The sequence below is a fragment of the Prosthecobacter sp. genome (assembly GCF_044227185.1).
In the GTDB taxonomy this organism is placed as follows: domain Bacteria; phylum Verrucomicrobiota; class Verrucomicrobiia; order Verrucomicrobiales; family Verrucomicrobiaceae; genus Prosthecobacter.
In genome coordinates this window covers 1-111,617 of record NZ_JBGAFO010000019.1, presented here as the reverse complement: position 1 = coordinate 111,617, position 111,617 = coordinate 1, and the positions used below count along the sequence as shown (strand labels likewise).

Genomic DNA, 111,617 nt, shown 5'->3' with positions numbered 1-111,617 from the left:
TTCCTGCTCGAAACCATCCAACGTTGGCAACGTCAGGTCCGACCATGAACATAAACTCTTCATCTCAACCGCCGGATGCGGAACCGCACGTCCGGTGGTGTGGGAGGACGGCGGGGGCAACCCCGCCTCCTACCCGATGGTAGGATTGTAATTGTTTGTAACGAAAGAGGCGTTTCGTATTTCGTTGGGACGCGAAGAGTGCTGTAGAGATAGACGGGGCAAAGGGGCGGAGGCGCTCCCGCTTTTGTACAGAAGGCACCTCCCCTCATCCCCGCCCTCTTCCCGAAGAGAAGATCTGGTTGTATTCGTTTTTAGAGGCGGGGAGAGGGAGAGCCCGGTTGATCATTTGGGGGTGAACTAAAAGGTGGATTTAAAACGATTCTATCGTTACTTAAATGCAATTTAAAGTACGTTAGAAAGAGCTATAACTTATGATTAATCAATGTAATAAGTGGATGAGTAAGGTTGGTGAACAGCGGTTACTTCAGACACGGCAGAAATCATGATCCCTGTCGATTGCCCGCGATAAAATTACGATTGTATCGTTACGCAATGCTGTCCGAGTTGCATGCTGGAGGTGTTTGCGCTTACGTTCTTACCGTTACGTGGTTTGCGCTGCCTGCTCTTCCCAGCGGGCGAGGAGCCAGAGGACGTCTGAGAGGCGGTTGAGGAAGCGAATAAGTTCTCCGTTAGGGACTTCGTCCGTCGTGCCTTGGAGGTCGATGACGTGGCGTTCGGCGCGGCGGCAGGCGACGCGGGCGAGGTCGGCATACGCGCCGCTCATGATTCCGGCTTCTCCGGGGAGCGCCCAGCCTTTGAACTTCAAGGCACCCCCGGCCTCCAGCTTGGTCACCCACTCGTCCAGCCAGAGGACGTTCGGGGTGGAGATGTGGTCCGGGTGGGAGGCGGCGTAGCGTGCTTCGCTGCCGGGCGGGGTGGCGAGTTCGCCCATGAGCTCGATGAGCCATTTTTGCACCTGGGGTACAATCTGCCGAGTCTCCTCCCGGGCGGCGGCGATACGCAGGGGGCCGAGGGCGGCATTCAGTTCATCCACGGCTCCGAGGGCGTGGACACGAGGGTGGGATTTGGCGAGGCGGCAGCCGAAGAGGAGGTCGGTCTGCCCTTGGTCTCCCTGGCGGGTGGCGATGGACATGGGGTGGGAATGGCGAATGTCGAATGACGAATAAGGGAGCAGGGGGGGGGGCAGGGGGGGGAAGGGGTCGAGTCTTGACGATCCTTCAGTTTTGAACTCTGAACCTTCCCGCCGGTCACTCATCAGGAAAGGTGCTTTTGGGGGCCGCTTCCACTGGAGGTTTCGTGGCCGGGGCGGTCGGCTGGGGGCGGGAGGGGCCGGGTTTGCGGCAGGAGCGGATGGTCCAGCCGGACAGAAGGGTGAGCAGGAGCAGGGCGGCTAGGCGTGCGGAACGGGTGGAAAGCATGGGTGGTGGGCGGGGCGAGTGGCGCTTGGCTCGCTTTTGCTTCAGCCGCCGCGGGCCTGCCGGTGGCGGTCCACCTCACGGCTGGCGTGTTCCAGGGTGCGCTGGTCATCCTCGGTGAGGCTGTCTTTGCCGAGCTGGTTCATTTTGTCCAGGAGGGGATCCACGACTTTCTCGATGTAGGCTTGCGCCGGATCCTGCGAGCGGTGCGCTGCCAGCGGCACGGTGTCGATGTCGAGCTCGGTCATGGTGCGGGCGCGGGTGCGGGCCGGGGCGGGTCTGCGCTGCTGGTGAAACTGGGCTGGCTGCCACTGGCTGGCGTAGGTGAGCGGCCGGCCGCCGTAGCCGAGGCTGCGGGCGTAGAACCAGCCCAGTGAGGCACCGCCGAGATGCGCGAAGTAGGCGATCTTCATGCCCTCCGGCAGGATGTGAAACAGCACGCCGGCCAGGCCGAAGACGAGCTGAATGATGAAGAGCCCCTTGGCCAGGGTCCACAGGCGCAGCTTCACCGGGATGATGAAGTAGATGAAGGCGGTGATCTTTTCATCTGGCAGCACCACGGCCAGGGCCATGAGCAGACCAAAGACGGAGGCGGAGGCGCCGACCAGTGGGGTGGAGGTGTCTCCCAGCACAAAACCATTCAGCGCCATCTCCGCCGCGGCCCCAGCGATGCCGGAGAAGAGGTAGATGAGGGTGAAATGCAGGCTGCCAAACAGCTCCTGCACGCCGCGCCCGGCGAACCACAGCAGCATCATGTTCAGAAGAAAGTGGACGATGCCGCCATGCACAAACATGTAGGTGAAGAGCGTCCAGACATTGCCGAGCGCCAGTTCATTCACGCTCACGCCGCCCAGCGGCATCCAGGGCTCCCCGGTGCGCGGGTGGTACAGCCATCCGGTCTCAAACACGAACTGCATGATGAAGACCACGACATTGATCCCCAGGATCACCTGGAATGCGCTGAGCCGCCGCACCATTCCGGCCACGGAACGGGGCGGTCCTTCACGCATGTAGTCGCGGTCATACAGAGCCATGGGCTGAATGTGCCCGCGCGCGCGTCCTGTGCTAGGTTTTTTTCGCGTTCGCGGTGACAAGCGCGGCCTGCGCGACTACGCTTCACGCATTGCATGAAACCGACCTCCGACACCCTGCTTGATGCCGTTTCCCAGCGCGGGGCGCATGATGCCGCGGATCTGCTGGAGCAGGCCTCGGGAGAAGACGCGGCCAAGGTGCTGCAGGAGCTCAACCCCCTGGTGGCGCAGCAGGTGCTGGAAGAGATGGAGGAGCAGCAGCGCACCGCCGCGCTGACCTTTGTGCCGCTGGCCAAAGTCCGGCAGTGGGCCAGCAACCGCGAGCACCCTGAGGACAGCGTGGGCTGGCTGATGGAGCCGCCGGTGGCTGTCTTCCGCCCGGACGCGACCGCGCGTGAGACCATCGAAGAAGTGCGCAAGCTGGCAAAGAAGGCCTTCATCACCTACGGCTACATCACGGATGAAGAAGGCCGCCTGCTGGGCCTGCTGGTGATGCGCGACCTGATGCTGGCCGAGCCGGACGCAAAGCTGGCGGATGTGATGGTGAAGGACCCTTTCAAGCTGGATCCGGACATGGAGCTGACGGAGGCGATGAAGCTGGTGGTGAACAAGCACTACCCCGTCTATCCCGTGTGCAACAAGGAAGGCATCCTGCTGGGGCTGGTGCGCGGGCAGACCTTGTTTGAGGCGCGGGCCATCGAGATCAGCGCGCAGGTAGGCTCCATGGTGGGGGTGGAAAAGGAGGAGCGCCTCTCCACGCCGCTGCTGCGCAGCCTGCGCTTCCGCCATCCCTGGCTGCAGGTAAATCTGGTGACCTGCTTCATCGCCGCGGCGGTGGTGGGTGTGTTTGAGGGGACGCTGGGCCGGCTGGTGCTGCTGGCGGCGTTTCTGCCGGTGCTCGCCGGACAGTCTGGCAACACGGGGTGCCAGGCCCTGGCGGTGACACTGCGGGGCATGACGCTGGGTGATCTGAAACCCGGAGATGAGCGCCGTCTGGTGATGAAGGAGGGGCTGCTCGGATTGTACAATGGCATGCTGGTGGGCGTCTCCGCCGGCATCGGCATGGGCGTCTATGCCTACCTAAACCACAATGCGCATGCGCTCATGCTGGCCTTTGTGGTGTGGGTGGCCATGACGTTCAGCTGCGTGGTCAGCGGCCTCAGCGGCGCCTTGATCCCTCTGGTGCTGCGGAAATTCGGCGCGGACCCGGCCACGGCCTCCAGCATCTTTCTCACCACCGCCACGGACGTGATCAGCATGGGCACATTCCTGGGTCTCGCGACGCTGCTGGTGCCATGACGGTGTGGAACCGAGAGCAATGGCATGCGCACATGCAGGCGCATTCAGCCCGCGTGGCGGCGCAGGCGGATGCCTTTGTGGACCGCCGCAGCCGCGATGCGAAGCATCCGGTGCATGATTTCCTCTTCACCTACTACAGCTTTGCGCCGGCGAAGCTGAAGCAGTGGGTGCCGCCCCATGGGGTGAGCCTGGAAATGACGGGGGCCGATTTCGAAGCCTGCCCGTGGCTGAAAGGCGAGCGCTTCATTCATGAAGACGGCCTGCTGCGGCTGGATGCGCGGCGCTTCATGCAGCGTGAGCGCGAGTTCGCCGCCTGGGTGGCCATGCTGTGCTCGCGCATCCTGGGCAGGGCAGGGCGCTTCACCTGCTACGGTCTGCATGAGTGGGCCATGGTGTACCGCCAGTCCGCGGATGAGGTGCGGCATCAGGGCTATGAGCTGCGGCTGCCGCCACATGAACTGGCCGCCTTTGTGGAGTCGCTGCCGGTGTGCTGCTCGCACTACGATGCGTTTCGCTTTTTCACTCCGGAGGCGCGGCCCATGAATGTGCTGCAGCCCACGCTGGACTCGCGCCCGGATCTGGAGCAGGCGGCCTGCCTGCATGCAAACATGGATTTGTACAAGTGGTCCTCCAAGCTGTGGCCGTGGACGGGCTCCGACCTCATCGGCGAATGCTTTGAGCTGGCGCTGGCGGGGCGTGACCTGGACATGCGCGCCAGCCCGTATGAGCTCAACGCGCTGGGCTATGAGCCGGTGAAGATCGAAACGGCGGAAGGCCGCGCGCAGTATGAGCAGGAGCAGCGTGCGCTGGCGGCGCGTGCCGCGGTGCTCAGGGAAAAGCTGCGCGCCTGCTGCGCCTCACTTGCCGCCATCCACCATGCGCCGGCCCACCTCCTCGCACAGGCCGATGAAGGTGCGCTCCGGCAGGTTTAGCGGGCGGCCCTTCAGCGTGGAGACGACCCAGCGCCGCTTCAGCTTCGCCTTTGGCAGCGGCAGCGGGATCAACTGCCCGGCCTCGATTTCCGTACGCGCGATCCAGCGCGCGGCGATGGCCACGCCGATGCCCAGCTTCGCCAGCTCCTTCGTCGCCTCCGAGCTGCCCAGCTCGATGAACGAGTGCAGGCGCACGCCCTGCTTCATGAAGAACTCCTGCGTCATGGCGAAGTTCAGGCTGTTGCGGCTGGCCACGATGAAGGTCTCATCCGCTGCGTCTTTGAGCTTCGGTGCCTTGTGCGCCCAGGGGTGCAGCGGAGAGACGAGAAACTCCAGCTCATCATCAAAGATGGCGTGGCAGTTCAGCCGCGCCACATCCGGCGGGCGCAGGCTCACGGTGAGATCGACCTGGTTTTTGTGCAGCCGCTCGATGGTGTCCGGCGTCTCGCCGCAGACGACTTTGATCTCATAAGAAGGGAAGCTTTCCTTAAACTCGCGAAACACGGTGGGCAGGATGAACTGCGCGGCCGCCGTGGTGCAGCCGATGCGCAGCCTGCCACGCGGGGACTGGTCCAGCGTGCCAAGCACGGCGCGCGCGTGGTGCATGGACTGGAGGATCGTCTCCGCATGCGGCAGCAGCTCGCGGCCGGCGTGGGTCAGGTGCACGCTCTTTCCCTGGCGGTGGAAGAGCAGGCTGCCGAGATCGGTTTCCAAAGACTTGATCGCATGGCTGATGGCGCTCTGCGTGAGGTGCAGCTCCCGCCCCGCCTGGGTGAAACTGCCGCTGCGGGCGAGGCTGACAAAGGCGCGGAGCTGGCGTGTGTCGATGGGGGCTTCCATGAATGCAATTCATACATGAAGTGAATAACTTTGCGCTTTATTTATCCGTGAAAGTTTCGTGCTGGCACCGCTGCTGCTGATGAAAAGGGTGTCATGCCGAAAGCCACACCCATTGCCAAAAACACCCTCAGCGGGGTCGTCCAGCCCGTGCGCATCGGGTTCATTCCGCTGGCGGACTGCGCGCCGCTGCTGGTGGCCAAGGAGCGGGAAATGTTTCACCGGCATGGCGTGCGGGTGGAGCTGAGCTGCGAGGTCGGCTGGGCCACCATCCGGGAGAAACTGCTCTACGGCCAGGTGGACGCCGCGCATGCGATCGCCGGCCTGGTGCTGGCCATGCGCATGGGCCTGAGCACGCCGCACTGCAACGTCGTGGCTCCGTTTGTCTTCAATCTGCATGGAAACGCCATCACCCTGAGTCGTGACCTGTGGAACCGCGGCGTGCGCGATGCCGCCAGCCTGAAGAAGCTGGTGCGCAGCACCACCAGCCGTCTTTTCACCTTCGGCGTGGTGGCGCGCTGCTCCTCACACAACTTTCTCCTCCGCCAGTGGCTTGCCGCCGGCGGCATCGATGTGAACAGCGACGTGCGCATCGTGGTGCTGCCGCCCACGCAGATGGTGGCCAATCTCGCCGCGGGGCTGATCGACGGCTACTGCGTGGGCGAGCCATGGAACTCCGTGGCGGTGGAGCGCGGCATCGGCTGGATCGCCGCCACCAGCGAGCAGCTCGCGCCGGGGCACCCTGAGAAGGTGCTGCTCACCACGGAGAAGTTCATCGCCGCGCATCCGCAGGAGGCGCTGGCGGTGACCGCCGCGCTGAAGGAGGCCTGCAAGTTCTGCGATGAAAAGGAAAACCGCCCCGAAGTGGCGCGCATCCTGGCCGCCAGCGGCTACTTCCAGGGCAATGAGAAGATGCTGCAGCGCTCGCTCATTGGACCGCTGGATCTCGGCACGGGCAGCTCGGTGGACACCACCGGCTTCCATGTTTTTCACCGCCGCGAAGCCAACGAGCCCACCAGCGAGCGCGGCCGCTGGCTGCTGGAGCAGTTCATCATACACGGCCTTCTCACTCCCGCCCAGCGCGCAGAGGCCGCCGATGCCCTCCGCGAGTGCTGGACTTCCAGCGCCCTCCCCCTTTCCCCGACAGCCGCCGCCAGCAAACCCGCCAAAAACAGCAAACGCACCCAGCTCATCCACGCATGACACCCTCCACTCCACTCACCCGTCGTTCCCTTCTCCGCACTGGCACCGCCGCCGGTCTCGGGGCTCTCTTTTCCGGCCTGCCGCAGGGCTGGGTCGGCTCAGCCTATGCCGATGATTCCCCGGAATCTCCGGACATGAAATTTGGCATGATCGCCCTCACCGACTGCTCCAGCATCGTGGTGGCGCATGAAAAAGGCCTGTTTAAAAAATACGGCATCAATTCCATCGTCAGCAAAGGCGCGAGCTGGGCGGCCATCCGCGACTCGCTCGTCAATGGCGACATCCAGGCCACGCACATGCTGCTCGGCATGCCGATCGCCAGCACCATGGGCCTGGGTGGCGCGCCGAAGAAGCCGCTCATCGCCCCGTGGATTCTCAACCGCAACGGGCAGGCCATCACGCTGTCCAACACCTTCAAAGGCAAGGTGGCGGATGATCCGAAGGCGCTGAAGCCTTTTGTGGACGAGGCCAAGGCCAAGGGCGCGCCGCTGACCTTTGCCATGACCTTTCCGCCGGGCACGCACGCCATGTGGCTGCGCTACTACCTGGCCGCGGGTGGCATCAATCCGGGCGATGCCGCAGGCGCGGGCGCGGATATCTCGCTCATCACCGTGCCGCCGCCGCAGATGGTGGCCAACATGAAGGTGGGGAAGATGGACGGCTTCTGCGTGGGCGAACCCTGGAACGCCAAGACCATCGCCGACGAAATCGGCTACACCTCCATCGCCACGCAGGGCATCTGGAAGGATCACCCTGAAAAAGTCTGCGCCTTCACCGAGGAGTTTGCCGCAAAGAATCCGAAGAGCGTCAAGGCCGTGCTGAAGGCGCTGCATGAAGCCAGCCTGTGGCTGGACAAGATGGAGAACCGCGAGGAGCAGGCCAGCATCGTCAGCGCCGCGACCTACATCAACTGCCCGCCCGAGGCCATTCTGGGCCGCCTGCAGGGCAAGTACAACATGGGAGACGGCCGCAAGTTCAAGGACCCGAACTACATGATCTTCAGCGACCGCAACTGCAACTACCCGCAGGCCAAGTATGCCAAGTGGTGGCTCACGCAGCTGCGCCGCTGGGGCTTTGTGGAAGGTGCGCCGGACTACGAAGGCGTGGCGAAGCAGGTCATGCGCTCAGACATCTACGAAGAGGCCATGAAGGAGATCGGCTACGCCCATGGTGGAGCGGATGACAAGGCCGAAACGCTCTTCGACGGCGTGACCTTTGATCCGAAGGCCGACCTCGAAGCCTATGCCGCATCCTTCGCGGTGAAGACCCTCAAAGCCTGATTCATTTATGATTTATGATTTACGATTTATGATTTGCCGCGTGCGGCGCATGGAGGTGCTTCGCAGGGCATTGCTCCGTTCGGATCACCCAAACGTAACGCGTTACTCTCTCCCCAAATCATAAATCAAAAATCGTAAATCATAAATTCTTCCTCCCATGCACCTGATCCAACGCTTCAAGCTCGAATCCATCCTTTTGCCGGTGGCCGCAATATTAGTTTGTGGCATTTTTTGGTATCTCATTGCCGGAAAATCCATCATTACTGAAAAGGTTGACGATTTTGGCGACAAAATCAAAGTCACCAAGCGGGAAGGACTTTCCGCCGATCTCCCCACGCCGGTGGAGACCTGGACGGCAAGCAGGCTCTACGTCACCGAGCCGTTCGCCAAGCGTGGAGAGCTGGATCAGGGCATACTGCGGTTTACGTGGATGTCCCTCGTGCTGGTGGTGCAGGGCTACGCCATAGCCCTCATCGTGGGCACGCCGATTGGGTTCTTCCTGGGGCTGTCGAAGAAATTTGCGACAGCCTTTGACCCCATCATCCAGGTGCTGAGACCGGTGTCACCGCTGGCCTGGCTGCCGCTGGGCATGATCCTCTTCAGCGGTGTCAAAATCATGAACGGGGAGGGCCGCACCACTTTCGGCGCCTCGGATGCGGCCGCGCTTTTCACCATCGCCATCTGCGCCATGTGGCCCACGGTAATGAACACCGCCGTCGGCGTGCGCGCCGTGCCGCAGGACTACCTGAATGTAGCCAAGGTGCTGAAGCTCTCGAAGAACAAGACGCTCTGGAAGGTCCTCGTGCCCGCCACGCTCCCCTACATGTTCACCGGCTTCCGCCTCAGCCTCGGCATTGCCTGGCTCGTCATCGTGGCGGTGGAAATGCTCACCGGCCGCCCCGGTGTCGGCGGCTTCCTCTGGCAGCAGTACAACGCCAACAGCTACGCCCACATCATCCTCTGCATTCTGACGATCGGCGTCGTGGGCTACGTGCTGGACCGGCTGATGAGCGTGGTGGAGTCACGCTTCAAGACCGCATAACCGGAGTCATTTATGATTTATGATTTACGATTTATGATTTGTTCTGGCGCGACGCTTGGTGGTGGTTCGCGTGGCGTTGAAGATCTTTGTGAGTTCTTCGGATTCTTGAAGCAGGCCCCTGAGGCGTTTTGGCGCAAGCAGTTCGGCACGTTCGGCCAGCTCGATCCAGAAGGCGCTTTCGTCAGCCTCTTCCAAAACAATGGTGATCTTGTTGATGAAGTCGGCATCGGACTTCGCGCGAAGGGCCGCACGGTAGTTCGCGGCCACAGAGGTGCTGCTCCTCGCAATTTGACCTCCCACGGTTCTGCCCGCCGTCGTCTTGGGCAGGGCGTCCACCATTTTCAGCACGCGTACCGCGAAGTCCATCGTCCGCTCCTTTAGTTCATTCGAGTTCATAGGCTTCCGATCTGAAATCATAAATCATAAATCGTAAATCATAAATTTTTTGTCATGCCGCTTATCGAAATCAAAAGTGCTTTCAAAGGGTACGGTTCGCCGGGTTTGCGCACGGAAGTGCTCAAAAATATCAATCTCTCCATCGAGGAGGGTGAATTCGTTGTCATCGTGGGTTATTCGGGCTCGGGCAAGAGTACGCTCATCAATCTCATCTCGGGCCTGGTGAAGCCGGACTCTGGGGTGGCCACCATCTCCGGTGAGATCATCACCGGCCCCGGGCCGGACCGCGGCCTGGTGTTCCAAAACTACTCGCTGCTCCCGTGGCTCACAGTGGAGGAAAACATCGCGCTGGCGGTGGATGAGGTTTTCAGGGGCTGGACGCCCGCGCAGCGCAAGGAGCATGTGCAGAAGTACATCGACATGGTGAAGCTGGGCCATGCGGCGCACAAGCTGCCCAAGGAGCTCTCCGGGGGCATGCGACAGCGTGTGGCCGTGGCTCGCACCCTTTCGATGAATCCCAAGGTGCTGCTGCTTGATGAGCCGCTCAGTGCACTCGATGCTCTCACCCGTGCCACCATTCAAGACGAGATCAGCGACATCTGGCGTCAAAACCTCACCACCGTACTTTGGATCACCAATGATCCCGATGAAGCACTGCTGCTGGCGGACCGCGTCATTCCTCTGCTGCCCACATCCCCCGCCACTCTGGGCGAGCCGATGCTGGTGGACCTCGAGCGTCCGCGCGATCGCAAGACCCTCAACCACGACCCCAGGTTCAAACAACTCCGCAGCCAGCTCATCAGCACCCTGCTGGACGCCAAGGGCCGCATGAAACCCAAAACCAGCGTCAAACTCAGCCTGCCGGACATCCTGCCGGAGGATCTCACCACGGTGAACTCGCTGCGGTTCCTCAGCCGCACCGGGCCGAGGCGCCGCTCTGACAACAAACGCGAAGAAGTGGAGGTGGCGGCATGAGCTCACTCCTTCCCATGCTGGAACTGGATCGTCTGTGGAAGACCTATGACACCCCGAAAGGGCCGGCGACGATTATCAAAAACTTCAATCTCAAGCTCAAGGAGGGCGAGTTTGTCACGCTCATCGGCCATAGCGGCTGCGGCAAAAGCACCGTCCTCATGATGGTGGCGGGCCTGAGCGATCTCAGCCAGGGAAACATGATCCTGGCCGGGCGCGAAGCCAGCGGCCCGGGGCCGGACCGTGGCATCGTGTTTCAGTCTCCCTGCCTGCTGCCCTGGATGACGGCGTTTGAAAACGTCATGCTCGGCGTGAACCAGGTGTACTACACCGCCAGCAAGGCGGAGCGCCGGCAGATGGCGGAGTACTACCTGACCATCGTCGGTCTCGGAGATGCGATGCACAAACATCCCGGGGAGCTCTCCCAGGGCATGCGGCAGCGTGTGGGCATCGCCCGTGCGTTTGCACTGCAGCCGAAGATGCTGCTGCTGGACGAGCCCTTTGGCATGCTGGACTCCCTGACGCGCTACGAGCTCCAGGAAGTCCTGCTGGATCTGTGGCGGCGCAACCGCATCACCACCCTGATGGTGACGCATGATGTCGATGAGGCCATCTTCCTCTCCGACCGCGTGGTGATGATGACGGACGGGCCCGAGGCCGAGGTGGGGGACATCCTGAACATCCCCTTTGAGCGTCCGCGCAACCGGAAGCAGATCATGGAGGATCCGCGCTACTACGAGCTGCGCGAGCACCTCATCACCTTCCTCAACGACAAGTCGCACATCCGTCCCAGCCGGGACCCGAAATTTGTACCATCTCCTGGTATGGCTGCCGAGCTGGCGGCCCACGCCGCCCCTTTCCCTGCCGCCGCCGCTTAGCCGCAATCCATAACACACCCATACCCTACTGATGCTCATGAAAAGGCTCCTCCCGCTGGTGCTCGCGACCACCTCGCTCGCATTCGCCCAAACCCCCGCTCTCAAAACCGCAGCGCCCGCACCGGCGCCTCCGCCTGTGCCCGGCTTCACGCTGGCCCCGCCGCCGCCCGCCTACGCGCCGATGAAGATGGGGAAGTTCACCTTCGATGTGCAGGAAAAAATGCGCTACGAGATCCGTGACAACAACTTCGACTTCAACAGCGCGGTGAACAGTCCGCAGGACGCCGCCTGGCTGCTGCAGCGCTTTCGCCTCGGCCTGGGCTATGACCTCAATCCCTGGATCAAGCTCTACGTACAGGGGCAGGACGTGCGCGAAATCGGCGGCAGCCGCGCGCGCCAGATCGGTGTGAACGGCGCGGAAGGCGATGATGTCTTTGACGTGCTCAAGGCCTTTGTGCAGCTCGGAAACGCTAAAAAGGGCTTCAGCTCCACCCTCGGGCGCCAGTTCCTCTCCTATGGCGATCAGCGTCTCATCGGTCCGCTGGAGTGGGCCAACCAGGCGCGCACCTTTGACGCCTTCAAGTTCCGCTACACCGCCAGCAAGTGGTCTCTGGATGCCTTCACCGCCAGCCCGGTGAACTTTGCCAACAACAAGTGGAACAAGTCGGATCTCATCGACCAGGCGGACCGGCGCAATGCCTTCCTCAGCGGCCTCTATTTCAGCACGCTCTTTGTGCCGTTCAACACCACCACGGACTTCTACGCCCTGCACTACCGTGATGACGGCCAGGCCACCTTTGGCACGCCCACCGGCTCCACCAGCTTTGTCACGCTCGGCACTCTTTGGAAGGGGGACCCCAAAAAGCTCAACGGCTTTGACTATGAAACAGAGATGGACTTCCAGACTGGCAAGGTGGGCGGCCGTTCCCTCACCGCCTATGCGGGCCACTGGGGTGCGGGCTACAACTGGCTCAAGCACTCCTGGAAGCCACGCTTTGGCCTGCAGTACAACTACGCCAGCGGCGACGGCAGCCCGAACGACAACAAGCTGGGCACCTTCCAGAACCTCTTCCCGACGAACCACCTGTTTTACGGCTACATGGACACCACGGCGTGGATGAACATGCACAACCCGCAGGTGAACTTCAGCTTCATGCCGACGCCCAAGATGAAGGTGATGCTGGACTATCAGCTCTACTGGAACGCCAACAACGCGGACTCCTGGTATCGTGCCAACGGCTCGACCAAGGTGCGTCCGGTGAACACGGCGGCTATGAACGCCAGCAGTTTTCGCGGCCAGGAGCTTGACCTCACTGTCAGCTACAAGCTCAACCCGCATGTGGGAATTTTGACCGGCTACAGCTACTTCATCGCCGGTGACTACCTGAAGCAGACCGGAGCTGGCAGCGATGCCCAGTTCGGCTACGTGCAGGTGCAGATCGACTTCTGATCTGCCTGGACCCGCCGCCTGCCGCGGCCCTTCTTTTCAGCGGCGGGCGGTGGGGTTTTTGGCATGAACGTTGTTCATCAATAATATCAAAAAGATTCAAGATGTTCGTTGATTGGCCTGGCACACTTGGCACGCGGGCGGCTCATGGAAATGGCAGAACTTCCACAAGCCCACCCATGAAACTCGCTGATCTCAAAACCTCCGGACACTGGCCCACGCTCCTCACTTCGTTTCTGTACTTCGATGTTAGCTTCATGGTGTGGACCATCCTGGGCGCGCTGGGCGCGCAGATTGGTGCATCGCTGGGCCTGACCCCGCAGGAGAAGGGGCTGATGGTGGCGGTGCCCTACCTCTCGGGCGCCTTCATCCGCATCCTGCTCGGCATGCTGGTGGACCGCATCGGTGCGAAGAACACCGGCATCATGGGGCAGCTCATCGTCATTGCGGGCATGACCACCGCCTGGCTCACCGGACTGCATCAGTTTTCCCACACGCTCATGCTTGGCGTGGTGCTGGGCGTGGCAGGCGCCAGCTTTGCGGTGGCGCTGCCGCAGGCGGGCCGCTGGTACCCGCCGCACATGCAGGGCCTGGTGCTGGGCCTTGCCGGCGCGGGGAATGTGGGTGTGGTCATTGATGCGCTGCTCGCGCCCCGCCTGGCGGCGATCTATGGCTGGAATGCGGTGTTTGGGCTCGCGCTCATCCCGCTGCTGCTGGTGCTCGCGGCCTACATCGTCTTTTCCAAGGAGGCGCAGGTGAAGGTGAAGAAGAAGACGATCAAAGACTACGTGAACCTGCTGAAGGAGAAGGACGCGCACTGGTTCTGCTTTTTCTACACCATCAGCTTCGGCGGCTTCTCCGGCCTGGCTGCTTCGCTCATCATCTATTTCACCTCGGAGTTTCATCTGCAGCCGGTGGAGGCGGGCACCTGGGCCGCGCTGTGCACGCTGGTGGGTGCGCTGGGCCGGCCCGTGGGAGGTGCGCTGGCAGACCGCCTCGGCGGCATCCGTGCGCTGCATGTCTTCTTCCTCATCGCCGCATTGGCGCTGGTGCTGGCGGCCTATGCGGGCAGCATCTACCTCTGCGCCTTCGGCTTCTTCCTGGCCTCCTGCGCCTTTGGCATGGCAAACGGCTCCGTCTTCCAGCTTCTGCCGCAGCGCTTCGCCAAGGACATCGGTGTGATGACGGGGCTGGTGGGCTGTGGTGGCGGGCTCGGCGGCTTCATGCTGGCCAGTTCGCTGGGGTATTCCAAAGGGATCACGGGCAGCTATCTCGCGGGCCTGCTCGCCTTCTCCACACTCTGCATTCTGGCCCTCATCGGCCTCAATTTTGTGAAGCTGCGCTGGCGCACCACCTGGGGCGCTCTGGCTGAAGCACGCATCTGATTGATCCACACCCTGATTTGTGAACCCATGAAAGTTCTCACCACCAGCCACGGCATCGCGCGGGAGGAAGGCATTCCTTCTTCCGACGCCTTTGACGTGCGCTCGTGGGATCAGACGGTGATCGCCGTGCTCAGCGATGGCGCCGGCAGCGGTGAACCCGCGCGCGAGGCGGCACAGCGCGCGGTGAGCTCGCTCATCGAGCACTACAGCGCACGGCCGCGCTCGTGGTCGCCGCAGCAGGCGCTCACCACCTTTGCCCGCGTTCTCAATCAGTCGCTGTATCAGGAGTCCCAGGTGCGCTACGAGCGCAGCGAGATGGTGGCCACGCTGGCGGCGGTGGTGATCGAAGGAGACACGCTGCACGGGATCAATCTGGGAGACTCCACCATCTGCCTGTGGCGCGAAGGGAAACTGAACACACTCTCCACGCCGCACGTGGAGCCGGAGCGCACCCATGTGCTCACTCGTGCGCTCGGCATGAGTCCGGAGATCGAGCCGTCCTGCTTCACGCTGACTTTGCAGGATGGCGATGTGGCGCTGCTGTGCTCGGATGGTGTTTCCAATCATGTGTCAGGGGCGGAGCTTGCCAGTGCGCTCTCCCGCCACGGCTCGGCGCGCAGCATCGTGCTGACGGCGCGCCAGCAGGCGAAGGAGGAGACGCTGGATGACATGAGCGCCCTGGTGCTGGACATTCACCAGACGGGCAGGCTTCACGCCATGAATGCCCGCCCTCTCGCCATTCCCGTGGTTTTGAACAAGGGCGATGTGATCGATGGCTACGAACTCACGCGCTCCTTTCACGGCACCAGCCGCGTCTGGCTGGCGGAGAAGGACGGCCACCGCGTGGTGATGAAGTTTGCCCCGACTGAGGCGCTGGACAGCCCGCAGCACCTGGAAGCCTTCACGCACGAGATCTGGAATGCCACGCGGGCGAAGTCGGCCCATTTTGTGCGCGCCTACGAGCCACCAGGACAGACCATGCGCTACTACCTCATGGAGTTTGCGGATGCCCCCGGCCTTTCCGCCGTGCTGCGTGAGCGCAAGCTCTCGGTGGACTCCGCCATCGCGCTGGGGAAATTTCTCGCGGAGGCAGCGCAGACGCTGCTGCGGCTGGATCTGGTGCATGGAGACATCAAACCGGAGAACATCCTCTGCATCGGTGACTACACGCGACTGACGTTCAAACTGGTCGATCTCGGCAGCGCCGCCGCCATCTTCTCCGTCTCATCCCGCGCGGGCACGGCCAGCTATCTGGCGCCGGAGCGCTTTCACAGCGCGCCCATCAGCGAGCGCACGGAGATCTTTGCCATCGGCGTCACGCTTTACCAGGCGCTCACGGGCCGGCTGCCCTATGGGCAGATTGAGCGCTTTCAGACGCCTGTCTTCCATCCGGCAAAGCGGCTCTCGAAAATCAATCCGAACATCCCTGCGTGGCTGGAGGCTGTCATTCACCGCGCCATCGCCATCAAGCCCGCGCGCCGCTACCAGCACTATTCGGAGCTCGCGCATGACCTTGCTCATCCCGAGCGCGTGCAGCCTTTCTATGAAGCGGACACACCGCTGATCGAGCGCAACCCGGTCGCCTTCTACAAGACCGGCTTCTTCATCTTTCTCCTCACCACCCTCTGGCTGGTCTTCAAGCTGCTTTCCAGAAAGTGATGACCTTCTTTCCCCCACCGCCGCAATGACATCCGTCCCCATCATTCCTGACAACGCACCCTTTACCGCCGAACAGCGGGCCTGGCTCAATGGCTTCCTCGCCGGCGTACTCAACCGAGGAGCCGCACCTGCCGGCATGGCAGCGCCGCAGGCGGTAAAGACCCCGCTCCTCATCGCCTTCGGCAGCCAGAGCGGTAATGCGGAAAGTTTGGCCAAGCGGCTGGCCAGGGAAGCAGCGGGTCGGGGCTTCGCAGCGCGAGCTGCAGGCCTCGATTCGCTGCAACCCGCCGATCTCGTCAAAGAGCAAAACGTCCTGCTCATCACCAGCACCTGGGGGGAAGGGGACATGCCGGACAATGCGGTGTCCTTCTGGGACAGCATCAATCAAAACGGCAGCAGCCCGAAATTCAACGGCGTGCAGTACAGCGTGCTCGCCCTGGGAGACAAAAACTACGGCGACACCTTCTGCCTCGCGGGCCGCAAGCTGGACGCACGCCTGGAAGAGCTGGGTGCGAAGCGCATCACGGATCGCGTCGATTGCGATGTGGAGTTTGACGACCTTGCGAAGAAATGGAGTGCCAGCGCCTTCACCGCCCTGAGCGGCAGCACGAGCGCCGCTACCGTGACTGCCGTCCCCGAGACCGAAGTGGAGGAGGAAGAAACGGGCTATACGAAGAAGAACCCCTTTCCCGCGAAGCTGATCCTCAACACGCCGCTGAACACCCGCGGCAGCAGCAAGGACACGCGGCACATCGGCTTCTCGCTCACCGGCAGCGGGCTCACTTATGAAGTGGGAGATGCGCTGGGAGTGTTTGTAAAAAACTGCCCGGAAGTGGTGGATGCTGTCATTGCGGCGCATGCCTTTGATCCACAGGCGGTGGTGGCTCTGCCAGACGGAGGCAGCGCGCCGCTGCGCGAGGCGCTGATCACCAGCTACGAAGTGAGAAGCTTCTTTGGCAAGGCACCTGGAGCGGGCATCACGCTCGAGGCCTTCATGCAGGATCTGCGCAAGCTGCAGCCGCGCCTGTATTCGATTGCTTCAAGCATCAAGGCGCACGCGGATGAAGTGCATCTCTGCATTGCCGCAGTGCGTTACAGCACGGATGGCGTGCCGCACAAGGGAGTGGCCTCCACCTATCTGGCGGACCGCCTGCCGCTGGGCGAGACCACGGGCATCTATTTCCATGCCGCGAATCATTTCCGCCTGCCCACAGATCTGAGCAAGCCGGTGATCATGGTGGGGCCGGGCACGGGCATCGCCCCCTTCCGCGCCTTCCTCGAAGAGCGCGAGGCCACGCAGGCTCCCGGCAAAAACTGGCTTTTCTTTGGCGATCAAAAGCGCGCCAGCGACTTCCTCTACCACGATCAGATCATCGAGTGGGTGCAGAAGGGCCATCTCACACGGCTGGACACCGCCTTCAGCCGCGATCAGGCGGAAAAGATCTATGTGCAGACCCGCATGCTGCAAGCCGCCAACGAACTCTGGCAGTGGCTGGAGGAAGGCGCGCACTTCTACGTGTGCGGAGATGCCAAGCGCATGGCCAAGGATGTCGATGACGCGCTGCACAGCGTCATTCAAACCGCCGGCGGCAAATCTGCCGAAGAAGCCGCCGCCTACGTGAACCAGATGAAAAAGGAGAAACGCTATGCCCGCGATGTTTATTGAACTCTCACAGCCTCATCTCTGCGAGCAGGGTTTCCACGCTCATGCCGCGCTGAAGAGCCACTTCGTGCAGGATCGAAGACAGCGTGCCCACCTTGAGGGGCTTATGGTTTGGCACGGTCACCGAATGCGACCGAGGGGAGTCGCTGCGCAGAATCATGTGGCTGCCTGCCTGACGCTCGAAAACGTAACCGACCCGGCGCAGCCCGCGCAGAAGCTCATCGCCCGTCACGTCACGCGGCAGTTTCATGCCGCCTCAAGAATGCGGTCTTCCTCCAAATGCAGCCGGATTCGTCCGGGCTTCAAAGGTGCCTCCGCAAAATGGCAGTTCACTGCATCGCGCACCATGTTTTCCAGCTCCTCCCATGAGTCGCCCTGCGTGGCTATGAATCCATCTGGCAGCCGGCAATTCGCCGTAAAGCCGCCTTCTTCAGCCGGACGCACCCGGAAAACCAGTTCGAGATCATTCATGTCATGAATATTGCTGCCCCCCTCCCTAAATCAAGCTCTGGCATCATGCCCATCCCGTCTGCCCAGGACTTTTCCGGCGAGCAGAAACGCTACCTCGAAGGCTTCTTTGCCGGCATCGCCGCCGGGGGAGTTTCGTTTGGAGACATGGCCCCTGTGCCTGCCGCTGCTGTCCCGACCGGCCCTGCGCTGGATGACCTCACCAAGGAGGAGCGCATCAAGCGTGAGCTGCATCCTTTTGATGCCATCGAGCAGCTCGTCATGGATGCGCGCTGGAATGCCAGGCCGGAGCCGGAGTCTGTGTTTCGCTACAAGTGGAACGGGCTCTTTTGGCTCAATCCGGTGAAGGACGGCTACATGTGCCGGCTGCGCATTCCGGGCGGCATCGTGAAGAGCTACCAGCTCCGCGAGCTGGCCGCCATCGCGCGGGATCTCACCACGGGCTACATCCAGATCACCACGCGAAACAATTTTCAAATTCGTCTCATCGAGCCGAAGAACTGCCCGGAGGTGCTGCGGCGGATTCAGGGCTGCGGATTGCATTCCAAGGGGGCCGGCGCGGACAACATCCGCAACATCACCATGAACCCCTGCGCGGGCCATGATCCGTATGAGCTCATCGATGTGCGCCCGCTGGTGAACGAACTCGCCACGCTCATCATTGCCTCCAAGGAGTTTTACGATCTGCCGCGCAAGTTCAACATCGCCTACGATGGCGGCGGCCTCATCTCCGCGGTGGAGGACACCAACGACATCGGCGCCAGCGCGGTGAAGATCGGGGAAAACAGCGAGGGCATCGAACCCGGGGTTTACTTCCGCATCGCGCTGGGCGGCGTCACTGGGCATCAAACCTTTGCCAGTGACTGGGGTGTCATCGTGAAGCCGGAGCAACTCAACGATGTGATGGTGGCGCTGCTGCGTGTGTTCATCCAGTTCGGTGACCGCACCAACCGCAAGAAGGCGCGCTTCAAGTATGTTGTCGAAGACAGGGGCCTCGATGGCGTGCTGGTGGAAACCGAGAAGCTGCTGAAGTTCAAGCTGACCCCCCTGGCACCGGATGCACCATGCCAGGCGAAGCGGGAGTTTTCCCAGCAGGGGCATTCGCATGTGGGCACCTTTCCCCAGAAGCAGGATGGCCTCGTTTACGTGGGCGCCAGCGTCCCGGTGGGGCAGCTCACCGCCAAGCAGCTCGACCGTATCGCCGATCTGGCGGACAGCTACGGCTCGGGCGAAATCCGGCTGACGGTGTGGCAGAATTTCATCATTCCGAATGTGAAGACGGCCTATGCCGCCACGCTGGCGAAGTCGTTGAAGAAACTCGGCTTTCCCACCGAGCAGTCGAACCTCAAGAGCGGCTTTGTGGCCTGCACGGGCAACAAGTACTGCAAGTTTGCAGCCAGCGACACCAAAGGACACGCCATCGCCATGATGGAGTATCTGGACAGGCGAGTGAAGCTGGACAAGCCCGTGAACATCCACTTCACCGGCTGTGCGCACTCCTGCGCCCAGCACTTCATGGGAGACATCGGCCTGCTGGGCACCAAGGTGAAATCCGAAAGCGGCGAGGGATACCACATCACGGTAGGAGGTGGTTATGGCGAGAACCGCAAGATCGGCCGCCAGATCTTCAGCGGCGTGGCGGTGGAGTCTCTCGGCTCAACGCTGGAGGCGATGCTGAAGGGATATCTGAGCAAGCGCAGAGAGGGGGAGAGCTTTCACAGCTTCTGCAACCGGCACACGGTGGGAGAGCTGCAGGTGGTGTTTGATGCGGCGGCTTGAGGCGGCGGGGCATTTATGATTTACGATTTATGATTTATGATTTGGATCAACCAATCACAGGCGGCGGCAGCGCCGTCTCTGAAATCGTAAGTCATCCATCAAAAATCATCAATGATGCGCTCCGTGAGCAGCAGACGCTGCGCACCCCCGTGGCCCTCTTTTCGGATGAATACGATTCGCGCTCTGTCCGCGAGCGCTTCACGCATTTGATTCCGCTGAGCAAGCCCGCCGCGGGGGAGCAGTATGCGTTTCAGGTGAATCTGGACTCCTGCACCGGGTGCAAGGCCTGCGTGGCGGCCTGTCATTCGCTGAACGGGCTGGATGAAGACGAGAGCTGGCGGGACATGGGGCTGCTGGTGGGCACGCGAAAGCAGCCGTATTTGCAGACGGTCACCACGGCCTGCCATCACTGCGCGGAGCCCGCCTGCGCGGAGGGCTGCCCGGTGCTGGCCTATGACAAAAACGAAGTCACCGGCATCGTGCGCCATCTGGATGACCAGTGCATCGGCTGCAGCTACTGCATTCTCAAATGCCCGTATGACGTGCCGAAGTTCAATCTGAAGCGAGGCATCGTGCGCAAGTGCGACATGTGCCAGGGCCGTCTGGCGGAAGGTGAAGCGCCCGCCTGCGTGCAGTCCTGCCCGAATGAGGCCATCAAAATCCAGCTCGTGAAGATCGATGCCGTGCCCGCAAGTGGCAGCATCATTCCTGGGGCGTTTGATTCCAGCTACACACGGCCGACGACGACTTACGTTTCCGCGCAGCCCACACCCGCCGCAGCAAGACCTGCGGACTCCGGTCGGCTGGATCTGGATCATGGACACCACGATCCTTTGGCGTGGATGCTGGTGCTCACGCAGATGAGCGCAGGTGGATTCATCGGCTGCGCCATCGCCCTGTGGATGAACTGGCTGACGTTGACTCAGGCCGCGCTGACGAGTGCGGCGGCGCTGGTGGCAGGGCTCGTGGGTGTTGGCTTGAGCACGCTGCATTTGGGCCAGCCCTTCAAAGCATGGCGCGCCTTTCTCGGCTGGCGGAAGTCATGGCTCTCGCGTGAGATCATGGCTTTCGGTGCGCTGCCCGCGGGTGGCATGGCCATTTTAGCCTCCTGGTGGCTGGGCCATCTTGAATGGATGAAGTACGCCGTCACAGGCACAGGGGCCGCGGCGCTGGCTGCGGTGTGGTGTTCGGTGATGGTGTATGTGGACACACGCAGGCCCTTTTGGTCTTTAAGAAATGTGTCGGCCAAATTTCTTGGCACCATGTTAGTGCTGGGAGCGGGGCTGTGTGCGGTGGTATGGAGCAGCACTGGTGTGGCTCATGCGGCGTGGGCAGTGGCATTCACGCTGCTGTTTCGCTGGGCCTTGTCGCTGTGGGAGCTTTCAGACTACCGGCGTGCTTTGGCGGACGAAGACTGCGCCTGGCACAAATCGGCGCGCATCATGCAGAAGCATTACACGCCGCGCATTGAGCTGCGCGGGCTGCTGCTCATCGCCACTGGGCTGCTGATTCCGGTTTTGATCAGCGCCGGTGCGTCGATGCCGTGGATGCTGGGCCTCTCGCTGCTGCTGATGTTTGGCAGCCAGCTGCTGGAGCGCCTCTGCTTCTTCACCGCCGCCGCAGGTTCAAAAATGCCTGGTAACTGACGATGAAAAAACTGCCCGCCATGACCCTGCGCGAATGGGACGGCCCGCTCACGGCCGATCTGGTGCGGGAGCCCGCGCGCTTTGGGCTGGGGCAGGTGCCCGCGCATCTGCTGCCCGATGCGGCCACGAAGGCCATCTGCGGCTTCTGCTCCACCGGCTGCGGTTTGAAGATTCATCTCAAAGACGGCGCGGCGGTGAATCTCACGCCGGACCCCGACTACCCGGTGAATCTCGGCACCGCCTGCCCGAAGGGCTGGGAGGCGTTGAGCGTGCTGGACGCACCCGACCGTGCGCGCATGCCCCTGCTGCACGGCAAGGAGGTCGACTGGGACACCGCGCTGCGCTATTTCTGCGATCAAATGCGCGCGGTGCTGGACAAGCACGGTCCGGAGGCAGCAGCCTACCTGAGCACCGGCCAGATCATGTTTGAGGAGATGGCCTTTCTCGGCGCCCTGGCAAAATTCGGCATGGGCATGATCCATGGCGATGGCAACACGCGCCAGTGCATGGCCACCGCCGTGGCCGCCTACAAGGAAAGCTTTGGCTTTGATGCGCCGCCCTTCACGTATGCGGACTTCGAAGAAAGCGACGTGCTCGTCTTCATCGGTGCCAATCCCTGCATCGCGCATCCCATCATGTGGCAGCGTGTGCTGCGCAACAAGCGCAGCCCGGAGATCATCGTGGTGGACCCGCGCACCACGGAGACGGCCATGGCCGCCACCCAGCATTATGCCATCAAACCCAAAAGCGACCTCACGCTCCTCTACGGCCTCGCCCACCTCATCCTCCGCGACGGCGGTGTGGACACCGGTTTCGTCGAAGAGCACACCACGGGCTTCGACGGGTTCCAGGAATTCCTCGCGGACTACTCGCCTGAGCGCGTCTCAAAGGAGACGGGCATTAGCGTGCATCGCCTTGTGCATTTTGCCCAGACCCTCATCTCCGGCACGCCGCGCGTCTCCTTCTGGTGGACCATGGGGGTGAATCAGGGACATCAGGCCACGCGCACTGCGCAGGCCATCATCAATCTGGCGCTGATGACCGGAAACATCGGCAAGCCGGGCACCGGCGCCAATTCCATCACCGGCCAGTGCAATGCCATGGGCTCGCGCCTGTTTTCGAACACGACAAATCTGCTGGGCGGGCATGATTTCCGCAATCCACGGCATCGCGAAAAAGTGGCCGCCGCCACGGGCATTCCGGTGGAGCGCATTCCTGACCGCCCCAGCCTGGCGTATGATCAGATTCTCAAAGCCGCGGACGAAGGCACGGTGAAGGCCATCTGGTTTGTCGCCACCAATCCCAGCCATTCGTGGATCGATCAGAATGAAATCAACCGCATCCTCGACAAGCTCGACTTCCTGGTGGTGCAGGACATGTACTGCAGCACCGAGACGGCCAAGCGTGCGCACCTCGTCCTTCCCGCCGCAGGCTGGGGGGAAAAGGAGGGATGCTTCATCAACAGCGAGCGCCGGATTGGTTACAGCCCCAAAGTGCGTCGTTCACCCGGTCATGCTCTGGCGGATTTTCACATTTTCCGGCTCATCGCGCACTATTGGGGCTGCGAGGATCTGTTCCGTGGATGGAGCAGTCCCGAAGCTGTCTTCCGCGTGCTGCAACGCTGCACGGAAGACCAGCCCTGCGACATCACGGGCATCACCGGTCATGAAATGCTGTGCAAATCCGGCGGCGTGCAGTGGCCGATGCCGCGAACGGCGAATGACGAAACGCGGGCGAAGAAAGAGCGGCGCTTGTTTGAGGACGGGAAGTTCTACACGCCCGACAAGCGCGCCAGGTTTGTCTTTGAGGCGCCGCAGTCCGCTCCCGAGCAGCGCAGTGATGAGTATCCGCTCATTCTCATCACTGGGCGCGGCACCAGCGCGCAGTGGCATACGGAGACGCGCACCGGAAAGTCCGCCGTGCTTTCGAAGATGAAGCCGGAAGAGCTGATGCTCGACCTTCATCCGCAGGATGCCAGCCGTCTTGGGGTTTGCGACGGCATGCAGATACGCGTCGTTTCAAAACGTGCCTCGCTCACGGCGAAGGCGCGGCTGACGACGACGGTCTCGTCCGGGGAGGTCTTCCTGCCCATGCATGATCCGCGGGTGAACCAGCTCACGCATGCCTCGTTTGATCCGCACAGCCGCCAGCCCAGCTACAAGCATTCGGCGGTGCGGGTGGAGAGGTAGGCAGGTACGATGGGCACTCCTGCCGGTCGATCGACGCTCACGCACGCGGCAGCGGTTGCGAGTTAGAAAACGTCCCATGCCGCAGCAGCGCGCTGGCTTTGAGTGGTGGAGAATCGATTCGCTGGATGCCTGAGAGAGCGTCGATCGACAGACAGGAGTGTCCGTCGTACTACCCGATCTTGCTCACGCTCTTCAGCACCAGCGCCGGTTTTCCATCCTCGCGCGCCTGGACCAGATCAATGCTGAACTCAGCCTGCCAGTCGTTGAGTTCTTCGGGATCGATCAGCACCTGGCACACGCGCCAGGTCGTCTGGTCCTCGCTGGGTTCCACGTAGGTGTGGCGGCCGTTGCGGGCTTCGTTGTCCAGGCGGATGCGCTCGTGTTCGGCGTAGTAGGGCTCCATGACGGCGGCCAGTGTGTCGGCCGTGAAAGGGCCGCTCACAGTGCTGACGGCGGCGGTGTAGTTTTCCAGCGAGAGCAGGCGCAGGAAGCGGAAGATCTCGGTGCGGATGAGCGCGGTGAATTCGCGCTTGTTGCGCGTGATGTCGGGGGCTTCCTCGCGCTTCTCCTTCACCTCATCCGGCTTGAAGTTCGGATCGCGCATGCGTTCCCATTCGTCCAGCAGGCTGGAGTCGGTGCCGCGCAGCACGCCCGCCAGCCAGGCCTCCATCTCCTGCACGGGCTCGGTCTTGAAGTTGTCCGGCACGGTTTGCGCCAGCACCTTGTGTACGCTGGAGAGGTGGCGCAGCAGCACGCCCTCTGCGCGCTGCAGGTCGTAGTCGTTGATGTAGTCGCTGAAGCTGCGGAAGTTCTCAAACATCTCCCGCGCGATGCTCTTGGGCCGGATGTTTTCCTGGCCCACCCAGGGATGCGCGTCGCTGAAGGCGTTGAAGGTGCTGTAGATGAAATCACGGCAGGGCTTGGGGTATTCCAGTTCCTCCAGCTTGGCGATGCGCTCCTCATACGGAATGCCCTCGTTCTTCATCGCCACCATGGCCTCGTCCTTCACCTGGTCGAGCTGGCGGCGCAGGATGATGTCCGGATTCTCCAGGATGGATTCGCACAGTGTCATCACATCCGCCGCATAGGTGGGTGATGCGGGATCAATGAGCGCCAGCGTGTCGATGAGATACAGAGAGAGCGTGTAGTTCAGCGAGAAATCCTCCTGCAGCTCCACATTCAGCCGCAGCTTCGTGCCATCGCTGTCGCGCCGCGCGGGTGGGATGATCTCGATGATCTTGCGCCTCGCCAGGGCCTTGAAGAGCTCCCATGCGCGCTTCTCGTGCTGCTTCTTCGCGTTGGTGGTCTCATGCGAGTCCGCAATGAGCTGGCGCATGGCGGCACATTCATCGCCTTTGCGGCTCAGCACCTGCAGCAGCATGCCGTGGGAAACCTGAAAGCGAGAGGTCAGCGGTTCGGGCGCGGCGGTTTGCAGCCTTTTGAAGGTGTCCTCATTCCAGCCCACGAAGCCCTCGGGCGGTTTCTTCTTCACCATCTTGCGCAGTTTCTTCACATCGCCAGCGGCCTTGGCTTCCATCTTCGCATTTTCCACCACATGCTCCGGAGCCTGGCACACCACGTAGCCTACATCATCATAGCCACGGCGTCCGGCACGGCCGGTGATCTGGTGGAAATCCCGCGCGCTCAGTGTCGCCACCTTTTCACCACCATACTTGCTCAGGCGCGTGAGCAGCACGGTGCGGATGGGTACATTCACTCCCACGCCCAGCGTGTCCGTGCCGCAGATGACCTTCAGCAGCCCGCGCTGCGCCAGCTTTTCCACCAGCACGCGATACTTTGGCAGCAGTCCTGCATGGTGAATCCCCACGCCATGGCTCAGGTACTTCTTCACCTCCTTGCCGTAGGGGCTGGTGAACTTCGCGCCCACCAGCGCCTCTTTGATCGCCGCTTTTTCCGCCGTGCTGCAGAAGTTCAGGCTCATCAGATCCTGCGCCGCCTGCGCAGCCTCGTTCTGCGTGAAGTGCACGAGATAGACCGGCGCCTTGTTCGCGGCGACGAGCTCCTGCAGCGTCACGTCGATGGAAGTCTGCGCGTAGGTGAACTCCAGCGGCACCGGGCGCTCATACGCGGCCACCACCGTGGTCTCCGCCTTCGTCAGGCGCGTGAGACCTTCTTTGAAAAACTCGGTGCCGCCCATGGTGGCGGACATCAGTAGAAAGCGTGCGTTGCTCATCGTCAGCAGCGGCACCTGCCAGGCCACGCCGCGCTCACGGTCTGAGTAGTAGTGAAACTCGTCCATGATCACCTCACGAAAGGGGGCCTGCGCGCCGTCCCGCAGCGCGTAGTTGGCCAGAATCTCCGCCGTGCAGCAGAGGATGGGCGCGCTGCGGTTCACGGTGGCATCGCCCGTCGCCATGCCCACATTGTCAGGGCCGAAGTCGCGGCACAGCGAGAGAAATTTTTCATTCACTAGCGCCTTGATGGGGCAGGTGTAAACGGAGCGCCGTCCCTTCGCCAGAGAGCGGAAGTGCAGCGCCAGGGCCACCAGCGATTTGCCTGAGCCCGTGGGCGTGTTCAGGATCACATTGCGATCATCGAACAGCTCCAAAATCGCTTCCTCCTGCGCGGGGTAGAGCTCCAGATTTTTCTCCGCCACATAGTCGAGAAACGACGCCAGCAGCTCGTCATTGGAGCAGTCGGTGGATTTCGGCAGTCGGCGCAGCAGCGGGTGGTCGGTCATTCACCGCATCCATAAAGGAGCCCGGTTGCTGTGCAACTGATGCAGCAGCGCAGCGGCGCAACTTTTAAAACGGCGGCGGGCCAAAGCCAGGCGGCGGGCGCATGCCTGGTCCTCCGGGACCTCCTGGACCGCCAGGGCCACCGCGACGACCCCGTCCGGGCGGGCCGCCACCTCCCGGCGGGCCGCGGCGCGCGAAGCTGGCGTCCGGAGTTCCAGCAAACTGACGCGGAACGAAGGGATACTCGTCCGTGAGCACATAGTAGTAGGTGCCCTGGGGAAACTCCGGCGTCACGCCAAAGCGTCCATTGCTGGCGTCAAGGTCCCCCGTGCCCTCCACATACTCGTAGTCCTGCACAAAGGCGCCGTCATACTTGCCGCCGGGGGAGCCCTCCGGGCGCGTGCCGTGTTTGATCGCGTAGCTCGTGCTGAGTTTTTTCAGGGCGCTCTTGGGATTTTTGGCCTCGCTGTAGCCCCAGGGGCCGTAGATGGGGAAGCCGTCCGCAGCCCAGCCCACGTGCACCATCTGGGGCTTGCCGCCGCTGATCTTTTCGATCATGCCATTGGGAATGCCGTGATAGTGATACGCTCCGTTGGGCTGCACATGCGCATTGCTGGAGTCCAGGCCGAGATCGATCGCTCCGCCATGGGGCTCGTACTGCCAGCCGCTTTGTGGATTGCCCTGCCACCACTCCGCGGCAAAGGGATCAAACACCACGCCATTCACCGCGATGCCAAAGGGCTGCATGTGAAAGGGCACCGGCTTTTCCGCCACCTTGGGGTGCAGCGGCACCTTGTAGTCATATCTCTGCGCGGCGATCACGTTGGGATTGTGCCGGTTGGGAAACTGGCCGGGCGTGTGATCTGGAATTCCATTGGCCTGAATGCGGCGGTAGCCATCGTCCGTGGTGATCTTCACCTCGCTCTGCGGCAGTTGCGAGGAAGCCGCCAGACAGGCGGAGACAAGAACGGCGCTGCTCATTTGGAGCAGCCGTGCGGGAGTGGCAGAGAGGCGGGAGGATCTCATGTGTGTGAGCCTAACCCCAAGGTTGTTATTTCGTTACGAAAAATAATCCACTCCGAGGGCTGCGCGTTTCTTCCTTGCATCCTGAGAGGGTTTCCCGTTTGCATCTCCTCATGCCGAAGGCCCCTCATTCCAAATCCGCACGCATCCCGCAGGTGGCTGTTCTGGTCGATACCTCGCGCTCTTATGGGCGGGACATCGTGCGCGGCGTCCGGCGCTATGTGGCGGAGCACGGGCCGTGGTCGCTGTACCTGGAGCCGCGGGATCTGCGCAGCCGCTTTCCGGCCTGGCTCAAAGACTGGCCTGGAGACGGCATTCTCTCCCGCACGGTTGATGACGCCCTGCTGCGCCAGCTCAAGGCCACGAAGCTGCCGGTCATCGAGCTGCGCACCACCGTGCTGCCGCATTCGTTTCCGTTTGTCGGCATGGACAATAGCATCGTGGGCACCCGCGTGGCGGAGCACCTGCGCAATCGCGGCTTTCAGCGCTTCGCCTGTTATCTGGACACCGCCGAGGCTTTTTTTGTGGAGCGCAGGGAGTGGTTTGTGAAAACCCTGCGCAGGCATGGCTTTGAGTGCTCCGTATTCAAATCAGGCGGGGCAGGGAGGCAGCCGCTGCGCTGGGATGAGCACCAGCGGGCGCTGGCGGAGTGGCTTGCGTCTTTGGAGAAACCGGTGGGGATCTTTGCCGTGAATGACCAGCTCGGCTTCTGGCTGCTGGACGCCGCACGGCGCGCGGGCATCGCCGTGCCGGAGGAGGTGGCCGTGGTCGGTGCGGAGAATGACAACATGCTGTGTGATACGGCGTCGCCTCCGCTCTCCAGCGTGCGCCTGCGCGGGCAGGCGGTGGGCTACGATGCCGCGCGCATTCTCGATGAGTGGATGTCGAAAAAGCGTGTTCCCAAGCCCGGTGAAAAGCACCTCCTGGCGCCGGGAGACATCGTCGTGCGCCAGTCCAGCGACATCGTGGCCGTGGAAGATCCCCGCATCGCCGCCGCCCTGCGCTTCATCCGCCAGCACGCCACCGAGCAGATCGATGTGACGCGTGTGGCGCGCGAGACCGCGCTTTCACGCAGCGTTTTGGAGCGCCGCATGAAGGCCCTCATCGGCCGCAGCCCCGGGGAGGAGATCAACCGCATCCGCTTTGCCGCCGTGGAGAAACTGCTCTCCCAAACCGATCTCACGCTGGATGCCATCGCCGCCCGCTGCGGCTTCACTCACCCGCAGTACATGGCGGAGGCGTTTCGGAAGCGCGCGGGAATGACGCCGGGGGAGTTTCGGAGGCAGAGGGCGGTGTAGGCGGTAGGCAGTAAATCAGTGCGTCAGTGAGGACGCAGTCCGAAACGCCACCGGTGAGACCACTCGTGACGTCTGGCTTGGAAGACCTTCGCAAAGGCTACGACACCCGAGAACCACAAACTGACCACTGGCTACTGATTCACTGACTACTGGCTCCCGAATCACCGCGCTTTGCCTGAAACAACTGCACCGCCTTGAGGATCATCGCCGCGCGGGAGCCGAAGATGAAGTTGTTGAACTCGGGGCGGAGTTCCATGATGTGGAGGCACATGGCCTGCAGGATCATGAGGTCGGCTCCCATGAAGGAAAAGCTCTTCCCATTGGCAAAATAGAATTTCGCGCCGCTGCCCACGGCGATTTCCACTTTGGTCAGGTCTTCCACGCGGCCTTCGCTTTGTTTCCAGCGTCGGCAGAACCAGTGGGAAATGACGCCGTCCTCGATCCGGATGGACACCAGCAGGGTGGGCAGGACGAAGAGTGGAATCAGTCCACCGATGCCCAGGCTGAAACCCAGCAGCATTTTGATGTCCAGCGGGCGTCCTTGGTGGTGGTTCATGGCGCCGATCGCCACCGCAATCACCACCCCGATCCCGAGGCAGACGATCATGAGGGTGCGTATCTCTTTCCAGGTGTTGCCGAATTCAGCGGGCATAATGAATAAGCCATTGCTTTAGCGGAAGCGCGCCCGCCTGGGCAAGAAAAAAGGCGGCCTCGCGGGAATCGGACCGCCTTGAGGATTAAGCGCTGCTCAGGTCAGGGAAGGGTCCTCACGCTGGAGACGATTTTGTTCAGCGTCTTCAGACTTCTTTCACTGTCTTTGCGCGAGACCCAGTAGGTGATGGTCAGCACTTTCCCATCGCCCACATCGGTGGAGAGGAAACCAATCATCGCCGGACCCCAGTCTCTGCTGGCGCCGCTCCAGGAAACACGGTTCCATCGGCGACCGCCATTTTCGAAGTCCTGGGTCTCCCTCGTCGCGTTGTCGATCCGCACATCGTGGTCTTCCGTGAGCTTGATGCTTTCCTCGATGACACTGTTGATTTCCTTCTGGTAGGCCACGACTTCGAGGTAGATCGCCGCCGCATTGTCCGGGGACGCTGCGAGAATGCCAGCCTCTGATTTTGCGGGCTCCCAGTAATCCGGCAGCGTGAGCATGCTCGCTGGCCTGTTCGCAGGAATCACGATCATCTCTGCCGAAGCCAGCGTGGGAGCACAGGCCAGAATGAGCGCGGCAACAATGGAGACGTTTTTCATGAGTGCGGAATGACCCGCACTAGAAAATCGCAAACCAGCAAGCGGGTGGCCTTGCCCGAGCTTTACATTTCCAAGGTTTTGGAAATCAATGGGATAGGGGGCGTGCTTTAATCAAAACAGGCCTGCGGCGGCAAGAAAAAAGGCGGGCCCGCTGAAACGGTGCCCGCCTCGGTGAAAGGGATGCAGATTACGGAACGGACTTCACGCTGGAGAAGATCTTGCCCAGGGTTTCCAGGCTCTTCTCGCTGTCTTTCTTCGAGATCCAGTAGGTGATCGTCAGCACTTTGCCATCGCCCACTTCAGTGAAGAGGAAGCCGATCACGGCAGGACCCCACTCCTTGCTCTCACCGCTCCAGGAGATGCGGCTCCACTTGCGGCCGGAGTCTTCAAAGTCTTTTTCCTCCTTGGTGGCGGCGTCCACTTTCACCTCGTGTTCTTCCGTCAGCCATTTGATGCTTTCTTCAATCACGCTGTCCATTTCCTTTTTGGTGCCTACCACTTCGAGGTAGATGGTGGCCACGTTGTCCGGAGACTCCGCCAGGATGCCGTCTCCATCCTCTTCCGGTTCCCAGGAGTCCGGGATGTTTGCCGTCATGGCCGGTTTGTCCTCCGGCAGCTTGATGGTGCCGGCCGGAGCCAGGGCGGGGAAAAGGGCGAGAATGAGGGTGGCGGCAATGAGTTTATTTTTCATGAGTATGGAGTGACAGGCACTACAATTCGCAACAAACGGAGCCGTGGATTTGTCCGCAACTGAAATTCTGAAAGCTTTTTGAAATCAGTGCTGCGCCCCCAAAAAAAAACCGGGGCGGATCACCCGATCCACCCCGGTTCTTTGAAGTGCGTACCAACAGCCATGCAGGAACCACTATCTTTGAAATTTTCGTTGCGACAGGCGGCCTGGTGCCGCTCTCGTTGTCTGGCGGTAGATTCGCACAGCCCTGCGGCGATATGTCAGAACGGTGTAAAACCTTCGCAAGGAAGATGAAATCCTGTGCGCCGGGGACGCACCTGTTTAAGCCAGCGGATTTGGCTGCGCATGCCCGTTTCTCCGCTTCTGCAGCAGCACCCGCGTCATCAGCAGCACGATCAGGAGGTTGAAAACCAGCGCGGACACCCGCACCCACGTCACCTTGGCGTAGATTTCGTACACTTCGAAAGGCAGGTAGATGCAGGCGCCCGCCAGAGCCAGCCACTCCGCCCAGGTCTTCTGCTTCCACAGCCCGTAGGCCTCCACCAGGCGGAGGCTGGAATACAGCAGCGCCATGCCGGCCAGGGACCACAAACGGGTGTCGTTTAGCGAAGACATCAGATCCATGAAGATGTGCGGGTACTTCCTGGCCGGATTCAGGTGAAACTGCACCACCAACTCCTCCCCCAGCGCATGCAGGTCCCGGTGCAGCAGCCCCAGCAGGCCAAAACCCGCCAGCAGCACCGCAGTCCCCTTGGCCGCCTCAATGGCGGCGACGATGTCGAGACTTTTGCGCAGGCCGGAGGAGGTCATGGTGGGTCAGCATGAGGCCACCCATGGGAAGGCGGGTGGCTCATCACACCTGATTCATCGTCCCGCCAGCCATGCGGGGATGTATTTGAAACGGGGCAGGGTTTCTGCCGTCTCACACCGTATTCACTCACTCCGCAAACTTCGTCGTCACGCCCTTCACCTGCGCCGCGGCTTTCTCTCCACGTTCCCGGCCCAGCACGCACATCGCCGTGGCCAGGGCGTCGCTGGTGGTGCAGTCGGACGCGATGACGGAGCAGGCGATGCGCTGGGTCAGCCCCATGCCCGTCTTTGGCGAAACAATGTGCGAGTAGCGCTGGCCTTCGATCTCGGTGAATTGATACAGATCTCCGGAGGTGGAGACGCCGCAGTTGTGCAGGCGCACGGCGACGAGGTCCTCCTCTGGCGCGGCGTGGGTGAACTGCCGCAGCTTGATCTCCCACGCCTCCTCTCCCGGCGGCGGATCACCGATGGCGATGTCTCCGCCGGCCATGACCAGAGCGCGGTTGAGCCCGTGCTTCCGCAAAACCTTCAGTCCTGCATCCGCCGCGTAGCCTTTGGCAATGCCGCCGAGATCCAGCAGCATGCCGGGCTTCGTGAGCGTGATCGTGCGCGCTTTCTCATCCAGCTTCACGGCCTGCCAGTCGGTGGCCGCCAGGGCCTGCCGCAGGCGGTCGGCGGGCGGCAGTTTGTGGGTGCGCTTGGTGCGGCGCCAAAGGTGGGAGAGGTTGCCGCAGGTGATGTCAAAGGCACCTTCGGTAAGCCGCGAAAACTCCAGGGAGCGCGAGACGAGAGCAAAGAGATCCGCGCTGGCTTTGAAAGGCTTGTCCGGACCGGCGTTGCAGAGCTGCATGAGCTCGCTGTTGGGCTCGTAGTCGGAGAAGACCGCGTTCAGGGCGGCGATGCGCTTGAAGGCGGCATCAGCAGCCGCCTCGGCCTGCGCCTTCGTTTCCGCATGCAGTGAGATGCGGAAGGTGGTGAACATCAGCGGCGCGGAGAAATCGAAACGCTCCAGCGCCTGCGCGGGCAGGGCGCAGAGGAGAAGGAACAGAAGGTGGCGGGAGATCACGCGGAACGGTGGGCGGCAAGCCTGACCGGCTGAAGCCGGTACTACAATACGAAGAGTCTGAACGGGCTAAAGCCCGAACTACGAGCCCTGACACCCGCCCGCCTCACCACGCCGGTTCCGCGTGCAGTGCATCGGTGAGATCAAAGGCAGGCACTGAGACGGGGCGGATGCGGGTCGTCACCGGTTTGGCCAGCGCCTCGCAGGCCGTGCGGATGGCCGGAATGGCCGCCGTGCTCTGGCAGCGCACCAGCAGCACCCGGCGCTGGGGCAGGCCGTGCAGATAAATGACACCCGCATCATGCTGCTGGATGATTTCCAGGCAGTCGCCGCTGCCGGAGCGGCGGCCCAGTTCGGAGGCGGCGGAGAGCGTGGCGTGGGCCAGCACGAGGATGGCGGCGGTCGGCGGCTCGGCATCGCCTGCGCAATCGAGCAGACGCCCCGCGTCATCGGCGATGGCGGCCTGAATCACGTCGGGAAGGGTGGCAAGGGCTGCAAGATGCATGGTCGGTGGATGAATGGGGTTAGGCGGCCAGGGCGTGGGTGGGCAGTTCATGCGGCATGGCGGCGTCGCCGGCCGCGGCGGCGGTGCGCAGGCGGAACTGATGCAGCACCGCCTGGGAGATGGCGTTCAGCGTGGCCAGCACGTTGCGCCCGCTGCGCGCGTCAGATTCAAAGCTCAGGAAAGGCGTGGGCCGGTTGTTGAAAAGGTATTCCAGGTACTCCACTGGCGCGGCATTGGGCAGGTCGCGCTTGTTGTACTGCATCACGATGGGCAGGCGGTCCAGCGAGCTGTCGTTCATGCGCAGGTTCGCCTCCAGGCTTTGCAGGGACTGCAGGTTGTCGCGCTGGCGGTCCATCTGCGAGTCCGCCACAAACACCACGCCATCGGCCTGCCGCAGCACCAGTTGCAGCGTGGCATTGTAGGTCACCTGCCCGGGCACGGTGTAGAGGTGGAAGGTGGTCTTGTAGCCGGGCAGCGCGTCCGCCTCCACCGCCAGGAAGTCGAAGAACAGCGTGCGGTCCTGTGCGGTGGAGAGCGAGACCAGGTCGCTGCAGCCATTGGGGTCCAGCTTGGCGTGGATCTGCTGCAGATTGGAGGTCTTCCCGCTCAGCGGAGTCCCGCAATAGACAATCTTGAAGCTGACGGTGCGTTCGTCGTGATCGATGCTGGGCATGGCGGGAGGGGATGACGAATGATGGATAAGTGAACGCCGCAGCCTGCCAGGTTTTTAACCCAGCATGCGGGCCAGTTCACGGGCGATGAGGGTGATCTTGTCGCGCATGCCGGTGGAGGGTTCGTCATCGTGCAGTACGCCGATGATGGACTCTCCGGGGAAGCAGAAGGTCAGCAGACGGCCCCCGGCATTGAGCGTGAAAGTCTCCGCGCCCTCGATGCCGATGAGCGGTGCCAGATTGCGGAGCTGGCGCGCGATGTCCGGCGCCTGCCGCTGAAACTCCGCCGCATCCGGCTTGCTGCTGTCCGCGTGGCTCAGCACATGGGAGCCGTGCAGGCAGACGCAGGCGCTCAGGCCCTGCTGCAGGGCCAGAAGCTCCACCACGCGCGGCGCGGCCAGTTTTTCCTCGGTGCCCAGCAGCGCGCGCAGCAGGAGCTGGTCCGTCTGCGTGTCCAGCGGGGAGAGGCCCAGGAAGGAATGCTTCACCGCCGCCATCTTGCCCGGAGCCGCTGCGGCCGGGGCAGGGGCTGCCGCTGCTGGAGCGGGCTTCGGCTCTGGTCTGGCCGCTGGCGTCGCCGGCTCTGAGAACAGGGGCACATTCACAGCCTGGGAGCTGAACAACCCGCGTGAAGCAGGCTGCGGCTCGGGGGCCGCTGGTGTGGGGAAAGAGGGAATTTCCTCCAGCGCTGGCGCAAAGGACGGTGTGGGCTGAAACGCGGCCGGAGCGGGGGCGGGTGCTGCCACCGCTGGTGCAAACAGGCTGCCAGCGGGCTTGGCTTCGGGTGCCGGGGCAAAGAGCGAGGGCGTCGGCTGGGAGGCGGGCGCCTGCCCCAGCAACTGTGCGCTGCTCAAACCCGACTCCACCGGTGCTTTTGCCGCCAGCGGCCCGGTCGATGACGAGGCAAAGGGATCAAAAGGTTTCGCGGTTCCAGCGAGAGGCGAGCTCGGCGGGCCTCCGGCAGGTGAGGGCGGAGCGCCAAAGGACTGAAAAGCACCGGCGAGCGGCTGCAAAGGTTTAGACGGGCTCGCAGCCGCCGGCGGTGTGGCGGCAAAGAGCGGCGGAGAGGACGCGGCAGGCGGTGCGGCCTCCACCGGTGCAGCAGGAGCCGTGAACGCAAACGATGCTGGCGCAGCCGCGGGCTGGGGAGAGCCAAAGGCAGACATCGGCGCGGGTGCCGGTTCAGGAGCAGAGAAGGAGAAGGGTGCCGGGCCGCTGCCAGGCTGAGCCGCTCCGAAGGCAGACGAGGCTGCGGGTGCAGGCACAGGTGCCGGCGTTCCCATGGGCTGGCTTTGAGTGAAGGGCGTCAGTGCCGCGCCAAACATCGGCGCCTGAGCCGCCACCATAGGTGGCTGCGCCGCAGCGGCCGTGAACAGCGGCTGGGAGTTTTGCGCGGGCTGCTGCTGTGCAGGATTCGGCTGCACGGACAGCTTCGCAGGCGCGGCAGCCGGGCTCGCACTGCCAAAGGGGGAGGCCGCAGCCGCAGGAGCACCCGCAGGGGCGGCCGACATGTTCGTCAGCGCATGAAACACCTCGTTCTGCGGCACTTTGATCCTGAAATCACGCTTGGCATTTCCAAGGGTATTGCGGAATCCGATGTCTGAAATGCCATCGATGAGCAGGCCGAGCTCCAGCATCACGTTGCCGGAGGAGATCTGCTCGTTCAGGACGCTGGCTGGAACGCTCGTGGTGATCCATGCCGGAAGGGTGGCTGGGTTGAAGCCCAGCTCTTCCACGCTGTAACCGCTCAGCACTGCGGCAAAGCCCAGCTTGGCCATGCCCGAGGCCGAGCCGCCACCCATGGCCGGAGCAGCAGCCTGGGACGGTGCGGGAGATGGAGCGGGTGCCGCAAAAGCATTCAGCACAGGCGCCTCGGCCGGCGGAGCCGCCTCCTTCATGGCCGAGACAAACGGAGAGCCAAACGGCATGCCCGGCGCATTGGCATTGGCCGCGTCTGAGGGCGTGGAGGCACGTTGCTGCGCCTGCGGAGTGAACAAAACGGAAATAGAAGCCTGAGGCTGGACGGGCGGCTTGCTCTCGGGCGGCGCAGCGGGGAAGGGGGATGCAGACGCCACCGCAGGCTGCGGCGACATGCCACCGAAGGGCGAGGCGCCCGCCGGTGGGCCGCCGGCAAAAGGCGATCCCGCCGGAGGCGGCATGCCGAAGGGCGAGCCCGCAGGGCTGGCACCCATGGAGAAAGGCGAGGCAGGTGCTGCGGCGGGTTCAGGCACCGGAGGCTGCTGCGGCATGCTGAAAGGCGACCCCACAGGACTTCCACCCATCGAGAAAGGCGAAGCAGGCGCTGCGGCCGGTTCAGGCGCGGCAGGCTGCGGCATGCTGAAAGGCGACCCCCCAGGACTGGCACCCATGGAGAAAGGCGAAGCAGGTGCTGCGGCGGGTTCAGGTGCCGCAGGCTGCTGTGGCATGCTGAAAGGGGAGCCTGCGGGGCTGCCACCCAGTGAGAAGGGCGAACCTGGTGCCGCAGTGGAGGCCGGCGGCTGTTGCTGTGACAGGCTGAAAGGCGACCCCACAGGGGTACCACCCAAGGCGAACGGCGAGCCAGACGCCGGCGCGGCCATCGCAGAAGCCGCAGGCTGCTGCGAAAGGCTGAAGGGAGAGCCCCCCGGCCCGCCACCCAGTGCGAAGGGCGAGCCAGACGCGGGCGCCGGTGCTGCGGGCTGCTGAGCCATGCTGAAAGGAGACCCTGCCGGGCTTCCCCCCATTGAGAAAGGCGAGACCGCAGGCTGCTGCGGTGGCGCGGGCTCCGCATTCGGCTGCGCCATCTGGAATGGAGAGCCCGCCGGAGCGCCAGCGGACGGTCCAGGCTGAACCAGCGAAAACGGTGAAGGCGCTGGCGACGGCGCGGCGGCAGGCGCTCCCACATTTCCTTCACGCGCCTGGGCGATCAAGCCCGGAAGTTTCGTGGCAGGCAGGGCCACCAGCCGAGGGTCCTGCGGAGAGATGGGCACCTGAAACAGCGCGGGGCAGACGCGGTACAGCTCAAACACCGGCAGCGCCGCCTGGCCGCTGCGCAGGGCGTTTTCCAGCAGCACCGGTGGAAGCGAGAGCGGCTGCTCCGCGGGCAGCGCTCCCATGCGCACCACTTCGGGCGGCAGTTGATTGATCACGTCTCCCACGGTGAGCGGTGCGTTCGTGGGCGTGGCTCCGACGACACTGAAAGGCGAGATTCCCTGGGCCGAATTGATCGGCGGCGCGGCGATCGGCTCGTTGCCAGCGGTTTTAAAAAGGGGATTGCCCCCGATTTGAAATGGGGATGCACCCGCTGAAAACTGTTGAGGGGGGGACGCTTGCATGGAGGGGAGACTATGAGTGCCTGTGCCAGCCACCCTCTGAGGATGTGCCCCCGCAGCGAAATAGGGTTGAGCGTCTTGCCCCGGTTCATTGGAACCGGCTCCACGCTGAAACAAACTTCGGAACGAGAAACTCATCGGCGGATGAAGCGGCCCGACTTAGCAAGATAGCCAGTCTGTGTAAAAAATCTAGTAATTATAAACAAATACCTCAGCATCTGAGTTTATTAATTGAGCTTAAATATTATTTATTCCCACACACTTCAAGGCTTTTCATTGGTTTTCACGCATCTGAATCATTCTTCAGCAACCATGAGGCCATTCCTCCCTGGGATTGAGTCATCCTCCTGGAAAAGACGGGCTCCATCATCCGCCCCTGAAAACTCCCGCTCCTGCCGGTTCAGCAAAATGAATTTCAAATCTTCATGATTTTTCTCTTGCGGAATCACGCATTGAACGCACTATCCCCGCCCGCTCGAAACCGAGCAAAACAAGACCCCTTCGTCTAGCGGTTAGGACACATCCCTTTCACGGATGCGACACGAGTTCGATTCTCGTAGGGGTCGCCACTCTTTCAAAGAGTGGCGGCCGAGACAGAAAGGTCTCCACGGAAACTAAAGCGGCACAAACCAGCAGTCGTGAACACGCGACGAACTCACTGGACACCGCACCCGCCTCCGCTAAGGCATGAAGCACATGTCTTCCTCACGCGGCAAACTTTTCATCACCGGTCATCAGGGGCTCGTCGGGCGCGCATTGATGCGTCATTACGCCAGCAAGCCCGAGTGGCAGATCATCACCCGCACCAAGGCGGAGCTGGACCTGCGCGATCAGCACGCCACGGACGCCTTCTTCGCCGCGGAAAAGCCGGATCAGGTGATCCTCGCCGCCGCCACGGTGGGCGGCATCAAGGCCAGCTACACCCACCCGGTCGATTTCCTGCTGAACAACCTGCAGATTCAAAACAGTGTGCTTTCCGCCGCGCACCGCTTTGACACGAAAAAAGTCCTCTTCCTCGGCAGCACCTGCATTTACCCCAAGGTGGTCGAGATTCCCATCCGCGAAGACAGCCTCATGACCGGACCGATGGAGGAAACCAATGCGCCCTACGGCGTGGCCAAGATCGCCGGCATCAAGCTCTGCCAGGGCTACCGCCATCAGCACGGGCGCGACTTCATCTGCGGCATGCCGGCCAATCTCTACGGCCCCTACGACAACTTCGACCCGGAGCATTCCCACGTGCTGCCTTCGCTGATCCGCCGCTTCCACGAGGCCAAGCTGCACAACAAACCCTCCGTCACCCTCTGGGGCAGCGGCAAGCCCACACGTGAGTTCCTTTTCGTGGACGACCTCGCCTCCGCCTGCGCCTTCCTCTTGGAAAACTACAGCAGCCCGGACATCATCAACATCGGCACCGGCCAGGAAATCAGCATCCGCGACGCCGCGGAGGCGATCCGCTCCATCACCGGCTACCAAGGCGAGATCTGCTGGGACACCACCCAGCCCGATGGCAATCCGCGCCGCCTGCTGGATGTCAGCCGCCTGGAAAAGCTCGGCTGGAAGGCCGCGACCGACTTCCGCGAAGGCGTGGCCCGCACCTACCAGTGGTTTCTGGAAAACCGCGCCACCGCGCGCGTGTAGTCGCACGTCCGCCGCAGTCTTCCCATTTCAGCAGCCGCGTGTTAGTCTCGCGGCATAATGCACACGAAAATCCTGCTGGTGCTCGGCCTTGGCTTTTGGGCCTGCCTTCCTTCCTCTCTCCGGGCAGAAAGCGCCGCTGAACTGCTGGACCGCGCGATCTGGTGGCCGGGGGACTACGGGCAGTTGTGCCGGGACGATGATTCAGTGGGCAGCTTCGGTTCGGTGCCGCTACGCTACGGCACATTAATCCACCAGGAGTATTTCTTGTCGGCGGACACTCTCGCTCAGTTGTCCACCCGAAGGAAGGAAATCGTGGAGGAGCTGGGGCTGCGTTTGAAGACTTTCCACTGGGAGAACATTCCGCCAGCGCCTCCCGTCAGTGAGGAGGTGCGAAAGCTCGCGGCGGGAGTGGAAAACCTTCGCGGGCAGCAGGGCGAACCGATTGCTCTCCCGGGACCGCGCACGTTTGACAATCCACGCGCTTTGGGCGGCACCATGCTGCGCATCATGGAGGCGCTGCAGACGGTGGAGTTGCTGCCCGAGCTGCTGCGCCTGGAGGAGGAGCTGGGCCAGATCAATGACAAAGCCCAAAGCACATCCTACGACCCCTTCCGCAACAATGGTGGGGCGCCGATAGCCTCCCTTCCCAACATCAATACCGGCGACGAGTTTCTTGGCCAGTGGGAGGCGGAAGACTCCACTGAAAAGGACCAGCCCAATCGCGACGCCGTTGTGAAATGGAAACAGCAGCTCTTCAAAAACCGCGTGTTCCAGCGGGAAATGCTGGGCGTCTGCCTGGGCATGCTGGAGAAAAAAGGATATGCTCCTCTGCTGCGCGACTCGCTGACCGCCCGCCTGCATGCGCTGGGCGCGAATCGTCATCCTCCCGGCCTGCTGCCCGACAGCAAGGATGTGCTGGATGATGCACGCCGTCTGGTGCGGGATTTTATAGCAGGGAAGGAGCCTCCCGCCGCCAAGGTGGATGGGGTCGCGCTGCTGGAGGAATCCATCGCCAGCCCTGGCTCCTTCAGCCAGATGTGCGTCAGGATGCCGGAAATTCCCCTGAATGCGCCGTTGCCTGCCATGTCCGCCCTTGCGCCGCGGCACTACAATCTCGGCGGGTACAGTCTGATCCGCCTGCTGGCTTACCGCGATGTCGTCTTGCCGGTGCTCGTCGGCCGGATTCAGGAGCTTAAAATCGCGGCTCCCGCTCCTGAGAAAAAAACCGCCACCCGCGATGTTTCCGAGCGCATCCGCAGCGGGCAGACGAGCACGGAGTTCGGCCCGCTCATTTTCCAAGTGGTGGAACATCTGAACGCCGTCGAGTGCCTGCCGGGACTCCTGCGCCTGGAGCAGCAGCTTCATGATCTGGTGGCTGCGGCGGAGAAGGATGCGAAAGTCGCAGTCCCACTGCTGCGCCTGGACTCGCCTTTTGGTTGGAGCCCAGTTGAACGTGAGAGGGCCCTCCAATCCTGCCGCATTTACCAGCGGGAAATGCTCGGCCTCATGCACACGCTGCTGATGCAGGAAGGCTATCCGCCCATGAGGGATTCTGCCTTGGAAAAGTCCATGAGGGAGGCCGGGCGCGCCGCCTTTCGCAGAGAGCACGCGGCGGAGGTGGCGAAGTTCACCTCCTACGAGCAAATTCCCAGCTACCTGCGGAGTGATGTCGTCTGGGACGAGGTCAAAAGAAAAGCCGAGATCTCCGAAGACGCCTCGTATGCTGTGGGGGTGCCCTATTCCGAGGCCGTGCGGGACGAAGTGCTGAAGCTGACGCAACGGTTTCTCCAGGAAGTGCCGCCAGAAAAGCGCAAGGCCGCGGATGGCATGCCCCTCCCTTGGTATTCCAGCCTGTTCCGCAAATGAGCCGCTGCCTCCTGCCGCTCACGTTCCTTTTCGGGATCGCCTTCCTGCTGCTGCCTCATGCAGTGATGGCGGCAGAAGCGGAGGACGCCCACGCGAAAGCCCCGGCGGTGGTCGAGGGGAAAAACGGCCACCGCTTTGTCGTCATCCCCGCGGGCGAGCACGCGCTGGGCGGGCAGGATTCCCGGCGCAATCCACCGCGCCATGTGCGCCTGGCGGCCTTCGAGATTGCGGAGGCGGAAACCACCAACGCTCAGTTTGCCGCCTTCGTGGCCGCGACTCATTACGTCACGGACGCGGAGCGCACCGGCTTTGGCAAAGTGGCCGTGGAAGGCATGGAGGATTGGGCCTGGGAGCAAGTGAAGGGCGCGCACTGGCGCAAGCCCATGGGCGGTCATGGCCCGGGCTGGGAGGAGATCCCAAACCACCCCGTGACGCAGATCAGCGGCGCGGATGCCCTGGCGTATTGCCAGTGGCTCGGCGCGCGCCTGCCCACGCTGGATGAGTGGGAGGCCGCCGCGCGCGCCGGCACCGGCACGCTCTATCCCTGGGGGGAGAAGTTTGACGCCAAACGGGCCAACATCTGGAACGGCGGCAGCCACCTGAAAAACACCCTGGAGGACACCTTTCTCTACACCGCGCCGGTGAAGTCCTTCCCGCCCAATGCCTGGGGATTGTACGACGTCATCGGCAACGTCTTCGAATACTGCGCAGGTTTGCCACCCGACGTCGAAGCCGGTGACGAGCAGCGTCTGGTGGCCGGACGCGGCGGCTCCTGGTGGTGCTCCGCGGGGACCTGCTCTTTCTACAATCTGGTGGACATCGGCCGCATGGACCGGCACGGCTCTCTTTCGAACCAGGGATTTCGAGTGGCGCGGTAACAGGGGGGCTGCGCATGAATGGAGCGCCTGAGTATGAGGAATAGAATTTGGCGTCTTGGAATGCCTCCGCTGTACAAAATGCCATAAGGGATGACGAGGGGGCAGCGCCGAAACTTCAACCGTTTCAACTATTTCAACGCCTGGATATACGCGAACAGTCCGCCAGGTGGGAAGTCACATCCCTCCGGCATGTCGGCAGGGCTTACCGATTAACACCGGCAAAAAGCCTGGCTGTAACAGAATACTCCCTCCCGTGGCTGACCGCTTCATGCGTAAGCCCTGGGTGGCCTGCTGCCTCCCCAACTCCCGGCTGGACATGCCAGCGCAGCAATGCCAAGTGAGGGGCACCCATGGCCATCCAAGCTTTCCGACCCGTTCTCATCACCCGCAACACCTGCCGCATCTGCGGCTCACGCAGCCTGACGCCGGTCGTCAGCCTTGGAGACCAGTTCATCGGCGGAGTGCTGGCCAGCGCGGATGGCAGCGCGCTCATCAAGCGCAAGGTGCCGCTGGACCTGGTGCGCTGCGATCCCTCGATCGATGAAAACGCCTGCGGTCTGGTGCAGATGCGCCACTCCGTGCCGCCGAAGGTGCTCTACCACCGCTACTACTACGAGTCCGGCATCAACCAGTCCATGATCGACAACCTCACCGGCATCACCGCGCTGGTGGAGGAAACCGTGAAGCTGCGCGCCAGGGACATCGTGCTCGACATCGGCTGCAACGACGGCACGCTGCTTTCCAGTTACAAGACCCAGGGCCTTCGCCACATCGGCATCGACCCCTCAGACGTGGCCCTCAAGGCGCGCGCCAAAGGCTTTGAAGTGGTGAACGACTTCTTCACCGCACGCGCCTTCCGCAGTGTGCACACCACGGAGAAGGCCCGCGTGGTCACCAGCATCTCCATGTTCTACGACCTGGAGAACCCCCACGCCTTTGTGCAGGACATCGCCGATGTGCTGGCCACGGACGGCATCTGGATCCTCGAGCAGAGCTACCTGCCCGCCATGCTGGACATCAACAGCTTCGACACCATCTGCCACGAGCATTTGGAATACTACTCTCTTGCCGTGCTGGAGCGCCTGTTTGGCGACCACGGCCTCGAAGTTATCGATGTGCATCTCAACGACGTGAACGGCGGCAGCTTCCGCCTCGTCGTGGCGAATGCAGGGCAGGTGAAGCCTTCCCCTGAAGCCGCCGCGCGTGTGCAGGAGCTGCGCATCCGCGAATTCGAAATGGCGCTGGATTCCGACGCCCCTTACGCCGTCTTCCGCGACAACATCGAGCGCATTCGTGTGGATCTCACCGCTTTCCTGGAAAAGGCGAAGGCCGAGGGCAAGGTGGTGCACGGCTACGGCGCCTCCACCAAGGGCAGCACCACGTTGCAGTTCTGCAATGTCACCCCGGACCTCGTTCCCTTCATTGCCGACCGCAACCCGATCAAGTGGGGCAGCTACACCATCGGCACCCACATCAAAATCATCTCCGAAGAGGAATCCCGCGCCGCCAAGCCGGACTACTACCTCGTGCTCCCCTGGCACTTCATGCCCGAGTTCCTCAAGCGCGAGCAGGACTTCCTGGCCCGCGGCGGCAAATTCGTCGTCCCCATGCCCCAGGTACATCTGGTAGGCTAAGTACGATGGACACTCCTGTCCGTCGCCCAGCGCTTTCGCCAGAGTCCTCGATTTTCAAACTCACAGACTGTGCCGCAACATCAGCGGCATGGCTCTCAAGGCGCGCCGCACCACGGTAAATCGTAAGTTAGCATGTCACGGTAGATCCTGGATTGTCAGGGCCGCCGAGGCTTGGCGAGAGACGGGCGAAGTCAATCCGTCATGCCCGCATCTCACTGTGACAAGTTCGGCATGTTGTTGGGGTGGGCGTGGCAAGCATCCTGCTGCATTGTCAACTTTGACGGCCCTCACCTAAATAGGTGAGGCCTCTCACATGGACCCATCCTGACGCGACGAGTATTTTTCCAAACAATCAACAAGATCAAAACTCCTTTCCCCCTGAGCCACGTCTCCGCCACCCGCAATGTCCTCCTTTTCTCCGCCCAAAGATGTTCTGAAGTTTCTGAAAACCAGAAATGTGCAGGGGACGCGCGCGATCCTGCTGGCGGACCAGCAGGTGGAAGGAATGGCGGTTTTCAACGGTGGTGACCCCAGTTTGACGAGCGGGGGAACGTTTTTCCCAAGCAAAGTCTCGCTCTCGATTGCCGGCAGGCAGCGCAGCCAGTTGCTCCTGGCGAAATCCCGCATCGTGCTGAACGTGATCCTCTCTCCGCAACCGGCAGATGAGATCCCCGTGCAGCATTTTCCCTTCGAGGTGGCGGCCTGGGAATCTTTGGAGCAAATACACGCGCCGTAAGATAACTGCGCTGTAGAGGCACGAGGCCTTCTGGAGCCGCTGGGAGCTCCATGTTTAGCGCGAGATCCATGGGGCGCCGGAAGGGCGGGTGCAGCCGGGAGGGCGTGTCCGCATCCGCACACTTCGGCATAAGAACGCGGAACCCAGTTGAATCCCACGCCCGGCGTGCTCGTCTAGCCACACAGTCACCGTATGGAAGAAGAGAAGTCTGAGCCGCCCATGTCCAACCGCAGCGCCCTGCGCCGCCTGCTGGCGTTTGCACGCGGCCACTGGCGCATCGCGCTGGGGCAGTTCGCCCTCGCGCTGGCCGGCACCTGCCTCATCTTCGTCTTTCCCGGCGTGGTGCGCTGGTTCATGGACGAGATCATCCCGCAGCGGCGCAGCGATCTCATCTGGCGCGCCGGCGGCCTGGCCCTGCTCGCCTTCACGCTGCGGGAGGGCCTGTTTTACCTGCGCACCCGGGTGAACTGCACCTTCGAGCAACGCATGATCACTGACCTGCGCAGCCAGCTTCACCGCAAGATCGCCCTCCTCCCCCTGCGCTGGTTTGACCACCAGAGCACCGGCGACATCCTCACCAAGCTCGCTGACGACGTGCCCGCCACGCAGCGCGTGATTCTGGAAGGCATCGAGCAGGGCAGCACCGCCGTGCTGCAGATCCTCATCACCGCCATCGTCATGCTGGTGGCGGATGCCAAGCTCGCGTTGCTCGTGCTCGCGCCAACGCCCTTCATTGCCGCCGGCGGCTGGATCTACTCCCGCTGGGTCTCCCCCCGCGCCACCGCCGCGCGTGAGGCCACCAGCGCGCTGAACGCCACCCTGCACGACACCATCACCGGCATCCGCCAGATCAAGAGCTTCACCGCCGAAGAGACGCGGCAGTGGCGCTTTCTCGCCGCCAGCCAGCGCCTCAAAGAAAAGCAGACCCGCCTCATGGCTGCATGGGCCTTCTACGCGCCGTCCATGACGCTGCTGGGAAATGCGGGGCTCGTGCTCCTGCTCATGGCCGGCTCCTGGTGGTGCGTGAAAGGCAGCATGACACCCGGTCAGCTCATGGAGTTTCTTCTCCTCGTCGGCTTTCTCTACGAACCCATCGCCCGTCTGCACGGCGTCAATCAAACACTGCTGAACGGCCTCTCCGCCGCCAAGCGCGTCTTCGCCATTCTCGACAAGGAAACCGAGGAGGACCTCGATGCCGGCCAGACCCTCAGCACCGTTCGCGGTGAGGTTGCCTTCAGCGCCGTCACCTTCAGCTACCGCGCGGACAAGCCCGTGCTGCAGGACATCACGCTGCGCGCCGCCCATCATCAAACCATCGCCATCGTCGGCGCCACTGGCTCCGGCAAGAGCACCCTCTTCCAGCTCCTCGCCCGCTTTTACGATCCGCAAAGCGGCAGCATTACGCTCGATGGCACCCCCGTTCAGCAGCTCAGCAAACGCTTCCTGCGCCAGTCCCTCGCCTACGTCACGCAGGAGGCCTTCCTCTTCGCCGGAACGGTGCGGGACAATCTCCTCATCGGCAAACCCACCGCCACCGACGAAGAACTCTGGGCCGCCCTGCGCGACGCCTGCGCCGAAGACTTCGTGCGGCGCATCCCCGAAGGCCTCGATGCCGAGGTGGGCGAGCGCGGCGTCCTCCTCAGCGGCGGCGAGCGCCAACGCCTCGCCCTGGCCCGCGCCTTCCTCAAGGACGCCCCCATCCTCCTCCTCGATGAAGCCACCTCCGCCGTCGATGTGAAGTCCGAGCACCTCATCCAGACCGCCCTCGCCAAACTCCGCGCCAACCGCACCAGCCTCATCATCGCCCACCGCCTCAGCACCATCATCGAGGCCGACGTCATCTACGTCCTCCACCAGGGCCGCATCCTCGCCAGCGGCACCCACGAAGAGCTGCTGCAACAATCCCCCTACTACCGCGAAATGGCCGCCCTGGCCTTCGATGAAGGGAAGTGAGGTCAAGAGATCATCAAGAGATCATCAAGAGATCATCAAGAGATCAAGCCCCGGATGACTACCCCTGCTTTGACGAGTCATACAACACGGCGGTTCCGAATCCTTGCGCCTGGTGGATCCGAACTCTCTTGAGTCCGCATTTGAAAAAATAGTCGGCCAGCTTCGTGACCAGTTTCTTTTGCTCTTTCTCTCCAAGGTCCGCCTTTGCCAGCGTGATGCAGACGAATTTCCCCTTGCCCTGCTCCTTCCAAAAAGATTCGAGTTCGTCCAGGGAGAATGTCACGGGATGCCTGACACCGTTCTCGACGCGGCCAATCATGATGTCCAGTTTGCCGTCATGGTCATAGATGGCGCGAAAATCAGCCAGTCTTTCCTGTTCAAAAGCATCCGCATCGGCCGCATCACCCCCGGCCTTTTCTTTGCCCCATGCAGGTTCAAGAAAACAAAAAGATGCCGCTGCCGCTAGAACTGAGAACAGGCTGGGATGCTTCATGCTGGTTCAATTTCGCCGCATGCTGCGCGTTGTAACAGCACTATTTGCACACGTCCAGACACCAACGCAAAAACGCCTGACCGCTTTCACGATCAGGCGTTCTGCAATTCGATGAATCAGTTCAGCTCAAACTCAGTTCGCACGGCCGAGGTACGTGCCGTCTTCGGTCTTGACACTGATCTTGTCGCCAGGGCCGATGAAGAGGGGGACCTGCACGCGCATTCCGGACTCCGTGGTGGCTTCCTTGTACACGTTGTTGGCGGAGTCGCCCTTCACACCGGCGGGGCTGTCGGTGACGGTCATGATGATGTTCGCGGGCAGTTCGATGCCGGCGACGACGTCGTCCGCGAAGACGACGAGGTACTTCTGGCCTTCGATGAGGTAGCCGCGGGTCTTGGCGTCCAGCTTGTCCTCGCCGATGAGCACGTCTTCAAACGTCTCGGGGTGGATGAAGTGGTAGCCGTCGCCGTCCTTGTAGCTGAATTCGTGGCTGTCTTTGACGAGGTTCACGGACTCGAGCGACTCGTTGGAGGTCATGCGCAGGTTGTACATCTTGCCGATGGTGATGCTGCGGACGGACATCTGCACGAACGAGGCCATGCGCGGCGGCGTCTTGAGTTCGGTGTCGGTGACGACACAGACGTCGTTGTTATAGCGGACGGCGTGTCCCTTGCGGAGGTTGATGACTGGGGTGGCTGGCATAAGAAGAGCCTGCTTTCATGGCGAGTTTGGCGGGTTTTGCAAGCGCTGGTTCACGGTCTCGCGGGAGGGAAAGCATCCCCCGGCGAACGGATTGGAACCGCATTGCTTTTATTTTTTTTAAGAGGAGGGTCGGAATGCCATGAAAGCAAATCCATCCTCTCTCTCCGGCAAAGCCGGATTTTGTCTCCTCGGTGCAACCGCCATTCTGACCCTCGCCAGTTGCGACCCCGCCTTTTTCGGCCCGGGCTACGGCGGCGGCGGTTACTCCTACGCTCCGGCCTACAACCGCAGCAACTACACCTACTATCCCAAGTACCGCACCTACTACCACCCGCAGACGAACATGTACCATTACCACAATGGTTCATCCTGGGTCTCCAGCCCGCATCCGTACGGCGTGAATCACACGGTCATCCGCAGCTCCCCCTCCGTGCCGCTCTACCTGAACAGCCATCCGCAGTACCACCACAACAACGTCCAGCAGCAGTACCCGCACCACTGGAATGGTTCCCACAACAACAACTGGCACCACTAGGCGGCAGGTGTTGAGAAAGTCAGGAGGTCAGGGCCCGTCAAGCCTCGGGCCTTGACCCTCTCCTGACCCTTTTGACGAGTTCTTGCCCGCTTCCCGCTTCTCGTTAGCTCAAGGCAAGTGCGCCGCCCTCGCAGAGCTCCTTCTTGCCGAAGGTCTGCAGATTGTGCCCCATGCCCTGCGCCACGGCCATCCACAGGCGGTTGTGGGCCGCCTTGTCAAACTTCAGGCTGCGGCCCATCTTGAAGCCGCACCCGCCGCCGATCATGATGTAGGGAATGTTGTCCAGCGTGTGGCTGTTGCCCTTGCCGAGCTCATTGGTCCACACCAGCAGCGTGTTGTCCAGCATGCTGCCGCCGCCGGTGGCCTCGGGTGTCTCGCTCAGGCGCTGCGCCAGGTAGGCAAATTCTCCGGCAAACCAGGTGTTGATCTTGAGCAGCTTTTCGTAGCTCTCCTTCTTGTCGTCCGGATCGTGAGAGAGGGAATGGTGCCCCTCCTCCACGCCCAGCCAGCGCATCTGCGCCATGCCCACGCTGCGCATGTACTGCAGTGTGCCCACTCGCGCCATGTCATTGGCCAGAGAGTTGACCAGCAGGTCGATCTGGATGCGGCTGATCTGCGGCGTGTTGTCATTCACCAGCTCGATGCTGGGGTCCACCTGCGGCACGGGGTGGGCCAGCTTGCCCTGCTTGTCTGCCTCGGCCAAATCCTGCTCCATGCTGCGCACCAGCGTCATGTGCTGGTCCAGCAGCGCCTTGTCACGCGCGCTGAGCTTTGAGGACACACGCTTCAAATCTTCGCGCACATCATCCAGAATGCTCACGAGGCTGTCCTTGTCCTTCATCCGGCCGTAGACCTTCTTCAGAATCTGGTGCGGATCATCAATCGGCGCCACGGGCTGGTTTCCACCCGCATAGCACATGCGCGTCCACGGGTCCGCGCGCTCCGGCACCGCCACCCCAAACTCCAGCGAGCCAAAGCGCGTCTTCGTCTCCGCCCGGCTCTGCAGGAAGTTTTTGATCTCCTGGTCAATGGAAATGCTGCTGGCCCAGCCCGCCGGATTGCCGCCGCCGCCCATGATGTTGCCCTTCAGCAGCTCATCACAGGTGAGCAGGCAGCTCATGCCTCGCATGTGGCTGTCGCCATCGCCCTTCACCTTGTTGGCGATCCCGTGCAGAATCAGCATCTTCTCCTTGAACGCTTCCAGCGGCTTCAGGATGGACTTGAAGCTGAAGTCCGTGCCCTCCTGGTCCGGCCAGAACTCATTCGGCAGCGTCCCGTTCGGCGAAAACATGATGATCAGCCGCTGCTTCCTCTGCGGTGCCGGCGCCCCAGTGATGCTCGGGAGCCCGGCAAGAAACGGCAGCGCCCCGGCGGAAATGCCGAGATCACGGAGAAATTGACGACGATGAAGGTGTTTCATGGGGAAGTTACAGTGCCGTGCTCTACGAAGCCGACAACATTAATACACCGCAGAAACGTCCATCTAGCTGCGAGCATTTATGATTTACGATTTACAACGCGGAGCAGAGGCCACGCAGCGGCGGCCTGGGCTCCTCTTCGGCAAATCATAAATCAAAAATCGTAAATCATAAATCCGCCCGCCTCACTCCAGCTCCTTGAGTTGGATATGCCGGTACTCCATCACGCCGCGGTCTCCTTCCAGGCCGATGGGGCCGGTGGCGGGGAGTTTGAGGGCGTCTTCGAGGACTTCGCCGTTGCAGGTGCAGTGAGCCACGCCGTCTTTCACAGTGACTTCGATCTGGTTCCACTCCTGCGGCTTGTACTTTTTCAGCTCCTTGTACGGGCCGGCCACGAGGTAGTCGCGGCACTGGAGCTGGGGCTTGCGGATGAAGATGCCGCTGTCTGCATTGACGCTGGCGCGGAATTCGAGCTTGAGCACAAAATTCTTGGGAAACTCCGCTACGGTGTAGATCTGCCCGGTGAGCTTGTCCATCTCCGTGGGGAAGGTCACGGCGATGACGCCGTCCTTCACGATGTAGCGGCCCGCATCAGCGGCCTCCGTCTTGCCATCGTGCTTGGCGGTGATGGCGCCGGGGTTGGGATCGTCCTTCTTGGTCTTTTCGCGGAAGCACCAGCCGGTGAGGTCCTTGCCATTGAAGAGCGAGGTGAAGCCCGCCTCCGGCTGCCAGTCTTCGGCATGCAGTGTGGAAAGCGAGAGTGCGGCGAGGAGGAGTGCGGCGATGTGTTTCATGGTTGGAATGTCGGAAGTGACAGAACGCTGCGCGCGCAGATTTCAGTCAGAATGATTTCAGTCACGTCGCAAGCTGTTCATGAGCTGGGCGATCTCCGCCTCCACTTCATCCTTGGATGTGACGGTCTGCAGCACCTCGTCCTCCAGCAGCGTGCGGTAGTCGCGCAGCAGCCGCAGCAGTGCGGTGCGCAGAGCGGGTTCGGTCATCGTCAGTGTGGCGGCCAGTTGCGCCGCATCATGTCCGCGCAGGCTGCCGCCGCTGAGCAGCACCGGCCGCAAAGTGGTGAACACGGGGAGCTTTTTCCGCTTCTGATAATCCGCCTGCAGGCGCAGCAGCACACGCTGGAGGAGTTGCTCACACCACTGCCGGTCAAAAACCACATCGGGTGCATGATGCGAGGCCGCCAGCTCGCGCTGGTAGCGCTGTTCGAGTTTCGGATCGAGCGCGAACCGTGTGCAATCCACGGACAGTTCACGCTCCGCGCGCCTGCTTTCCTGCTGGTGCCGGGTGATGAGGAAGCGCTGGAGCGATTTGGCGAGGAAGGTGCGCAGCCGGCCCTTCTCCTGCTCCATGTCTTCGAACGCCTCCAGCCGCAGCAGCTTGGCGAAGAAGTCATGCAGCGCATCCTGGGCATCGTGGTGCGGCAGGCCGCGCTGGCGGATGAAACAGTACAGCGGGTAGTGGTACTGCGTGCAGAGATCATCCAGCGCGCGTGCGCTCACCCCGGCATCCTTATTGCGCAGTCGCGCTACCAGCGTCCACTCCGTGGTGGGAAATGTGCCGTCGCCTTTTTTGAGGGAAGTGGTCATGAGGTCGGGTGCCTGCCGGTGTCGCTGGCGGCCGGCAGTTCACCGCGCAGGTGGTGCGGCATTGAGGGCGGGCTTGTCCAGCGGCACATACTCCACATGGCGAAACCAGCCGTCCTTTGTGGTGTAGAGCTTGAGGCCGCCGGCGCCGGGGATGGAGCGGTCATGCACGATGCCGAGCACGCGGCCTTCCGCGGAAGCGGTGATCTGGTCCCCGACGATGCGCAACTCCAGCGGCAGCCACTCGTCGGTCCGGTAGGCGCGGGAAAGTGGCCACCCGCCGAGCTGCTTTTGGGAGCCATTGACCACCACTGCGAGAGCCACCTTGGTGCGGTCAGAACTCAGGCCGAGTTTGTAATGGGTGTCGCTCGTGGCATCATTGCCGGTGCAGCGAGCGTTGATCTGCGGGGTCAAAGAGTCGGCACTCATGAGCACTTCGGCGCGCAGGACCACATCCGTGAGCCGCACATCGTAGGTTATCAGAGCGCCCTTATTCGGGATGTGAATGGCTCCGGCCTCCCAACGCGCGGATGGGTGATCAGGAAAGCTTCCCGGCGTGTCCCAAAGCTTGATGGCGGCAGGTTCAGCGGTGGCATTGGAAGGCGCGGAGCCATCCAGATGCAGCACCTCCAGGGCTTTGATCCGAACCGGAGCCCCGCTGCCAGAGCTGATGCCGGTTCCCACGCCCACGCCAAGCATTCCCTCGGCATACGTTTCGTCCGTCACCGTGCCAAGGATCTCGCCGTTGAGCTTCGCGGTCAGCGTCCTGCCAGTCGCACGCAGTTCCAGTTCATAGTCCTGCCCTGGCTGCAGCTTCTCCTTCAGAGCAAACACGCGGTGTTCGGTGGTTGTTTTCGTGATGTTGCTGAAGCTCGTCAGCACGATCTGGCTGTCGCTGCGGGCTTGGAGCATGTAGGCACCTTGGTCATCGATCAAGCGCACTCGCAGCTGAGGGCGGATGTCTCCAAAGGTCCACAACATGCGGATAGCACCGTCCCGGTCTCGTTTTTGGCTGGGAGATGGATGCACCGAGCACTTCCCCTTGAGTTTCAGCCCCTCTGGAACGCGCTCGGCCTCACCTGACAGACGCAGCCCCGCGCTCTCTGGCAAGACGTTCTGCCACGGCTCGGAGGACGGTGACAAGGTCCTGGCTCCTGTGCTGGGGGCGGTGGGAGAGGCAACCGAGGGGGCATCCGCCTCCAGAAGCTTGAGCGCCTCGCCTTCAGACACGCCATCCAACGGCAGGTATTCGAGGTTGCGAAACTGACCTGACATGAGTTGCAGGTAGCCTGTTTCCTGGCCCTCCGGCGAGTGGCCGACGGGCAGTATCGGCACGCCTGCCAGGCTGGCCAGAGAGGCGTCTCCCACCACGGCGAATTCAAAGGGCACCCACTCTTTCTCCGCATCCATCCCCGGGGGGTACTTGGCACGGGTCAGCGGGATGTATTCCCTCTCAGCCGGTGTGTCCGCCTTGGGGCGGTTTAACTGAAGCAGCACGAGTGCCGGATTCAGCACCAGACTGCGGCTGGCTTTCGAGGTGTGGTTTCCTGACGGGGCCATGGTTCCATTCCGCACGGCGACCTGAAGAGGCTCAGTGCTTCCTGCGATCCGTTTGAGTTCGCCGCGCACGCCGATGTTCCGTCCCTGCACCTGCCAGAAGGAGAGTCCTTTCGTGACCGTCCACTCCCCCTCCGCATTGATCGATGCATCACTGCTGGCTAGAAACTTGGCGTCTGGTGCCGGCAGCTTTTTCCAGAGCGGAGTCGCTGCCTTGGGTGGTGCCGCTCCCGGCGCGGGCGCGGTGACCGGCGTGCTTTTGAAAGTGAAAAACACTCCCGTTCCCAGCACGATCAACGTCACTACGGTGATGCGCACGGCGCGGGCGCGCTTGCCCGCTACTCCTTTTGCGGCGGCACCGGGTGCAGGACCAGGGCGGTCATGAGACTCCGCGTTGTCACGTGAGACTCGCTCCACGTCCGCCTTGATTTCCGTGGCGGTGCTGTAGCGCTGATCGCGGTCGGTCTGCATGGCCTTGTCCACGATGGCGTCGAAGCCTTGGCTGACCATGGGCATCACGGCGCTGGGGGCTTCAAAGCGGCCACGGGGTACTCTGCCGGTGAGCATCTGGTAGAGCATGACGCCCACGGCGTAGAGATCGGCGCGCTGATCCACCGGCATGCCGGGGATGAAGGACTCCGGGGCGATGAAGTCGGGCGTACCCATGGCCATGTTGCTCTGGGTGACGAGGGTGGCGTCCGTGCTGGTGGCCTTCGCCAGGCCGAAGTCCGCCACCTTCACGCGACCGCGGCGGTCAATCATGATGTTGGCGGGTTTGATGTCGCGGTGAATGATGCCCTCCTCATGCGCGAAGGCGAGCGCCTCGCACACGGCGGTGATGATCGGCACGGTGCGCTGGAGATCGAGCCTGCTCTCGCTGGCGATGAGCTGCGCCAGATCCGTGCCCTCGATGTACTCCATCACGAAATAGAGAAGGCCGCCGGATGTCTCTCCGGCATCAAACACAGCCACAATGTTCGGGTGACTGAGCCGCGCCATGGATTGCGCCTCATGCTTGAAGCGCATGGCATACTGCATGTCTCCATCCTCAATCTCGGGCGGCAGCACCTTGATGGCGACCGGGCGCTTGAGCGCCTTCTGCGTGCCGCGATACACCGCACCCATGCCGCCACGGGCGATGAAGGCGCTGATCTCGTACTGGGGCAGCATCTTCTGCAGTTCCTCCACGCTGGGCGGCTGCCAGCCGCGCAGCTCACGCGTCACGCCGCCAGCGACTGCTGCGAACATGCCCTGCATGACTGATGGGGTTAACCGCTGAGTCGGCACGTCCGTGTCGGGTGGAATGGGGGAGTCCGGCGGGCTTGTCGCGTCCATGCCCTGCATGACTTCACGTTCATCCGGTCTCTAGCAAGCCTCGTGTGCGGAAAAAATCACCACCCGGTGCGGAAACCCTGTCACAAACTCAATTGGCCTTGGTTTAGAGGTGGGGGAGGGTAGTGCGTTTGCTTCGGCAGGCCCTGCTCTCGCTCAACTGTTCATCCACGCGAAATCACGTAACATCCTACATAAAATCATCAAAAAAATATGAAGCTTAAGACCTTGCTGAACACCTTGGGGTTTCTCGCGCTTGCCGCCGCTCCCGTTGTGGCCGGGACCGCCCCTGCTCCTAAAAACCCCATCGCCCCGGCTCCCGTGAATGACGATCTCGGCATCACAGCCTCCATCGGCTATGATACCAACTATGTCTGGCGTGGTCTCAACTTTGGCCAGCATTGGGTGCGTGCCGGATTGAACGGTTCGCTTCTGCTCATGGGCGGTGCCAGTGAAGACCATGCGGGCAATACTTATTTGAACTGGGATGCGCAGTACGGCTCCTTTGCCGGGGATCAGGATCACTTCGGTGGTGTGGGCAATCTTTCCTACCAGCGCCTTCAGCTGGGTGCCTCCCTGGCTCACGATTTTGGCCCGGCCACAGTCAGCCTGGGGTATCGCTACTATCACAACATGGGCGCCCTGCCGAATGGCACCACCGGTGGCAACATGAACGACGGGCAGGAAGTGAACCTCGGCCTTACCACGTCACTGGGGCCGATCGATCTGACCTCCAGCGCGAACTATGACTACGTTAATTCGTCGTGGTACTTCGACATCAATGCGAGTTCGACATTCGCTGTCACCGATGTCATCAGCATCGTTCCTTTCGCCACCGTGGGCTACGGCCACAACATGACCTGGCAATTTGCGCGAAGCCAAAACACGGGTGTCACCAGCACCTGGGGCGGGGCGACTCCGGGACCCACGAATGTGACCGGCTTTACCGCGCTCACCACCGGTATTCGTTTCCCCATCAAGCTGAACAGCCGCGCGACGCTGATCCCGTACATCGCTGGAAACATCCCCATGGGAACCACTGGCAATCTGGCGGGTGCCGTTCGTGCTGCGGGTGCCTCTGACAACCCCTACAAGAGCGTGCTCTTCGGCGGTGTGACTCTGAGCATCAGCTTTTAATTGTTAGTCGAGATCGAAAGTCATTGGTATGACGATGGTGCCTCCCGGCTGCATAAGCCGGGAGGTTTTCGTCATGAGCGCATCAGCCTGGGCTCCTGGCCCTGCCTTGGACCGGCTCTCAAAAAGAGAGTCATTGGGTCCGGCGGGCGCAGCAGGATATGGACTGCGGTCGCGGAGGGAGGAACGACCGCAGCTACCGCTTTCGAGCGTCTCGTGGTGTGCGCAAGCTTCACTTGTTTGCGAGAAGCCAGCAGCTCCCGCATTTGGAAGGTTCGTGATCTACGGCTGCCATCCTGCACGACGAAAGCGGTGGCTGCGTTCGTGCCTCACTGCGCGACCGCACTCCCAATTTACGCTCGTGCTTTCGCAGACTCTCCACCCATCACTTCGGCACGACGGTGAAGCCTTCTTTGCTGTCCTTGATGAGCCAGCCGGCGGCTTCGAGTTCTTTTCTCAGCGTGTCGGCGGTGGCCCAGTCTTTGGCCTGCTTGGCGTCCCAGCGCTGCTGGGCTTTGGCCTGGATCTCGGCGGGCACATCGAAGGCTGCGTCATCGGCGACGGGGGGCAGGGTGATGCCGAGGGCGTGCAGCATGAAGTGCAGGCCTCTGCGTGTGGCGGCGGCTTCTTCCGCAGAGAGTGCGGCGGGCTTCAGTTTGTTCAGCGTGCCGAAGATGGAGCCCATGGCACCGGGGACGTTGAGGTCATTGAGCAGCACCTCCCAGGCCTCCGCAAACGGGCCGGGAGCGCGGGCCTCCGAGCCCGCAGCAGGTGAGCGAAGCGCTGCGCCACCTTTCTGCCCGGAGGCGGAGTTGCCTGACTCTGCGGAGTGCTGCGGACTTGGAAGTCCGCGCTCCGCCAGCGCCTTGTCCGCCTTCGCCAGCTTCTGCAGCGCCTGCCGTGCCGAGTCCAGGCTGTGCATCGTGAAGTTCAGCGGCGCGCGGTAATGCCCGGAGATCAGCACATAGCGCACCTCCGCAGGCGTGTAGCCGCGCGCGGCCAGATCCGCCAGCGTGTACAAATTCCCGATGCTCTTGCTCATCTTCCCGCCGTCCACCATCAGGTGCGCCACGTGCATCCAGTGATGCGCAAACTTTCCGTGCGTGCTGCAGCAGCTCTGCGCGATCTCATTCTCATGATGCGGGAAAATCAGGTCCACGCCGCCGCTGTGCAGATCGAAATCTTCACCGAGGTATTCGAGAATCATCGCGCTGCACTCGAGGTGCCAGCCGGGGCGGCCTTCGCCCCAGGGGCTGGGCCAGAAATTCTCGCCGTCCTCTGGCTTCCGCGCCTTCCAGAGAGCGAAGTCGGTGAGGGAATCCTTGGTGTATTCATCGCTGTCGGTGGCGCTGGCGGCCTCGCTGGCGCCCAGGCGCAGCTCGCGGTCTTCCAGGTGGCTGAGCTTGCCGTAGTCCTTGAATGAGGAAACGCGGAAGTACACGCTGCCGTCCGCGGCGGCGTAGGCGTGGCCGCCGGCCACCAGTTTTTCGATCATCGCCACCTGTTGCGAGATATGCGCCACGGCGGAGGGCTCGATGTGCGGGGGCAGGAGATTCAGCGCCGCGCAGTCGGCGTGGAATTTCTGCGTCCAGCCTTGCGTGAACGCGATGAGGCTCTGGCCTGCTTTTTGAGAATCGCGGATGGTCTTGTCATCGACGTCGGTGATGTTGCGCACGTGGAGGGTTGGAGTGCCGGCGGCCTCCACGACGCGGCGCATCACATCCTGCGCCACAAAGGTGCGGAAGTTGCCGATGTGCGCCGGGCCATACACGGTGGGCCCGCAGCAGTAGAAGCGCAGCGTCTTGCCATCGAGCGGAGTGACATCGCGGTCGGTGCGGGAGAGGGTGTCGTGGAGTTTCAGGGGCAGGGCTGCAGGCATGAGGGCGGGGAAGGTGAATGACGAATGGCGAATGTCGAGGGCGGGAATGCGGTGGCTGTGAGGGGGGCAGGCTGTGAAGAATATCAGGCATTCCAGCATTTTGAACCCGGCCCATCAAGCGCCGCGACACGAAGCACTGGTGAAGCAGCTCCCGGCGGGCCTGCATTCGGGCCCGCCGCCGCTGCCGCAGCTCTCACATTCACCCTCATTCCTCCTGCCTGACATGACTCCCATCCTCCAGGTCTTCGCCGATCGTGAAGCCGCTCGTGCAGAGCTGCAGTCCTCGTCCTATCGGAACTTTCTCATCATTGCGCCGGTCTCAGTGGGAGACTCCCCGGACTATGATGAGCAGGTGGCGGCGCTGGCGCGGCAGTTCAGCCGGGAAGGCTATACATACGTGGCGCGCTGCGGCCAGAAGGAAATGGAGGATGACCCTGCCGGGGTGCGCTACCTGCCCCTGCGGGAGGCGCTGCCCTCCTTTGGCCAGATGAACGCCGTGGTGGTGGCGGGAGACCACAGTTGGGCGGCGCGCGCGGCTGATGAATATCGGGGGGCGGATGTCTTTTTGCTGCAGCCTGCCCTCAGCGCCCCGGCTCAGCAGCGCCAGCAGAGGCGGAAAAACGCCGCCCTTCCGGCGGGCGAGGCATTGCAGGGAGCCGCGTGACGGCATGCGGTCCCATGGATTGCCTGCTTGCAATCTCCCCGCGCCGCACTAACTTCGTTCACTCCAAAACGGGGGCGTACTGGTTTCGACGGGTAGCCTAAGTTCGGAGCTGCATGCCGAGGATGATTCGTTGGCCTCGTTAAACACCGGATCAAAAACATAAATGCAAACTCTAACGAGCTAGCACTCGCAGCTTAAGCCCTGCGACATCCTTCAGGCAATGTCTGGTAGCCTGAACGATGCCACTACCAGGCTGGTCTGATGGCCGGGCGACCGGGCCGCAGACGAGATCAAACAGGACGCTGGGTGAAGGGCAGGCTGTCTCAAGCCGGCTCCCACCGAGACCAAAGATGAGACTGAGCATGGAGACGCTACGGGCGATGGTTATTCGGACAGGGGTTCAACTCCCCTCGCCTCCACTTTTTTTAAAAATCAGCGGGCCATTTCAGACCGCTGCAAGCCAGGGGCGGGTGAGAAAGAGCCATGGGCCGTGAGATATTTTCACCAGCAGACGCCTTCGTAGTGCCAGGGGAGGGTGCGGAGGTCGTCCCAGCGGTTGATGTCGATGAGGTGCTGGCCGGCGTGGGCGTGCTGGCGGAGGAGATCGAGGGGCACGCACTTTTGGGAGGCGACGATGACGTCGCTGGACTGCAGCACCTGAGCGGCATCCTGCCTGAGGAGCTGCGCGAGGTGCGGCATGCGCGCTTTGATCTGCTGCTCATTGGCGCCGATGAGGCGGGAGAGATTGATCTGCGGATCGTAAATGCTGAGCTCGCAGCCGCGGCCCAGGAGAGTCTCCGCGGCGGCCACCATGGGGCTGCCGCGGAGGTCGTCGGTGTCTGCTTTGAATGCCAGGCCGAGGAAGCCGATGCGCCGGCTGCCTTTGGCCTCGATGAGATGGAGCAGCAGCTCCTGGTGGGCGGCATTGGTGGCGGCGGTGTTTTCCAGGAGGGGGAGGCTGAGATTGGCATGGCGTGCAAAGGAGCGGAGCGCGGAGACATCCTTGGGCAGGCATGAGCCGCCAAACGGATTGCCGGGCTTCATGTAGTAGCGGGAGATATTGAGCCGGGTGTCCGCGCAGACCACGTCCATGACGTGGGTGCCGTCCACGCCGAGGTGTTTGCACATGCGGCCGATCTCATTGGCGAAGCCCACCTTGAGGGCATGGAAGTAGTTGCACGAATACTTGATCATCTCCGCGCCCTCCCAGGTGAGCACGGCGGGCTGGCCGCCGAGAAGCGCGGCCATGGAGGGATCCGCGGGTGCGTGGCCCGCCTCCGTGCCGATGACTGCGAGAGAGGGGGTGCGGAAGTCCTGCACGGCGCTGCCTTCCCGCAGGAACTCGGGGCAGTAATACACGCGGACCCGGCCTGGGTGGCAGAGGTCATGAAACAGATCCTGCACCAGACGGCGGGTGCTGCCGGGCAGCATGGTGCTGCGGTAGATGAGGATGTGCTCCTTCCGCGTCTCCCGGGTGGCCTGCGCGATCTGGGAGGAGACTTTCTGCACGTAGTCGAGATTTAAGATGCCGGTGCTCTGCGAAGGTGTGCCCACGCAGATGATGCTGACGTCTGTGTCTGCCACGGCCTGCCGGGCATCCTCCGTGGCGGAGAGAAGGTGCTGGCTGCGGGCGCGATGCAGCAGGCTGGAGATCTCAGGCTCGATGATGGGGGATTCACCACGATTGAAGGCGTCCACCTTGGCGGCGTGGACATCCACGCCGGTGATGCGGTGTCCTTGTTCCGCCAGGCAGGCTGAGGTGACTGCGCCGACATATCCGAGGCCGAAGACGGAAACATTCATAATGTGGAATCAATGCCCGGCGCCGCCGCGAAATGACAGGGCGTGGGGGGAAGTGGAGTGCGGTGGTGAAGTGCGGCCGAGGCAGGGCCGCGCTGCGCTGGTGCGGCAGGGGGAGGCTGCGTGCGCGCATACACCCAGAGGAGGCCGGTTTCCCCGTGGATACGAGAGACGGGCTGCTGAAAGTCCAGCCGCCAGAGAGGGCCCGCGGATTGAAGGGCCGCATGCAGGAGCCTGTCGTGGGGCAGGCGCTTTTCTTCGGGCACGGAGAGATCCAGAAAGACGTGGCTGACGCGCAGGGTGTCGAGATGGCGGAGGAGCTCCGGCGCGGTGGAGAATGCGGGCTGGTAGCCGCGGCCCAGCCAGTCGCTGGAAGCGAGCTCCTTGCTGCCACGACAGACGCGCAGAGGAGAGGGAGAGCGCTGGCCGCAGGCAAAGGCAGCGGCGGCGATGATGGCGCCCTCGCCGCGTGGGTCTGACACGACGAGCCAGCTTTCGGAGCGGGCATCCGGCTGGGGATGTGGAATGCCCACGCGCATGACGGCGGCGCTGAAGCCGCTGACGTGTTTTTCCGGCCACTGCGCCACGCATGCGAAGCCGCCGGCCACGAGAAGCAGAAAGACCGGCCAGCGCAAGGTGGAGAGTGTGGCGCACATGCGGTCTGCCGTGAGAACGGCCGCGAGCAGCAGCGCGGGCAGCAGCGGCAGAAGGTAACGCGTGGTCGTGCCAGCGGGCACCAGCAGCATGATGGCAGCCATTCCCACCAGCAGCCCCCAGAGCGCCGCGGCCAGCCCCGCATGGCGGGAGTTTCTGCCGCTGAGCTGGAGAAGCCCGCCCAAACCCGCCAGTGCCAGCAGGGCAAAGAGCCAGCCAAGCACTTCAGGCAGCGCGGTGGCATAGAAGGCGGCGGCCTCCTGCAGAAAGGCTCCCAGTGACTGGTGGGACATGCCTTCCGCGGTGATCCTGGAGGAGTAGAGCATCCACGGGCCGGCGCTGAGCGCCACGGGCAGCGCGGAAAGCCACCAGGAAACGCGCGCGAGCAGCGCCCAGCGGCGCGTGAGGATGGTGGCCACGATGGGAACGGCGCAGAGCCCAAGGGCCGAGCCTTTGGTCAAAATGGCGGCGGTGGCGATGAAGCCAAAACTCAGCGCGCGCCGCACGGTGGGCTCATGGAGGTAACAGGCCCAGGCGAACACTGACAGCAGACAGAGGCAGGCCAGAAGCAGATCTGACATGACAAACTGGGACTGTTTCAGCGTGAGCGGCATGGCGGCCACGAGCAGCCCGGCCACCGCCGCCGCGGGCAGGGAGGTGAACTTTGAGGCGAGCCGGCAGAGCAGCGCGCCGAGGGCGGCCAGATACACGGCCTGCAGGATGAGCAGGCTTTTGATGGAGACCCATGGCAGCAGCCAGAGGCCGCCGAGGAGGTACCAGCCGGGCGGGTAGTGGCCCAGCGCCACCTTGGGGAAGTCCGCATAGTACGCCGTGGCAAAGCGCATGGGTGGCTGCAGCCAGCCGCCGGCAAAGTAGTCCCGCAGCATGAGCGCGGTCACGGCGTGGGCTGCTTCGTCAGGGTCTCCCGCCAGATCAGAGTCCAGCGCGCCGCTGGTGGTGAGGTGGATGACAGAGAGTAAAAGACAGGCGGCAAAGACGGCCCAGGTCCAGCGCGCGGGAGGAGGTGAAACGGGCGCGGACATGAGCAAGGGCGGGGGCACGGGAGCGGGAGGAGGCGCGTTTGACTTACTGGCTGACCTATTCTTTGCGAGACAGCACGAGATACTGCCCGCCGAGCGGCAGCTTGCAGAGCGCGGGCTCCAGAGGCCGGAGAAAGCTCAAGGAGCGCGGGAAGATGAAAAGATAGTCTGTGCTCAAGACTTTAAAGCCGCCCGCGCGCAGCAGGCGCCGTGCCTGGGAGGGGAAGAGCATCCGCGCATCCTGGTCAAAGGGCACCTTGCTCATGAGGTAATGCACCACGGGATTCCACCGGTTGTTCTCCCAAAAAGCAAAGACGCCTCCTGGCTTGAGAGACCTCCAAATCAAGCGCAGGGCATCCATGCGCTGCGCGGGCGGGATGTGGTGGAAGACGCCGTTGCAGAATGCCAGGTCCATGCTTTCCGGCGCGATGCCGTCCGCCGCATGGGTGAAGCTGGCGCCCTGCCAGGAGGTGGCCTGAACCGCCTGCGCGATGGAGGCGGAGGATGGGTCAAAGCCGAGATAGGAGCGGAGGCCAAGAGCGCGATGCAGATACCCGCACGAGGCGCCCGTGCCACAGCCAAAGTCCAGGCAGGAGGCAGGGCTCAGCCCGCGGCGGTCCAACTGACTGCGCAGCCAACTGACGCGGCCCGCGGCAAAGTAATCCCAGCCTTCCCCGGTCAGGGACAGTCCGTGCTGAAGATACTCCTCATAGTTCGAGGCGTACTGGTCGAACTCTGGTGCGGCTGCATTTTTGTTCATGAAGTTAGTTTCATTAGAGATGAGCCATACTCAAAAAACAACTGCTTTGGTTTAACAAGAGTAACATAGACACTGCCTTATCTGTCATAGGCTGGACGTATCTTGCTCCTGGGAATGCGGTGCATTGACCATGGGCGCGTGGTGTGCGATTCAGCATGAGCCCGCCAGAGATGACCTTTGCATGAAAGACATTATCGGAAACCGCCGCCGCATCGCATGGACCCACAAGGCCCGCCTGCTGAGACTCCTTGTGAAAGAGAACGGAGCCCGCTGGTGCCTGGCCTTTGGCATCTACTACGTCCACAGCGCGCTGGCGCAAAGGGCCTTCAACACCATGGACCGGCTGCGGCGGGAGAAGCGGCTGCCCGGCATGAACAGCTCCGCACTTAACAAGGCCATCTGGGAAGCCTGGGACTGGAGCGCCGGAGGTGAAGAGTGGAGCCCCTCGGAGGAGTGGAAGGCTTCTGTCATTCACTGTGTGCTGGAGAAGCACGTGCCCTGCGGGAGCCGCGTGCTGGAGATCGGCCCCGGCGGCGGGCGCTGGACGGTGCCGCTGCTAGCGCGTGCCTCGGAGTATGTGGGCATCGACATCTCGGCGTCCTGTGTGGAGCTGTGCCGCCGCCAATTTGCGCACGAGCTCAAGGCCAGGTTTGCAGTGGGGTCAGGCAGCGATCTCCAGGGCGTGCCGGACGGCTCCATCGATGTGCTGTGGAGTTTTGATGTCTTCGTGCACATCAACCAGGCAGAGGTGGAGAAATACGCGGCGGAGTTCCGCCGTGTGCTGAAGCCGGGCGGCGTGGGCATTCTTCATCATGGCAGCGTGGGCGGAGCGCTCGGCGGCTGGCGCAGCAATGTGACGCATGAGAGCATGCTGAAGCTCCTGAAGGAGCGCGGCTTTGAAATCATCGCCTCCTTCAAGGAGTGGCAGGATGGCGGCCAGACTTATCAGGCGGGTTTGTACCAGGATGTGATCACCGCATTCAGGCAGCCGCTGCACGCTTGAGATCATGAGCGTGGAAACCATCCGGGTGCTGCATGTGGTGGACTCCCTGGCTCCGGGCGGGCTGGAAAATGGAGTGGTGAACGTGGCGCGGCGGCTGCATGGCCATGGCTTTGACATTCACGCCGCCTGCCTGCGCTTCCGGGGTGAATTTGCCGCGCGCATGCCGGAGCCGGAGAAGGTGGTGGTGGTCGGCAAAACGAGGGGCTTTTCCCTCAAGGCGGCGCGGGCGCTGCGACGGCACATGAAGGCCACGCGGGCGGATTTGCTACACAGCCACAATCTGGGCACGCTGATCTATGCGGCACTGGCCAGTCTGGGAGGACGGACGCTGCCGATCGTGCATGGGGAGCATGGCCAGCTGCAGAAGCAGGATCTCACGCTGAAGCGCCTGTGGCAGCGGCGGCTGCTTTTTTCCATCTGCCGTTCCATTCATGGTGTTTCCTCCAGTGTGAGGGACAATCTTCAAAGCCTGGGCCTGGATCCGCAGCGGCGGGTGGTGGTGACACCCAATGGCGTGGACTGCGAGCGTTTCCGTCCGGCGGTGTCTCCTTCGCAGGAGCGCAGCGCGGCGGGGCATGCCCCGCATGAGTTTGTGGTGGGCATTGTGGGACGGCTCGTGGCACTGAAGCGGCATGCGCTGCTGTTTGATGCGCTGTCACTGCTGGGTGCGGAGCATCCGGGCCTGAAGCTGCTGGTGGTGGGCGATGGCGGAGCAGAGCGGGAGGCGCTGATCCACACGATGCAGACGCATCCGCTGGCGGCACGCATCCGCTGGGCGGGGCATCAGGATGACCTGCTGCCTTATTATCGGTCGATGGATCTTCTCGCGGCGCCATCGGAAATCGAAGGGCTTTCCAATGCAGTGCTGGAGGCCATGGCGTGCGGAGTGCCGGTGCTGGCGCACTCCGCGTGTGGAAATGCGGAGGTGATCCGCGCGGGTGAAAATGGCTGTCTGTCTGAGATGAACACGGCGGCAGACATGGCCTGCGCCCTTCGTGAGATCCTGGCGAATACGGACGAGCTGCGCCGCCTGGGAGCCTGCGCGCGTGACACCGTGGTGCGGCGCTTTTCCATGGATGCCATGGCTGAGGGGTACCGCCAGATCTACCGGCAGGCGGTGACCTGAGGGGAGGGTGGTGGGCGAGGTAGGATGCCTCAAGAATCCGTTGCTTCCGACGCGGCAAACGCAGCCCGGAAGCTCGGGCCTCTGAGTGTGCCGCAGTCTTTTCGGCGCTCTCACTCCACGGCGCGCTCGTGTTTGCGGCGTGGCGGGAGTGATGAAGAGAGGGGGCGGGTGCCTGCCACCTGCTGCAGGCTCGTAGGTCCGCTCCGGTTGGTCGTCTGCGTTCGACGGGTGGTATCGCTGCGCAATTTTTTCTCTCCGGTGATACAGTCTCGGTCTCGCGACTTAGGAGTCTGAAGTTATCCGGGTACTAATCACGGCTTACTAAGCGGGTGAGAAGCTATCCTGCAATAATTGCGCTTTAGTATGCCAAACGAAATAACTCAAAGCGCGGTGAATTTATGAGGGTAAGTCTAGGGCAGAAGATTGGTTGCTATCGACCGGAATCACTATCAAAGCGCGGCGTTGGATTGCATGTCCACCGATGGCGGCAGCTTGATGTCATCCGGGGATGTGACAAGGGGGCATGGGATCGACGGTCACCGTCACACGCGCGGCTCATTATGAAGGTTCTTTGTGTTTTTGGCACCCGCCCGGAGGCGATCAAGCTGGCGCCGGTGATCCTGGCTTTGCAGGCGGCCCCAGATGTGGTGTGCCGGGTTTGTTTTTCCGGGCAGCACCGCGAGATGGGGGTGAAGGCGCTGGCGGCGTTCGGGCTGCAGCCGGACGTGGAGCTGGAGACCATGGTGCCGGGGCAGTCGCTGGCATCACTCACCGCGCGCCTGCTGACGTCTCTGGACGCGCTGTATGAGCAGGAGCAGCCGGACTGGGTGGTGGTGCAGGGAGACACCACCACGGCGATGTGCGGAGCGCTGGCGGCGTTTTACCGGAAGATCCGTGTGGCGCACGTGGAGGCGGGGCTGCGTACGCAGGACCGCTTCTCTCCGTTTCCAGAGGAGATCAACCGAGTGTTCATCAGCCGGATCACGGACCTGCACTTTCCGCCCACGCAGGCGGCGGCGGAGAACCTGCGCCGGGAAGGCATCGGCGATGAGTCCAGTGTGGTGACCGGGAACACCGTGGTGGATGCGGTGCTGTGGATGAAGGACAAGCTGCCGGAGATGCCGCCCGAGGGGCTGCAACTGGAGATGCCCGAGGGCGCGCGGCTGGTGCTGGTGACGTGCCACCGCCGGGAGTCGTTTGGGCAGCCGATCGAAAACATCTGTGATGCGCTGCTGGCATTGACCGAGCGGTTTGAAGACATTCACATCGTCTTTCCGGTGCATCCAAATCCGGTGGTGAGGCAGATGGTGCTGGCCAGGCTGGCGGGGCGGAGCCAGATCTCCCTGGTGGAGCCGCTGGACTACCAGCCGCTGCTATGGTGCATGAAAAAGTCCGTGCTCATCCTGACGGACTCCGGAGGCATCCAGGAGGAGGGGCCATCCTTTGGCAAACCGATCCTCATTCTGAGAACGACCACGGAGAGGCCTGAAGCCGTTGCTGCCGGCTGTGCGGAGATCGTGGGCACGGATGTGCAGCGCATCCTGGAGCGGGCCAGCCATTATCTGGAAGATGAAGCGCACTCCCAGAGGCTGGCGGGGTGTGAGAGCCCGTTTGGAGACGGACGCGCGGGAGAAGCCATCGCACGTGCCTTGTCTCATGCGGGCAGGTAATCTTTTGAGCCCAGACGTTTGATGACGGAATCCACATCTCCTGCGGCGGCTCGCGGACGCATCCTGGCGCTGGATGCGCTGCGCCTCATGGCGGCGCTGGTGGTTTTTGGCCACCACTTTCATGTGATGTTTGGGCTGGACCTGCCTTTCTATCTGAGCAACGGGCTGCTGGATGCCAAGGGGGCGGTGACCTTGTTTTTCGTGCTCAGCGGTTATGTGCTGGCACTGTCGCTGAGCCGGGAGGCGCCTTCGCCGCGGGCGTATGTGAATTTTGGCGTGCGGCGCGTGTTCCGGCTGTATCCGCTTTACTGGGCGGCGCTGGTTTTCACCCTGGGAGTGATGGTGTGGATTCAGCAGGCGGGCGGGTTTGCGCAGACGCCGGAGCTGCGTGCGAGCTTTCTGGAAGGACAGGGGCTGCAGTGGCGGCAGTGGGTGCTCCAGGCGACGCTGGTGGCGCCGGGCATGAAGTCGTTCTTTGCGAATCCGCCGGTGTGGACGCTGATGACGGAGGCGAAGGTGGCGCCGGTGTTTCCGCTGCTGGCCTGGGCGCTGCTGCGCATGCGCTGGGAGGGCGCACTGGTGCTGCTGGGCGCGCTGGTGCTGGGCAGCGGCTGGCTGCATGAGCACGTGGCAGGCACGGCGGCGTTTCTGGGGCAGTTTGGGCTCGGCGTGTTTCTGTGCCGGGTGCCGCAGGAGTTCTGGCGCTCATTGTCCCGCAGCGGCTGGGGGTGGCTGGGCACGGGCAGTGGGCTGCTCTACTGCGTCATTTCCATCCGCCATTTGATTCCGGTGTGGGTGAGCTTTTATGCGTGTGCCTTCGGCGCCGCGGGCCTGGTGGCCTGTGCCAGCCACTGCGGGCCTTTCCGCGCTACTTTGAACCGGTGGCAGGCGCGGCTCGGGGTGGATCTCTCCTATGCGGTTTACGTGCTGCATTATCCCATCCTGATCGGACTGCGGAAGATGGCGCTTCTGGGGTGGCTGGCGGTGCCGCCGCTGGGGCTGTTCTTCGTGGCTCTCGCGCTCACGCTGGGACTTTCTTTCGTGCTGCATCATCTGATCGAAGTGCCTGCCATTCAGTGCGGGCGGCAACTCACCAAGCGGCGGGGGCGCAGCGCGTCCGTGCCCGCACCTGTGCTATGAAGATGCGACTCTTTGACAAAGTGACCGCGCGCCTCAGGGAGCGTGGCTGGCTGAGCTACTCGCGGAGCTCCGCCTCCCTGCAAGTCTTCAATCAGGCGCTGGAGTGGATCAATACGCACACGCTGGAGGGGCGGGGGATAGCCGCGGACAGCAGCCTGCGCGGGTGTGATCCCGCGGCCACGCGGAGAATCCAGGCGGCTCTGGAACTGTGGGGGGAGCATGCACGCTCCGCGCAATTGGGGAAATGGCTGGCGGATCTGCCCGCGGACCCACCGACGCAGGCTGGGGAGGTGGAAGTGATGGAGGCTGATGAGTGGATCGATTATTGTCTGAAGGAAGCGGCGCGTGCGATGAACGCGGGGTACAGTGAGGCGGCGAGGCAGTGCCTCATCAGTGTGGCCGGCACTCAGCTCAAAGATGGAGGGTATGCGACCTCAAGCCAGCCGGGCCGGCTGTGCCCGCTGATCACGCTGGAGATGGCGGCGCTGTGGTTCCGCTGCGGGGAGTGGGAGCTGGGGGAGCAGGCCTTCCGGGCGTTTCTGAAACACATTTCACGTGGGCATGGTTTTGGCGCACGTCTTTATGACGCCCGGGGATGGAAAGAATATGCGCAGACGGTGGCGGCGTTTCTGGAGGCGCTGCACGAGCGGCTGCGCGTCAATTTCGAACGGACCGCGCCGCTGTTTCCGCATTCCATTCAACCTGAGGACGGGCGGTTTGCGGTGGTGGAAAGCCTGCTGAAGGAAGATGCGATGCCGGTGGTGGCTGACGTGGGCTGCGGCAAGGGGCGCTTCATCAAGCTGCTGAAGGAGCGGCATCCGGACATCGAGGCCTGGGCCATTGACATTTCCACCGCCATGCTGGGGCTGCTGCCGGAGAACATCCATGTGCGGGAGGGCTCGCTGCTGGCCACGGGAATGCCGGATGGCGCGGCGGACTATGTCTTCTGCATCGAGGCGCTGGAGCATGCGGTGAACGTGCGTGCCGCGGTGCATGAGCTGGCGCGCATCACCGCCGCGGACGGGACGCTGCTCATCATCGACAAAAACGCGGCGAGCCTGGGCAAGATGGAAATCTGCGACTGGGAGCAGTGGTTTGATGCGGATGAACTCACGGAGCTGCTGCAGCGGGAGGGCTTCCGTGTGGAGGTGCAGCGCGGGATTTACCGGGAGGGCAGAATGGATCCGCTTTTTCTGTGCTGGACCGCGCGGCGGCGGGGTGCGGCATGAGCCGTGTTTGAATTATGAAACAGATGTTGCGAAAAGTGCTGGAGGCGTGCGTGAAGCGCTTTGGCTATTCCCTGGTGGGGACCACGCGGCTGGGGGAGCTGACGCGCATGGCGGCAGAGACGAAGGCGGCGGTGTCGCTGGAAACGCACCTGGGCAGGCTGCTGCGGCATCACCGGCCTGACTGCGTGTTTGACGTGGGCGCGAACGACGGCGGCTTTGCGAAGATGCTCCGAAGCCTCGGCTACGAAGGGTGGATCGTCTCGTTTGAGCCGCTGCCGGCGCTGGTGGCGCGGCTCACGGAGCTGGCGGCGCAGGATGAGCGCTGGCGCGTGGAGCCCTATGCTCTCGGGGCCGCAGAGAGCGAGCTCAATTTTCACCAGATGGCAGGAGATGTCTTCAGCTCCTTCCTCAAGCCTGAGAGCGGTCAGCCGGAGAAGTACCACGACTCCAACCTCATCGTGCGCACGCTGCGCGTGCCGGTGAAAACGGTGGATGGCGTGTGGCAGGAGATGAAGGCATGGCTGGGGGTGCGGACGATGATGCTGAAGCTGGACACGCAGGGCTATGACCTGGAAGTTTTCAAAGGAGCCGCACGCAGCCTGGGGGAAATCCCGCTGCTGATGTCAGAGCTGGCGTGCGTGGGCATCTACCAGGACGCGCCGGATTACCTGGCGGCGCTGAGCCGGTATGCGGAGGCAGGCTACAAGCCGGCGATCCTGGCGCCGATCAGTTTTGCCGACGATCTGCGGGCGATCGAGATGGACGGAGTCTTTGTGAGGGAAACGTGGGGAGAACGCGGCAGAGGAGCCGCGCAAGCGATGCACAGCATCGCATCTGCATAGCATAGGACTGCACAGCCGGATTCAAAGCGTATGAAAATAAGTGCCACACTGAAGGGGTTCATTCGAAAGCTTGGCGAATGGAGGGCCGGCCTGCCGGACACCCTTGAAGCACAGGCGGTGTTCTTCAGAGACCATGCCTGCGCCCTGCCGGAGGATCCCGGGCCGCAGCGCGCGATCGATGCGGGGCTGGACTGGCTGCTGGAGGCGCAGCGGAACTCCTCCTCACGTGATGGAGGAGTGGCGCGCCACTACAGCGTGCAGACGGGCTGGGCGCCCTCTTATCCTGAGACCACAGGCTACATCGTGCCCACGCTGCTGCAGCATGCGGCGCGGCGGGTGGATGCCGCCTTGCGCCCCGCCGCGAAGCAGATGCTGGACTGGCTGAAATCCATCCAGCTGCCCTCCGGCGCCTTTCATGGCAGCCACCGGCATTCGAAACCGCTGGAGCCGGTGGTGTTTGACACCGGGCAGATTTTATTTGGGCTGGCCGCCGGTGTGCGCTGTTTTGGCAGCGTGTATGAGGAGGCGCTGGGAAATGCCGCGCGCTGGCTGGTGCGCATGCAGGACCCGGATGGCGCATGGCGGCTGCCAAACCCCTTTGCCATTCCGGGAGATCATGTGTGGGAGACTCACGTGGCCTGGGGGCTGCTGGAGGCCTCCCGCGTGACGGGGGATGAATCCTTTGCCGAGGCCGGGATGCGGAACATCCGCTGGGCGGCCGGAAAGCAGCATGAAAATGGGTGGTATCCTGACTGCGGGCTGGGCAGGGGAGACGCCGCGGCGCCTTTGACGCATACGATCGGGTACACGCTGCGCGGCATTCTGGAGGGGTTTCTCTTTTCCCGTGATGCCAGCCTGCTGCATGCGGCCATGGTCACCGCAGATTCACTGCTGCGGGCGCAGCACGACAATGGCTCGCTGCCCGGGCAACTGGATGAAAACTGGCGCGGCACGGTGAGCTGGATCTGCCTGACGGGCTCGGTGCAGATATCCCTGTGCTGGCTGCTGCTGTTTCAAGAAACGGGGCGGGAGGAGTACCTGACGGCGGCGCGGAAATCGAACGCGTTTGTGCGGCGCACGCTGCGTCTGGACGGGCCCGCGCACACCCGCGGCGCGGTGAAGGGCTCCTTCCCCATCTCCGGGCAGTACTGCCGCTATCAGTACATCAACTGGGCCTGCAAATTCATGATCGACGCATGCACTCTGGAAGCAGAGACCGGGCGTGGTGCCAAGCTTGCCTGAGCTGCTGACGATGAAGCATGTCGAAAAACTGCTGCGGGGCTCGGCACTGAACGTGACGGACCTGGCGCTGAAGATGGCGGTGACGATCGTCATCACGCCGCTGATGATCCACGGGCTGGACCTTTCCGGCTACGGCCTGTGGCTGCTGGTGATGTCTGTGGCGAGCTACTGCGGCCTGCTGGATCTGGGCATCACGTTTTCCGCGTCGCGCTTCACCGCCTTCGCCATCGGTGCGGGCAATGCGGCCAGCCAGGGGGAGGTGCTTGGCATCGCCCGGCAGTACTTCCGGCGCATCGGAGGCATCATCCTGCTGTGCTCGCCGCTGGTGGTGTATCTGGTGGGACTGATGGTGGTGACACCGGATCAGTCAAAGGTGGAGATCGCGCTGGCGATCGTGCTGCTGACGCTGGCGGCGCGGTTTTTCTTCCGGCTGCCCCTGGTGCTGCTGCGCGGAGCCATGCGGCATGATGCCATCGCCTCGGCCTCCATCATCCGGACGTTCATGCAGTCGGTGGTGCTGATCTGGCTGCTGAAGGTGAACCCCAGCGTCATTGGCGTGGCGGTGGTGCAGGCCATGGGCGAGACGGTGGAGCTGGGCATGCTCTGCCTGTTTTCCAGGCGGATCAATGCAGGCGTCCATGTGGAGACGAAGGCGGACGGGGAGCGCACGCAACTGCGCCGGCAGATGCGGAGCTTTGCGGGGACGATCAGCATCATCACTGTGGGCGAGTCCCTGCGGATGCAGTCAAATCCGCTGATCGTGAATTTTCACCGCGGGCTGGAGGCGGTGCCGATCTACTCCATCGGCATGAGGCTGATCACGATGCTGCAGGATGTGGTGAGCGCGATCTTTGGCGGGCCGGTGCTTTCCATCTTCAGCCATCTGCACGGAGCGGGGGAAAACGAGGGGCTGAAAAGATGCTTTCTGCGCTATTCGGAATGGGCGGCCGCCTTTGCCGCGTGCGCGGTGCTGGGCAGCACGTGGCTGGCGCCGGCGTTTTTCCACCGCTGGGTGGGGCCGAAGCTGGAGGACGCCAGCCATGTCATGTTCATCGTGGCCCTGCCCTATGCGCTGCATTTTTCACAGTATCCCGCGCACAATCTTCTCTACAGCCTGAACAAGTCGGACTATCTGGCGCGGCTCTCGCTCATCGGCGGTGCCATCAGTGCGGTGCTCAGCTTCATCTTTGGGTACTGGTGGGGCGTGCATGGCGTGGTGGGCGGGCTGGCGCTGGAGATGCTGGTGTCCCGGCTGCTGGTGGTGCCGTTGTTTGTTTCCAAAGTGATCGACATGTCCGCCTGGAGGTATCTGCTGGGCCACCTCATCTGGCCCGCGCTGAAGACGATCTCCCTGCCGCTGCTGTGCGTGTGGGGCCTGCGGGAGCAGGTGCGCTCAGATTATTTCAACCTGGCGTGCATCGGGGCGGTCTTTGCCCTCTGCTCCACGCTGTCATTCTTTCTGCTGGCGCTGCAGCAGAAGGACCGCGCGGCCATCTGGCAGCGGCTCACCCGAAGGAAATGACGGATGAATGCGGGCCCCAAGATTCTGCTGATTTCCCACAATTTTCCGCCCACCGCCGGGCCGGAGTCCAGCCTGGTGAAGATCAATGGGGAGTACCTGCACCGCGCGGGTTTTCAGGTGCGAGTGCTGACCACCACGCAGGCGCATGCCACGCAGGCGCTGGATGCCTCCCTGCTGCGCGGACTGCCCACGGAGATTATGATTGATCGTGTGCCCAGCCCGGAGGCGCTGCTGGTGCAAAGGTTTCCACGCCTGGGGCGTCTGGCCGTGGTGGGGGCCGGGCGCCATGTGCTGCCAGAGATTTATCTGCCGTGGATGTTTCCTGCCACGGCGCGGGCGGAGGAGATCGTGCGGGAATGGCGGCCGCAGGTGCTGTACTCCCGCGCCACGAAGCACGTGAGCAATGTGGTGGGCTGGCGTTTGAAGAAGAGGACGGGGCTGCCCTGGGTGGCGCATTTCAGCGATCCGTGGATCAGCGGCGGGATGCGCTGCCGGCCGCTGCAGCGGTGGATCGGCCTCTTTTATGAGCGGCGCATTCTGCGGGATGCGGACGCGCTGGTGTTTGTATGCGCGCAGGCGGCGCGGAGAATCCTGAGCCCGTACCCGCAGCAGTGGCATAAACGAGTGCACATCGTGCCACATGGCTATGAGGCGCTGAGCCCGGAGCTGCGGGAGCTGCACCCGCCGCCGGCGGCAGGGCGCGCGCTGCGGCTCATCCATGCGGGGGCGTTTTACCCCACCATGCGCAGCCCGGACACCCTGATCGAGGCGCTGCGGCGCATGGCACGGCGGCAGTTTCTAGCCGGGCGGCTGGAGATCACGTGCATCGGGGTTGATACTACATGCTACCAGCCGCAGGTGAAGGCGGCGGGTGTGGGGGAGGTGCTGCGGCTGCAGGCGGGTGTGTCTTTTGAAGAATGCCAGAGGCGCATCGCCGTGAGCGACATGACGCTGATCATCGACACGCCGGGATACGGGGGCATGTTTTTGCCCACCAAGCTGATGGAGGCCTTTGCCTTTGATCATCCGGTGCTGGGCCTGGCGGAGCCGGGCAGCGCGGTGGCGGAGGTACTGCAGCAGACGGGCTTGCACTGGGCGAACCTGAATGATCCTGACGACATCGCCGCGCGGCTGGAGGAGCTGCTGGCGGCATGGGAGTCTGGAAAGTGGGGGCTCAGCGGGGAGCAACGGCGCGGCATGGACCGCTTCCAGATCGACCGCATCAATGAGCCGCTGCGCGGAATGTTTGATAATTTTGCCGCCTGCTCCGCGGCACAGGAATAACCCTTCAGCGCCATGGCCTCTCTCGGAAAAACATTGCTGCCCGCCAGACTGCACGAGCGTCTTCAAGTGGAGCGCTGGCATGTGCATGAGTTCATCCGGCGGCAGGCCATGCCGCTGATGCGGCGGGGGATGAAGGTGCTGGACGCGGGCTCCGGCCGTGAGCCGGAGCAGTACCTGCGGCAGGAGCTGCTGGCCACCGGAGCCACTTTGCACACCTGTGATTTCTGCGCGGGGCCCGGCGTGGATTTTGTGGCGGATGTGTCCGCGCTGCCGTTTGAGGATGGCAGCTATGACATCGTGCTTTCCACGCAGGTGCTGGAGCATGTGCGTGAGCCGCAGCGCGTGGTGGCGGAGATGGCACGCGTGCTGAAGCCGGGCGGGCATTTGTTTCTGACCACGCCGCAGTCCTCCCCGATGCACAACCTGCCGTACAACTTTTTTAACTTCACGCACCTGGGGCTGCGCCTGCTGTTTGAAAAGGCCGGGCTCAGCGTGAAGCAGGCGGAGCCGCAGGGCGGACACTTCACGCTGCTGGCGTACAACCTGCACTGGACGATGAATCTGCTGCGGCGCAAAAGGATGCCGTGGATTCTCGGCAGGCCGCTCATCCTCGCATGCCAGATCTTGTTTGGTTTTGTGCTGAAGGCGCCGCTGATCTGGCTGGACCGCTTTGACACCGAGGTGCTGAACACACTGGGCTGGAACCTCGCCGCTGAGAAGACGGCGGCATTCCCCGCGCCTGCTCCCGAAGCCTGATGAAGCCAAAAGACATGCAGATGATGTGGCGGAGGCTGGCCGATGGGGCGCGCTACTCCGGCGCGCTGCGCACGTGGGCAGCACGCGGGCTGTGGTGCCGCGCGCGCGTGGCACGGCGCGGCTCCACGCGGCTGGCGCTGCTCTCCCGCGCGGTGAGCCTGGCGGATGGGGCGGCGGCGTGGAGACCCATGCTGCGGGCGCTGCAGGCCGCGGGGGAAGGGACCGGAGACACGGTCTGGCGCGCGGCGCTGCGCGCGCGCTCCCGCCTCCCGGAAGTGGTCAAAAAACAACCTGCTCTGACACGCACCGTGGTGTTGAAGGCTCCGGGGGCGCCGGGGGAGAAAGGCGTGCTGCTGACCTACTTTGAATACAATCTCTGCCGCCTGCTGCTGATGCCCGCGGCGGAGCTGCGCTGGCTGGCGGAGCACTATGAAATCCTCTTTGCCGCGAGCTGGTGCCCGACGGACTACGCGCTGCTGGGCCTGGGCTGCGCGCTGCTGCCAGACGGCTTCTGGATCCAGCCCGCAAACGAGGCGGAGCGTGAGCGCCTGACGGAATTTCACCCCGGGCTGCGCTGCCTGCCGGGCCTGGCGTGCGACTGGGTGGATGCGCAGTTTTACCAGCCCAAGCCCTGGAGTGAACGAACGGTGGACATCCTCATGGTGGCAAACTGGGGCGGCTTCAAACGGCACTGGGATTTCTTCCACGCGCTGACGCGGATGCCTCCGCAACTGCGCATCGTGCTGGTGGGGCAGAATGAGGGCGGTGTGACGCAGCAGCACATCCGCAAACTGGCCGCGGACATCGGTGTGCCGCAGGAGCTGGAGATCCGCCAGTCCATCTCCATCGAGGAAGTGACGCGGCTGCAGTGTGACTCCAGGATCTCCACGGTGCTGAGCCGCCGTGAGGGCGGGTGCGTGGCGCTGGTGGAGTCCCTCTTTGCAGGCTGCGCGCTGGCGGTGCGGGAGGATGCCTGCATCGGGGCGGCTGCGCATGTGAATGAGCGCACCGGCATGCGGCTGCGTCCAGGACATCTGGCGGAAGATTACATGGAGCTGCTGAGGCGCGGACCGCGGCTCGACTCCGCGTCGTGGGCCAGAGAGAATGTGTCCTGCCACCGCACGCTGGAAAAAGTGCAGCAGGCGCTGCGCGTGGATGCGGCGGCGCAGGGGCGGCCGTGGACGCGGGATCTGGCGCTGCCGCACTGGCGTCCGCATCCGGTGCTGGCGCATGCGGAGGACCGCGCGGCGCTGCTGCCTGCGTATGCGGAGCTGCACGCGCGCTTTCCGCGGGTGTTTCCGCTGGACCTGATCACGGCGAGCGCCGCGTGAAATGCGGCGGCGGTTTTTTTAAACAACGAAATGATTTTCATCCTGCCATGACCCGCGCGGAATATGCGCAGGCGGCTGCCGGCGTGCTGCGGGAGAAATCTCCCGCGCTGCGCTGGCTGCGCCTGGCGCTGCTGTCCAGTTTTACGGTGGACCTGATGAAGCCCTGCCTGGTGGTGGAGGCGGCGCAGAGAGGGCTGGGGCTGGAGGTGTGGGCGGGACCCTACGGCCAGATTGATCAGCAGATCATGGACGCTAGAAGCGAGCTCTACCGTGAAGCTCCGGACGTGGTGGTGATCCTGGCGCGGGTGGAGGATCTCATGCCTGAGCTGGCGTGGCAGTTTCTGCGCCAGACCCCCGAAGATCTCCAACAGGCGCGTACGGCGCTGAGCAGGCGCATGGAGGGTCTGGTGCGGCAGGTGCTGGCGCAGCATGCGAAGGCGAAGGTGCTGCTGGGAAACTTTGCCCTGCCACAGTGGCTGGCCGCGGGGGAGGAGGATGCGCTGCTGGAAGTTTCCCAGGTGTCCTTCTGGCAGCAGCTCAATGATGACATGGCGGCGCTGTGCCGCCGTGTGCCGCAGGCGGTGCTGGTGGATGTGGCCGCCGCCGCGGTGAAGGCGGGGGCGGACGCGTGGACGGATGCACGCATGGCATGGCTGGCCCGCGCGCCGCTGAGCGCGCATGCGCTGGAGGCCGTGGCGCGGCGCATCGCGCGGCGGCTGCAGGCCGTGTATCATCCGCCGAAAAAATGCCTGGTGCTGGACATGGATGACACCTTGTGGGGAGGCATTTTGGGAGAGGCGGGGATGGGCGGCATCGCGCTGGGGCCGGACTATCCAGGAAATGTTTTCGTGGATTTCCAGCGGCGCGTGCTGGCGCTGCGGGATCGTGGCATCCTGCTGGCCGCGGCCAGCAAGAACAATGCAGAGGAGGTGCTGCAGGTGCTGGCGGAGCATCCGGCATGCCTGCTGAAGCGGGAGCACTTTGCCGCGTTTGAGGTGCACTGGCAGGACAAGGCGGGAAGCCTGCGCGGCATCGCGCAGAAGCTGAAGCTCGGCGTGGATGCGCTGGTGTTCTTTGATGACAATCCGGTGGAGCGCGACTGGGTGCGCAGCCAGCTTCCGGAGGTGGCCGTGGTGCCCGTGCCGAAGCATGTGATGGACTATGGCCGCGCGCTGGAGGAGGGCGGGTGGTTTGACACCGCGGTGCTCTCTGAAGAAGACCGCCTGCGCGCCGGATACTATGCGCAGGAGGAGGCGCGCGCGGGACTGCGCGGCGGCGCGGCTTCGCTGGAAGACTTCATCCGCAGTCTGGAGATGAAGGTGACTGTGAGCACAGTGACGCAGGAGACCTTGCCGCGCGTGGTGCAGCTGCTGGGGAAGACGAACCAGTTCAACCTGACCACGCGGCGGCATACCACGGCGGAGCTGGAGCGCATGATGGCTGGAGGCGCGGTGGCCGTGTGGGCGCGAGTGGAAGACCGCTTTGGCGACAATGGAATCGTGGGCGTGGGGATCGCCCTGCCAGATGCGAGTGCGGATGCGGGCGGCGTGTGGATGCTGGACACGCTGCTGCTGAGCTGCCGCGTGCTGGGGCGCGGAGTGGAGACGGCGCTGCTGGCCGTGGTGGAGCGGGAGGTGGCGCGGCTGGGCGCCCGGCAACTGCGCGGAGAATTTATCCCGACGGCGCGGAACCAGCCGGCGGCGGATTTTTTTGAGAAGCACGGCTACCACCGCGCGGCGCAGGCCGGAGGCGCGTGGGAGCGCAGCCTGGATGCCGCGCGGCCCCTGCCGGAGTGCTTTGTGCTTCACACTCTTGTTTCACCACCTTCATGAGCACAACACACGATCTGGACCAGAAGCTGGCGGTTTTGTTTGAATCCATCCTGGGACTTCCCAGAGAGGCCTTTCATGATGAAGCCTCCACCGACAACACGCCCGGGTGGGAGTCCGTGGCGCATCTGAACCTTGTCATGGGAATTGAGGAGACGTTTGGGATCTCACTCACACCGGAGGACACGATGGAGATGACCTCGGTGCGTCTGATCAAGATGGTGCTGCAGGAAAAACTGGGAGAGTGAACATGAACATGCCAGACACATTTAAAACGGGGATGGTGTTTTGTGAGGAGGTGCACCTCACGCCGCAGCTGGTGGAGGCGTTTGCCGTTTTTTCCGGCGACCACAATCCGCTGCATCTCAAGGAAGACACGGCGCTGACGTATGGCTTTCCGCATCCGGTGGCGCATGGGGCCATTCAGACGGCGGTGGTTTCCAAGCTGATCGGCATGAAGGTGCCGGGGCCGGGAGCGGTGTGGATGAGCCAGAGCATGGAGTGGCTGAAGCCCGCCTACGTGGGGGAGACGCTGCTGGTGGAGGCGGAGATCGAGTCTGTCTCCGCCGGCGCGGAGACGCTGGGCCTGCTGCTGCGCGCCACGAATGAAAAGGGAGAGCGGGTGATGAACGGCGCGGCCCGTGTGAAGAGGGCGGCAAGGGTGGGCGGCGGCAGCGATGCGGACTCAGCAGCGCACGTGCCGCGCGTGGCGCTGGTGACGGGCGGCTCGCGCGGGATCGGCGCCAGCATCGCACGGGCGCTGGGAGCGGCGGGGTTTCAGGTGGCGGTGGCCTGCCACCGCGGCATGAAGGAGGCGGAGCTGCTGGCGGAGCAGATCCGAGCGGAGAGCGGCAGCGCCACCACGCATGCCACGGATCTGAGCGTGGAGGGCAGCGGCGCCGCGCTGGCAAGTGAAGTGCTGCGGCGGCATGGCCGGCTGGATGTGCTGGTGCATGCGGCCACGCCGCCACTGCCCACCACCGGACTGGTGGAGACACCCCTGGAGGAGCTGCGTGCGTGCACGCGCGTGCATGTGGAGGCGGCGCTGGAGCTGGTGCAGGCCGCGGCGCCGGGCATGATGCAGAGACGCCATGGCCGCATTATTTTTCTCGGCAGCTCCCATCTCTTTGGCACGCCGCAGGGGAAGCACGGAGCCTACGTGGCTGCGAAGAGCATGCTGGCGGGCATGATGCGTGTACTTGCGGCGGAACTCGGGCCGCACCAGATCACCGCCAACATGATTTCTCCCGGCCTGACCATCACCGACCTGACGGCGAATGTGCCGCTGCGGATGAAGGAGGTGGAGGCGCGCCGCGTACCCCTGCGCCGGCTGGCGGTGCCGGAGGATGTGGCGCGGCTGGCGGTGTTCCTGGCAGGCGATGGCGGCGCCTACGTCTCCGGTCAGAACCTGCCGCTGACCGGCGGCCCGGTGTGATGGGATGTGGTATGATTTGGTGTGGCGTTATGTGAGGGCCGAGCCGATGATGAACTCGTTGTGGTCAGTGCTGCAGGCCGACCTCCTCCGCCTGGACGGGCGCAAGGGGGCCGCCGCGTTCATCGCGGCATTTGTGCGCGTGCCGACGTACCGCTACGTGGCGCTGCTGCGGCTGTGCAGGCACATGCGGCAGCATGCGCTGCTGAAGTTCAGCCTCTACCCTGTGCTGCTGCTCTGGCTGGGGAGACTGGGGCTCAAGTATGGCATCCGCGTGCCGCTCTCCTGCCAGATCGGCCCCGGGTTTCTCATTGAGCACTGGGGCGGCATCTGGGTGAATCCCGCCTGCGAGATCGGCAGCCAGGTGAACCTTTCCCATGGCGTGACGCTGGGACTGGCCGGGCAGGGAGAGCAACGTGGCGCGCCCGTCATCGGCGACCGTGTTTTCCTCGGGCCGGGATGCGTCGTGCTGGGAAAGATCAAGGTGGGCCGCGGCGCCATGATCACGGCCAACACGGTGGTGCTGCAGGATGTGCCGGAGAATGGTGTGGTGATGGGAAATCCCGGCCGTGTCTTCTCCCATCATGGCTCGGGCGGTGCGGTGAAACATGTGAACCCGGCTGAGGGCAGCGGTGCTGCTCGCGACGGTGCGGCCAAGTGATGAGGCACGCGGGAGCCGCGAAAAAGATGAGGGGCTGGAGGAAGCGGAGAGGGCTGCTGTGATGAAAACCACCACAATGCTGCATGGCGCGCCTCAAGATCTGCGGAGCGCGGGCCTCCGAGCCCGCAGCAGGTGGCAGACGCCTGTGGCTTTCGTGATTTCTTCCGCCAGGCGGCAAGCACGGGCGCGCTGCGTGGTGAGAGGGATGACCAAGCGCGGAGATGAGGAGATGGAGAAAGCGGGGTGGGATGCCTTTGCGGAGCGCTGCGGGCTCGGAGGCCCGCGCTCCGCTCCGGAGGTGGGGGCGGGCGGTCAGTAGATTTTCACACAGGGGTTAAGCTAAGCCGGCATGCTGTTTCACACGCTCACGTTCTGGGTGTTCTTTGCGGTCTTTCTCAGCGTCTACTGGCGTCTGGGGATGAAGGGGCAGAACCTGCTGCTGCTGCTGGCCACGAACTTTTTCTACGGCTGGTGGGACTGGCGCTTTCTGCCGCTGATCTGGTACCTCGTGAGTGTGGACTATGTCATCGGCAGGCAGCTGGGGCGGGAGTCGCGCGCGGGGGTGCGGAAGGCGCTGGTGGCGCTCTCCCTGGTGTCGAATCTGGGGCTGCTGTTTGTCTTCAAGTATCTGAACTTCTTTGCGGGGGAGACCTGCCAGCTTGCGGGCCTCTTCGGCCAGCACTGGGAGGTGCCGTTCTGGATCCGAAACATCATTTTGCCGCTGGGCATCTCGTTTCATACGTTTCAAACCATCAGCTATGTGATGGATGTGTACCGGCGGCGCACGCAGCCGGTGGAGCGGTGGCTGGACTATGCGCTGTTCTGCGGCTTTTTCCCGCAACTGCTGGCGGGCCCGATCGAGCGTGGATCCACGCTGATGCCGCAGCTCTTCACACCGCGTCCGCGGCTGACTGCGGATGCGTTTGCGGAGGGCTTTTACCATCTGATGGCGGGCCTCTTCAAAAAGGTGGTGGTGGCGGACAACCTGGCGGTGGTGGTGAACCACATCTTTTCCCTGCCGGCGGAGCAGCGCGGCGGCTGGGAGGTGCTGCTGGGTGCGTATGCCTTCGCTTTCCAGGTGTATGGTGATTTTTCCGGCTACAGCTCCATGGCGCAGGGCATCGCGCGGTGGATGGGCTTCACCCTGAGCTGGAACTTCAAGATGCCTTTCCTGGCCACGTCTCCGCAGGTCTTCTGGCAGCGCTGGCACATCACGCTCTCCACCTGGCTGCGGGACTACTTTTTCATGCCGCTGATGCGCGGCACCTTTCTGCAGGGCCTGGCCAAGGTGTATGCGGTGACGCTGGTGGTGCAGCTGGCCAGCGGAGTGTGGCACGGGGCGAACTGGACGTATTTTGCGTGGGGGCTGCTGCATGGCGTCTATCTCTGCGCGCAGCTCTGGCTCACACGGCTGGGGTGGTTTGCCGAGCCGCGGCCCGGCACTTCGCTGCTGCGGCGCATGCCGTGGATATTGCTGACGTTTCATCTCATGTGCGTGGGCATGATCCTGTTTCGTGCGAGCTCGATCACGCAGGCGGCGGAGTGTTTTGCGGCGCTGGGGTCCCACTGGACCTTCACGCCGCTGGTTTCATACGGGGCCGCGCAGCTGCTGCTTTTCGCGGCCCCCTTGATGCTCTTTGAATGCTGGATGGAAAGCCGGAACGACCCGCTGGCGCTGCTGAAGGCGCCGTGGCCGGCACGCACCGCGGTGTATGCGTGCATGCTGCTCATGATCTGGTTTCTGCCGCCGGAAAACACGAATGAATTCATCTACTTCCAGTTCTAAAACGGGAGGCGCGGGCATGCTGGCGGGCCCTGAGTGGAAGGTGCTGCTCTCCCTGGCTCTGCTGCTGCTGGGCACGGAGGTGGTGCTGCGGCTGAATGAGCGGCGCCTGTCTGTGGATGTGGACCACATCCGCAGCGCGCCGCGGCTGGCCGGGGAGATCACGCAGGATGCGAAGGCGCTGCCGGGCGTGCTGAAGATTCTTTTCATGGGGAACTCATCCATCCGCCGCGGCATTGACGCGAAAGTGCTGGAAGAAGAGTTCCGGGTGAAATACGGCCGCGCGGTGAAGTCTTATTTCTTCTACCCGGACGGCGGAAACATCGTGGCCTGGCGCTGGGCGTGGCGCAGATACTTTGCCGCGCCCGGCTGCCGCCCGGACCTGGTGGTGATCTGCGGCGGAGCCTCCCACTTTGACGATGGAAAGCTGGATCCGCGCCTGCTGGCCAGCTACTACGTGAGCGCGGAGGACAGCTGGGACTGCGCGTGGCGGCAGCTCAGCGGCGCGGAGGAGAGGCTGGAGTTTTTCGCGGCAGAGGCTTCGCTCTCCTATGCCTCCCGCAAGCGGGTGGCGAGACGTGTGATGGATGTGCTGATGCCGCATAACCGCGAGGTGCTCTTTGAGATGGTCAGCCAGGCGGAGAAGAACGCCGCCGCGCACACGAAGGCGCCCAGGACGCAGGCCCCGACCTCCGAGGCGCTGCGTGCGCTGCTGCAGGATCTCCGCGGCAAGGGCCTGAAGGCGGCCATTGTCGCGGTGCCCAATCTGAACGGCTATGAGGTGCCGCCGCAGCGGGTGCGGACGATTGCGGAAGCGGGCGCGGCATTCATTGATCTGCGCACGGTGCCCGGCATCGATGCCGCGCACTACTTTGACAAAGCGCATCTGGATGCCGCGGGCGCCGTCATCTTCACCCGCGCGCTGTGTGCCGCGCTGCAAGAAGCGGCTCATTGACGACTATGCTTCGAGAAACCCTGACGAAAAATTTCTGCGAGCACGCGGAGCTTTCCGCGCTGTCTTTTGCGGAGGGAGAGATGTCCTACCTGCAGGCGATGGAGGCGGCGTCCAGCCTCATGGCGGAGGGGATGCGGGATCTGCCTGCGGGGCCGGTGGGAATCTTTGGCGGGCGGGAGCCTGCGATGTATCTGGGGCTGCTTTCTGCCGTGCTCTCCGGGCGTGCGTATGTGCCCCTGAATGTGAAATTTCCACCGGCGCGTCTGGCAGAGATGATCTCCGTGGCGGGATGCAGCTGTGTCATTTACGATCCGCGGCATGAGGCGCTGCTGCATGGGGTTTTGCGTGAGGCCGGGCTGCAGATCAGCGAAAAGACGGAGGCGAAGCTGCCGCACGGGGCGGCGGTGGCGGTCTGCAACCTGGCGGCGGATGCGGCGCACGCGGAGGCGGGCGCGGCGCATGAAGGGTTTGCGTATGTGCTCTTCACTTCCGGGAGCACGGGAAAGCCGAAGGGCATCGGCATCACGCGGGAGAATCTGCTGGCGTATCTGCAGCACGCGACGAAGGCGTTTGGCCTGCGGCCCGGGGAGAGGGCCTCGCAGATGTTTGAGCTGACGTTTGACCTGAGCGTGCATGATCTCTTTGTGACGTGGCTGTGCGGAGGCTGCGTGTGCGTGCCCGCGGCGGCGGACATGATGGCGCCGGCGCGCTTCATTTTGAACCAGCGCATCACGCACTGGTTCTCGGTGCCGTCCACGGCCGCGCTGCTGTCGCGCCTGCGGCTGCTGCGCGCGAATGTGTTTCCGGGGCTGCGGCAGAGCTTGTTCTGCGGGGAGGCGCTGCCCGCGGCGCTGGCGGTGCAGTGGCAGGCGGCGGCGCCCGCGTCCGCGCTGTGGAATTTGTACGGCCCCACGGAGGCCACGATCGCCATCACCGCGCATGAGTTCACAGAGCCAGGGCGCGAGTGTGCGGGGCGGGATGTGGTGCCCATCGGCGTGGTGTTTCCCGGGCATCTCTCCGCCATCGTCAAAGACGGCGTGCAGGCCGGTGCGGGGGAGGCGGGAGAGCTCTGGGTGTCCGGCCCGCAGGTGTCCCGCGGCTACCTGGCCAATGCGGCGCAGACGGCGGAGATGTTTGTGACGCTGAAGGACTGGCCGGATGAGCGGGTGTGGTACCGCACCGGAGACCTGGTGCGCGCGGACGAAGCGAAGGTGATGCACTACCTGGGAAGACTGGACAGCCAGATCCAGGTGCACGGGCACCGCGTGGAGCTGGGAGAGGTGGAGTCCGCGCTGCGCAAAGTCTGCGGCGGGCGCGCGGTGGCGGCGCTGGGCTGGCCGCGCAACGGCTCCATGGTGGAAGGCATCGCAGGTTTCGTGGAAGGCACGGGAACGCAGGAGGATGTGCTGAAGATGACCGAAGAACTTACGGCCATGCTGCCGGCCTACATGGTGCCCACGCGGCTGCAGTTTGTAGCCTCGATGCCTCTGAACTCCAACGGCAAGACCGACCGCAACACTTTAGCCAAACAACTTCCATCCCCATGAACACCGCCACCATCCAAGAAGAGATACGCGCCTTTCTAATTCAAAAAACCGGGGCCGATCCTGCCAAGGTGAATGATGCCAGCACCATCATCGGCGCCGGACTGGTGGACTCCTTTGGCCTGGTGGCCCTGCTGGCGGAGGTGGAGCAGAAGTTTGGCGTGTTTCCAGACCTCATGACGCACGATCCAGCGGAGTATGCCACGCTGGGCGGACTGACGAAGATCATTCTCAGCGCACTGAATCTGCCGGAGGAAACGGTGGTGGAATCCACGACGGCGGGCAGCCAAGGTGCGGAGCCGCTGTCTGAAATCGAGATCAAAGATCTGAACAAGAGCAGTCCGCACTGGCTGGAGGTGCCGCCGCTGCTGAAGCGCATGTTTGATGACTTCGGCGCGCAGGGGCTGCGCCTGCCGCTGGTGGCCGGTGGGGAGAATCTGTGGCTGCAGGCTCTGGAGCGCCTGCCGGAGGCGGTGTATCACGTGATCGGCGCGGTGGCCGGCGGCAGGCTCGTGGGCTTTGCCAGCGGGCATCTGAAAATGCTGCCCGCGCATCTGGGCGGCGGATTTGTGGGAGAGATCAGCTACGTGTATGTGTCTCCGGAGTGGAGGCGCGCGGGTGTGGCCGGCCGCCTCGTTGCACCGCTGGAGCAATGGCTGCTGGCGGGGAAGGCACGCTCCATTGAGATCCAGGTGCTGGCAGGTAACGAGGGCGCGCAGGCCTTCTGGAGGCGCAAGGGCTTCTCCGATGAACTGCTGCAGATGAGAAAGTAAGCAAACAGCACGCGCCCGCCATGCCGGCCTCCTCACAGAGCATCGCTGCGCCGGCCTCGCCAAGTGCTGGCGAGGGGCGGGAGCTGGAGCTGGAGCTCGATGAGGAGCAGGAGAAGGCCAGCGCGGCGGCGGGCACGGACTGGAGCTTCCGCTTTGCGGTGGTGTTCCTGGCTTTTTATTACATCCGGCCGCAGGACTGGATCGCCGGCATGGCGGGAGTGAATGTGATCCGCCCCATCATGCTCGCGTGGGGTCTGGTGCTGCTGGGGCAGGGCTCGCGCAGTCCGCTGCGCGGGTGGCTGCGCACGCCGCATGACTGGGCCATCCTGGCCTTCTACGTCTATGTGGTCTGGAGCGCACCCTCGGAGGCAGATGCGATGAAGGGCATGTTCTCCCTCGTCGTGTTTTATTACCTGACGAGCCAGTCGCTCTCCACGTGGGAGAACGTGCTGGGATATTTGAAGGCGTGGAATGTGCTGCTGGTGTCTCTGGCCACGCTGGGCGTGCTGCAGACGGTGGGCGTGGACATCACGCTGGGAAAGGCGGTGACGGACTCGTATTTCGGGCGGCTGGCGCTGGGCACGTGGATGGCGGACAATCCCAACGCGCTGGCGCACACGGTGGTGGCGGCCATTCCCCTGAGCTATGTGCTGATCTTCTGGCGCGGCACGGTCTGGGACCGCATGGTTTGGTTTCCCACGTATGCGGCGCTGGCGGGCTGGTGCGCGTGGGAGACGGAATCCAAAGGCGCGTTTCTGGTGGGCGGAGGGCTGACGATGCTCGTCTTTGTGGTGGGGCGGCCGCGGTGGATCCAGATCCTGGTGGTGGCCGCCGCGCTGACAGCAGGTGTGGGCGCGCTGAGCTTTCTGCCGCGCATGGACCAGATGGGAGACCTGCGCGCGGATGAAGGCGTGATGGGCCGCCTGATGGCGTGGGAGATGGCGAAGACGGCCATGGAGCAGAACACTTTTGGCGTGGGCTGGAAGCAGTTCCTGGCCTACATCCCGTGGCTGGAAGGCACCTCATGGACCCTGGAGCCGAAGTCCACGCACTGCAGCTATGTACAGATCGGCGCGGATCTGGGGCGCTATGGGCTGTTCTTCTGGCTGCTGGGCCTGTGGACGGCGTTTCGCAGCATGGCGTTTTTTAAATCTGAAGACGAGACCGAGGAGCGCTGCCGCCGTGCCACGCTGCTGCTGGTGCTGGCCTATGCCGCCTCCAACTGGATGATCAACCGCGAGTACCACACAGAGTATTACTTGCTGATCGCCGTGGCCTCCGCCGTGCACCGTCTGCGCTGGGCGCGCGAGGCTGCCGTGCAGGAAGGTGAGACGATGCGTGAGGCTGAAGAGGTGGAGGCTGATGAGGATGCGGAGGTTTCCTCCGCATCAGGCAGCCGAAAGCCGCGCGCGGTGTGGAAGCGCCTGGGGATTCTGGATGCAGGCATGGCTGCGCTGCTCGTGTATGGAGTCCTGGAAGTGTGGGCCTATATTTTGGTGAATCTTTGAGGGTGGGTGGCCGAGGGGAGAAGGCTTCCTGAATGCGCGCGCGTGACGGGCCTGACGCGCGCAGCAGATCTGGAAGGATCATGCAGAGCCGGTGGTAAAGCGAGGCCTGGCGAGCGGGAGCCACCGGGGCGGATCACCGCAAAAACCTTCCCAGGTCATGGGCGCGTGCCGGAGGTATGCACGTGTGGCGCCGGGCTTTGCGAGGCGTTGTGCAGCGGGACCAGGATGCTCCCGATCCGCCAGAGCTTCGCTACGCGCCTGATGAGCTTGGCGCCCGCCCTCCTAAACCTGTGGTGCCAGTGCTTTGCCGGCGAGGGCGGTGTCCTCCCAGTTGGATTCGTAGTAGCTGGAGGAGTAGTAGTAATAGTTGAAGTGGTTGGTGCGCTTGGAGAAGTCCACGCGGTTGAGCACCAGGCCGTAGAAGTGGGCGCCTAGCTTGCCGAGGGTGTGGAAGGCGTCCTCGGTGTCTTTTCTCGGTGTGGCACCGGCTTTCACCACCATGACCACGCCATCGGCATGGTTTTGCAGAAAGGCGGTCTCACTGAGTCCGAGCACCGGCGGGGTGTCGAGAATGATGCGGTCGTAGTCGGACTTCAGCTTCTCGAGAATCTTCACAAAGACGGGCGTGTTGAGCAGTTCGGTGGTGCCGGGCACCACGGGGCCGCGCGGCAGGAGCCAGAGGTGGTCCGCGGGAGATTTCTGCACGCAGTCTTCCAGCGTGGCGTGACCGGTGAGCAGATCGGTCATGCCCGGGTGGTTGCTGCAGCCGGTAGTCTCGTGCACGCGGCCGCGCCGCAGGTCGCAGTCGATGATCAGGGTGCGGTCTCCGAGAGAGGAGAAGGCCCAGGCGATGTTGGCCGCGACGGTGGTCTTGCCTTCGCTGGGGCGCGCGCTGGTGACCATGATGACGCGGGCGTCCCCCTTCGGGCCTTTGTTCAAGATGATGCTGCTGCGGATGAGGCGGAAGTTTTCCAGGAGGGCATTCGGCGTGGTGGCGCCGATGGTGGGCGAGCGGTTGATCTCCTCAAGCACGTCCGGGCTGGACAGGGGCACAATGCCGATGCCGGGAATGCCGAGGCTGTCTGCAAACTCATTGAGACTGGTCACGGTGGAGCCGAGCCTGCCCAGCAGGAAGGGTACGCCGCCGGCCAGGCCGAGGCCGAGCAGGCAGCCCATCATGGCGAGCTGGGATTTGGAGGGGGAGACCGGGATCTCGCTGCGGATGTTGACGAAGCCGCAGAATTCCAGATTGATGCTGCCGGAGTCGCTGCCGAACTGCAGCAGCTCGATCTGCCGGCTGAGCTGCTCATAGGCCTTGTCCCAGGCGAGCTGGCCTTTTTTCATGAGGTCGTAGCTGAGCTTCTTGTCGTCGAAGGTCTTGGTGGCCTGATGATAGGCGGGGAGCTTGGACTCCAGCTCCACGACTTTCTCCGCGACGCGCGCGCACTCCAGGTCAAAGGCCTTGCGTGCGACGTCCAGCTCCAGATCCAGCGCGGAGGTCACCTTGCGCAGCTCCTCCTTGAGCTTGATCATTTCAGGGTGGTCATCCAGATACTTGGCACGGGCCAGGCGCATGGTCTCCTCCAGCTCCCGCTTTTTCTTTTCAAGATCGCGCCAGGGCTCGAGGCCTTCCACCATGTCCGGCTGCACCACGACCTGGGTGTAGGTGCTCTTGGTGTTCGGGCTCTGAAAGCTGAAGGGGGTGCTCTGTGGATCGCTGGACTGCCGCACGAGGCTGCCTGAGCTGAGGGGATCGTCAGAAACCTTGGGCAGGTTGGTGAGGAGGGCGAGCTGACCCACCACGCCGAGGGAGGCCTTCTGTTTTTCCAGGATGGTGCGCACGCGCTCCATTTCCTCCTTGCGGTAGCGCTGCCGCACGAGGTCCACCGGCACATTGCTCAAACGCTCGAGCTCGATCTGCGCGCTGGCCAGGGAGCTTTCCTCTTCAAATTTCAGCCGGGTGTCCAACTGCTCCGCCACTTTGTTTCTGACCACGGCGATTTCGTCCACATAGCGTTTGATGGCCTTGTCGCGGTACTCATTGCGCAGGCGAGCCTTGTTCTGCTCATAGACGTCTGTCAGGGCCTGGGGCAGCTCACGCACCACGCGGGGGGAGAAGCCGCTGACTTCCATCTCGATGTTGTTCTGGTCCAGCAGCTCGATCCGGACGGCGGGCACCGAGGCGGCGCGCAGCTCATTGTAGGTGGTCTTCTCTCCGGCCATGCCGAGGCTCCTGGCGGCCTCCAGGATCATGGGGCCGCTGCTGAGCTGCTGGAGCAGGGTGCGCATGAGCAGGTAGTCTTTGCCGCCGCCCTGAGCCACCTGGGAGCTGTCCACATACTGATTGACCCGGATGAGGGAGGTGGAGGTGTAAGTGGGCCTGGCGTACACGTACATGACCAGCCCGGCCAGCAGCCCTGAAACAAACAGCAGCAGCATGAGCCGCCAGTGGTCTTCATAACTCAGTAACACACGCACCAGCGAGGCTCCATCGAGCCTGGCAGCTTTTGGTGGCTGGTTCTTTTTGTAGGGCATGGCCGGTGGTGGGAAGGGAAGGGCTGGGGTGCGGAAGACGCGGGCTTCAGAAGCCGAACACTTTTTCCGGGACGTGGATGATGTCTCCATCCCCCACGGGAGGATCATCCGCAGTGCCGTCCCGCACCTGCTTGAGATTGATGACGGCGCGGTGCCTGCGGCCGGAGGAGTCCGCGCGCATGATCTCCACGCGCTGATCCTGCGCGAGGCGGTTCAGGCCGCCGGTGATCAGCAGGGCCTCGTACACGCCCAGCGGGCGGCCGCTCTCTGAGAGCGGAATGAAATGCGTGCCCGCGCGCGGCACCGCACCGGTGATGTAAACCATGATCTTGGGCACGGCGGTGGAGGCTCCGGGTGCGGCTGAAAGCAGCGCCTTCTTGCTGGTGCGCTCCACCAGGACGGTGGCCTCCGTGAGCTGCGTGCGCTGCAGCGCCTCCTTCACCTGGCTCTCCGCCCGCGCACGCGAGAGTCCTGCGACGGGGATGCGGCCCGCGCGCGGGATGACGATGTAGCCGCCTTCTCTCACCGGGTAGGTGTTGTTTAAAGTGGCGTCTTCTTTGACGAAAAGCTCCAGGTTATCCCCGACGGCAAACACCTCCGCAGCGGGTGCGGCGGCCGCGGCGTCCGGGCGGTGGATGATGGGGGGTAGATCACCCGAGATGAGAGAGCCGGTGTTCCTGCACCCGGAGCAGCAGCAGGCCAGAAGAAGGCTGGAGGTCACAAAAAGGAGGAAGGAGGATTTTTGAGAACGGTGCATTTGCCAGTGAACCTCCGCACGAAAAGTAAAGATGCAAGATCATGTGGGGGGCGTGGTTATGATTCACAAAATCGGAATAGTTCAGTGCAAATAAGCGGGGGCTTCACCACTTATCCAAGTTAGTAACTTGTGCCCGGCGGCGGCACCCATACGCCTTCATTGTTGTTATTGATGAATTCCTTGTGCCGGGGCTTGTCCTGCACGGTGATGAGGATGTGGTCAAAGCTGGTGCGGAAGCTCTTGATGTTCACGGTTTTTCCCTCTTCCTCCACGGGCACGGGCGTCTTGCCGGAGGTTACGGGCGCCTGTGCCGCCGCCGCCTGGCGCGACATGGTCTTGGTGCCGCGGTGGGACACCGTGCACAGCAGGCGGATGTCCCCGGTGAAGTGGCGGGAGGGCGTGACGCCTTCCACAAAGACATAGCGCGGGACGGTGAGCGGCAGGTTGTAGGGATAGGTCTTGTACTGTGTGGTGAACTCCACGCTGCGCTTCGCCGGATCCCGGGAGTCCAGCAGCAGCACTTTTTTATCCTTGTCACGCCAGACGCGGATGTGGCCCATGGAGGCCAGTTCCTCGCTGAGGCTGCCGTATTCGCCGCTCTTCACGCCGCGGTTGATGCCCTCCACTTCCAGCGTGACGACGACCTCCCCGTCAAAGTCCACGCGGTAGGGCAGCAGGCGGATGATGAAGCGCGAGAGCTCCCCGACGCCGAGGATGAGGCCTGGCGGCGTGGCCTCAAAGGCACCGCTGTCCGCGGGATCGATGTTTTGAATCATGCCGTCCTGATTCATGTCGGCGTCCATGTCCAGCTTGGCGATCTGGCGCTCGCGGTCCCGCCAGGAGTTGATGCGCTGGCCGAAGTATTTGTGAAAGTCCGCTGGCACGTCCTTGTTGGTCTGCATGGTGGCGGGCGGTGCGGGGTTGGGATTGGGATCCCCGGCGATGCCGGAAAGCGTGGCGCACAGGCCTAGGAGTGCCAGCACGGAGGCCGTGCGGAGGCTGGGCAGGGAGGTGGCGGCATGACGATGAGCTTTCATGGGTGCGTGGGGTGGAGGGTGGACTTCTAACTTCAAAGGAATAAAAACCGGGGGCAGGAGATCAGAAATAGCGGCGCAGGGAGATGCCGATGACGTGCTCGCTGAAGCCGTTCTGGGCGGCGGAGCGGTCCTCATACTGGTAAAACAGGTTTCCGGTGAGGCGCAGGCCGAGCTGCTGCGTGACCTCCAGCCGGTAGAGCCAGCGGTCCACATCCCCGCCGGGCCCGGCCTGGGTGATGCGCTCATACATCGTGGTGCCGATGATCTGCGTGAAGTCCAGCGGGTGGTAGCGCAGCGTGAACCCGGCGCTGGAGCGCCTGCGCCGCTGCATGCTGGGCAGCGCCACCTCAGAGTCCGCATACTGCAGGAAGGCGGTGGCGTGGAGGCGGCGGTCCAGCCGCTGGTCAATGCCCCAGCCCACAAAGCGCGAGAGCAGGGACTCATTGGTCAGCGGATTGTCAAAGATGTTTTCACCAAAGCGGATCCAGTGCCGCGTGTTGCGCGTGATGGTGTGGTCCAGGTCGATCTGCCAGAGGAAGGGATTGTTCTGCCGCGCCCCTCCGCCGGAGGAGAGGGCCGTGCCCAGGCGGCCGCCCCAGTTGATGTTTTCGGTGAGGCGCCCGGTGAAGTCCAGAAAGGCACGGTGCCACAAAGTGCGGTAGGAGTCGTAGGAGAGGATGTCGTAGGTCAGCCGCGGGGCGAAGGGGATGACGGAGCCCTCATAGCCCAGCCAGAAACCGATGTGCTCGCGCTTGGTGTGGTTGCTGAAGGAGAAGGTGCGCCAGAAGTCCGTGTGGTCGATGCCGAAGCCAAAGCGCCACTGGTTGTCAAACACGAGGCGGGTGGCGGTGAGGGCCAGCTTGTTGTAGAAGATGACGTAGTTCTCGTTGTAAAACTGATTGGAGCTGCCCTGAGACTGAAAGCCGAAGGAGTAGCGCCCCGCGCGGTCGATGCCGCTGCTGCTGAGCTGGCCGTAGTAGTTCAGCCCCGGGCGGGCCTGAAACTCATCGTAGATGAGCAGATCCCAAGCGCCGAAGGTCTCGCTGTAGTTCAGGCGGGTCAAAAGGCCCGCGGTGTTGCCGTTGCCAAAGCGGAGGGCAAGCTTGTTCTGCATGGGCAGATACATGATGTTTCCCACCACACTGAAGTAGATGGTGTCCGTGAGCCGCAGCAGGCCGCGCACGCCGGCGTCGATGTAGGCGATGGTGCCGTCTCCGCGGTTGCTGCGGGTGGTGCCAAAGGTGTTCTGAGACCCGTTGTAGTCAGACCACACGACGCCCGTGCCCAGCCACAGCACATCCAGGTACAAAGGGCCGGCCTTCAGCATGGCCAGTTCCGGAGCGAACTGGCGCGTCAGAAAGCCGAGGCGGCCGTCCAGAGTGAATGAGGTGTTGTCAAAGGAGTCCAGCTCATAGGTCAGGGCATTGTTGGCCGTGGCCCAGCCCAGGGTGTGGTCCAGGGGCTTGAAGAAGTTCTGATTGCGCTGGTAGAAGTTCGGGCTGGAGTCCTCATACGGAAACAGCCCGGTGGCGTTTTGTTTCCGGAGGTCCGGGCCTTCCTCTTCGTTGAGCGCTCCGCCGAGGGATCTGGAGTTGCTGGGGCCGCGGAGGAGGGCGCTCTCGCTCAGGGTGGGAAAGTAGCCGGCCTCGCTGGCGATAGGGCGGGGGAGATCCGGCTCCGCGGCGGTCTTCCCGGGAGTCGTCCGCGGCTCCGCAGCGGGCATGGCCGCCAGTGCAAGGAGGAGTGCTGGAAGGGCGGTGAAGCAGGTGCGGAGTCTCCGGAGATGCATGAGGTCAGATGAGTGTGGGTTTGGCGGACGGCTTCATTCCCGCCGGGGGCTTCTTCTTCTTGTTTTCCGTGGAGAAGTGCGGCTTTGCCGAACACAGGCCGTACTGCTTCAGGAACTGATAATCCGCCGTGAGCAGGCAGCGCAGGCAGTGCAGCGCCATGCCGGCCACGGGCAGCGCGAGGATGATGATGCACCAGGCCGCCTTGGACAGGGGGCGGGAGCGCAGGGAGAACACACTGAGAAGCGTGGTGACCACCAGGGCCAGGTAGATAAAGCCCAGCGCCCAGTAGATTTCCACGCTGACATTCTCGGGGGAAAAGGTGAGGAACTTGGTCAGGGCGTAACGCATGCGGGTTGTTTGGATGTGTTTGAGATATAACTAAAAGGTACGGTTAGTAACAAATTGGGATGGATGAACCTAACTGGCGTTAGTGAAGGTGTGGCCTTCTGGCTGACGGAATATCTCCAAAGATCGGGTTTTGTTTCAATGCGTGTATGCCCTCTTTGTATCTCAGTAAATGGATGAGATTTGACCTGATTTATCTCAGCAAATGGATGATGAATGGTGGGTTTCTCCTGGTGAAACGCGTTTTTTTAGGGTCGTGTTATAGTCTGGGTGAGGCGATTGAAATGGGGTGGAGTATAAAATATAAAGTTTACTACTTCGGCATGGCATGTGATTTAGTTCGTCACTAACATGATTGTACTCGGAACATATCAAAGAGCTGAAGAAGTTACCGGCTCCGCCCCGGCATTGAGCTTCGTTTTTCCCTGTCTGAATGAAGAGTGCACCCTGGAGTCCTGCATCCGGCAGGTGAACGAGAGCCTGGCGCCCAGCGGCGTGCCCTATGAAATCGTGGTGGCGGACAACGGCAGCACGGACCGGTCCCGGGAGATAGCCCACGACACAGGCTGCCGCGTGGTGCCGGTGAGCGAGCGCGGCTACGGCGCGGCGCTGCGCGCGGGCATCGAGGCGAGCGCGGGCGAGTACGTGATGTTTGCGGACTCTGACAACACCTACCTGTATGGCGACTCCGCACGCCTGTATGCCGCGGCCTGCGGAGAGGATGCGGACATGGCCATAGCCTCCCGCCTCACCGGGCGCATCATGCCCGGGGCCATGCCGTTTCTGCACCGCTGGCTGGGCACGCCGGTGCTGACGTGGCTGATCAACCGTCTGTTTCACGGGCGGCTTTCCGACTGCAACTCCGGCTTCCGCTGCGTGCGGAAGGCGGCCTTCAACACGTGGCAGATCCGCTCCAACGGCATGGAGTTTGCCTCGGAGCTGCTCATCAAGGCGCTGAAGTCAAACGCGCGCGCGGTGGAGATTCCCTCAGGCCTGCGCAAGGGGCCGGAGGGGCGCGTGGCGCACCTGCGCACGTGGCGGGACGGCATGCGGCACCTGCTCTTCATCTTCTCTGAAAAGCCGAGGCTGTTTGAACTCTGCGGCCTGGTGGTGGCCGTGGCCGCCACGCTGATGCAGATCCTGGCGTATGTGACGGGCCCGCTGAGCCTGTGGAGCACGCTGCATGTTTTTGATCTGCACAGCCAGGCGCTGTTTCTCCTGGCGGGGATCCTGGGCTCCCAATTTTATCTCTTTAGCTGCTATCTGTATCTGCAGAGCCCTGACCGCCCGCTGAAGATCACGCAAAGGCTGATCCATCTGAACGAGGGCGTGCTCTTTTTCACGCTGCTGTCCCTGCTGGCGGGCGCGGTGCTGATGTGCGGCTACATCTCCTGGCAGTGGATGGCGTCGAAGTTTCGGAATTTGAACCTGGCGCACGAGCTGCTGCTGTTTGTGCATCTGCTGGGCGTGGCCACGTCCTTTTCGACGGGGCTGCTGGGCATGCACATTTTGAAAAAGGCCGCGCCTGCCCCTGCACCAGCACCTGCACCTGCACCCACCCCGGAGTCTGTGCCTGTGGCGGCGGCGCAGATCCATGAGAACTTTAACCTGGCCGCGGAAGGGAGCTAGACCACCATGCAGCACCCGGGAAACAGCCACTGGATGAAGATCGCGCACCGTGCCATGCGTGACGCCGTGCTCTTCGTGGGAGCGTATCTGAGCGCGAACTACGTGCGGTTTAAGGAGTTCTGGCACATCGAGCACTTTCTGCTGCCCACGGTGCTGGGCGCGCTGGTGCTGGTGTCGGTGATGTACGTGCTGGGCCTGTACACGGTGGAGTCCACGCGGCGCTCCACTTTCAGAATCCATTTCATCTCCCTCCTGTTTGGCTTTCTGCTCTCCCTGGTGGCGATCACGCTGCTGGGGTATCTGAGTTTTGAGCAGCGGATCGGGCGCGGGTACATGGCGCTGGGCTGTGTGTTTTCCTTTCCGCTGCTGGTGCTGAACCACTGGCTGATCTACCACAAGCGGCGGCTGGCTCCTGAAAGGATCGCCTTTGTGGCGGAGTCTGACAGCGAACTGGCGGAGTATGAGCGCATGAAGCAGATGAGCCCCGCGGGAGTGCAGGCGGTGGGCCGCATCGCCGTGGATGAAAAGCGCGCGCGTGGGGGGGAGTGCCTGGGAGATCTCCAGCATGTGCGGGAGATCATCAGCCGGCACAAGATCAGCCGGGTGGTGTTTTCAGAAGACCGCATGCAGGACCAGGAGGCCCGCCAGCAACTGCGGCAGCTGCGCTATCTGGGGATCACCTGCTGCAGCCTCATCTCCGTGTGCGAGACTTACCTGCACTATGTGCCGCTGCATCTGGTGTCCCTGCAGTGGCTGCTGTATTCGGAGGGGACTTCGAAGCATCTCTACTTCAGCAAGCTGAAGCGCCTGTTTGACATCGTGACCTCGCTGGTGCTGCTGATCCTGCTCTCCCCCTTCTTCCTGATGGGGGTGATCATCGTGCGGGTGTTTTCTCCCGAGGGGCCGGTGTTCTTCACGCAGGAGCGGGTGGGGCGTTTCGGGCAGCGGTTCAAGATCTGGAAGCTGCGCAGCATGCGGACGGACGCTGAGAAGAAAGGGCCCGTGTGGTCGTCCTCCTCGAAGGATCCGCGGGTGTTTCCCGGCGGGGCGTTTCTGCGGCGCTACCGCATCGATGAAATCCCGCAGCTTCTCAATGTGCTGAAAGGGGAGATGTCGTTTGTGGGGCCGCGGCCGGAGCGCCCGGAATTTGTGGTGGAGCTGGCCAAGACGCTGCCCTACTACAATGAGCGGCACATGATTCAGCCGGGCCTCACGGGGTGGGCGCAGGTGTGCTACCCGTATGGGTCATCGGTGGAAGACGCGAGGTGCAAGCTGGAGTACGATTTGTACTACCTGAAGCACGCGGGCGTGGTTTTCGATCTGCTCATTCTGCTGGACACCGTGCGCGTGGTGCTGGTGGGCGGCCTGCAGCACAAAGGCGGCGTGCAGCGCTACTCTCCCTCCATGAAAGCCGCCCCCGCTGTGGAGCAGACGCCGCTGATGCCCGTGATGACGCGCAGGGCTTGAGGAGATGCGGAGGTCAGTGCGGCCGCAGCAGCCGCAGATAATCTGCCGCGCAGTTTTCCCAGGAGAAGGCGCGGGCGTAGTCGTGCAGGGCCGTTTCGTCCGGGGGATGGTCCAGCGCGTCCTGCAGAGCGGCGGCGTAGAGGGCGGCGTCCCGGGAGGGAACGAGAAAGCGCGTGCCGAGCACGGGCTTCACCACTTCCGCAATGCCGCCCACATCCATGCACACCGGCGCACGGCCGGAGGAGAGGGACTCCAGCACCACATTGGGCACGCCTTCATTGTGGCTGGTCAGGCACACGGCATCCGCCGCCTGCATCCAGAGGGCGATCTGCGCGGGGCCATGCCGCCCAGGGAAGAGGACACGTTCGTACACCTGCAGCTCCCGCGCCTGAGAGCGCAGCGCCGGCTCCAGCGGGCCGCTGCCGATCAAGGCGAGTTGCACCGGCCGCTCTGCCGTGGATGGCAGGCGCGCGAAGGCCTGCAGCAAAAGATCGAGCCCTTTGACGGGAAGGAAGTTTCCCACGAAGAGCAGCAGGCGCGCCTGCTGTGGAAGATGCAGATTCAATTTAAGGCGCGCCTCCTCCCGAGGTGCGGGCGTGAAGGTGCGGACATCCACGCCATTGTAGATCGTGTGCACCTTGTCTGCTGCAATGTCATTATCCACCAGCCTTCGCGCCAGGTCCTGGCTGCGCGTGACGATGGCCTGCACGCGGCGTGACATGGCGCGGATGGCGCGGCGGCGGCAGCCTGAGGCCAGGTAGTGGTGCACGTCTGAGCCCTGCGCCACCGCCACCACGGGGATGCGCCATTTCAGCGCGTGCAGGGCCGCGGCGCAGGCATCTGGAAAAAGCCAGGGCGCCAGAATGGCATGCGGGTGGAAATCCGCAGGCAGGTCTTTGCACGCACGGGCCAGCGCGTGGGCGAAGAGCCAGTGGTTGCAGCCGCCGAGCTTTGGCAGGTAGGAGGTCCAGAAGAACGAGGGATGCAGGCAGGCGTCTTCAGCGCGCGCGTGCAGAGGAGCGGCGGTGCCGCCCAGGTGGCGGAGCGAGGGGCGAAACGCGAGCACCCGCACCTGCAGCGCGGGCTCCTTTTCCCGCAGCGCATGCACCAGCGTGGCATTGTCCAGCCCGCGCCAGGGCTCGCTCTCATCCGGAAAGAGATTCGTGATGACAAGAAGGTTCATGAATCAGAGGGCCTTCAGGCATGGCGGCGGTGTGTAGAGGTAGTCACGCCACGCACCGGCGTCTCCCTGGCGCCCGTCTTCGGCGGCATGCAGAATGTTCACCAGTTCACGCGCGCTGACGTAGTGCAGGCGGAAGCCTTCCTGCCGCGCCAGCTCGCGGAGCTCCTGATGAAAGCGCTGGCGTGCCGCGCCGATGACGGAGGCGTGGTTTACCTCCGGAGCGCCGTGTGTGTGGAGTTTGATGAAGCACCACGGGGCCGCGCCAGCCACGCTGATGTGCGCACGGCACCACTGCCTGAAGCGGCGGATGCCGGGCGGGTTGGCAGGGCCGAGGTCTGAGTTTTCGATGCGCGGCAGCAGGCCCCACTTTCGCCGGGTCCAGTCCAGCAGCAGCGGCCCCTGCACGAGCAGAAGATGATCCGCGCTGTCACGCAGGGGCGCGGTGGTGTGCGCACCCGCGGTCACGCGTGCGCCGCGGTGGTGGGAGCAGCCGGAGAGCGTGCTTTGCGAGTAGTAGAGACGATTGACGATGGGCGCCTGCGTGCGGTGCGGAGCTGAGGGCATGGTCATGTCTGCGTAGCAGCCGGCCTGCTTCAGCAGCGCCAGTTCTCCGCGCACCCCGCAGCCTTCACCCGCGGGGTCTGAATCATCCAGCGCCCAGTTGCCATGGATGAAGCCGAACACGGGATGGCCGAGTGGATCACTGCCCAGCAGGCCATGGCCGCGCAGATTCTTTTTCCCCAGCTCCAAGGATGACTGAAAGTGGGCGGCGGTGTCCCGGTGGTGATGGAGGTGAACCTCCGTCTCATTGCGCGTCTTCACGCAGAGATCCGCCAGGGACTGCAGCACGTCCGCATCATACTGCTCCACGGGGTAGAAGAATGTGTGCCGTGGTTTGCAGCCGTCGTGGTCCGGAGCATTGGAGCCGATTTCGGGAAGCAGCTCATGCCAGTGCTGCATGCGGCGCATGGCGCCGTCTTTGTCGCTGTGATGAAAAGGCTCGAAATGATCGCACACCGCGAGCATGACGTCCGTGATCCTGCATGAAGGTCGTGTCATCTGATGTGCCAGACAAGGCAGCAGCCATCTGTGAAGTGCCTTCAGCATGTCCTTGGAAAAGTGAGGCAGCCTGGCGCCGCGGTGTGACCAGGAGTTTTGGCGGATCTTTGTCTCCTGGATGGGAATGGCATGGCAAGGCCAGTTTCACCTTTCCAATGCCACCCGGTCAACTGGCATATCTTGCGCGGCTTCGTGCATGGATTGAGCCCGCGCTGCTTTATCCCTGGATGCGCCCGCGCCGCCGCGTTTCATGAGGCTTCAGAACATGGTGTTCACTCTTTTCATTCTCATCGCGCTCATCGTTTATGTGCAGGCCGGCTACATGGCGGTGATGGGGCTGCTGGCGCGCTTCTTTCCACGCCGTGTGGAAGTGCAGGCCACGCAGCCCATGCCAGCGGCCATCAGCATCATCCTTTGTGTGCACAATGGCGCGGCGCTCATCGCGCAGCGGCTGCGAAATCTGGCCGCGTGCCACTGGAGCGGTGAGCTGGAGATCCTGCTCTACTGCGACGGCTGCGATGATGACACGGCGCTCAGGGCGGCGGCATCCAACGTGAGGGGACTGCGCATTCTCCACGGAGAAATGAAGCGTGGGAAATGGGCGGCGCTGAATGCGGGGGTGCAGGCGGCGCGGCATCCCATCCTTGTCTTTGCGGACCTGCGGCAGACCTTTGAACTCTCGGCGCTGCAGGAGCTGGCGGCTGCGTTTCAAGACCCCGCGGTGGGCGCGGTGAGCGGCCTGCTGGAGATAGCCGAGTCCGCGGGCGGCGGAGGGCGCGGCCTGGACCTCTACTGGCGCATGGAGCGCCGGCTGCGCACCTGGGAGGCGCGGTTTGACTCCGTCATTGGCTGCACCGGCGCCATCTATGCCATGCGCAGGGAGGCCTGCCGCGCGCTGGCCCCGGGAACGATTCTGGATGATGTGATCATGCCCATGCAGGCGGCCGTACAGGGATGGCGTGTGGCTTATCGTCCGCGCGCCGTGGCGTATGATCCGCAGATGCTGGACCCTGCAAAAGAAAAGGCGCGCAAGCTGAGGACGCTGGTGGGCAACTACCAGATGCTGGAATCGCATCCTGAATGGCTGCTCCCCTGGCGCAACCGGCTGTGGTGGCAGCTCATCTCCCACAAGTATGCGCGGCTCCTGGTGCCGTGGTGCCTGGTGGCGGTGCTGGTGCTCACGCTGCTGTCTCCGTGGACGCCGCTGGTGCTCCTCCTGCTGGGCTCGCAGGTTTTATGCTACGCGCTGGCGCTGCTGGGCGCGCTGCTGCCGGGCTGCAGGTCAAAGCTTCTCACCATACCGTCCGGATTTCTGCTGCTGCAGGCGGCGTGCGCCTCTGCCCTGTGGGCGTATTTGAGGTGCCGGCGCCATCCGCTGAGCCTGTGGAAAACGCCACAGTCTCCGGCCCAAACCGCTGCATGAAAAGAATAGCGGCATGGATGCCAATTTACGCCCTGTCATCGCCTTTGACGATGCGGCAGAGAGCGCAAACCTTGGATGCCAACGGCGGCACTTCTCCGCATTCCTGGATTTATCTTTCATGCGCATCTTATGGGTCAAGACAGGTCCGCTGCTCCCTCTGGACACCGGAGGAAAAAGACGGACTCACGCGATGCTGACGGAGATGAGCCGCGAGCATGAGGTGACCTACCTGGCGCTGCTGCCGGAAGGCTGCGCGCTGCACCCCGCTGAAGAAGCGGACGCCTATGCGAGAACCAAGATCTGGGTCACCGCCTCCGTCATTTCCAAGCATACCGTCCGGTTCTGGTGGCAGCTCATGAAGAGCACGCTGTGCAGCTCCAAGCCCTACGCGCTGGAGAAATACGAAGCGCCGCAGCTGCGCGAAAAACTGCGGGAGCTGGCGCGCACGGACGCATTTGACCTGGTGATCTGCGATTTCCTGGCGCCCGCGCTGAATTTTTCGGGCCTGTCCTTCTCCGCGCCGCGCCTGCTCTTTGAACACAACATGGAAGCCCAGATCTGGCAGCGGCTGGCGGCCAGCCAGAGCTCGCTGCTGAAGAGATGGTATTTCAAACTGCAGCACCGCCGCATGGAGCGCTGGGAGGCCAGGCTGTGCCGGGAGTTTGATGGTGTGATCACGGTGTCTCCGGAGGACAGCGAGATAGCGATGAAGGATTACGGACTCACCAATGTGCTTGGCCACGTGCCTACGGGAGTGGATGTCTCCGCCTTCAAGGCCGCGAAGCCCGGCGGGCCCGATGCACCTTTTACGACAGGGTTTCTCGGCTCCATGGACTGGATGCCTAACATCGATGCCTGCCTGTATTTCGTGCGGGAGATCCTGCCCAGGGTGCGCGCCGAGCTGCCGGAAGCCCGCTTTCTCATCATTGGGAGAAATCCGCCGGCCAGCATCCGCCAGCTGGCTTGCGCGGATGACCGCGTGGAAGTGACGGGGACGGTGGAGGATGTGCAGCCCTGCGTACACCGCTGCCACGCCATCGCCATACCGCTGGTGGCAGGAGGCGGCACCCGGATCAAGATTTATGAAGCCATGGCGATGGGAGTTCCCGTGGTGTCCACCACCATCGGCGCGGAGGGGCTGGAGGTGAGCCACGGTGAGGACATCCTGCTGGCGGATGAGCCGCAGGCATTTGCCGCGGCGCTGGTGGCGCTGGCGCGGGACAGTGCGCTGCGGGAAAAGCTGGCCGCGCACGCGCGCCGGGCGGTGGAGAGCCGGCACTCGTGGGCCGCCGCCACGCGTCGCTTCATGGAACTCTGCGCACACGCGCTCCCCCTGAACCATCCGCCTTCCTGACGCCATCATGTCCACCGAAACTCCACGCACGCCTGAACGACTGCGCCACCACTTTGAGGTGGAGAGGGAGCTGGCGCAGAAGATGCGCCAGTCCACACGCACAGAGCGCACACAGCTTTTTAAGACGCTCTACTCCGAACTCTTTGCACGCGTGCCCGACCACCCCCGGCTGACGCGCCGGGACACGCCGGAGTCCAGCCGACGGAAGGTGGAAAGCCAGCTGCGCCTGCTGCGCCCTTTCCTCAACAGGGACACCGTTTTCCTGGAGTTTGCCCCTGGAGACTGCCGGCTGGCATCCACCGTGGCTGCGGAGGTGCGGCGCGCCGTCGGCGTGGACATCTCAGACCAGCGCGCGGCGGGAGACGCGGTCCCGGAAAACTTTGAGCTCATGGTGTACGATGGCTATGAACTGGCGCTGCCGGATGCCACGGCGGATGTGATTTTCAGCTACCAGTTTCTGGAGCATCTGCACCCGGATGATGTGGACGCCCACTTTGCCATGGCGCGGCGGCTGCTGAAGCCGGACGGAGTGTATGTCTTCGACACGCCGCACCGCTACTCGGGGCCGCATGATGTCTCCCGTCATTTCGGCCATGAGCTGGTGTGCTTTCATTTCCAGGAGTGGACCTTCCGGGAGATGCGCGCCATTCTTCGGCGCCACGGCTTCTCCGCGGCATACGCGTACCGCTTCGGACACCCGCTGACCCGCCGCGCATGGAACACCGTCAATGACCTCTTTGAAACTGCCGCGGGCCTGCTGCCCGCGAAGATACGCCAGCGCGTGAGCAGCCGCTGGTTTTCCTCCGTCACGATGGCCGCGCGCGCGTGACGAACATGGCTCTAACGCCGCGCACTCCCTGGCTCACGGCGCAGGGTGGCGGTGACGGCGCGGTGCTGTGAAGGGCGCTCGATCTCAGTCTCACAGGCCACGGCCTGCCAGTGGCGGTCGTAAAACACGTAGTCAATGCGCAGCCAGGGCCCGAAAAGGCTCAGGGGATTGCGTGTGACACCAGGAAAAGTGAAGCCGCACCCCTCTCCCGCCGCGGCATGGGCGTCTCCCATTTCTCTGCAGAGGAGGCGGTGGATGCAGCCGGTGCTGGGCGAGTTAAAATCTCCGGCGGCGATGCAGGGGTGGGGATCTTCCCGCATCGCCTTCAAGAGGGTCTCCGCATCCTTCAGCTGGCCGTCCCAGAAGGCCTGGCGCTGGCGGCGCTTCTCCGCCCAGCGGGTGCCCGGCAGTCCTAAGACACCCCACAAAAAGCCGCCGCGCATATTGGCATTCAGTTCATCGCGCGGGGTCATTAAATGCACGGCGTAGATGGAAACCGGCTGCCCTTTCCAGTCGATGACAAACCGCGCGGCGCGGCAGTCCTGAGGAGAAGGCCAGGCGGGAAGCAGCGCATTTTCCATGATGGGAAACCGGCTGAGCAGGGTGAACTCTCCAACACTCACTGCATGGCCAAACTCGGCATAGCCCGGGGCCTGCCGAAAGCCCGCGGCTCTGTCCCACGCATCCTGAAACAGCAGCAGGTCGGGCCGCGTGGCATTCTTGAAAGGCTGCAGGCTTTGATTCATGTGCTGGCCGCGGTTGTAGGTCATGAGGGTCAGCTCGTCATCACTACGCGGAGTGCCGCCGGCTCTGCCGCCGCCCAGGTTGAATCCCAGCCACCCCCACAGCAGCAGCAGGCCTGCGAAAACCTGCGCCAGGAAGCACCCGCGGTGAAACACGAGCGCAAGCGGCAGCAGCACCACCAATGGCAGGAACCAGACAGACGGCGGAATGAAAAGCAGAAAAGCAGTGGTGATATTTCGCTCTCCGACACCGGCCGTACCAGCCCACAAGGCCGAAATAAACAAGATGTAGATGACGGACAGCACCAGGGTGAGCCGCCGAAAGAACCGCCACAAAAGAGCGCCCAGGCCGCCCTTTTCTCCTGCTGCTATCAGCGCCTTTCCCAGCCTGATCATCCAGCGGCTCAGCAGGCCTGGATGGGCGCCGTCTGGCTCCGTGTGTGCCCCGTGGTTGGTGCCTTGTGACTCCGCGTCCGCGGTGCTTTGCATGCTGGCTCCTGGCGCACTCGGGCTCATCGGTCCGGCTGCGTTTTGTAAAGTTCCGCGCCTGCTTTTTCCCGCGTTGCCGGGAACTTTGGCGGCAAGGCCGGATCCGGCGCCTTGAGACCTGGTGGCGAGATGGTCACCATCGACTCATCCCCTCCCTTCTCCAGCCATGCGGGATCCTGCGCCTCCTTTGAAGAGGTGATGCCTTTTTTTAAAATGGCGACGGCTGCGATGCTGAAAACAGTGAGCAGCCCCAGCATGACGAGGGATTCCAAAATGGTGAAACCTCTGGGTGTGCGGGAGAGTGACATGGTTAAGAAATGAGGGGGATGAATGGGGTTTTCTTGTGCGTCTCAGTGCACCGATGAGCCCCGAGGCCAGGCCGTGGAGAAAGGCACGCGCAGCCATTCCTCAAGGAGAGACGGGGCTGGGTTTCGCGGCTTTGAATTTCACGGAGAGAATCGGATCTTCGCGCTGGAGCTGGGCCGGCACATAGGTGCGTGGCGCCAGCGCCGTGCCCTGGCCGCCGAAATAGGCGCCGTTTTTACTATGGCCCAGCGGGTAGAGGGAACAGCCGGTCAGCAGGAGGACGGGCAGCAGGAGGGAGGGGCGGTGGTGTTGCATAAGGGGCGGGGCGGTTGGCTGGTTGGTTGAGTGGGTGGGTGAAGCGGGCGGAAGGGGGGGGATGTTTCCCAGCGCATGAGTTCATATTTGATCTCTGACCCAGCGTACAGCGTAGTGGATGAGCTCGGTGCCGTTGCTAAGGCCGAGCTTTTCCCTCAGATTCCACCGATGCGTGTCCACGGTCTTGAGGCTGATCTGCAGCTCATCGGCGATGGTCCTGCTGTCCTTGCCCTGGCCGGTGAGCCGGAGGATCTCCAGCTCCCGCGTGGTGAGCCTTCCCGCCGCGACGGTATTGTCCGCCGTGGAGCGCGGGCGTGTCAGACCATCGAGGATCTTCGCTGCGATGCGCTCGCTGGCATAGACCTGCCCGTTTGAAACCTTCGTGATGGCGTCTTTGACCTTGTCCGTATCTTCATATTTCATGATGTAGCCGCGGCCGCCAGCGCGGAGCACAGGCTCGCCATAGATTTCCTCCTCGTGCATTGAGATTACGAGCACTGGCAGCTCCGGCCGCAGGGAGCGAATGTCCCGCAGGAGCTCCAGACCGTTTTTGTCCGGCAGGTTGAGGTCCATGAGCACGAGGTCGGGATTGAGCTTTGAGATGGCGTCAAACGCATGCCTCGCAGTGCCGGCCTCTCCGCACACGACATGCCCGGGGATGCCGGTCGTGAGGAGGGCCAGCCCTTCACGAAATACAGGATGGTCTTCAACGATGAGCACTTTTTTAGCAGGTTTCTGAGATGCTTTCTTCGCCATCGGCAAGGGCAGGAGTCAGATCGTGGAAAATGGCGCGGGGGAACAGGCTGGGCAGGGTTGATTTCGCCAAAATCGGATCACGTTTTGGATGTCACAGGTGCAAGGCATAAGACAGGAATGACGACGCTTGAAGCGACGTCGTCACTCTGCCACTTCGGAAGCATCTGGCTCGGCCTTAAATGGCGTAAATCTCGCCAATTTTGTTCCTCGCAGCCGGCTGATGGTCAGCCTTTGCAGTCTCTTCATTGCCATTGAGTTTATTAGTCTGAAGTTGAAGCAGGAACGACGTTTAAAGACCTGACGACATCTCCATGCATGCGCCGTTTGTCGTGCACATTGGCGTCGCCTCCACAGACGAGGCAGTGCGCGCAGGCTGCCTGCCGGGGATCTTCAACACGCATCAAGGCGGCCAGTTCACCAGCGCGGAATGGACCGGGCGGCCTGTGCCTGCCGGATCCGCCCAGAACGGCTGAGTTGTGAAGTGCCGTCGAAGGCCGCCACTCCTGGGTGGGAGATCCTTCGATCCGGGAGGGGCATGCGGTTGCCTGATGCTGTGACATCGGAGCGGGGGACGATGTGAAATGACAGGGCCGCAGGCGGGTTCAAGGGCGATGTGGAATGAAGAGACACGCTGGTCCGGGCTTTGGCCTCCGCCCTTCGTCCTGGCCGCAACACCTCAGAGGCAGCCCGCCATGCATCCGACCATTCACGCCCATGTTCATCCGCACCGCCACAGGCTGCGCATGGCGCTCATTGTGCTGGGAGTGCTCGTCGCGCTCGGCTTCGGGGGGTATCACTGGCTGGTGGCCACCGCCAAGTCCACCCTGCGCCAGCGTTTGAAAGAGCGCGGGCTGGACCTCACCAGCAGCAGCGAGTCATGGTCTCTCCTGGGCGGGATCACGCTGGAAAACGCCGCGCTGCGGGCGCTGCCAGACAATGCGCCTTTGATCGAGATCAGCGCCCTGCATGTGGACATCCTGTGGCGGGAGATCTGGAAGACACGCTCCGCGGCCACGCGGTGGCACATCACGGACGGCACCCTCACGCTTCACGATCAGGAAGGGGCGGTGAGCTTCGAGCATTTTACCACCGACCTCTCCGTGCATGAGGACAAGATCGAGATTTCGCAGCTCGACACCGTCCATGGGCCGGTTTCCTTTGCCGTGACCGGCCAGATTATCACCGCCACCGCCAAGCCCGCGGCCCCTCATCAGGAGGAGGCCTTCAAACTGAGCCTGAAGCCCGTGCGTTCCGTGCTGGACATGCTCAGTTTCAAACCCGGCGGCGGCACCTTTGCCATCACCGGCGGCTTCACGGTGGATCTGCGGTCCGCCGCCACGCAGTGGACTGCCAAGCTGCATGGCGGCGGCGCGAAGCTGGAGCTGCATGGCGTGCCCATGAAGGAGGCGGAGGTCGATGCGCAGATCTCCCAGTCGGACCTCAAGCTCTCGTCCAAGATTGCCTTCGCGCAGGGCAGCGCCGCAGTGGAGGCCTCCCTCGCCGGCTGGGCGGATCAGCCGCTGCTTCTTTCCGGCACGCTCATCGACACCGCCGGCCGCAAGGACACCTTCAAAGGCCAGCGCGTGGGCAAGACCGACACGCTGACGATCTCCCGCCTCAGCGGCGACGCCAATCTGCTGGAAATCGCGCTGAACATCCCGGTGCTCGCGGCCGGACTGCCGAAGGACGTCAAGGTCACCACCTTTCCGGACATCGTGGCGGAGGACTTCGTCATCCATCAGGGGGCGCAGCCGCCGGAGTGGACGCTGGGCTCCATGCAGATCCGCAGCGCCGCCGCCCTCATCGTCACCGTTCGTGAGCATCCGCTGGTGATTCAGCATCTGCAGGGCAGCGTGTCCTACAATCACCGGTCCTGGCATCTCAAAGGGTTGAAGGGAAACATGCTGGGCGGCGGCTTCGCGCTCACCGCCAGCTACGATGGCAAAAAACTCAGCGATGCCGATGTCACGCTGCAGGCTCTGCATCTGGACACCCTCATTCCCTGGGTGGGGAAGCTCAGCGCCAAGCTGGAGAACGCGCAGCTCACGCTCACGTATCGGGGGGTGATTGGCGATGACCCGGCCACTTCCACCGGCAGTGGCACGCTGGACCTCGTCGATGCACCGGTGGTGCATGTGCCCCTGCTGGACCAGGCCTATCAGCTCTTTCCCAACATCCTCCACCACGAGCGTCCGCATGACACGGGTGAAGTGCGCGCCAAGTTCATCATGACTCAAGGCGTCGCCATGGTGGAGCCGATGAAGGTCCTCGGGCAGTCCATCGTGGTCACCGCCCGCGGCAAGGTGGACCTGAACAAGCGGGCGGTGGAGGGGCATGGCCGCGCCAACGTGCGCGGCGTGGTGGGGGTGATCATCTCGCCCATTAGCGTGGCGTTTTTGGAAATGCAGGTGCGGGGCCCGTTTGACCACATCAAAGTGGCGCCGCTGGGCGTGATCGGCGCCGCCAAGAGCGTCCTGCACAATGCGGTGGAGCTCAGCAGCGTGGTGATCCGGCAGGGGGTCTCCGTGCCCTTTGAGGCGCTGGGCATGTTTCGCAGCCGGAGCACCCCCCGTGCAAAGGCGGCTGAGTGAGCGGTCCGGGCTGCCGCTGAATCATGGAAATGGAGGAGGTCCGTTTCCAAGCTTTTTCTTGCGTGTGGGCCCGGGTGCTAGCATGCATTGGGGCATGAGCAAAACCTGGGATGTCATCATCATTGGCGGAGGGCCTGCGGGCTCCACGGCGGCTACGACCTTGCGGCAGGCGGGGCGGTCCGTCCTGGTGCTGGAGAAGGCGAAGTTTCCGCGGTTCCATATCGGTGAATCGCTGCTGCCGTACAATCGAGCGGTGTTTGATGAGCTGGGGGTGTGGCCGAAGATCGAGGCGGCGGGCTTCATGATGAAGCGGGGCGCGCAGTTTTGGATGGGGGATGGCTCGATCCATACGCGGCTGAATTTTTCCCGTGGTTCGTTCACCGAGTTTCCGGAGGCGATCCAGGTGGAGCGGGCGAAGTTTGATGATCTGCTGCTGCGGCACGCGGAAGAGCTCGGCGCGGAGGTGCGGGAGGAGGCCATCGTGACGGAGCACCGTGTGGAAAAGGACCGCGTGACGGTGAAGTTCCGCGCGAAGGACGGCAGCGAGCAGGAGGTGCAGGGGGCGTTTCTGATGGACGCGAGCGGCCTGGGCAATTTCACCGCGAACCGGGAGAATCTGCGGGAGTACTACCCTGGGCATAAAAAGATCGCCATCTTCGGCCACTACAGCGGCGTGCAGATGCCGGAGGGCGGGGAGAAGGGGGACATCCTCATCATTCGCCGGGAGAACTCGTGGTTCTGGATGATCCCGCTGGAGGATGACAAGACGAGCGTGGGCCTGGTGCTGGACCAGGCGGACTTCAAGGCCCTCAAGCAGGAGCCGCAGCAGGTGTTTGATGACGCCGTGCTCAGCGCGAAGGCGGTGCATGACCGCATGATCAACGCCAAGGTCATCACGCAGGGGCATGTGCTCACCGATTTCTCCTACACGAACCGCAAGCTGGTGTCTGAACGGCTCGTGCGCGTGGGGGACGCCTCGGGATTCATCGACCCGATTTTCTCCAGCGGTGTGATGCTGGCGATGACCAGCGGACGGCGTGGCGCGCAGGTGGTGCACCAGGCGCTGGTCGCGGGCAAGGCCCTGACGTTTGCCATGAAGCGCTACGAGTGGACCACGCGCCGGCATGTGAGCCGCTTCTGGCAGTTCATTGAGAAGTTTTACACGAAGCACTTCGCCCAGCTTTTCTTCCAGCCCAGCAACAAGTTCCGCATGGTCTGCGCGATCAACTGCGCACTGGCAGGCCGCACGGAGATGACCTTCGGCACGTGGTGGCGCCTGCGGCTCTTCTTTACGCTGGTGTGGATTCAGAAACGCTTCCCGCTGGCGAAGCCGATCCGAATTCGGTGAGAGGCACCCGGTGACGCAGCAATGGCGCGGTGTGAGGTTGGGACGGCGTGCAAGCCGGAGGCTCGCCACTACGGGTGCAGCTTCACCCGCAGCATGGGGGCGGAGCGTGTGCCGTTTTCTTTGGTGGCAAAGGCGTGCACGAGGCCGCTTTCCTGAGTTTCACTGGTCTCACGGCAGATGATCAGCGTGGCGATCTGATTGGTGTCCGAGTTCAGGAAATCCGTCAGTGCCTGGCCGCGCAGTTTCCGGGTGCCGCGGTTGATGCCCTGGGCGATCTCAAACTTCCCCAGCAGTTTCACCTTGCTGGCGAGGGGCTGGTAGCGCGCAGCCTGCGCGGGATCATGCGCGGGCGCCTGCTGCCAGCTCAGGCCGCCTTCCTCCCACAGGTCCTCTGTTTCATCCGTCACGCCATACACAGCAAAGGTGCTGTCCGGGACGAAGCTGGCAAAGCCGAGCTCGCTCGGCTCCAGTGTCAGCACGAGCTCCGCGTCTTCAAATTTCCGGCTGGCGAACTTGCTCAGGTCAAACGCGATGTAGCCCTTGCGGTTGAGGTCCGGTTTGCTGTCCATGCTGCGCTTCACGCGGAAGAAAGGGTGCGTTCCGAAATCCTTCCCCGCTTTTTCAGAAGACTGGATGTAGCTGTCCTTCCCACGGCCAAAGGCGGTGGTGACGGCCTGCCAGCCATCGCCCGCGTCCATCACGATCGCCGGCTGCCAGCGGCTGGGTTCGGAATCGTCGCCATCGCCATCGGCATTGGCGGGGTGCATCTGGCTGTGGGACCAGCCGCGGTCCACGCGCTGGCCTTTTTCCAGCTTCTTGCTGGGCGTGCCGGACTTGTCATCCACCTCGACGAGGCCCTCCATGACCTGCACGAGATACTTGCCGTCTTCGCCGGCGCTGAGGCCAAATTTCGTGCCCCAGTCAATGACCTTCGCGTCCTTGGTGTCGATGCTGAAGCCCTTCGCCTGCGGCGGGACTTCGGCGACCAGCGTGCCGCGGCGCAGCTTGCAGTTCATGCCGTCCAGCACGTCTACGGTGGCGGGGGCTTCCAGCACCAGCTCCGCGCCGCTGTCAAAGCGCAGCACAGCCAGGCCTTCCATCAAGTCGAGTGTGCCCGGTTTCAGGCGCGCGCCCTCCACCGTCGGCAGGCTGCTGCCGGCCCACTGGCACTGCTGCGCGCGCACCAGCGTCGCCACGGTGCCGTCGCGCCTGCCCTGCAGCCAGATGAAACCAAACGTCAGGCACGCCGCCGCCGCTGCCGTGACCGCATGCCGCCACCACACCGGCCTGGCCACAGCCGGCGCCACCGCTGCGGCCGGCGTGTGCCAGGAATCATCAAAAGTCAGCTCTGCGCGCTGATGCAGCGCCTTCGCGAAAAACGTGCGCGCCTCCGCATTGGCGCGCAGTTCAGCGTCCAGCGCGGCCATCTCCTCCGCGCTCAGCTTTTCATCCGCATAGCGCTCGGAAAGTTCCAGCAGTCGAAATTGATCGGCAGGTTTCATGCTTCGGCTCCGCCCTCCAGGTGCAGTTCTTTTTCCACACAGGTCATGAGGTTCATGCGAATGCGGCTGAGCGCGCGATACACCGCGCCCGCCGTGCTGCGGATGCGCTCCGCCACGCCATCGATCTCCAGGTCCTCATAATAGCGCAGGGTCACGAGCTGGCGATGTGCGGCGGGGAGCTTTGCCACGCAGGCGCGCAGCGCGTCTCTGCGGCGGTCGCCGCCGTCGCTCAGCCTGGACACCTCGTCGTGCAGCAGTTCCAGCACCTCATCGCTCAGCGGCGTGGCCTCGCGCTTTTTCTGGCGACGGTGAGTGAGCACCTGGTGAAAGGCCGTCTTCCGCGCCCAGGCGAGGAAGTTTGTGCCGGTCTCAAACTGGTCAAAACAGCGCCAGAGGATCATCTTGGTCTGCTGCAGGATGTCATCCGCATCATGCGCGGCCGGCACCAGGCTATAGACATACACTCCCAGGGCGCGGTCGTGGCGCGTGAGCAGCTCGAGAAATTCCTGGGTGCGGTCGGGGGGAGGGGACATGGATGGCGGGTAGCAGCACCCTAAGGCCGCGGGGGCGGGGATTTGGACAGAGAATTTTGGGGAGAGTTTGCGGTGGAACCGGAAAAGACGGTTGCGCACGGGAGGTGATCACAGGCCCGTGCACTGATCCTCAACTCTCGCAAACCATTGCCTACGACTGCAAGCACCAGCGCAGCAGGCCTCAAGGCGCTTCGATGGTGGGGTCCAGCTTCTTGAGGGCGGTCCACAGGGCCGGGTCTTCGGGGTGGCCGTTGAAGAGGACTTTTCCCTCGGGGGTGATCAGCACCATGCGGGGAATGGAGGCCACTTCGAGGGCGTTGGTGTAGGGGCGCTCAGAGGGCTCCACCAGCCAGGGCATGGTGGCGTTCAGTTCCTGGCGGATGCGCTCGGCGGTCTCTTCAGCCTTCTCATCGTCTTTGTTCATCGCCGCCACCACGATGCCGTGTGGCGAAAGGGCGGCGGCTTTCTTTTGCAGCGCGGGCATCAGGCTCATGCAGGGGCCGCACCACGAGGCCCAGAAGTCCAGCAGCAGGGCCTTGCCGCCCCCGAGCTGATCCTTCAGCGTGGTGGCCTCGCCCATCGAGGTGGTCAGGGGAGTTTTCAGGTCGATCACCATCTCGGCCATCTTGGCCTGCAGGCGGAATTTCTCGATGGCCTGCATGAAGACCGGCGCCTGCTGCGGATTCAGCCAGATGGCCTCGAGGATGTTCTGCTTGAAGCCGGCATTGTCATTCGCCTCCCCGGCCTTCACCGCCTTGATGTAGGAGATGAATGACTTCACCGCGTCCGCATTCTGCAGCACCGCGGCATTGGTGGAATCAAAGCTGCCGGCCATGATCTCGATCTCCGGGAGAATTTTGGACAGAAAGGCGGTGTTCTGGTGGCGCAGGCCCCACACGAGCTTGGCCTCGATGATCTGCTGGCGCGGCACGCCGGCCTTGTTGGCCTCTTTGCCGAGGGCCAGCAGCTCCTCCTCGCTCATTTCCTGCGTGAAGAGGCGCTGCACCAGCGCCTGCGCACCGGCGGCAGCTTCCTGGGCGGGACTGGTCTGGGCATGCAGCGGGAGCTGGAAGGCGCAGAGAATCAAAAGACAGAGGGCAGATTTCATGATGGCGGAACCGTCCCGATTTTTGTGACCAATGTCGAGCGGAAAGTGACCTTCGTTCCGCCGGATGAAAGATGGCTTCCGCGGGGTGCGACTCCTGTGCCTCGTTTTACCATGAAACACACTCTGACCCTGACACTCATCCTCGCTGCGGCCTCCCTTTGCAGCGCCGCGGACAACACCCCGCCTGAAGGCTTCACCGCCCTCTTCAATGGCAAGGATCTTTCCGGCTGGTACGGCTGGGGCACTCAGGATCCCACCGACCTCTGGAAAATGACCCCGGAGGAGCAGGCCGCCTACAAGAAGAAATCCATCGACGGCGGTCTGGTGGACGCGAAGGGCAATGACAAGGGCGACCAGGTCAATGCCCACTGGAAGGTGGAAAACGGCGAGCTCGTCAATGACGGCAAGGGCCTCTACCTCACCACGGACAAGGACTACGGCGACTTTGAGCTGATGGTGGAGTACAAGATGCTGCCGCTGGGAGACAGCGGCATCTATCTGCGTGGCATTCCGCAGGTGCAGATCTGGGACTATACCGAGGAGTCCAAGTTCAAGCTCGGCGCGGACAAGGGCTCCGGCGGCCTCTGGAACAACAAGAACGAGGAGGGCAAGTACCCCACCAAGCTCATGGACAAGCCCTTTGGCCAGTGGAACACCTTCCTCATCCGCATGATCGGAGAGCGCGTCACCGTCACCTTCAATGGTGAAGTCGTGGTGAAAAACGCCGTGCTGGAAAATTTCTTTGCCAACCGCAAGGCCGGCTACCTGGCCTATGGCAAGAAAGACGCCAAGGCCGCGGACAAGCCCGCTGAAAAGGCTCCGAATGGCTGGTTCCCCGACCCCGCCTTTGCCAAAGGCCCCATCCAGCTCCAGACCCACGGCAGCGAGATCCGCTGGAAGAACGTGTACATCCGCGAGATCCCCGCTGAAGAAGCCAACAAAGAGCTGGAAGCCGGCAGCGATGGCTTCAAGGAATACGTCAACGGCAAGGACCTGAGCGACTGGCAGGGCGCGGTGGACAGCTACGAAGTGGTGGACGGCGCCATCACCTGCAAGCCCGGCAAGGGCGGCGACCTCCTCATCAAGGACGAATTTGAAAACGGCACCATCCGCGTGGAGTTCAAGCTCCCGCCCGCCGGCAACAACGGCATCGCCCTCCGCACGCCCCTCGGCGGCCACTCCGCCTCAGACGGTCTGGAACTCCAGGTCATCGACAGTGACGGCTACAACGCCAAGCAGGCCGCCGCCGGCAAGAAAGGCCTGGAGCCCTACCAGTACCACGGCTCCCTCTACCACTGCGTGGGCGCCAAGCACGGCTACCTCCGCCCCGTGGGTGAGTGGAACTTCCAGGAAATCCAGGTCGATGGCCAGAAGATCAAAGTCATCCTCAACGGCACGAAGATCCTGGATGTGGACATCGACAAACTCGACCGCAGCCAGATCGCGCATCCGCCGAAGGGCCTGGACCACACCAAGGGCTTCATCGGCTTCGCCGGTCACAGCGATCCCGTGGTCTTCCGCAGCTTCAAGGTGAAGACGAAGTAAGGAGAGAAACGTTTGTGATTTGTGAACCCGCCAGGCCGAGAGGTCTGGCGGGTTTTTTGCGTGCGCCCGGCAGGGCGCACTCACTTGGCGGTTCAAGTCCGCCGCACACCCGGCAAGGGGAAGTGCTAGCTGAAAGGCAAGGGCGTCAGCCGTGAGGCTGAGTCCGAAGGAGCCGACCGTAGGGAGACAGCCAGCCAAA

The 111,617-nt window shown here is 63.0% G+C and carries 94 protein-coding genes, 1 tRNA gene and 1 other RNA gene; 55 read left to right on the top strand and 41 right to left on the bottom strand.

Features of this window, described 5'->3' with window-relative positions:
• Window positions 1–601: 601 nt before the first annotated feature.
• The 3 genes from ACILSQ_RS29990 to ACILSQ_RS29980 all read right to left on the bottom strand — a co-directional run bounded on the left by ACILSQ_RS29990 (window position 602) and on the right by ACILSQ_RS29980 (window position 2,470).
• Entirely contained in the window at window positions 602–1,153 is a 552-nt protein-coding gene (locus ACILSQ_RS29990) for a cob(I)yrinic acid a,c-diamide adenosyltransferase (RefSeq protein WP_395747389.1), read from the bottom strand.
• A 115-nt stretch (window positions 1,154–1,268) separates the two neighbouring features.
• Window positions 1,269–1,439: a hypothetical protein gene (locus ACILSQ_RS29985; protein WP_395747388.1), complete on the bottom strand. Its 171-nt coding sequence runs from the start codon at window positions 1,437–1,439 to the stop codon at window positions 1,269–1,271.
• A gap of 41 nt (window positions 1,440–1,480) precedes the next feature.
• Window positions 1,481–2,470 (bottom strand): rhomboid family intramembrane serine protease, encoded by a 990-nt coding sequence (locus tag ACILSQ_RS29980; RefSeq protein ID WP_395747387.1) that lies wholly within the window; start codon window positions 2,468–2,470, stop codon window positions 1,481–1,483.
• A gap of 93 nt (window positions 2,471–2,563) precedes the next feature.
• Here ACILSQ_RS29980 and ACILSQ_RS29975 point away from each other — a divergent pair, with 93 nt between their 5' ends.
• Together ACILSQ_RS29975 and ACILSQ_RS29970 are read left to right on the top strand one after the other, a co-directional pair.
• The gene (locus ACILSQ_RS29975) at window positions 2,564–3,766 is read left to right on the top strand and encodes a magnesium transporter (RefSeq protein WP_395747386.1); all 1,203 of its coding nucleotides are present in this window, start codon (window positions 2,564–2,566) and stop codon (window positions 3,764–3,766) included.
• Window positions 3,767–3,798: 32 nt separating this feature from the next.
• A complete protein-coding gene (locus ACILSQ_RS29970; protein ID WP_395747385.1) occupies window positions 3,799–4,698 on the top strand; it encodes a hypothetical protein in 900 nt (299 codons plus the stop codon).
• Here the strand turns inward: ACILSQ_RS29970 and ACILSQ_RS29965 are convergent.
• The gene (locus ACILSQ_RS29965; RefSeq protein ID WP_395747384.1) at window positions 4,624–5,538 is read right to left on the bottom strand and encodes a LysR family transcriptional regulator; all 915 of its coding nucleotides are present in this window, start codon (window positions 5,536–5,538) and stop codon (window positions 4,624–4,626) included. The genes ACILSQ_RS29970 and ACILSQ_RS29965 overlap by 75 nt on opposite strands.
• 93 nt (window positions 5,539–5,631) lie before the next feature.
• On the opposite strand from ACILSQ_RS29965, the gene ACILSQ_RS29960 reads away from it, so the two are divergent.
• The 3 genes from ACILSQ_RS29960 to ntrB all read left to right on the top strand — a co-directional run bounded on the left by ACILSQ_RS29960 (window position 5,632) and on the right by ntrB (window position 9,060).
• Window positions 5,632–6,738 carry a CmpA/NrtA family ABC transporter substrate-binding protein gene (locus ACILSQ_RS29960; protein ID WP_395747383.1) on the top strand — a complete coding sequence of 369 codons (1,107 nt, stop codon included), beginning with the start codon at window positions 5,632–5,634 and terminating at the stop codon, window positions 6,736–6,738.
• Window positions 6,735–8,018 (top strand): CmpA/NrtA family ABC transporter substrate-binding protein, encoded by a 1,284-nt coding sequence (locus ACILSQ_RS29955; protein WP_395747382.1) that lies wholly within the window; start codon window positions 6,735–6,737, stop codon window positions 8,016–8,018. The genes ACILSQ_RS29960 and ACILSQ_RS29955 overlap by 4 nt, the downstream gene beginning before the upstream one ends.
• 157 nt (window positions 8,019–8,175) lie before the next feature.
• On the top strand, window positions 8,176–9,060 hold the full coding sequence (ntrB, locus tag ACILSQ_RS29950) for a nitrate ABC transporter permease (RefSeq protein WP_395747381.1): 885 nt from the start codon (window positions 8,176–8,178) through the stop codon (window positions 9,058–9,060).
• Window positions 9,061–9,084: 24 nt separating this feature from the next.
• Here ntrB and ACILSQ_RS29945 read toward each other — a convergent pair whose 3' ends face one another.
• Entirely contained in the window at window positions 9,085–9,456 is a 372-nt protein-coding gene (locus ACILSQ_RS29945) for a four helix bundle protein (RefSeq protein WP_395747380.1), read from the bottom strand.
• A 54-nt stretch (window positions 9,457–9,510) separates the two neighbouring features.
• On the opposite strand from ACILSQ_RS29945, the gene ACILSQ_RS29940 reads away from it, so the two are divergent.
• The 6 genes from ACILSQ_RS29940 to ACILSQ_RS29915 all read left to right on the top strand — a co-directional run bounded on the left by ACILSQ_RS29940 (window position 9,511) and on the right by ACILSQ_RS29915 (window position 17,463).
• A complete protein-coding gene (locus ACILSQ_RS29940; protein WP_395747379.1) occupies window positions 9,511–10,431 on the top strand; it encodes an ABC transporter ATP-binding protein in 921 nt (306 codons plus the stop codon).
• Entirely contained in the window at window positions 10,428–11,306 is an 879-nt protein-coding gene (locus ACILSQ_RS29935) for an ABC transporter ATP-binding protein (RefSeq protein ID WP_395747378.1), read from the top strand. The genes ACILSQ_RS29940 and ACILSQ_RS29935 overlap by 4 nt, the downstream gene beginning before the upstream one ends.
• A 37-nt stretch (window positions 11,307–11,343) precedes the next feature.
• Window positions 11,344–12,756: an alginate export family protein gene (locus ACILSQ_RS29930; RefSeq protein WP_395747377.1), complete on the top strand. Its 1,413-nt coding sequence runs from the start codon at window positions 11,344–11,346 to the stop codon at window positions 12,754–12,756.
• 176 nt (window positions 12,757–12,932) lie between these two features.
• Complete coding sequence (locus ACILSQ_RS29925; RefSeq protein ID WP_395747376.1) at window positions 12,933–14,138, top strand: nitrate/nitrite transporter; 1,206 nt, start codon at window positions 12,933–12,935, stop codon at window positions 14,136–14,138.
• Window positions 14,139–14,165: 27 nt separating this feature from the next.
• Window positions 14,166–15,797: a protein kinase domain-containing protein gene (locus tag ACILSQ_RS29920; protein ID WP_395747375.1), complete on the top strand. Its 1,632-nt coding sequence runs from the start codon at window positions 14,166–14,168 to the stop codon at window positions 15,795–15,797.
• 25 nt (window positions 15,798–15,822) lie between these two features.
• Entirely contained in the window at window positions 15,823–17,463 is a 1,641-nt protein-coding gene (locus ACILSQ_RS29915) for a sulfite reductase flavoprotein subunit alpha (protein ID WP_395747374.1), read from the top strand.
• Between the two features lie 4 nt (window positions 17,464–17,467).
• Here ACILSQ_RS29915 and ACILSQ_RS29910 read toward each other — a convergent pair whose 3' ends face one another.
• Together ACILSQ_RS29910 and ACILSQ_RS29905 are read right to left on the bottom strand one after the other, a co-directional pair.
• Window positions 17,468–17,710 carry a type II toxin-antitoxin system HicA family toxin gene (locus tag ACILSQ_RS29910; protein WP_395747373.1) on the bottom strand — a complete coding sequence of 81 codons (243 nt, stop codon included), beginning with the start codon at window positions 17,708–17,710 and terminating at the stop codon, window positions 17,468–17,470.
• Complete coding sequence (locus tag ACILSQ_RS29905) at window positions 17,707–17,931, bottom strand: type II toxin-antitoxin system HicB family antitoxin (protein ID WP_395747372.1); 225 nt, start codon at window positions 17,929–17,931, stop codon at window positions 17,707–17,709. The genes ACILSQ_RS29910 and ACILSQ_RS29905 overlap by 4 nt, the downstream gene beginning before the upstream one ends.
• Window positions 17,932–17,976: 45 nt before the next feature.
• Here ACILSQ_RS29905 and ACILSQ_RS29900 point away from each other — a divergent pair, with 45 nt between their 5' ends.
• Genes ACILSQ_RS29900 through ACILSQ_RS29890 form a run of 3 tightly spaced genes read left to right on the top strand, consistent with a single transcriptional unit; the run spans window position 17,977 to window position 23,542 of the window.
• Window positions 17,977–19,707, top strand: coding sequence for a NirA family protein (locus ACILSQ_RS29900; RefSeq protein ID WP_395747371.1), 1,731 nt, complete (start codon window positions 17,977–17,979; stop codon window positions 19,705–19,707).
• Window positions 19,708–19,736: 29 nt separating this feature from the next.
• Complete coding sequence (locus tag ACILSQ_RS29895) at window positions 19,737–21,353, top strand: DmsC/YnfH family molybdoenzyme membrane anchor subunit (RefSeq protein ID WP_395747370.1); 1,617 nt, start codon at window positions 19,737–19,739, stop codon at window positions 21,351–21,353.
• Window positions 21,354–21,355: 2 nt separating this feature from the next.
• Entirely contained in the window at window positions 21,356–23,542 is a 2,187-nt protein-coding gene (locus tag ACILSQ_RS29890; RefSeq protein ID WP_395747369.1) for a molybdopterin oxidoreductase family protein, read from the top strand.
• 169 nt (window positions 23,543–23,711) lie between these two features.
• Here the strand turns inward: ACILSQ_RS29890 and ACILSQ_RS29885 are convergent, their stop codons facing one another.
• Window positions 23,712–26,243 (bottom strand): DEAD/DEAH box helicase, encoded by a 2,532-nt coding sequence (locus tag ACILSQ_RS29885; protein ID WP_395747368.1) that lies wholly within the window; start codon window positions 26,241–26,243, stop codon window positions 23,712–23,714.
• Window positions 26,244–26,307: 64 nt separating this feature from the next.
• Window positions 26,308–27,267, bottom strand: a complete 960-nt coding sequence (locus ACILSQ_RS29880; RefSeq protein WP_395747367.1) for a YHYH protein — start codon at window positions 27,265–27,267, stop codon at window positions 26,308–26,310.
• A 110-nt stretch (window positions 27,268–27,377) separates the two neighbouring features.
• Between ACILSQ_RS29880 and ACILSQ_RS29875 the strand changes: the two genes are divergently transcribed.
• Entirely contained in the window at window positions 27,378–28,562 is a 1,185-nt protein-coding gene (locus ACILSQ_RS29875; RefSeq protein WP_395747366.1) for a substrate-binding domain-containing protein, read from the top strand.
• Between the two features lie 139 nt (window positions 28,563–28,701).
• On the opposite strand, the gene ACILSQ_RS29870 is transcribed toward ACILSQ_RS29875, so the two are convergent.
• The 8 genes from ACILSQ_RS29870 to ACILSQ_RS29835 form a co-directional block, all read right to left on the bottom strand.
• Complete coding sequence (locus ACILSQ_RS29870; protein WP_395747365.1) at window positions 28,702–29,214, bottom strand: hypothetical protein; 513 nt, start codon at window positions 29,212–29,214, stop codon at window positions 28,702–28,704.
• Between the two features lie 101 nt (window positions 29,215–29,315).
• Complete coding sequence (locus ACILSQ_RS29865) at window positions 29,316–29,816, bottom strand: hypothetical protein (protein WP_395747364.1); 501 nt, start codon at window positions 29,814–29,816, stop codon at window positions 29,316–29,318.
• Between the two features lie 187 nt (window positions 29,817–30,003).
• Complete coding sequence (locus tag ACILSQ_RS29860) at window positions 30,004–30,507, bottom strand: hypothetical protein (protein WP_395747363.1); 504 nt, start codon at window positions 30,505–30,507, stop codon at window positions 30,004–30,006.
• Between the two features lie 321 nt (window positions 30,508–30,828).
• A complete protein-coding gene (locus ACILSQ_RS29855) occupies window positions 30,829–31,317 on the bottom strand; it encodes a DUF2127 domain-containing protein (protein WP_395747362.1) in 489 nt (162 codons plus the stop codon).
• Between the two features lie 127 nt (window positions 31,318–31,444).
• On the bottom strand, window positions 31,445–32,383 hold the full coding sequence (locus ACILSQ_RS29850; RefSeq protein WP_395747361.1) for an FAD:protein FMN transferase: 939 nt from the start codon (window positions 32,381–32,383) through the stop codon (window positions 31,445–31,447).
• 103 nt (window positions 32,384–32,486) lie between these two features.
• Entirely contained in the window at window positions 32,487–32,885 is a 399-nt protein-coding gene (locus ACILSQ_RS29845; RefSeq protein ID WP_395747360.1) for a hypothetical protein, read from the bottom strand.
• Window positions 32,886–32,904: 19 nt separating this feature from the next.
• A complete protein-coding gene (locus ACILSQ_RS29840; protein ID WP_395747359.1) occupies window positions 32,905–33,558 on the bottom strand; it encodes a GTP-binding protein in 654 nt (217 codons plus the stop codon).
• A 54-nt stretch (window positions 33,559–33,612) separates the two neighbouring features.
• Entirely contained in the window at window positions 33,613–36,870 is a 3,258-nt protein-coding gene (locus tag ACILSQ_RS29835) for a hypothetical protein (protein ID WP_395747358.1), read from the bottom strand.
• Between the two features lie 491 nt (window positions 36,871–37,361).
• Between ACILSQ_RS29835 and ACILSQ_RS29830 the strand changes: the two genes are divergently transcribed.
• The 7 genes from ACILSQ_RS29830 to ACILSQ_RS29800 all read left to right on the top strand — a co-directional run bounded on the left by ACILSQ_RS29830 (window position 37,362) and on the right by ACILSQ_RS29800 (window position 45,575).
• Window positions 37,362–37,436: transfer RNA gene (locus ACILSQ_RS29830), tRNA-Glu, on the top strand.
• Between the two features lie 127 nt (window positions 37,437–37,563).
• Window positions 37,564–38,508 (top strand): GDP-L-fucose synthase family protein, encoded by a 945-nt coding sequence (locus ACILSQ_RS29825; RefSeq protein ID WP_395747357.1) that lies wholly within the window; start codon window positions 37,564–37,566, stop codon window positions 38,506–38,508.
• A gap of 57 nt (window positions 38,509–38,565) precedes the next feature.
• Window positions 38,566–40,374, top strand: coding sequence for a hypothetical protein (locus ACILSQ_RS29820; protein ID WP_395747356.1), 1,809 nt, complete (start codon window positions 38,566–38,568; stop codon window positions 40,372–40,374).
• Window positions 40,371–41,252, top strand: a complete 882-nt coding sequence (locus ACILSQ_RS29815; protein ID WP_395747355.1) for a formylglycine-generating enzyme family protein — start codon at window positions 40,371–40,373, stop codon at window positions 41,250–41,252. The genes ACILSQ_RS29820 and ACILSQ_RS29815 overlap by 4 nt, the downstream gene beginning before the upstream one ends.
• Window positions 41,253–41,602: 350 nt before the next feature.
• Window positions 41,603–42,886 carry a class I SAM-dependent methyltransferase gene (locus tag ACILSQ_RS29810; protein WP_395747354.1) on the top strand — a complete coding sequence of 428 codons (1,284 nt, stop codon included), beginning with the start codon at window positions 41,603–41,605 and terminating at the stop codon, window positions 42,884–42,886.
• Window positions 42,887–43,289: 403 nt separating this feature from the next.
• Window positions 43,290–43,622 carry a hypothetical protein gene (locus ACILSQ_RS29805; RefSeq protein WP_395747353.1) on the top strand — a complete coding sequence of 111 codons (333 nt, stop codon included), beginning with the start codon at window positions 43,290–43,292 and terminating at the stop codon, window positions 43,620–43,622.
• Window positions 43,623–43,841: 219 nt separating this feature from the next.
• Window positions 43,842–45,575, top strand: a complete 1,734-nt coding sequence (locus tag ACILSQ_RS29800) for an ABC transporter ATP-binding protein (protein ID WP_395747352.1) — start codon at window positions 43,842–43,844, stop codon at window positions 45,573–45,575.
• Window positions 45,576–45,633: 58 nt separating this feature from the next.
• On the opposite strand, the gene ACILSQ_RS29795 is transcribed toward ACILSQ_RS29800, so the two are convergent.
• Together ACILSQ_RS29795 and ACILSQ_RS29790 are read right to left on the bottom strand one after the other, a co-directional pair.
• On the bottom strand, window positions 45,634–46,068 hold the full coding sequence (locus ACILSQ_RS29795; RefSeq protein ID WP_395747351.1) for a hypothetical protein: 435 nt from the start codon (window positions 46,066–46,068) through the stop codon (window positions 45,634–45,636).
• Between the two features lie 132 nt (window positions 46,069–46,200).
• The gene (locus ACILSQ_RS29790; RefSeq protein WP_395747350.1) at window positions 46,201–46,770 is read right to left on the bottom strand and encodes an elongation factor P; all 570 of its coding nucleotides are present in this window, start codon (window positions 46,768–46,770) and stop codon (window positions 46,201–46,203) included.
• 139 nt (window positions 46,771–46,909) lie between these two features.
• Here ACILSQ_RS29790 and ACILSQ_RS29785 point away from each other — a divergent pair, with 139 nt between their 5' ends.
• A complete protein-coding gene (locus tag ACILSQ_RS29785; RefSeq protein WP_395747349.1) occupies window positions 46,910–47,305 on the top strand; it encodes a hypothetical protein in 396 nt (131 codons plus the stop codon).
• 103 nt (window positions 47,306–47,408) lie between these two features.
• Here ACILSQ_RS29785 and ACILSQ_RS29780 read toward each other — a convergent pair whose 3' ends face one another.
• The 4 genes from ACILSQ_RS29780 to ACILSQ_RS29765 form a co-directional block, all read right to left on the bottom strand.
• Entirely contained in the window at window positions 47,409–48,725 is a 1,317-nt protein-coding gene (locus tag ACILSQ_RS29780) for a DUF1552 domain-containing protein (RefSeq protein ID WP_395747348.1), read from the bottom strand.
• A gap of 183 nt (window positions 48,726–48,908) precedes the next feature.
• Entirely contained in the window at window positions 48,909–49,517 is a 609-nt protein-coding gene (locus tag ACILSQ_RS29775) for a DUF1080 domain-containing protein (protein WP_395747347.1), read from the bottom strand.
• A 57-nt stretch (window positions 49,518–49,574) separates the two neighbouring features.
• Window positions 49,575–50,327, bottom strand: coding sequence for a hypothetical protein (locus ACILSQ_RS29770; RefSeq protein WP_395747346.1), 753 nt, complete (start codon window positions 50,325–50,327; stop codon window positions 49,575–49,577).
• Between the two features lie 39 nt (window positions 50,328–50,366).
• Window positions 50,367–53,129 carry a serine/threonine-protein kinase gene (locus tag ACILSQ_RS29765; protein WP_395747345.1) on the bottom strand — a complete coding sequence of 921 codons (2,763 nt, stop codon included), beginning with the start codon at window positions 53,127–53,129 and terminating at the stop codon, window positions 50,367–50,369.
• A 297-nt stretch (window positions 53,130–53,426) separates the two neighbouring features.
• Here ACILSQ_RS29765 and ACILSQ_RS29760 point away from each other — a divergent pair, with 297 nt between their 5' ends.
• A complete protein-coding gene (locus ACILSQ_RS29760) occupies window positions 53,427–54,350 on the top strand; it encodes a hypothetical protein (protein WP_395747344.1) in 924 nt (307 codons plus the stop codon).
• Window positions 54,351–54,732: 382 nt separating this feature from the next.
• Here the strand turns inward: ACILSQ_RS29760 and cysS are convergent, their stop codons facing one another.
• Window positions 54,733–56,226, bottom strand: a complete 1,494-nt coding sequence (gene cysS / locus ACILSQ_RS29755) for a cysteine--tRNA ligase (protein WP_395747343.1) — start codon at window positions 56,224–56,226, stop codon at window positions 54,733–54,735.
• Between the two features lie 223 nt (window positions 56,227–56,449).
• On the opposite strand from cysS, the gene ACILSQ_RS29750 reads away from it, so the two are divergent.
• A complete protein-coding gene (locus ACILSQ_RS29750) occupies window positions 56,450–56,890 on the top strand; it encodes a hypothetical protein (protein WP_395747342.1) in 441 nt (146 codons plus the stop codon).
• A gap of 70 nt (window positions 56,891–56,960) precedes the next feature.
• Window positions 56,961–57,312, top strand: a transfer-messenger RNA (tmRNA) gene (gene ssrA / locus ACILSQ_RS29745).
• Window positions 57,313–57,391: 79 nt separating this feature from the next.
• Here the strand turns inward: ssrA and ACILSQ_RS29740 are convergent.
• Genes ACILSQ_RS29740 through ACILSQ_RS29730 form a run of 3 tightly spaced genes read right to left on the bottom strand, consistent with a single transcriptional unit; the run spans window position 57,392 to window position 61,144 of the window.
• Window positions 57,392–58,693: a nucleotide sugar dehydrogenase gene (locus tag ACILSQ_RS29740; protein ID WP_395747341.1), complete on the bottom strand. Its 1,302-nt coding sequence runs from the start codon at window positions 58,691–58,693 to the stop codon at window positions 57,392–57,394.
• Window positions 58,690–60,387, bottom strand: a complete 1,698-nt coding sequence (locus ACILSQ_RS29735; protein ID WP_395747340.1) for an ArnT family glycosyltransferase — start codon at window positions 60,385–60,387, stop codon at window positions 58,690–58,692. The genes ACILSQ_RS29740 and ACILSQ_RS29735 overlap by 4 nt, the downstream gene beginning before the upstream one ends.
• 55 nt (window positions 60,388–60,442) lie before the next feature.
• The gene (locus tag ACILSQ_RS29730; protein WP_395747339.1) at window positions 60,443–61,144 is read right to left on the bottom strand and encodes a class I SAM-dependent methyltransferase; all 702 of its coding nucleotides are present in this window, start codon (window positions 61,142–61,144) and stop codon (window positions 60,443–60,445) included.
• A gap of 181 nt (window positions 61,145–61,325) precedes the next feature.
• On the opposite strand from ACILSQ_RS29730, the gene ACILSQ_RS29725 reads away from it, so the two are divergent.
• The 20 genes from ACILSQ_RS29725 to ACILSQ_RS29630 all read left to right on the top strand — a co-directional run bounded on the left by ACILSQ_RS29725 (window position 61,326) and on the right by ACILSQ_RS29630 (window position 84,774).
• A complete protein-coding gene (locus ACILSQ_RS29725; RefSeq protein WP_395747338.1) occupies window positions 61,326–62,147 on the top strand; it encodes a class I SAM-dependent methyltransferase in 822 nt (273 codons plus the stop codon).
• A 4-nt stretch (window positions 62,148–62,151) separates the two neighbouring features.
• Window positions 62,152–63,273, top strand: a complete 1,122-nt coding sequence (locus ACILSQ_RS29720) for a glycosyltransferase (RefSeq protein ID WP_395747337.1) — start codon at window positions 62,152–62,154, stop codon at window positions 63,271–63,273.
• Window positions 63,274–63,833: 560 nt separating this feature from the next.
• Window positions 63,834–64,943 (top strand): non-hydrolyzing UDP-N-acetylglucosamine 2-epimerase, encoded by a 1,110-nt coding sequence (wecB, locus tag ACILSQ_RS29715; protein WP_395747336.1) that lies wholly within the window; start codon window positions 63,834–63,836, stop codon window positions 64,941–64,943.
• Between the two features lie 21 nt (window positions 64,944–64,964).
• A complete protein-coding gene (locus ACILSQ_RS29710; protein WP_395747335.1) occupies window positions 64,965–66,083 on the top strand; it encodes an acyltransferase family protein in 1,119 nt (372 codons plus the stop codon).
• Complete coding sequence (locus ACILSQ_RS29705; RefSeq protein WP_395747334.1) at window positions 66,080–67,312, top strand: class I SAM-dependent methyltransferase; 1,233 nt, start codon at window positions 66,080–66,082, stop codon at window positions 67,310–67,312. Before ACILSQ_RS29710 ends, ACILSQ_RS29705 begins: the two co-directional genes overlap by 4 nt.
• A gap of 14 nt (window positions 67,313–67,326) precedes the next feature.
• Entirely contained in the window at window positions 67,327–68,154 is an 828-nt protein-coding gene (locus ACILSQ_RS29700) for an FkbM family methyltransferase (RefSeq protein WP_395747333.1), read from the top strand.
• Window positions 68,155–68,184: 30 nt separating this feature from the next.
• Window positions 68,185–69,396, top strand: coding sequence for a prenyltransferase/squalene oxidase repeat-containing protein (locus ACILSQ_RS29695; RefSeq protein WP_395747332.1), 1,212 nt, complete (start codon window positions 68,185–68,187; stop codon window positions 69,394–69,396).
• 10 nt (window positions 69,397–69,406) lie between these two features.
• Complete coding sequence (locus ACILSQ_RS29690; RefSeq protein WP_395747331.1) at window positions 69,407–70,918, top strand: lipopolysaccharide biosynthesis protein; 1,512 nt, start codon at window positions 69,407–69,409, stop codon at window positions 70,916–70,918.
• Between the two features lie 3 nt (window positions 70,919–70,921).
• Entirely contained in the window at window positions 70,922–72,202 is a 1,281-nt protein-coding gene (locus ACILSQ_RS29685; RefSeq protein WP_395747330.1) for a glycosyltransferase, read from the top strand.
• 12 nt (window positions 72,203–72,214) lie between these two features.
• Entirely contained in the window at window positions 72,215–72,958 is a 744-nt protein-coding gene (locus ACILSQ_RS29680; RefSeq protein WP_395747329.1) for a class I SAM-dependent methyltransferase, read from the top strand.
• On the top strand, window positions 72,958–74,289 hold the full coding sequence (locus tag ACILSQ_RS29675) for a hypothetical protein (protein ID WP_395747328.1): 1,332 nt from the start codon (window positions 72,958–72,960) through the stop codon (window positions 74,287–74,289). Before ACILSQ_RS29680 ends, ACILSQ_RS29675 begins: the two co-directional genes overlap by 1 nt.
• Before the next feature lie 47 nt (window positions 74,290–74,336).
• The gene (locus ACILSQ_RS29670) at window positions 74,337–76,121 is read left to right on the top strand and encodes an HAD-IIIC family phosphatase (protein ID WP_395747327.1); all 1,785 of its coding nucleotides are present in this window, start codon (window positions 74,337–74,339) and stop codon (window positions 76,119–76,121) included.
• Window positions 76,118–76,366, top strand: a complete 249-nt coding sequence (locus ACILSQ_RS29665; protein ID WP_395747326.1) for an acyl carrier protein — start codon at window positions 76,118–76,120, stop codon at window positions 76,364–76,366. Before ACILSQ_RS29670 ends, ACILSQ_RS29665 begins: the two co-directional genes overlap by 4 nt.
• A gap of 8 nt (window positions 76,367–76,374) precedes the next feature.
• A complete protein-coding gene (locus ACILSQ_RS29660) occupies window positions 76,375–77,553 on the top strand; it encodes an SDR family oxidoreductase (protein WP_395747325.1) in 1,179 nt (392 codons plus the stop codon).
• A 46-nt stretch (window positions 77,554–77,599) separates the two neighbouring features.
• Entirely contained in the window at window positions 77,600–78,211 is a 612-nt protein-coding gene (locus ACILSQ_RS29655) for a serine acetyltransferase (RefSeq protein WP_395747324.1), read from the top strand.
• 349 nt (window positions 78,212–78,560) lie between these two features.
• Window positions 78,561–79,997, top strand: coding sequence for an MBOAT family O-acyltransferase (locus ACILSQ_RS29650; RefSeq protein ID WP_395747323.1), 1,437 nt, complete (start codon window positions 78,561–78,563; stop codon window positions 79,995–79,997).
• The gene (locus ACILSQ_RS29645; RefSeq protein ID WP_395747322.1) at window positions 79,972–80,949 is read left to right on the top strand and encodes a hypothetical protein; all 978 of its coding nucleotides are present in this window, start codon (window positions 79,972–79,974) and stop codon (window positions 80,947–80,949) included. The genes ACILSQ_RS29650 and ACILSQ_RS29645 overlap by 26 nt, the downstream gene beginning before the upstream one ends.
• Window positions 80,950–80,954: 5 nt before the next feature.
• Window positions 80,955–82,496, top strand: a complete 1,542-nt coding sequence (locus tag ACILSQ_RS29640) for an AMP-binding protein (protein ID WP_395747321.1) — start codon at window positions 80,955–80,957, stop codon at window positions 82,494–82,496.
• Window positions 82,493–83,266 carry a GNAT family N-acetyltransferase gene (locus ACILSQ_RS29635; protein WP_395747320.1) on the top strand — a complete coding sequence of 258 codons (774 nt, stop codon included), beginning with the start codon at window positions 82,493–82,495 and terminating at the stop codon, window positions 83,264–83,266. The genes ACILSQ_RS29640 and ACILSQ_RS29635 overlap by 4 nt, the downstream gene beginning before the upstream one ends.
• A 20-nt stretch (window positions 83,267–83,286) precedes the next feature.
• Window positions 83,287–84,774, top strand: coding sequence for an O-antigen ligase family protein (locus ACILSQ_RS29630; RefSeq protein ID WP_395747319.1), 1,488 nt, complete (start codon window positions 83,287–83,289; stop codon window positions 84,772–84,774).
• Window positions 84,775–85,056: 282 nt separating this feature from the next.
• Here the strand turns inward: ACILSQ_RS29630 and ACILSQ_RS29625 are convergent, their stop codons facing one another.
• From ACILSQ_RS29625 to ACILSQ_RS29605, 5 genes are all read right to left on the bottom strand, one after another.
• A complete protein-coding gene (locus tag ACILSQ_RS29625) occupies window positions 85,057–87,309 on the bottom strand; it encodes a polysaccharide biosynthesis tyrosine autokinase (RefSeq protein ID WP_395747318.1) in 2,253 nt (750 codons plus the stop codon).
• A 46-nt stretch (window positions 87,310–87,355) separates the two neighbouring features.
• Entirely contained in the window at window positions 87,356–88,066 is a 711-nt protein-coding gene (locus tag ACILSQ_RS29620; protein WP_395747317.1) for a polysaccharide biosynthesis/export family protein, read from the bottom strand.
• A 119-nt stretch (window positions 88,067–88,185) separates the two neighbouring features.
• Window positions 88,186–89,103, bottom strand: coding sequence for a hypothetical protein (locus tag ACILSQ_RS29615; RefSeq protein WP_395747316.1), 918 nt, complete (start codon window positions 89,101–89,103; stop codon window positions 88,186–88,188).
• Window positions 89,104–89,164: 61 nt separating this feature from the next.
• Window positions 89,165–90,892 (bottom strand): hypothetical protein, encoded by a 1,728-nt coding sequence (locus ACILSQ_RS29610; protein ID WP_395747315.1) that lies wholly within the window; start codon window positions 90,890–90,892, stop codon window positions 89,165–89,167.
• A gap of 4 nt (window positions 90,893–90,896) precedes the next feature.
• On the bottom strand, window positions 90,897–91,241 hold the full coding sequence (locus tag ACILSQ_RS29605) for a PLD nuclease N-terminal domain-containing protein (RefSeq protein WP_395747314.1): 345 nt from the start codon (window positions 91,239–91,241) through the stop codon (window positions 90,897–90,899).
• Between the two features lie 405 nt (window positions 91,242–91,646).
• Between ACILSQ_RS29605 and ACILSQ_RS29600 the strand changes: the two genes are divergently transcribed.
• Window positions 91,647–92,867, top strand: coding sequence for a glycosyltransferase family 2 protein (locus ACILSQ_RS29600; RefSeq protein ID WP_395747313.1), 1,221 nt, complete (start codon window positions 91,647–91,649; stop codon window positions 92,865–92,867).
• A 6-nt stretch (window positions 92,868–92,873) separates the two neighbouring features.
• Window positions 92,874–94,334, top strand: a complete 1,461-nt coding sequence (locus ACILSQ_RS29595; RefSeq protein ID WP_395747312.1) for an exopolysaccharide biosynthesis polyprenyl glycosylphosphotransferase — start codon at window positions 92,874–92,876, stop codon at window positions 94,332–94,334.
• A gap of 13 nt (window positions 94,335–94,347) precedes the next feature.
• On the opposite strand, the gene ACILSQ_RS29590 is transcribed toward ACILSQ_RS29595, so the two are convergent.
• Together ACILSQ_RS29590 and ACILSQ_RS29585 are read right to left on the bottom strand one after the other, a co-directional pair.
• Window positions 94,348–95,517, bottom strand: coding sequence for a glycosyltransferase (locus tag ACILSQ_RS29590; protein WP_395747311.1), 1,170 nt, complete (start codon window positions 95,515–95,517; stop codon window positions 94,348–94,350).
• Window positions 95,518–95,520: 3 nt separating this feature from the next.
• Window positions 95,521–96,576: a hypothetical protein gene (locus tag ACILSQ_RS29585; protein ID WP_395747310.1), complete on the bottom strand. Its 1,056-nt coding sequence runs from the start codon at window positions 96,574–96,576 to the stop codon at window positions 95,521–95,523.
• A gap of 265 nt (window positions 96,577–96,841) precedes the next feature.
• Here ACILSQ_RS29585 and ACILSQ_RS29580 point away from each other — a divergent pair, with 265 nt between their 5' ends.
• From ACILSQ_RS29580 to ACILSQ_RS29570, 3 genes are all read left to right on the top strand, one after another.
• A complete protein-coding gene (locus ACILSQ_RS29580) occupies window positions 96,842–97,999 on the top strand; it encodes a glycosyltransferase (protein ID WP_395747309.1) in 1,158 nt (385 codons plus the stop codon).
• A 118-nt stretch (window positions 98,000–98,117) separates the two neighbouring features.
• Window positions 98,118–99,353 carry a glycosyltransferase family 4 protein gene (locus ACILSQ_RS29575; RefSeq protein WP_395747308.1) on the top strand — a complete coding sequence of 412 codons (1,236 nt, stop codon included), beginning with the start codon at window positions 98,118–98,120 and terminating at the stop codon, window positions 99,351–99,353.
• 7 nt (window positions 99,354–99,360) lie between these two features.
• Complete coding sequence (locus ACILSQ_RS29570) at window positions 99,361–100,182, top strand: class I SAM-dependent methyltransferase (RefSeq protein WP_395747307.1); 822 nt, start codon at window positions 99,361–99,363, stop codon at window positions 100,180–100,182.
• Between the two features lie 11 nt (window positions 100,183–100,193).
• Here ACILSQ_RS29570 and ACILSQ_RS29565 read toward each other — a convergent pair whose 3' ends face one another.
• From ACILSQ_RS29565 to ACILSQ_RS29550, 4 genes are all read right to left on the bottom strand, one after another.
• Complete coding sequence (locus ACILSQ_RS29565) at window positions 100,194–101,414, bottom strand: endonuclease/exonuclease/phosphatase family protein (protein WP_395747306.1); 1,221 nt, start codon at window positions 101,412–101,414, stop codon at window positions 100,194–100,196.
• 23 nt (window positions 101,415–101,437) lie between these two features.
• On the bottom strand, window positions 101,438–101,722 hold the full coding sequence (locus tag ACILSQ_RS29560; protein WP_395747305.1) for a hypothetical protein: 285 nt from the start codon (window positions 101,720–101,722) through the stop codon (window positions 101,438–101,440).
• 100 nt (window positions 101,723–101,822) lie between these two features.
• Window positions 101,823–102,035 carry a hypothetical protein gene (locus ACILSQ_RS29555; RefSeq protein WP_395747304.1) on the bottom strand — a complete coding sequence of 71 codons (213 nt, stop codon included), beginning with the start codon at window positions 102,033–102,035 and terminating at the stop codon, window positions 101,823–101,825.
• 81 nt (window positions 102,036–102,116) lie between these two features.
• Entirely contained in the window at window positions 102,117–102,755 is a 639-nt protein-coding gene (locus ACILSQ_RS29550; protein WP_395747303.1) for a response regulator, read from the bottom strand.
• A 347-nt stretch (window positions 102,756–103,102) separates the two neighbouring features.
• On the opposite strand from ACILSQ_RS29550, the gene ACILSQ_RS29545 reads away from it, so the two are divergent.
• The 3 genes from ACILSQ_RS29545 to ACILSQ_RS29535 all read left to right on the top strand — a co-directional run bounded on the left by ACILSQ_RS29545 (window position 103,103) and on the right by ACILSQ_RS29535 (window position 106,730).
• The gene (locus ACILSQ_RS29545; protein WP_395747302.1) at window positions 103,103–103,264 is read left to right on the top strand and encodes a hypothetical protein; all 162 of its coding nucleotides are present in this window, start codon (window positions 103,103–103,105) and stop codon (window positions 103,262–103,264) included.
• Between the two features lie 219 nt (window positions 103,265–103,483).
• Window positions 103,484–105,382 carry a hypothetical protein gene (locus ACILSQ_RS29540; protein ID WP_395747301.1) on the top strand — a complete coding sequence of 633 codons (1,899 nt, stop codon included), beginning with the start codon at window positions 103,484–103,486 and terminating at the stop codon, window positions 105,380–105,382.
• 94 nt (window positions 105,383–105,476) lie between these two features.
• Window positions 105,477–106,730, top strand: a complete 1,254-nt coding sequence (locus ACILSQ_RS29535) for an NAD(P)/FAD-dependent oxidoreductase (protein WP_395747300.1) — start codon at window positions 105,477–105,479, stop codon at window positions 106,728–106,730.
• A gap of 68 nt (window positions 106,731–106,798) precedes the next feature.
• Here ACILSQ_RS29535 and ACILSQ_RS29530 read toward each other — a convergent pair whose 3' ends face one another.
• The 3 genes from ACILSQ_RS29530 to ACILSQ_RS29520 form a co-directional block, all read right to left on the bottom strand.
• Complete coding sequence (locus tag ACILSQ_RS29530; protein ID WP_395747299.1) at window positions 106,799–108,232, bottom strand: DNRLRE domain-containing protein; 1,434 nt, start codon at window positions 108,230–108,232, stop codon at window positions 106,799–106,801.
• A complete protein-coding gene (locus tag ACILSQ_RS29525) occupies window positions 108,229–108,765 on the bottom strand; it encodes a sigma-70 family RNA polymerase sigma factor (RefSeq protein ID WP_395747298.1) in 537 nt (178 codons plus the stop codon). Before ACILSQ_RS29525 ends, ACILSQ_RS29530 begins: the two co-directional genes overlap by 4 nt.
• A gap of 181 nt (window positions 108,766–108,946) precedes the next feature.
• On the bottom strand, window positions 108,947–109,873 hold the full coding sequence (locus ACILSQ_RS29520) for a TlpA family protein disulfide reductase (protein ID WP_395747297.1): 927 nt from the start codon (window positions 109,871–109,873) through the stop codon (window positions 108,947–108,949).
• A 111-nt stretch (window positions 109,874–109,984) separates the two neighbouring features.
• Here ACILSQ_RS29520 and ACILSQ_RS29515 point away from each other — a divergent pair, with 111 nt between their 5' ends.
• A complete protein-coding gene (locus tag ACILSQ_RS29515) occupies window positions 109,985–111,418 on the top strand; it encodes a DUF1080 domain-containing protein (RefSeq protein ID WP_395747296.1) in 1,434 nt (477 codons plus the stop codon).
• The last annotated feature ends 199 nt before the right edge of the window (window positions 111,419–111,617 follow it).

Excerpts from the sequence above, each read along its gene's own strand:
- ACILSQ_RS29840 (WP_395747359.1), bottom strand. The coding sequence starts at position 33,558 with ATGCCCAGCATCGATCACGACGAACGCACCGTCAGCTTCAAGATTGTC.
- ACILSQ_RS29585 (WP_395747310.1), bottom strand. The coding sequence starts at position 96,576 with ATGACACGACCTTCATGCAGGATCACGGACGTCATGCTCGCGGTGTGC.
- cysS (WP_395747343.1), bottom strand. The coding sequence starts at position 56,226 with ATGCCTGCAGCCCTGCCCCTGAAACTCCACGACACCCTCTCCCGCACC.
- ACILSQ_RS29660 (WP_395747325.1), top strand. The coding sequence starts at position 76,375 with ATGCCAGACACATTTAAAACGGGGATGGTGTTTTGTGAGGAGGTGCAC.
- ACILSQ_RS29910 (WP_395747373.1), bottom strand. The coding sequence starts at position 17,710 with ATGAAACTGCCGCGTGACGTGACGGGCGATGAGCTTCTGCGCGGGCTG.
- ACILSQ_RS29540 (WP_395747301.1), top strand. The coding sequence starts at position 103,484 with ATGCATCCGACCATTCACGCCCATGTTCATCCGCACCGCCACAGGCTG.
- ACILSQ_RS29565 (WP_395747306.1), bottom strand. The coding sequence starts at position 101,414 with ATGCAAAGCACCGCGGACGCGGAGTCACAAGGCACCAACCACGGGGCA.
- ACILSQ_RS29890 (WP_395747369.1), top strand. The coding sequence starts at position 21,356 with ATGAAAAAACTGCCCGCCATGACCCTGCGCGAATGGGACGGCCCGCTC.
- ACILSQ_RS29935 (WP_395747378.1), top strand. The coding sequence starts at position 10,428 with ATGAGCTCACTCCTTCCCATGCTGGAACTGGATCGTCTGTGGAAGACC.
- ACILSQ_RS29930 (WP_395747377.1), top strand. The coding sequence starts at position 11,344 with ATGAAAAGGCTCCTCCCGCTGGTGCTCGCGACCACCTCGCTCGCATTC.
- ACILSQ_RS29965 (WP_395747384.1), bottom strand. The coding sequence starts at position 5,538 with ATGGAAGCCCCCATCGACACACGCCAGCTCCGCGCCTTTGTCAGCCTC.
- ACILSQ_RS29795 (WP_395747351.1), bottom strand. The coding sequence starts at position 46,068 with ATGAAGCATCCCAGCCTGTTCTCAGTTCTAGCGGCAGCGGCATCTTTT.
- ACILSQ_RS29655 (WP_395747324.1), top strand. The coding sequence starts at position 77,600 with ATGATGAACTCGTTGTGGTCAGTGCTGCAGGCCGACCTCCTCCGCCTG.
- ACILSQ_RS29530 (WP_395747299.1), bottom strand. The coding sequence starts at position 108,232 with ATGAAACCTGCCGATCAATTTCGACTGCTGGAACTTTCCGAGCGCTAT.
- ACILSQ_RS29820 (WP_395747356.1), top strand. The coding sequence starts at position 38,566 with ATGCACACGAAAATCCTGCTGGTGCTCGGCCTTGGCTTTTGGGCCTGC.
- ACILSQ_RS29925 (WP_395747376.1), top strand. The coding sequence starts at position 12,933 with ATGAAACTCGCTGATCTCAAAACCTCCGGACACTGGCCCACGCTCCTC.
- ACILSQ_RS29915 (WP_395747374.1), top strand. The coding sequence starts at position 15,823 with ATGACATCCGTCCCCATCATTCCTGACAACGCACCCTTTACCGCCGAA.
- ACILSQ_RS29975 (WP_395747386.1), top strand. The coding sequence starts at position 2,564 with ATGAAACCGACCTCCGACACCCTGCTTGATGCCGTTTCCCAGCGCGGG.
- ACILSQ_RS29710 (WP_395747335.1), top strand. The coding sequence starts at position 64,965 with ATGACGGAATCCACATCTCCTGCGGCGGCTCGCGGACGCATCCTGGCG.
- ACILSQ_RS29620 (WP_395747317.1), bottom strand. The coding sequence starts at position 88,066 with ATGCACCGTTCTCAAAAATCCTCCTTCCTCCTTTTTGTGACCTCCAGC.
- ACILSQ_RS29525 (WP_395747298.1), bottom strand. The coding sequence starts at position 108,765 with ATGTCCCCTCCCCCCGACCGCACCCAGGAATTTCTCGAGCTGCTCACG.
- ACILSQ_RS29780 (WP_395747348.1), bottom strand. The coding sequence starts at position 48,725 with ATGAAACACCTTCATCGTCGTCAATTTCTCCGTGATCTCGGCATTTCC.
- ACILSQ_RS29855 (WP_395747362.1), bottom strand. The coding sequence starts at position 31,317 with ATGACCTCCTCCGGCCTGCGCAAAAGTCTCGACATCGTCGCCGCCATT.
- ACILSQ_RS29765 (WP_395747345.1), bottom strand. The coding sequence starts at position 53,129 with ATGTTCGCAGCAGTCGCTGGCGGCGTGACGCGTGAGCTGCGCGGCTGG.
- ACILSQ_RS29605 (WP_395747314.1), bottom strand. The coding sequence starts at position 91,241 with ATGCGTTACGCCCTGACCAAGTTCCTCACCTTTTCCCCCGAGAATGTC.
- ACILSQ_RS29575 (WP_395747308.1), top strand. The coding sequence starts at position 98,118 with ATGCGCATCTTATGGGTCAAGACAGGTCCGCTGCTCCCTCTGGACACC.
- ACILSQ_RS29645 (WP_395747322.1), top strand. The coding sequence starts at position 79,972 with ATGAATTCATCTACTTCCAGTTCTAAAACGGGAGGCGCGGGCATGCTG.
- ACILSQ_RS29750 (WP_395747342.1), top strand. The coding sequence starts at position 56,450 with ATGACTCCCATCCTCCAGGTCTTCGCCGATCGTGAAGCCGCTCGTGCA.
- ACILSQ_RS29725 (WP_395747338.1), top strand. The coding sequence starts at position 61,326 with ATGAAAGACATTATCGGAAACCGCCGCCGCATCGCATGGACCCACAAG.
- ACILSQ_RS29665 (WP_395747326.1), top strand. The coding sequence starts at position 76,118 with ATGAGCACAACACACGATCTGGACCAGAAGCTGGCGGTTTTGTTTGAA.
- ntrB (WP_395747381.1), top strand. The coding sequence starts at position 8,176 with ATGCACCTGATCCAACGCTTCAAGCTCGAATCCATCCTTTTGCCGGTG.
- ACILSQ_RS29835 (WP_395747358.1), bottom strand. The coding sequence starts at position 36,870 with ATGCAAGCGTCCCCCCCTCAACAGTTTTCAGCGGGTGCATCCCCATTT.
- ACILSQ_RS29955 (WP_395747382.1), top strand. The coding sequence starts at position 6,735 with ATGACACCCTCCACTCCACTCACCCGTCGTTCCCTTCTCCGCACTGGC.
- ACILSQ_RS29785 (WP_395747349.1), top strand. The coding sequence starts at position 46,910 with ATGAAAGCAAATCCATCCTCTCTCTCCGGCAAAGCCGGATTTTGTCTC.
- ACILSQ_RS29570 (WP_395747307.1), top strand. The coding sequence starts at position 99,361 with ATGTCCACCGAAACTCCACGCACGCCTGAACGACTGCGCCACCACTTT.
- ACILSQ_RS29860 (WP_395747363.1), bottom strand. The coding sequence starts at position 30,507 with ATGAAAAATAAACTCATTGCCGCCACCCTCATTCTCGCCCTTTTCCCC.
- ACILSQ_RS29985 (WP_395747388.1), bottom strand. The coding sequence starts at position 1,439 with ATGCTTTCCACCCGTTCCGCACGCCTAGCCGCCCTGCTCCTGCTCACC.
- ACILSQ_RS29680 (WP_395747329.1), top strand. The coding sequence starts at position 72,215 with ATGGCCTCTCTCGGAAAAACATTGCTGCCCGCCAGACTGCACGAGCGT.
- ACILSQ_RS29990 (WP_395747389.1), bottom strand. The coding sequence starts at position 1,153 with ATGTCCATCGCCACCCGCCAGGGAGACCAAGGGCAGACCGACCTCCTC.
- ACILSQ_RS29825 (WP_395747357.1), top strand. The coding sequence starts at position 37,564 with ATGTCTTCCTCACGCGGCAAACTTTTCATCACCGGTCATCAGGGGCTC.
- ACILSQ_RS29815 (WP_395747355.1), top strand. The coding sequence starts at position 40,371 with ATGAGCCGCTGCCTCCTGCCGCTCACGTTCCTTTTCGGGATCGCCTTC.
- ACILSQ_RS29895 (WP_395747370.1), top strand. The coding sequence starts at position 19,737 with ATGATTTATGATTTGGATCAACCAATCACAGGCGGCGGCAGCGCCGTC.
- ACILSQ_RS29695 (WP_395747332.1), top strand. The coding sequence starts at position 68,185 with ATGAAAATAAGTGCCACACTGAAGGGGTTCATTCGAAAGCTTGGCGAA.
- ACILSQ_RS29635 (WP_395747320.1), top strand. The coding sequence starts at position 82,493 with ATGAACACCGCCACCATCCAAGAAGAGATACGCGCCTTTCTAATTCAA.
- ACILSQ_RS29720 (WP_395747337.1), top strand. The coding sequence starts at position 62,152 with ATGAGCGTGGAAACCATCCGGGTGCTGCATGTGGTGGACTCCCTGGCT.
- ACILSQ_RS29810 (WP_395747354.1), top strand. The coding sequence starts at position 41,603 with ATGGCCATCCAAGCTTTCCGACCCGTTCTCATCACCCGCAACACCTGC.
- ACILSQ_RS29940 (WP_395747379.1), top strand. The coding sequence starts at position 9,511 with ATGCCGCTTATCGAAATCAAAAGTGCTTTCAAAGGGTACGGTTCGCCG.
- ACILSQ_RS29625 (WP_395747318.1), bottom strand. The coding sequence starts at position 87,309 with ATGCCCTACAAAAAGAACCAGCCACCAAAAGCTGCCAGGCTCGATGGA.
- ACILSQ_RS29590 (WP_395747311.1), bottom strand. The coding sequence starts at position 95,517 with ATGAACCTTCTTGTCATCACGAATCTCTTTCCGGATGAGAGCGAGCCC.
- ACILSQ_RS29640 (WP_395747321.1), top strand. The coding sequence starts at position 80,955 with ATGCTTCGAGAAACCCTGACGAAAAATTTCTGCGAGCACGCGGAGCTT.
- ACILSQ_RS29705 (WP_395747334.1), top strand. The coding sequence starts at position 66,080 with ATGAAGATGCGACTCTTTGACAAAGTGACCGCGCGCCTCAGGGAGCGT.
- ACILSQ_RS29610 (WP_395747315.1), bottom strand. The coding sequence starts at position 90,892 with ATGCATCTCCGGAGACTCCGCACCTGCTTCACCGCCCTTCCAGCACTC.
- ACILSQ_RS29545 (WP_395747302.1), top strand. The coding sequence starts at position 103,103 with ATGCATGCGCCGTTTGTCGTGCACATTGGCGTCGCCTCCACAGACGAG.
- ACILSQ_RS29700 (WP_395747333.1), top strand. The coding sequence starts at position 67,327 with ATGAAACAGATGTTGCGAAAAGTGCTGGAGGCGTGCGTGAAGCGCTTT.
- ACILSQ_RS29945 (WP_395747380.1), bottom strand. The coding sequence starts at position 9,456 with ATGAACTCGAATGAACTAAAGGAGCGGACGATGGACTTCGCGGTACGC.
- ACILSQ_RS29675 (WP_395747328.1), top strand. The coding sequence starts at position 72,958 with ATGAAGCCAAAAGACATGCAGATGATGTGGCGGAGGCTGGCCGATGGG.
- ACILSQ_RS29800 (WP_395747352.1), top strand. The coding sequence starts at position 43,842 with ATGTCCAACCGCAGCGCCCTGCGCCGCCTGCTGGCGTTTGCACGCGGC.
- ACILSQ_RS29690 (WP_395747331.1), top strand. The coding sequence starts at position 69,407 with ATGAAGCATGTCGAAAAACTGCTGCGGGGCTCGGCACTGAACGTGACG.
- ACILSQ_RS29520 (WP_395747297.1), bottom strand. The coding sequence starts at position 109,873 with ATGAAATCTGCCCTCTGTCTTTTGATTCTCTGCGCCTTCCAGCTCCCG.
- ACILSQ_RS29535 (WP_395747300.1), top strand. The coding sequence starts at position 105,477 with ATGAGCAAAACCTGGGATGTCATCATCATTGGCGGAGGGCCTGCGGGC.
- ACILSQ_RS29900 (WP_395747371.1), top strand. The coding sequence starts at position 17,977 with ATGCCCATCCCGTCTGCCCAGGACTTTTCCGGCGAGCAGAAACGCTAC.
- ACILSQ_RS29970 (WP_395747385.1), top strand. The coding sequence starts at position 3,799 with ATGCAGGCGCATTCAGCCCGCGTGGCGGCGCAGGCGGATGCCTTTGTG.
- ACILSQ_RS29885 (WP_395747368.1), bottom strand. The coding sequence starts at position 26,243 with ATGACCGACCACCCGCTGCTGCGCCGACTGCCGAAATCCACCGACTGC.
- ACILSQ_RS29615 (WP_395747316.1), bottom strand. The coding sequence starts at position 89,103 with ATGAAAGCTCATCGTCATGCCGCCACCTCCCTGCCCAGCCTCCGCACG.
- ACILSQ_RS29805 (WP_395747353.1), top strand. The coding sequence starts at position 43,290 with ATGTCCTCCTTTTCTCCGCCCAAAGATGTTCTGAAGTTTCTGAAAACC.
- ACILSQ_RS29920 (WP_395747375.1), top strand. The coding sequence starts at position 14,166 with ATGAAAGTTCTCACCACCAGCCACGGCATCGCGCGGGAGGAAGGCATT.
- ACILSQ_RS29555 (WP_395747304.1), bottom strand. The coding sequence starts at position 102,035 with ATGCAACACCACCGCCCCTCCCTCCTGCTGCCCGTCCTCCTGCTGACC.
- ACILSQ_RS29515 (WP_395747296.1), top strand. The coding sequence starts at position 109,985 with ATGAAACACACTCTGACCCTGACACTCATCCTCGCTGCGGCCTCCCTT.
- ACILSQ_RS29770 (WP_395747346.1), bottom strand. The coding sequence starts at position 50,327 with ATGACCACTTCCCTCAAAAAAGGCGACGGCACATTTCCCACCACGGAG.
- ACILSQ_RS29685 (WP_395747330.1), top strand. The coding sequence starts at position 70,922 with ATGAATGCGGGCCCCAAGATTCTGCTGATTTCCCACAATTTTCCGCCC.
- ACILSQ_RS29670 (WP_395747327.1), top strand. The coding sequence starts at position 74,337 with ATGACCCGCGCGGAATATGCGCAGGCGGCTGCCGGCGTGCTGCGGGAG.
- ACILSQ_RS29875 (WP_395747366.1), top strand. The coding sequence starts at position 27,378 with ATGCCGAAGGCCCCTCATTCCAAATCCGCACGCATCCCGCAGGTGGCT.
- ACILSQ_RS29560 (WP_395747305.1), bottom strand. The coding sequence starts at position 101,722 with ATGTCACTCTCCCGCACACCCAGAGGTTTCACCATTTTGGAATCCCTC.
- ACILSQ_RS29630 (WP_395747319.1), top strand. The coding sequence starts at position 83,287 with ATGCCGGCCTCCTCACAGAGCATCGCTGCGCCGGCCTCGCCAAGTGCT.
- ACILSQ_RS29845 (WP_395747360.1), bottom strand. The coding sequence starts at position 32,885 with ATGCATCTTGCAGCCCTTGCCACCCTTCCCGACGTGATTCAGGCCGCC.
- ACILSQ_RS29865 (WP_395747364.1), bottom strand. The coding sequence starts at position 29,816 with ATGAAAAACGTCTCCATTGTTGCCGCGCTCATTCTGGCCTGTGCTCCC.
- ACILSQ_RS29980 (WP_395747387.1), bottom strand. The coding sequence starts at position 2,470 with ATGGCTCTGTATGACCGCGACTACATGCGTGAAGGACCGCCCCGTTCC.
- ACILSQ_RS29740 (WP_395747341.1), bottom strand. The coding sequence starts at position 58,693 with ATGAATGTTTCCGTCTTCGGCCTCGGATATGTCGGCGCAGTCACCTCA.
- ACILSQ_RS29650 (WP_395747323.1), top strand. The coding sequence starts at position 78,561 with ATGCTGTTTCACACGCTCACGTTCTGGGTGTTCTTTGCGGTCTTTCTC.
- ACILSQ_RS29580 (WP_395747309.1), top strand. The coding sequence starts at position 96,842 with ATGGTGTTCACTCTTTTCATTCTCATCGCGCTCATCGTTTATGTGCAG.
- ACILSQ_RS29730 (WP_395747339.1), bottom strand. The coding sequence starts at position 61,144 with ATGAACAAAAATGCAGCCGCACCAGAGTTCGACCAGTACGCCTCGAAC.
- ACILSQ_RS29760 (WP_395747344.1), top strand. The coding sequence starts at position 53,427 with ATGAAGCTTAAGACCTTGCTGAACACCTTGGGGTTTCTCGCGCTTGCC.
- ACILSQ_RS29870 (WP_395747365.1), bottom strand. The coding sequence starts at position 29,214 with ATGCCCGCTGAATTCGGCAACACCTGGAAAGAGATACGCACCCTCATG.
- ACILSQ_RS29775 (WP_395747347.1), bottom strand. The coding sequence starts at position 49,517 with ATGAAACACATCGCCGCACTCCTCCTCGCCGCACTCTCGCTTTCCACA.
- wecB (WP_395747336.1), top strand. The coding sequence starts at position 63,834 with ATGAAGGTTCTTTGTGTTTTTGGCACCCGCCCGGAGGCGATCAAGCTG.
- ACILSQ_RS29595 (WP_395747312.1), top strand. The coding sequence starts at position 92,874 with ATGCAGCACCCGGGAAACAGCCACTGGATGAAGATCGCGCACCGTGCC.
- ACILSQ_RS29960 (WP_395747383.1), top strand. The coding sequence starts at position 5,632 with ATGCCGAAAGCCACACCCATTGCCAAAAACACCCTCAGCGGGGTCGTC.
- ACILSQ_RS29880 (WP_395747367.1), bottom strand. The coding sequence starts at position 27,267 with ATGAGATCCTCCCGCCTCTCTGCCACTCCCGCACGGCTGCTCCAAATG.
- ACILSQ_RS29905 (WP_395747372.1), bottom strand. The coding sequence starts at position 17,931 with ATGAATGATCTCGAACTGGTTTTCCGGGTGCGTCCGGCTGAAGAAGGC.
- ACILSQ_RS29790 (WP_395747350.1), bottom strand. The coding sequence starts at position 46,770 with ATGCCAGCCACCCCAGTCATCAACCTCCGCAAGGGACACGCCGTCCGC.
- ACILSQ_RS29735 (WP_395747340.1), bottom strand. The coding sequence starts at position 60,387 with ATGTCCGCGCCCGTTTCACCTCCTCCCGCGCGCTGGACCTGGGCCGTC.